Origin of the sequence: Shewanella sp. 10N.7 (genome assembly GCF_020806285.1) — a bacterium.
Classification (GTDB): domain Bacteria; phylum Pseudomonadota; class Gammaproteobacteria; order Enterobacterales; family Shewanellaceae; genus Shewanella; species Shewanella electrodiphila.
Window position 1 is genome coordinate 65,634 of sequence record NZ_JAJGZS010000009.1, and the last position, 89,494, is coordinate 155,127.

Annotated in this window: 75 protein-coding genes, 1 other RNA gene and 1 pseudogene; 40 read left to right on the forward strand and 37 right to left on the reverse strand. The window is 41.4% G+C overall.

Annotated features, from left to right (window positions below):
• Nucleotides 1-586 precede the first annotated feature (586 nt).
• Nucleotides 587-2,095, forward strand: coding sequence for a DUF3360 family protein (locus LMH66_RS07655; protein ID WP_102528300.1), 1,509 nt, complete (start codon nucleotides 587-589; stop codon nucleotides 2,093-2,095).
• A 127-nt stretch (nucleotides 2,096-2,222) separates the two neighbouring features.
• Here the strand turns inward: LMH66_RS07655 and LMH66_RS07660 are convergent, their stop codons facing one another.
• Nucleotides 2,223-4,700 carry a cadherin-like domain-containing protein gene (locus LMH66_RS07660; protein WP_229369147.1) on the reverse strand — a complete coding sequence of 826 codons (2,478 nt, stop codon included), beginning with the start codon at nucleotides 4,698-4,700 and terminating at the stop codon, nucleotides 2,223-2,225.
• A gap of 412 nt (nucleotides 4,701-5,112) precedes the next feature.
• Nucleotides 5,113-6,087 (reverse strand): methylenetetrahydrofolate reductase, encoded by a 975-nt coding sequence (locus LMH66_RS07665; RefSeq protein ID WP_102528299.1) that lies wholly within the window; start codon nucleotides 6,085-6,087, stop codon nucleotides 5,113-5,115.
• 320 nt (nucleotides 6,088-6,407) lie between these two features.
• Between LMH66_RS07665 and LMH66_RS07670 the strand changes: the two genes are divergently transcribed.
• The 11 genes from LMH66_RS07670 (at nucleotide 6,408) to LMH66_RS07720 (ending at nucleotide 15,896) form a co-directional block, all read left to right on the forward strand.
• Complete coding sequence (locus LMH66_RS07670; protein ID WP_102528298.1) at nucleotides 6,408-6,872, forward strand: Fur family transcriptional regulator; 465 nt, start codon at nucleotides 6,408-6,410, stop codon at nucleotides 6,870-6,872.
• 925 nt (nucleotides 6,873-7,797) lie between these two features.
• The gene (locus LMH66_RS07675; protein ID WP_229369148.1) at nucleotides 7,798-8,235 is read left to right on the forward strand and encodes a Rap1a/Tai family immunity protein; all 438 of its coding nucleotides are present in this window, start codon (nucleotides 7,798-7,800) and stop codon (nucleotides 8,233-8,235) included.
• 136 nt (nucleotides 8,236-8,371) lie between these two features.
• Nucleotides 8,372-8,872 (forward strand): Na+/H+ antiporter subunit E, encoded by a 501-nt coding sequence (locus LMH66_RS07680; protein WP_102528296.1) that lies wholly within the window; start codon nucleotides 8,372-8,374, stop codon nucleotides 8,870-8,872.
• The gene (locus LMH66_RS07685; RefSeq protein WP_102528295.1) at nucleotides 8,872-9,168 is read left to right on the forward strand and encodes a monovalent cation/H+ antiporter complex subunit F; all 297 of its coding nucleotides are present in this window, start codon (nucleotides 8,872-8,874) and stop codon (nucleotides 9,166-9,168) included. The genes LMH66_RS07680 and LMH66_RS07685 overlap by 1 nt, the downstream gene beginning before the upstream one ends.
• Nucleotides 9,165-9,506 (forward strand): monovalent cation/H(+) antiporter subunit G, encoded by a 342-nt coding sequence (mnhG, locus tag LMH66_RS07690; protein ID WP_102528294.1) that lies wholly within the window; start codon nucleotides 9,165-9,167, stop codon nucleotides 9,504-9,506. The genes LMH66_RS07685 and mnhG overlap by 4 nt, the downstream gene beginning before the upstream one ends.
• Before the next feature lie 17 nt (nucleotides 9,507-9,523).
• Nucleotides 9,524-10,558: a Na(+)/H(+) antiporter subunit B gene (locus LMH66_RS07695; RefSeq protein WP_303515331.1), complete on the forward strand. Its 1,035-nt coding sequence runs from the start codon at nucleotides 9,524-9,526 to the stop codon at nucleotides 10,556-10,558.
• Nucleotides 10,539-10,901 carry a cation:proton antiporter subunit C gene (locus LMH66_RS07700; RefSeq protein ID WP_102528292.1) on the forward strand — a complete coding sequence of 121 codons (363 nt, stop codon included), beginning with the start codon at nucleotides 10,539-10,541 and terminating at the stop codon, nucleotides 10,899-10,901. Before LMH66_RS07695 ends, LMH66_RS07700 begins: the two co-directional genes overlap by 20 nt.
• Nucleotides 10,901-12,379 carry a monovalent cation/H+ antiporter subunit D family protein gene (locus LMH66_RS07705; RefSeq protein WP_229369149.1) on the forward strand — a complete coding sequence of 493 codons (1,479 nt, stop codon included), beginning with the start codon at nucleotides 10,901-10,903 and terminating at the stop codon, nucleotides 12,377-12,379. Before LMH66_RS07700 ends, LMH66_RS07705 begins: the two co-directional genes overlap by 1 nt.
• Nucleotides 12,376-13,866: a monovalent cation/H+ antiporter subunit D family protein gene (locus LMH66_RS07710; protein ID WP_229369150.1), complete on the forward strand. Its 1,491-nt coding sequence runs from the start codon at nucleotides 12,376-12,378 to the stop codon at nucleotides 13,864-13,866. Before LMH66_RS07705 ends, LMH66_RS07710 begins: the two co-directional genes overlap by 4 nt.
• The gene (locus LMH66_RS07715; RefSeq protein ID WP_229369151.1) at nucleotides 13,856-14,206 is read left to right on the forward strand and encodes a hypothetical protein; all 351 of its coding nucleotides are present in this window, start codon (nucleotides 13,856-13,858) and stop codon (nucleotides 14,204-14,206) included. The genes LMH66_RS07710 and LMH66_RS07715 overlap by 11 nt, the downstream gene beginning before the upstream one ends.
• Nucleotides 14,193-15,896 (forward strand): Na(+)/H(+) antiporter subunit D, encoded by a 1,704-nt coding sequence (locus LMH66_RS07720; RefSeq protein WP_229369152.1) that lies wholly within the window; start codon nucleotides 14,193-14,195, stop codon nucleotides 15,894-15,896. Before LMH66_RS07715 ends, LMH66_RS07720 begins: the two co-directional genes overlap by 14 nt.
• Nucleotides 15,897-16,200: 304 nt before the next feature.
• Here LMH66_RS07720 and LMH66_RS07725 read toward each other — a convergent pair whose 3' ends face one another.
• The 4 genes from LMH66_RS07725 to LMH66_RS07740 form a co-directional block, all read right to left on the reverse strand.
• Complete coding sequence (locus LMH66_RS07725; protein WP_229369153.1) at nucleotides 16,201-16,896, reverse strand: DUF1826 domain-containing protein; 696 nt, start codon at nucleotides 16,894-16,896, stop codon at nucleotides 16,201-16,203.
• 194 nt (nucleotides 16,897-17,090) lie between these two features.
• Complete coding sequence (locus LMH66_RS07730; protein ID WP_229369154.1) at nucleotides 17,091-17,735, reverse strand: hypothetical protein; 645 nt, start codon at nucleotides 17,733-17,735, stop codon at nucleotides 17,091-17,093.
• A 367-nt stretch (nucleotides 17,736-18,102) separates the two neighbouring features.
• On the reverse strand, nucleotides 18,103-18,369 hold the full coding sequence (locus tag LMH66_RS07735; protein WP_229369155.1) for a hypothetical protein: 267 nt from the start codon (nucleotides 18,367-18,369) through the stop codon (nucleotides 18,103-18,105).
• Nucleotides 18,366-19,703 (reverse strand): integrin alpha, encoded by a 1,338-nt coding sequence (locus tag LMH66_RS07740; RefSeq protein WP_229369156.1) that lies wholly within the window; start codon nucleotides 19,701-19,703, stop codon nucleotides 18,366-18,368. Before LMH66_RS07740 ends, LMH66_RS07735 begins: the two co-directional genes overlap by 4 nt.
• Before the next feature lie 621 nt (nucleotides 19,704-20,324).
• Here LMH66_RS07740 and LMH66_RS07745 point away from each other — a divergent pair.
• The 4 genes from LMH66_RS07745 to LMH66_RS07760 all read left to right on the forward strand — a co-directional run bounded on the left by LMH66_RS07745 (nucleotide 20,325) and on the right by LMH66_RS07760 (nucleotide 25,740).
• On the forward strand, nucleotides 20,325-20,939 hold the full coding sequence (locus tag LMH66_RS07745; RefSeq protein WP_229369157.1) for a hypothetical protein: 615 nt from the start codon (nucleotides 20,325-20,327) through the stop codon (nucleotides 20,937-20,939).
• Between the two features lie 300 nt (nucleotides 20,940-21,239).
• A complete protein-coding gene (locus LMH66_RS07750; RefSeq protein ID WP_229369158.1) occupies nucleotides 21,240-22,268 on the forward strand; it encodes a hypothetical protein in 1,029 nt (342 codons plus the stop codon).
• 87 nt (nucleotides 22,269-22,355) lie between these two features.
• The gene (locus LMH66_RS07755; RefSeq protein ID WP_229369159.1) at nucleotides 22,356-22,862 is read left to right on the forward strand and encodes a DUF2726 domain-containing protein; all 507 of its coding nucleotides are present in this window, start codon (nucleotides 22,356-22,358) and stop codon (nucleotides 22,860-22,862) included.
• A 379-nt stretch (nucleotides 22,863-23,241) separates the two neighbouring features.
• Entirely contained in the window at nucleotides 23,242-25,740 is a 2,499-nt protein-coding gene (locus LMH66_RS07760; RefSeq protein ID WP_229369160.1) for an AAA family ATPase, read from the forward strand.
• Between the two features lie 228 nt (nucleotides 25,741-25,968).
• Here the strand turns inward: LMH66_RS07760 and gcvP are convergent, their stop codons facing one another.
• From gcvP to LMH66_RS07790, 6 genes are all read right to left on the reverse strand, one after another.
• A complete protein-coding gene (gene gcvP / locus LMH66_RS07765; RefSeq protein WP_229369161.1) occupies nucleotides 25,969-28,857 on the reverse strand; it encodes an aminomethyl-transferring glycine dehydrogenase in 2,889 nt (962 codons plus the stop codon).
• Nucleotides 28,858-29,032: 175 nt separating this feature from the next.
• Nucleotides 29,033-29,422 carry a glycine cleavage system protein GcvH gene (gcvH, locus tag LMH66_RS07770; RefSeq protein WP_102528280.1) on the reverse strand — a complete coding sequence of 130 codons (390 nt, stop codon included), beginning with the start codon at nucleotides 29,420-29,422 and terminating at the stop codon, nucleotides 29,033-29,035.
• Nucleotides 29,423-29,594: 172 nt separating this feature from the next.
• Nucleotides 29,595-30,689 (reverse strand): glycine cleavage system aminomethyltransferase GcvT, encoded by a 1,095-nt coding sequence (gene gcvT / locus LMH66_RS07775; protein ID WP_229369162.1) that lies wholly within the window; start codon nucleotides 30,687-30,689, stop codon nucleotides 29,595-29,597.
• A gap of 275 nt (nucleotides 30,690-30,964) precedes the next feature.
• Entirely contained in the window at nucleotides 30,965-32,176 is a 1,212-nt protein-coding gene (locus LMH66_RS07780; RefSeq protein WP_229369163.1) for an FAD-dependent oxidoreductase, read from the reverse strand.
• A gap of 58 nt (nucleotides 32,177-32,234) precedes the next feature.
• Nucleotides 32,235-33,566: a 2-octaprenyl-6-methoxyphenyl hydroxylase gene (gene ubiH / locus LMH66_RS07785; RefSeq protein ID WP_267869116.1), complete on the reverse strand. Its 1,332-nt coding sequence runs from the start codon at nucleotides 33,564-33,566 to the stop codon at nucleotides 32,235-32,237.
• A 112-nt stretch (nucleotides 33,567-33,678) separates the two neighbouring features.
• Entirely contained in the window at nucleotides 33,679-34,254 is a 576-nt protein-coding gene (locus LMH66_RS07790; protein ID WP_229369164.1) for a UPF0149 family protein, read from the reverse strand.
• 688 nt (nucleotides 34,255-34,942) lie between these two features.
• Between LMH66_RS07790 and LMH66_RS07795 the strand changes: the two genes are divergently transcribed.
• The 6 genes from LMH66_RS07795 (at nucleotide 34,943) to LMH66_RS07820 (ending at nucleotide 42,806) form a co-directional block, all read left to right on the forward strand.
• Complete coding sequence (locus LMH66_RS07795) at nucleotides 34,943-35,251, forward strand: cell division protein ZapA (RefSeq protein ID WP_102528275.1); 309 nt, start codon at nucleotides 34,943-34,945, stop codon at nucleotides 35,249-35,251.
• Nucleotides 35,252-35,313: 62 nt separating this feature from the next.
• A non-coding RNA gene (gene ssrS / locus LMH66_RS07800) (6S RNA) lies at nucleotides 35,314-35,496 on the forward strand.
• A gap of 388 nt (nucleotides 35,497-35,884) precedes the next feature.
• Nucleotides 35,885-37,339, forward strand: coding sequence for a glycerophosphodiester phosphodiesterase (locus LMH66_RS07805; RefSeq protein WP_229369165.1), 1,455 nt, complete (start codon nucleotides 35,885-35,887; stop codon nucleotides 37,337-37,339).
• 42 nt (nucleotides 37,340-37,381) lie between these two features.
• Nucleotides 37,382-39,865, forward strand: a complete 2,484-nt coding sequence (locus LMH66_RS07810; RefSeq protein WP_229369166.1) for a hypothetical protein — start codon at nucleotides 37,382-37,384, stop codon at nucleotides 39,863-39,865.
• A 54-nt stretch (nucleotides 39,866-39,919) separates the two neighbouring features.
• Nucleotides 39,920-41,806 carry a hypothetical protein gene (locus tag LMH66_RS07815; protein ID WP_229369167.1) on the forward strand — a complete coding sequence of 629 codons (1,887 nt, stop codon included), beginning with the start codon at nucleotides 39,920-39,922 and terminating at the stop codon, nucleotides 41,804-41,806.
• A gap of 226 nt (nucleotides 41,807-42,032) precedes the next feature.
• The gene (locus tag LMH66_RS07820) at nucleotides 42,033-42,806 is read left to right on the forward strand and encodes a 5-formyltetrahydrofolate cyclo-ligase (protein ID WP_229369168.1); all 774 of its coding nucleotides are present in this window, start codon (nucleotides 42,033-42,035) and stop codon (nucleotides 42,804-42,806) included.
• A gap of 136 nt (nucleotides 42,807-42,942) precedes the next feature.
• Here the strand turns inward: LMH66_RS07820 and LMH66_RS07825 are convergent, their stop codons facing one another.
• On the reverse strand, nucleotides 42,943-43,824 hold the full coding sequence (locus LMH66_RS07825) for a LysR family transcriptional regulator (RefSeq protein WP_229369169.1): 882 nt from the start codon (nucleotides 43,822-43,824) through the stop codon (nucleotides 42,943-42,945).
• 163 nt (nucleotides 43,825-43,987) lie between these two features.
• On the opposite strand from LMH66_RS07825, the gene LMH66_RS07830 reads away from it, so the two are divergent.
• Nucleotides 43,988-45,199 (forward strand): MFS transporter, encoded by a 1,212-nt coding sequence (locus LMH66_RS07830; RefSeq protein ID WP_229369170.1) that lies wholly within the window; start codon nucleotides 43,988-43,990, stop codon nucleotides 45,197-45,199.
• Between the two features lie 125 nt (nucleotides 45,200-45,324).
• Here the strand turns inward: LMH66_RS07830 and folM are convergent, their stop codons facing one another.
• The 3 genes from folM to folX all read right to left on the reverse strand — a co-directional run bounded on the left by folM (nucleotide 45,325) and on the right by folX (nucleotide 47,354).
• On the reverse strand, nucleotides 45,325-46,050 hold the full coding sequence (gene folM / locus LMH66_RS07835; RefSeq protein WP_229369171.1) for a dihydromonapterin reductase: 726 nt from the start codon (nucleotides 46,048-46,050) through the stop codon (nucleotides 45,325-45,327).
• A 232-nt stretch (nucleotides 46,051-46,282) separates the two neighbouring features.
• Nucleotides 46,283-46,927, reverse strand: coding sequence for a GTP cyclohydrolase I FolE (gene folE / locus LMH66_RS07840; protein WP_102528267.1), 645 nt, complete (start codon nucleotides 46,925-46,927; stop codon nucleotides 46,283-46,285).
• A 70-nt stretch (nucleotides 46,928-46,997) separates the two neighbouring features.
• On the reverse strand, nucleotides 46,998-47,354 hold the full coding sequence (gene folX / locus LMH66_RS07845) for a dihydroneopterin triphosphate 2'-epimerase (RefSeq protein WP_102528314.1): 357 nt from the start codon (nucleotides 47,352-47,354) through the stop codon (nucleotides 46,998-47,000).
• Nucleotides 47,355-47,553: 199 nt separating this feature from the next.
• Between folX and LMH66_RS07850 the strand changes: the two are divergent.
• Nucleotides 47,554-47,790, forward strand: a pseudogene (locus tag LMH66_RS07850) (hypothetical protein).
• Here the strand turns inward: LMH66_RS07850 and LMH66_RS07855 are convergent.
• The 3 genes from LMH66_RS07855 to LMH66_RS07865 form a co-directional block, all read right to left on the reverse strand.
• On the reverse strand, nucleotides 47,762-50,830 hold the full coding sequence (locus LMH66_RS07855) for an efflux RND transporter permease subunit (RefSeq protein ID WP_229369172.1): 3,069 nt from the start codon (nucleotides 50,828-50,830) through the stop codon (nucleotides 47,762-47,764). The pseudogene LMH66_RS07850 and the gene LMH66_RS07855 overlap by 29 nt on opposite strands.
• A 74-nt stretch (nucleotides 50,831-50,904) precedes the next feature.
• The gene (locus LMH66_RS07860; RefSeq protein ID WP_229369173.1) at nucleotides 50,905-52,056 is read right to left on the reverse strand and encodes an efflux RND transporter periplasmic adaptor subunit; all 1,152 of its coding nucleotides are present in this window, start codon (nucleotides 52,054-52,056) and stop codon (nucleotides 50,905-50,907) included.
• Nucleotide 52,057: 1 nt separating this feature from the next.
• Complete coding sequence (locus LMH66_RS07865; protein WP_229369174.1) at nucleotides 52,058-53,146, reverse strand: efflux RND transporter periplasmic adaptor subunit; 1,089 nt, start codon at nucleotides 53,144-53,146, stop codon at nucleotides 52,058-52,060.
• Between the two features lie 148 nt (nucleotides 53,147-53,294).
• Here LMH66_RS07865 and LMH66_RS07870 point away from each other — a divergent pair, with 148 nt between their 5' ends.
• On the forward strand, nucleotides 53,295-53,684 hold the full coding sequence (locus tag LMH66_RS07870; protein ID WP_229369175.1) for a thiol-disulfide oxidoreductase DCC family protein: 390 nt from the start codon (nucleotides 53,295-53,297) through the stop codon (nucleotides 53,682-53,684).
• A gap of 125 nt (nucleotides 53,685-53,809) precedes the next feature.
• On the forward strand, nucleotides 53,810-54,640 hold the full coding sequence (locus tag LMH66_RS07875; RefSeq protein WP_229369176.1) for an SDR family NAD(P)-dependent oxidoreductase: 831 nt from the start codon (nucleotides 53,810-53,812) through the stop codon (nucleotides 54,638-54,640).
• 306 nt (nucleotides 54,641-54,946) lie between these two features.
• Here LMH66_RS07875 and mdh read toward each other — a convergent pair whose 3' ends face one another.
• The gene (gene mdh, locus LMH66_RS07880) at nucleotides 54,947-55,882 is read right to left on the reverse strand and encodes a malate dehydrogenase (protein ID WP_229369177.1); all 936 of its coding nucleotides are present in this window, start codon (nucleotides 55,880-55,882) and stop codon (nucleotides 54,947-54,949) included.
• A 316-nt stretch (nucleotides 55,883-56,198) separates the two neighbouring features.
• Between mdh and argR the strand changes: the two genes are divergently transcribed.
• Nucleotides 56,199-56,669, forward strand: coding sequence for a transcriptional regulator ArgR (argR, locus tag LMH66_RS07885; RefSeq protein ID WP_102528260.1), 471 nt, complete (start codon nucleotides 56,199-56,201; stop codon nucleotides 56,667-56,669).
• 107 nt (nucleotides 56,670-56,776) lie between these two features.
• Here argR and LMH66_RS07890 read toward each other — a convergent pair whose 3' ends face one another.
• The 6 genes from LMH66_RS07890 to LMH66_RS07915 all read right to left on the reverse strand — a co-directional run bounded on the left by LMH66_RS07890 (nucleotide 56,777) and on the right by LMH66_RS07915 (nucleotide 63,193).
• Nucleotides 56,777-57,715 (reverse strand): Dyp-type peroxidase, encoded by a 939-nt coding sequence (locus tag LMH66_RS07890; RefSeq protein WP_229369178.1) that lies wholly within the window; start codon nucleotides 57,713-57,715, stop codon nucleotides 56,777-56,779.
• Nucleotides 57,716-57,823: 108 nt separating this feature from the next.
• Nucleotides 57,824-58,852 carry an ABC transporter ATP-binding protein gene (locus LMH66_RS07895; protein WP_229369179.1) on the reverse strand — a complete coding sequence of 343 codons (1,029 nt, stop codon included), beginning with the start codon at nucleotides 58,850-58,852 and terminating at the stop codon, nucleotides 57,824-57,826.
• Between the two features lies 1 nt (nucleotide 58,853).
• Complete coding sequence (locus LMH66_RS07900) at nucleotides 58,854-60,485, reverse strand: ABC transporter permease (RefSeq protein WP_102528257.1); 1,632 nt, start codon at nucleotides 60,483-60,485, stop codon at nucleotides 58,854-58,856.
• A 53-nt stretch (nucleotides 60,486-60,538) separates the two neighbouring features.
• Nucleotides 60,539-61,558 carry a Fe(3+) ABC transporter substrate-binding protein gene (locus LMH66_RS07905; RefSeq protein ID WP_229369180.1) on the reverse strand — a complete coding sequence of 340 codons (1,020 nt, stop codon included), beginning with the start codon at nucleotides 61,556-61,558 and terminating at the stop codon, nucleotides 60,539-60,541.
• A gap of 251 nt (nucleotides 61,559-61,809) precedes the next feature.
• Complete coding sequence (locus tag LMH66_RS07910; RefSeq protein WP_102528255.1) at nucleotides 61,810-62,559, reverse strand: ferredoxin--NADP reductase; 750 nt, start codon at nucleotides 62,557-62,559, stop codon at nucleotides 61,810-61,812.
• A 40-nt stretch (nucleotides 62,560-62,599) separates the two neighbouring features.
• Nucleotides 62,600-63,193: a DUF5610 domain-containing protein gene (locus LMH66_RS07915; protein WP_229369181.1), complete on the reverse strand. Its 594-nt coding sequence runs from the start codon at nucleotides 63,191-63,193 to the stop codon at nucleotides 62,600-62,602.
• Nucleotides 63,194-63,467: 274 nt separating this feature from the next.
• On the opposite strand from LMH66_RS07915, the gene LMH66_RS07920 reads away from it, so the two are divergent.
• Complete coding sequence (locus tag LMH66_RS07920) at nucleotides 63,468-64,949, forward strand: FMN-binding glutamate synthase family protein (RefSeq protein ID WP_229369182.1); 1,482 nt, start codon at nucleotides 63,468-63,470, stop codon at nucleotides 64,947-64,949.
• A 138-nt stretch (nucleotides 64,950-65,087) separates the two neighbouring features.
• Nucleotides 65,088-65,288 carry a hypothetical protein gene (locus LMH66_RS07925; protein ID WP_229369183.1) on the forward strand — a complete coding sequence of 67 codons (201 nt, stop codon included), beginning with the start codon at nucleotides 65,088-65,090 and terminating at the stop codon, nucleotides 65,286-65,288.
• Between the two features lie 196 nt (nucleotides 65,289-65,484).
• Here the strand turns inward: LMH66_RS07925 and LMH66_RS07930 are convergent, their stop codons facing one another.
• Both LMH66_RS07930 and LMH66_RS07935 read right to left on the reverse strand, forming a co-directional pair.
• Nucleotides 65,485-65,733 carry a hypothetical protein gene (locus LMH66_RS07930; protein WP_102528251.1) on the reverse strand — a complete coding sequence of 83 codons (249 nt, stop codon included), beginning with the start codon at nucleotides 65,731-65,733 and terminating at the stop codon, nucleotides 65,485-65,487.
• A 138-nt stretch (nucleotides 65,734-65,871) separates the two neighbouring features.
• Entirely contained in the window at nucleotides 65,872-67,659 is a 1,788-nt protein-coding gene (locus LMH66_RS07935) for an ABCB family ABC transporter ATP-binding protein/permease (protein WP_229369184.1), read from the reverse strand.
• A gap of 371 nt (nucleotides 67,660-68,030) precedes the next feature.
• Here LMH66_RS07935 and LMH66_RS07940 point away from each other — a divergent pair, with 371 nt between their 5' ends.
• Nucleotides 68,031-68,204 carry a hypothetical protein gene (locus LMH66_RS07940; RefSeq protein ID WP_102528249.1) on the forward strand — a complete coding sequence of 58 codons (174 nt, stop codon included), beginning with the start codon at nucleotides 68,031-68,033 and terminating at the stop codon, nucleotides 68,202-68,204.
• Nucleotides 68,205-68,287: 83 nt separating this feature from the next.
• Here the strand turns inward: LMH66_RS07940 and aroG are convergent, their stop codons facing one another.
• From aroG to LMH66_RS07970, 6 genes are all read right to left on the reverse strand, one after another.
• Entirely contained in the window at nucleotides 68,288-69,340 is a 1,053-nt protein-coding gene (gene aroG / locus LMH66_RS07945; protein WP_102528313.1) for a 3-deoxy-7-phosphoheptulonate synthase AroG, read from the reverse strand.
• Between the two features lie 380 nt (nucleotides 69,341-69,720).
• On the reverse strand, nucleotides 69,721-70,950 hold the full coding sequence (locus LMH66_RS07950; RefSeq protein WP_229369185.1) for a tetratricopeptide repeat protein: 1,230 nt from the start codon (nucleotides 70,948-70,950) through the stop codon (nucleotides 69,721-69,723).
• A 426-nt stretch (nucleotides 70,951-71,376) separates the two neighbouring features.
• A complete protein-coding gene (locus LMH66_RS07955; RefSeq protein ID WP_229369186.1) occupies nucleotides 71,377-71,757 on the reverse strand; it encodes a hypothetical protein in 381 nt (126 codons plus the stop codon).
• 98 nt (nucleotides 71,758-71,855) lie between these two features.
• Nucleotides 71,856-73,106 (reverse strand): ammonium transporter, encoded by a 1,251-nt coding sequence (locus tag LMH66_RS07960; protein ID WP_229369187.1) that lies wholly within the window; start codon nucleotides 73,104-73,106, stop codon nucleotides 71,856-71,858.
• A 10-nt stretch (nucleotides 73,107-73,116) separates the two neighbouring features.
• Entirely contained in the window at nucleotides 73,117-73,455 is a 339-nt protein-coding gene (locus LMH66_RS07965; RefSeq protein WP_102528246.1) for a P-II family nitrogen regulator, read from the reverse strand.
• Nucleotides 73,456-73,934: 479 nt separating this feature from the next.
• Nucleotides 73,935-75,254, reverse strand: coding sequence for a polymer-forming cytoskeletal protein (locus LMH66_RS07970; RefSeq protein ID WP_229369188.1), 1,320 nt, complete (start codon nucleotides 75,252-75,254; stop codon nucleotides 73,935-73,937).
• 229 nt (nucleotides 75,255-75,483) lie between these two features.
• Here LMH66_RS07970 and LMH66_RS07975 point away from each other — a divergent pair, with 229 nt between their 5' ends.
• Nucleotides 75,484-76,104: a helix-turn-helix transcriptional regulator gene (locus LMH66_RS07975; protein WP_102528244.1), complete on the forward strand. Its 621-nt coding sequence runs from the start codon at nucleotides 75,484-75,486 to the stop codon at nucleotides 76,102-76,104.
• An 88-nt stretch (nucleotides 76,105-76,192) separates the two neighbouring features.
• Entirely contained in the window at nucleotides 76,193-77,401 is a 1,209-nt protein-coding gene (zapE, locus tag LMH66_RS07980; protein ID WP_229369189.1) for a cell division protein ZapE, read from the forward strand.
• A gap of 152 nt (nucleotides 77,402-77,553) precedes the next feature.
• Here zapE and LMH66_RS07985 read toward each other — a convergent pair whose 3' ends face one another.
• The 3 genes from LMH66_RS07985 to glnE form a co-directional block, all read right to left on the reverse strand.
• Nucleotides 77,554-77,835 carry a DUF3081 family protein gene (locus LMH66_RS07985; RefSeq protein ID WP_102528242.1) on the reverse strand — a complete coding sequence of 94 codons (282 nt, stop codon included), beginning with the start codon at nucleotides 77,833-77,835 and terminating at the stop codon, nucleotides 77,554-77,556.
• 194 nt (nucleotides 77,836-78,029) lie between these two features.
• Nucleotides 78,030-78,998 (reverse strand): sensor domain-containing diguanylate cyclase, encoded by a 969-nt coding sequence (locus tag LMH66_RS07990; RefSeq protein ID WP_102528241.1) that lies wholly within the window; start codon nucleotides 78,996-78,998, stop codon nucleotides 78,030-78,032.
• 314 nt (nucleotides 78,999-79,312) lie between these two features.
• A complete protein-coding gene (glnE, locus tag LMH66_RS07995; RefSeq protein ID WP_229369197.1) occupies nucleotides 79,313-82,180 on the reverse strand; it encodes a bifunctional [glutamate--ammonia ligase]-adenylyl-L-tyrosine phosphorylase/[glutamate--ammonia-ligase] adenylyltransferase in 2,868 nt (955 codons plus the stop codon).
• Nucleotides 82,181-82,420: 240 nt separating this feature from the next.
• Here glnE and LMH66_RS08000 point away from each other — a divergent pair, with 240 nt between their 5' ends.
• The 8 genes from LMH66_RS08000 (at nucleotide 82,421) to LMH66_RS08035 (ending at nucleotide 89,226) form a co-directional block, all read left to right on the forward strand.
• Nucleotides 82,421-83,389, forward strand: coding sequence for a hypothetical protein (locus LMH66_RS08000; RefSeq protein WP_102528239.1), 969 nt, complete (start codon nucleotides 82,421-82,423; stop codon nucleotides 83,387-83,389).
• A 9-nt stretch (nucleotides 83,390-83,398) separates the two neighbouring features.
• On the forward strand, nucleotides 83,399-84,298 hold the full coding sequence (locus tag LMH66_RS08005; RefSeq protein ID WP_102528238.1) for a DUF350 domain-containing protein: 900 nt from the start codon (nucleotides 83,399-83,401) through the stop codon (nucleotides 84,296-84,298).
• A gap of 4 nt (nucleotides 84,299-84,302) precedes the next feature.
• Entirely contained in the window at nucleotides 84,303-86,051 is a 1,749-nt protein-coding gene (locus LMH66_RS08010; RefSeq protein ID WP_229369190.1) for a polyamine aminopropyltransferase, read from the forward strand.
• 80 nt (nucleotides 86,052-86,131) lie between these two features.
• Entirely contained in the window at nucleotides 86,132-86,545 is a 414-nt protein-coding gene (locus LMH66_RS08015) for a YjfI family protein (protein WP_102528236.1), read from the forward strand.
• Between the two features lie 11 nt (nucleotides 86,546-86,556).
• Nucleotides 86,557-87,246 carry a PspA/IM30 family protein gene (locus LMH66_RS08020; protein ID WP_102528235.1) on the forward strand — a complete coding sequence of 230 codons (690 nt, stop codon included), beginning with the start codon at nucleotides 86,557-86,559 and terminating at the stop codon, nucleotides 87,244-87,246.
• Nucleotides 87,247-87,253: 7 nt separating this feature from the next.
• Complete coding sequence (locus LMH66_RS08025) at nucleotides 87,254-87,910, forward strand: hypothetical protein (RefSeq protein WP_102528234.1); 657 nt, start codon at nucleotides 87,254-87,256, stop codon at nucleotides 87,908-87,910.
• 29 nt (nucleotides 87,911-87,939) lie between these two features.
• On the forward strand, nucleotides 87,940-88,263 hold the full coding sequence (locus LMH66_RS08030; RefSeq protein WP_102528233.1) for a hypothetical protein: 324 nt from the start codon (nucleotides 87,940-87,942) through the stop codon (nucleotides 88,261-88,263).
• Between the two features lie 153 nt (nucleotides 88,264-88,416).
• A complete protein-coding gene (locus tag LMH66_RS08035) occupies nucleotides 88,417-89,226 on the forward strand; it encodes an ion transporter (RefSeq protein ID WP_102528232.1) in 810 nt (269 codons plus the stop codon).
• Nucleotides 89,227-89,494: the final 268 nt, after the last annotated feature.

Genomic DNA, 89,494 nt, shown 5'->3' on the forward strand with positions numbered 1-89,494 from the left:
AATATTAGTTAGACATGATGTTAGCTTGGTATAAATCCATATTATCGAATTATCATTAGTAGAGTGACTCGCGCCTGCGCCTGCCAGTCATCAGCTGACATGTTTGCCAATATTGCCAATATTCTAAAGCCCCATTAACGACTCCTACTTATAGTCATTTTACTGCTAATACGCTCTGTATGGCTTTACGACTGAATAACTCTTCATTCGCCTTACTTTTATTCTGCTTGCCCGCTTTGTTTATAATTGACTCCACTAGGTAATACTTAAAAAACCATATAAATAACGCTTGCTGGTAGTCACCAATGCCATGCGATGTTCACAAGCTACTGATTTTAAAGTTGTAAACTTATATTTACCTACGACTAATGTCTGAGTCCAAAACCGCTTTTATTGTTCGCTATGGCCACATGCTTCAGATAAGGTGCCTCTAATCTAGAGGCGAGAATCAAATTCCCGAGACTCATTCCCGAATAGGAAGTCCCGAATCTAAATCTTGAATCTATATTCAAAGCACTTTTAGCAAGTGAAATTTAGTAAGTGAGTTTTAGTGAATGAACTTTCTTGAATGAACAATAGGAATAATATGAGCAGTAATTCTGAATCAGTACATGAGCAAGAAAGTGACCAATCAACAAAAGCAAACAAGTTAAATTACCAACAGCAACATCAGCCAAGTTCATCGTTTAATAGTCGAGAAGAATATCTAGAACACGAGCTCAGCATCATGGACCCAAAACGCTGGCGTCCTAACTTACCTTTCAAAGATTTTCGCTTTGAACCAGAAGATTCAATTGCAGCTATGGCAGCAACCATTGGTAAAGTTGTCATGGTGGGCGCGATTGCGACAACCTTTGCAACATCACTAGGGCTTGAAGAAAGTTTCATCTTAGAAAATGTCCGTTATGAACTGATTATTGCTGCATTCTTCATTGTTATCTTTTCAGGTTTTTTATTACCTACAGCAAACTTAGCTGGCACCCATGGGCCGTTGATCCCAATCATACCGATTGTGGTTGCAGCAGGTGGCCACCCAATGGCCTTTGGATTACTGATTGGCGCACTAGGATTAATACTCGCTATTAGTAAAGGCGGCAGTATGCTGGCAAACCTCACCAGTAAAGGTGTGTGCGGAGGGCTACTCTTGTATCTAGGCTTTGTCGGCACCGCATCACAAGTAAAGAAATTGTATGCATGGGCTGATGGTATCGGCATGGAGCACATTGCTTTTATTGTGATTTTTTGCACCATTATTCTGTACGCATTACTGGAACATTGGCGAAAACGTTGGCTTGCTGTGCCATTAAGTTGTTTACTGGGCGGCACATTAGCCTTTGCCATGGGCGCGCCATTTGAGTTTCACACTGCCCCAGGTTTACCTAATATGAACCCAATGTATTGGTGGGGAGATAACTCAGGTTGGATGCTCGGTTTACCGACTATCGAAAGCTTCATGGTCGTGCTGCCTTTTGCCATTTTAGCCGTTGCTATGTGGTCCCCTGATTTTTTAGGCCATCAAGTATTTCAAAAGATAAATTATCCTCCGCGTACTGAAAAAGTACATATGAACATTGACGATACCATGACCAGCGCCTCAATTCGTCAAACAGTAGGCTCACTACTTGGTGGGGCTAATTTCACTTCATCTTGGGGGACTTATATTGTCCCAGCTGCGATTGCTAAGCGCCCTATTCCAGCGGGTGCATTACTTACCGCATTGTTTTGCGTTATTGCTGCGCTATGGGGTTATCCAATGGATCTTGCTATTTGGGAACCTGTGCTGTGTGTTGCACTGGTCGTTGGGGTATTTATTCCATTACTTGAAGCAGGTATGGAAATGACTCGCGAAGGTAAAACTACCCAATCTGCCGCTATTGTGGTGTTTTCATCAGTATTAGTGAACCCTGCATTTGGCTGGTCACTCACCATGCTATTGGATAATTTAGGCTTGATTGGCTGTAAAGACAGAAGCGCAAAACTGACTAGAATGAATCGCTGGATAGCACCCAGTATCATGTTTGTCATTCTCACAGGTGTTATGGCGCTAGTGGGTTTACTACCCGGTATTCCAGCCATCATTTCGGACTTGAAATAATGATAGGAATTAAAATGACAGTTTTAGCGGTTAAAAAAAGAAGCTTTGAGACATCAAAGCTTCTTTTACCGTGATTACTATTCGCTCATAAATACAAAAAAGATATGCATGTATTTACTAACCACAATTAATGGGTATTCAAATTGTTCAATTTATTAGCTTCGAGCTTTAAGGCTTTAGCATTTGTATTCGAACTTTGTCCTAGTAAACCTAGATTAATTGTATTTTGCCACTCAGCTTCCCACTGGCTCAAATCATTTAATTTAAAGGTGTTAATTCTAGGTCGAATTAACTGACCAGTTTCACTTTCATCTACGACCCCGTCACCATTATCATCCCAACCATAAGTTGAACGTTCGTAAATTAATGCTCGCCCTTCATCATCTACAGAAATAACTTCCCAGATCCGGTGGCGCTCTTGAATATCCGTAGAAAGATAATGATTAACAATTCGTCCTGAATTATCCCATATCCATCTGTCATCACCGAAACTAAAATGGCCAATATCATTATGTCCATCATAATAATTATTATCTGGCTCAATGGCGCTGACACCTCTATTTAATGTGCCATCCTTATTAAACAAATAGCCCCAAACATTACTGAACTTTAGCTTATCCCCGTCCCATTCATTTTCTGTATAGCTATTAATATATGACAATTGAACCATCGGTAAATCTGTCGCTAGGTTTTTTGTATATTGTTCATAGCTTGTATCAAATTGAGCTATTTGCCTTGCCAGCACATAGCTCAATTTGTTGTCAGACCACTTTTCTATTTGAGTTAAATAACCTTTCCCAGCTGAAGTAAGTGGCGTAAATTTATATTGAATAGTCCCTTTAGTTAACGTAAGCATTCCGTTTAACAGTGCAGCGCTAAATTGCTGATTACTATCACGTGTTGTAGCTGTTGTATCTTTAATTGTTACAACATCGCCTATGACTTCAGTGACTTCTTGCAAACTGTTGTAATCTATAAAAGTACTTTCAAAGTGTAGTATCCAGTCTCCTTCAATTTCAGTAAGAGTGCTTTCTTTAAACGCAGATTCAGGTGTATGAACTAACGCTTTACTCTTTGAAAATGGATCAAAAACACGCGGAGTTGGGTTACTCCAAGAATATCCAGTCATTGGAAGGTTCAATTGAGTATAATACTCTCCAGTTACATTAACTTGATACTGAGATGATGTACTTGATAGCAGAACATAATTCTCATTAGCTATACCAAAATTAACTTCTATCTGAAAAAAATCTCCAATAAACCCTGCGTGATAAGCAGCAATGAGTTCATCAATAACAGACTGTTCAAAGTTATAATTGGTTGCTAACTCTTGATATGGATAAGTAATAAAATCGTACGACTTAGAAGTGGGATCTTGATAGACGACTTGCATATGCCCATCAACAATGTCCCAAGTAAAATTAATTTCAGCAATACTTCCAATATAATTATTTGTATTAAATGTTTTACCTGAACCATCTGCTGAAAATTGCTTACCAATACCTTGATATTCATTCCAGTTTTGCTTGGAGCCAAATAACTCGATAATCGTTTTGTCGGAGAAGTTTTCTGATGAAAATTGTTCTACCACATTCGGGTCAGAAACGGTCTGCTCTATCGCTTCATCTACTGCTGCAGTATAAGCTTCTGTGAGTTCACCATTTTCATCTATATAGCCATTTTCAACTAAATATGCCTCGATAAGTTCAGTTGTAGCCGAGCTTTCACCTTCGACTATTTCTGCATCTAAAAGGGATAATACTGACTCACCTTCTGGAATGTCAAAATCATCATTATCAACAAGTAACTTAATGAAACCAGCAGTTTCTATCAGCTGAGATGGAATTAGGTTAGCGAGTAACTGTTTAAACTCGTCTTCACTCGTTATTTCATCATTTTCAGTAAGATCTTTAGCGAGCAAATATGTCGCTGTGGTTAAATGGGTTACATTCGTCTTATTACTTTGCTCATTCGTTAATGTGCGATCTTCGTTCAATAAGGTAAGTAAGTTACTCGCATTCCCAGAAACTGTAATCAACTCAACGTTTTCTTGATTCTCGTCTGGATGGCCCTTAGCATTAATAAAAATCAATGCAGACATATCGTTGATTATAATAGGTAAAGTATAATTTCCTGAGGAGTCAGCTTCAGTTTCAAATATCTCATCTCCAATTGATACAGAGACTAGGGCATTGGCAATTGGTGAGTCTGTCACCAATCCAGACAACACCATCGTATGATTTACTGTGATGTCGACTTCAGCCTGTGCAGTTAATTCACCATCTGAAACTTCATAAGTTATTGAGTCTTTTAGGGAGACGTTATTTTCTGGTGTATAGACAATCTGATTATTAACTAATTCTGCTGAACCACTTGTAGGTTGAGACACGATAGAAGTAATCGTTAATTCATCACCATTTTCATCAGTATCATTTGCCAATACATCAATGGTAATAACATTATTATTTTGCGTTAAAGCTGTATCATTAAAAGCTTTAGGGGCACTGTTTACAGCAGGGGTTACTTCACTCTCAGATGAAGAGTCACTTCCACAGCCAGATAAAATTGCAGCAGCAAGTATTGTTAAAGAAAAATATTTCTTCATTAGAATTCCTTTTATGGGCCTATATCCATTTGCCTACATATACAACATAGGTATTAAAAGTAGAATGCTAACACTACTAGTAATCTGCTAGCAACATATTAGCAACACTATTATTGGTATTAAAAGTATATAAAATTAATTACTTGCATTATCTGTGGAAGCAGAATATTTACCTTAATATCCTTATTTATACAGAATATTGTTTTAGCCAATATTTTAGATTGGAGACGGTTAACTTGATAATTTGGCTTAAGTTACCAGAAAAGTCCTCGTCTCAAATTAACGAAAGGAAATGTTGATTAACTACCCGGTATTCCGGCCATCATTTCGGACTTAAAATAACGCTGCTGAGTTGTGTATGAAAAGTCATGCCCTAGGGAAATTAACGCCATAGGGCATGCTTGCAGTGAGCTTATTTGTTTAACACAAATTGATTTATTTGATTCTGGGCCAAGGCTTGATCCATCGTGCCCTTAAGCAGTTTATACATCAAAATAGACGCATCAATTTCTGTTTTACGATTGGTTAAGCTTTCAATATTCAAGCCTAATGGAATATTAAGTGGAATAACGGCGTCCAAAATCTTCTGCAAATTACTGTAATTAACTTTAATTGATTCATACAGTGGGTCATCTGCAGACAATATACGGTTACTGGTTTCTTCAGGTACTGATACCCCTAACCAATTAATAAATTCTAATGTTTTAGCACTTCCACAAGGTGAAAAAGTCAGGATCACTCGATTGGGCTTGATATTATTCAGCTCACACTCTTCAGCGTAACTGGTAAGCATATCGATAGTGGCTTGGGCGTTATACACCGCTTGCGTGATGTAGTATTCACAGCCTTTATTGGACTTACCTAATAGACGGATATGTTCATTCTTTTTACTTAAATGGCGCTCAGCAATGGCAACACCACCAAGGTAAAACTCCTGAGAGTGTTCCGATAACACACGGTATGCATCATTTAATGGTAGAGAACTTGCGACTTGCGCAGATGGCGAGCCGACTAATACGATGTCTCTGACATTATTTTGATACCAAGCCCGAGATAACCACTCGTTAAAACCTTGTTCATCAAGGCCTGCAACACTCTTATAAGCAATTACAGGCTTACCAGACTTTTGATTGATCAATTGAGCATAAGTGCCAGAATCATGGGTAGCTTTAAACGGAAAAGGTCTTGGCGCATCAATACGGCTAGTTTCATCTTGAATATCGTAAATGATCAAACCATCAAAGCTAATCTCATCAAGGCGCGCTAATAACTTATCAGCAATAGTACTGACCATTTCAAAATCGGTATCGATTTTAGGTGGGGTTGTGCCAATAAAGTAGATCCCACGGTGATGATCGGAAGAACGCTGTTTTAGGGATTTTCTCATGTTTAGCCGTCTAGATGGATGTTATCTACATTGTGTCTGAAATTCTCACGTTTGTTAAGGCCAGATAGAATGATTTTTTGTAATGTTTAAGATGAATAAAACTCATAATTATTGCTTTGCAGTCATTCTGAAATCACCTGTGGGAATTTCCCCTTTTGTAAGTACATTATAATAGCTGATTGTTGATAGCTGATAGGCTCGCCTATCTCACACTATCTGAACCTGAGTCGACCTTTAAAAAGATGTTTGGTGGTTTATTATTTACAATCTCAGCCCGAAGATAAATAATAGCGCAACATTGATTTCTTTAGAGCCAAACCATGCCTACCCACAAAAACGTTGCGATTTTTACCAAAGCGGAGCAAATATGTCGCGACAATGGCGTTAAGTTAACGGAGAAAAGAAAAAATGTTTTAGGCGTATTACTGAACTCCAGTAAGCCGCTATCCGCCTATGAAATTGTTGATATCTACCGCACCACACATCAAGAAGCATTAGCCCCTATGTCTGTGTACCGCATGCTCGATATACTGAGTCAATTGCCGCTTGTGCATAAATTATCTTCTGAAAATAAATATTTGGCTTGTTCACACATCACTTGCGAACATGCCCACGAAGTTCCTCAGTTTTTGATCTGTAAAACCTGCGGTAAAGTGGCAGAGAAAGGCATTCAAACCAGTGTCATTGAGGCATTAAAAGACAGTATTAAACAAGCTGACTTTCAACTCATCAATTCTCAGATTGAAATACAATGCTTATGTAAGGATTGTGCAGCTTCAAATTAACTTTTGCTTCGCTTAGCCTGGTGATGATTTTGGGTTCATACAATGCAAAGCTGGGTACAATCAGTGCAACTCTCCATTCAAACTAGGGCGTGTCATTAGTTAAGTTACCAACTCACATACTCTACCGTCCTTACTCTAAAACCCTCAATCTAGATCCCTTAATCTAGAGTCCTCAATCTAGAACTCTCAATTTAGAACCCTTAATCTAGAGTCCTCAATCTAGAGCCCTCAATTTAAACCCCTTAATCTAGAACTCCTAATCTAGAACTCCTAATCTAGCCCCATTAATCTAGAGCCCTCAATTTAAAGCCCTTAATCTAGACCCTCAATCTAGAGCCCCCATTTTAGAGTTCTCAATTTAGAGCTTTCAACTAAAGCCTGATAAAACTTACCGCAGAAAACGCCACTAAAACCTAAACAGAAGGCAATAACACACCTTAAAATCGTGAAACAGCACCTTAATTAACTGGCGTTTTAAACTAAAACCAGTTTAAAAGTAGCCTACAGCCTAGGCTCAGCAAGGACTTAGGTAAGTAACTGAAAAATTCCTTCATATAACGAAAAATATGCGACTTTACACTCACTTAGTATTTAAACTTAAATCATTTGTGTTATAAATAGATTAGCAGTGTAAATTAATTGTTTTCACCAAGGTTTCATTTGTTAAACCTTTGTTATAGCTACAGTGTTTTAGCAATTACTTTATTAGTTGAAAGCAGTCAGTATATCGATACCTATCCAGGTACAGATTGTAATAATACCTAACTGAATAAAATCGACGATAAAACACTGCCTTAAGCAAAGTCATTGATAGGTTAGCAAGCGACTAACAGCCTGCACCTGAAAACTTGCTGTTGCTAACATTAATAAATATTAGTTTTGCTAATGTTTATCTGTGATTAAGCCATTATAAAAAGGGGGCTACATGAAGATCATCCAACTCTTAGCGCTATTATTACTATCTTTCTCGTTACCAGCATCTGCAAATACCGATAAAAATGAAGCACAATTAGTACTTTCATCTTGCATATCGCTTAAAAATGCGCCGTCTGACAGCTCAACTAAAGCCTGTACTTATTACATTCAGGGATTTCTCGCAGGCGCTTTAAATACGAGTTACCAATATAAGATTAGAGAAAGTGCTGGCGGTTTTTCAGACCGAGCCTACCAAACCCGAGTCGGTAACGAGACGTCAAAAAAGCAAATCACCGAAGTGTGTATCCCAACAAAAGCAACCCGTGATCAACTGATTGAACGCATAGTCGGCCGAACGGTTGAACAACTCCCAGCCTCTGCCGACTCTTTACTGTTGTTGCACAGCAAAATTTATCAGGCGTTATCAGCAGAATTACCATGTGAATAAAATATTGAACAGGCTATATGAAGCCAATGATCAACTTAGCACTGCATCGACTTGAATAGTTCGTTGTCATAAAACTCAATCATTTTTGAGTCACTAAGTTTACACAGTCCTTAATTAACACGAAGTATTCGAGAATATGACACAAGAAAAGAAAAGCAGCTTTTTTCCGAGCCATAGGCTTATTCTGTTATTAACCTTAGCCCTATTTTGGTGGATAAACTCCAACTACAGTAACCCGTTATTACTGTCATTAGGGGCAGCTTCGATCATGCTGGTGCTCTATATAGCCCAGAAAATGGATGTTATCGACCACGAATCTCATCCGATTAGTCTGTCGGTCAATATGGCAACCTACCTATTGTGGCTATCAAAAGAGGTCGTGTTATCCAACATCAGTGTGGTTAAACATATTTGGTTGGGTAACAGCAGCATCTCGCCAACTCTGGCTACCATAGATACACGCCAGTGCACTGACATTAATAAAGTGATCTACGCCAACTCAATCACCTTAACGCCAGGGACTGTCGCCATAGACTTAATTGATGATCAACTCACTGTTCATGCTTTACATAAGGATGATATCGATACATTAAAAACCGGCGATATGGATCGCCGAGTAAGGGAGCTCGAAAACTAATGTTAGCTGCCGCTACTATCGCAATTCTTGTCGTCATGCTGTTAGCGATCATTCGCTGCATTGTCGGCCCTACTCTTTACGATCGCATCCTCGCTTTCAATATGTTTGGCACCAAATCAATCCTATTGATATCTGTATTGGGCTTTTTAATGGGCCGTCCAGAGTTTCTCGACATCGCCCTTGTATACGCCTTGATTAACTTTATCAGTGTGATTGGGGTATTACGCTACTCTGACTCAGCAGAATTTAAAGTTGCTCCTTATAAGCCTCATTCAACCAAGGAGGGTGAAGAATGAACCTCGTAATCGAAATTATCAGCGGTTTAAGCCTGCTAATTGGTTGCTTCCTTTGCTTATCAGGTGGCGTTGGGATGTTGCGATTTCCTGATTTTTACACTCGCATGCATGCTGTGAGTGTCACCGATACTTTAGGCGCGTGTTTAGTGCTATTTGGCTTAATGCTACAAAGCCCCAATGGTTTAGTGCTGATTAAATTAATACTCATCTTATTGTGCACGCTATTTATCAACCCGTCTGCCAGCCATGCTTTAGCAAAAGCCGCATTACGTAATGGCTTATTACCGCTAGAAGGTAAGCCTGATAATCAGGGAGGGAACAAGCCATCGAAGCTTTAGTTGATATTGTACTACTGATATTTTTAGTCGTTATTGCCGTTGCAATCATATTCACAAGAAACCTATTAGCCGTAGTCATGTTAACTGGGATTTATGGCTTATTGTCTGCCTGTTTCTTTGTGGTGCTTGATGCTGTAGACGTCGCCTTTACCGAAGCATCTGTTGGTGCAGGTATCTCTGGCTTACTCATGTTAGCGGCCATCACCATAACAGGCCGAAAAGAGGCGCCAAAACGGCATAAACCCTTTCTGGCGCTATTTGTGGTGTTAGTCACTGGTAGCATGCTGATTTACGGCACTTTAGATATGCCTTATTTCGGTGATCCTGAGGCGCCTGTTCATCAACATGTTGCCCCTCGTTATATCCATGACTCGATGGAGGAAGTCGGTGTACCTAATATTGTGACTTCCGTTTTAGGTAGTTACCGTGCATTTGATACCTTAGGTGAAGTGGCCGTTATCTTTACTGCAGGCATTGGTGTGCTTTCTTTGTTATCACTGCCTCGTCGCCGTAAAAAAATCAAATCTGAAGAAGCCACAGAAGAACAAATGCATGAACGTCATATGGTGGTGCGTATTGTCAGTAAAGCGCTCATCCCGTTCATCTTATTGTTTGCATTGTATGTGCAATTTCATGGTGACTTTGGCCCAGGTGGCGGATTCCAAGCAGGCGTTATTTTTGCTGCAGCAATTATTTTGTACACCATGCTATTTGGTTTAGATACCGCTAAAAAAGTATTCAACCCAGCCTTGATTCAACTGTTAGCCGCAGTTGGGTTGCTGCTTTACGCCTGTGTCGGGGTTGTGTCCATGCTCAATGGCGCTAACTTCTTAGACTACAACGTACTGGCTGATGATCCTGTTTCAGGTCAACACATTGGCATATTACTGATTGAATTAGGCGTAGGCATCACCGTTGCCTCGGTCATGTTGAGTATCTTCTTCAACTTTGATGGTCGCAGACAAGCTCAAGCTGAAATTCAAGCAGAGAAACAACAATCAGAACAAGAACAAAAACTAAAAGGGGAGCAGGATGTTTCTCGGACTCTATAACTATTGGATCGTCGTATTGTTGATGATGATTGGCTTTTATATCGTTATCGCCCACGGAAACTTGGTTAAAAAGCTAGTTGGACTCACCATTTTCCAAACCTCAGTGTTTATCTTTTATATCACCGTCGGCATGGTCGAGCGCGGTAGTGCGCCGATTATTGCTGAAGGGATCAGTGATTACTCTAACCCTCTGCCCCACGTGTTAATTCTTACCGCCATTGTGGTAGGTATTGCAACCACAGCACTTGGTTTAGCACTGGTCATCAGAATCAAAGAAGCCTATGGCTGTGTCGAAGAAGATGAGATCCAAAAACAAGATCAGCTCAGCGAGGATGAATCATAGTGTTAGCTCACCTGCCTATTTTACAAGTTGTGGTGCCGCTAATTGCAGCCCCGCTATGCTGGTTCTTAAACCGCTCTAAACTGGTGTGGATATTTGCCTTAATAGTCTGTGCTGCAACCTGCGTCAACAGCATATTACTGCTCATTGAAGTGATGAAGTCAGGTACGATTATCTATGAACTCGGGGGCTGGGAAGCACCTTGGGGAATTGAATATCGCATCGATAAGCTTAACGCCTTCTTACTGCTGATTATTTCCACCATTGGAACCGTGGTGTTGTTTGCCGCTAACACCAGCATACAAAAAGAACTCGACAAAGATCGCCACACTTTATTTTACAGTCTATACCTACTGTCATTAACTGGCATGTTCGGCATCGTCGCAACCGGTGATGCGTTTAATGTGTTTGTATTTTTAGAGATTTCTTCTCTATCAGCTTATGCCTTAATAGGTTTAGGTAGAGACAGACGCGCGTTATGGGCAGCCTACCAATACCTGATCATGGGCACCATCGGTGCGACCTTTATTTTGATTGGTATCGGCATGCTCTATCAAATGACGGGCACGTTAAACATGAGCGATCTGGCCACCCGATTAGTGGATGTTGGTCATACCCGAACAGTATTTGTTGCCTTCGCATTTTTGATCGTCGGCATTTGTTTGAAGCTAGCCCTATTCCCTTTACATCTGTGGCTACCAAATGCATACGCTTACGCGCCTTCGATAGTAACGGCATTTTTAGCCGCTACAGCAACTAAAGTCGCTGTATACCTGCTGATCCGATTTACCTTTACCGTATTTGGGATTTCTTTCTCGTTCACTTCGTTGCCACTACAAAGCATTTTAATGGTGCTTGGACTTGTGGGGGTATTTGCCGCTTCTATCACTGCGATTTATCAGCAAAATGTGAAACATATCTTAGCTTATTCGAGCATCGCTCAAGTGGGGTATATGATCATCGGTTACTCGATAAATACCAGTACCGGGGTAATGGCAACCTTACTGCATTTGTTTAACCATGCATTAATGAAAGGTGCACTGTTTTTAGCATTAGGCGCAGTAATGTACCGAATTGGCAGCGTCCAGCTCAAACAGTTCCAAGGGCTAGGCCGAGAAATGCCATTGACCATGTCTGCCATTGTTATCGGTGGTCTCAGTTTGATTGGTGTGCCGTTAACCGTCGGTTTTGTCAGTAAATGGTATCTGCTTGTGGCTAGTGTTGAAGCTGGTATGTGGCCTGTTGCGGTACTTATCCTATTAGGGTCATTGCTGGCCATTGTGTATATCTGGCGCATTGTAGAAATGGCTTATTTCAAGCCGCCATTACCTAGTCGTGAAGCCGTTAAAGAGGCACCTTGGACTTTCCTTGTTCCAATCTGGATCCTCGTCTTCGCTAATATCTATTTCGGTATCGATACTCGCCTGAGTGTGCAAGTGGCACAGGCGGCTTCTCAAAGCTTGTTTGGAATAAACCCATGAATCCATCTTTAGCGCTGATGTTACAGCTAACTATCCTATTACCGCTGCTGGCAACCTTTGCAATAGCTGCAACAGGAAAGAAACCTAACCTACGTGAGGCTGTCACTATCAGTACCAGTCTTGTGGTACTTTATTGCGTGATAAACCTCTATCAAGCGCTCAACGCTGGCACCAGCATTGAGGTCTCATGGTGGGAGCTTATGCCAGGTTTAGAGGTAAGCTTTGTAGTAGAACCTCTAGGCATGTTATTCGCGTTAATTGCCAGTTTTCTTTGGTTAATCACGACCATTTATGCCATTGGTTATATGCGTGGTCATGAAGAAGAAAACCAAACCCGCTTTTACATCTGTTTTGCTTTAGCGATTAGTGCCGTCATGGGCCTCGCCTTTTCTGCTAACCTATTTACCCTATTCGTGTTTTACGAAGTACTCACACTGTCTACCTACCCGCTAGTGACTCACGCGGGTACAGATAAAGCTAAAAAAGGGGGTCGGGTTTACCTTGGCATCTTGCTTAGTACCTCTGTGGCCTTTTTCCTATTAGCCATCATCTTAACTTGGTTTGTTAGTGGCACCCTCGAATTTACCGCTGGCGGTGTATTTGATGCCAATGTGAATACCACAGTAGCGGGCGCTATATTAGTCCTGTTTATATTTGGTATTGGTAAAGCAGCGATGATGCCATTTCACCGCTGGTTACCAGCAGCAATGGTCGCACCAACGCCTGTCAGTGCACTTTTACATGCGGTGGCAGTGGTAAAGGCTGGGGTATTTACAGTATTAAAAGTGTGTATCTTCATTTTTGGTCTCGATTTACTGCCACAGTTACCAACTACAGAATTTTTGCTTTATTTAGCAACTTTCTCTGTGGTGATGGCCTCGATTGTGGCCATGCGACAAGATAATTTAAAAGCAAGATTGGCCTACTCTACGATAAGTCAGTTGGGCTACATCACCATCGGTGCCCTACTGGCCACATCATCAGGTGTTATCGGTAGCTCAATGCATATCGCCTCCCATGCCTTTGGCAAAATTACCCTGTTCTTTTGTGCCGGAGCCATTTTGGTAGCTAGCCATAAATCTAAGGTAAGTGAACTACGTGGACTTGGCTATACCATGCCAATCACCATGGCCGCATTTTTCATTGCTAGCCTTAGCATTATTGGCGTTCCACCAGCTGGAGGAACATGGAGTAAATGGTTCCTATTAATGGGCACTATTGAAACCGGCTATTGGGTTGTCATGGTTGCCTTAATGCTCAGTTCGCTACTTAATATCGCTTACCTTCTGCCAATTCCTTACCATGCCTTTTTCCCAGGCAAAGGATTTAAGCCGTCAAATAGCGGTATTAAAGAAGCCCCTATGCCATCTTTAATTGCAATAGTTATCACATCCTTAGGCTGCTTGATTATGTTCATTCATCCACAGCCCTTTTATGAATTGGCGAAAGCTATTTTGACTGTATCTGGAGTCAACCATGGACAATGAGAAGCAGTACCTCTTTGATAAACCCAAAAACATCCAGCGGATTTTATACCTGTTATACACTTGCTGTGCATTGTTAGTGGTACTTGATTTTGTCATTCATCGCCATGTTTACCATAGCTGGGAAAACCTACCTGCTTTTTACCCAATTTATGGCTTTGTCGGTTGTGTGATTCTTGTTGTGGTCGCCAGTTGGATGCGCAGCTTTTTGATGCGTCCAGAAGATTATTATGGGCCCGTTGAAGAGCTTGATAATAGCAAAATTGAAATAGTCGACGTCAGCGATGGCCACGCCAAAGAAGCTAACAATAACAATAAAGGTGATCGCAATGTGGATGCTTGAGTTACCGCCGTTTGTGCTGTTTATCATTGGCGGATTGATTGCTGCTACAACTCGTGGAAAGTTGCGCGGTGCCTTGATGATAGCGATCCCAGTGATCAGCGGATTGCATTTGTGGACGGTGCCAGAAGGCGTCCATTTGCAATTGATGTTTTTAGACTATGAATTAGTCCCTTATCGCGCAGATAAATTAAGTCTGATGTTTGGCTATATTTTCCATATTGCCGCATTTATTGGCATCGTCTACTCATTACACGTTAAAGATACAGTGCAACAAGTTGCCGCTATGCTATACGCAGGTAGTGCCATTGGCGCCGTATTTGCGGGTGACTTGTTAACCCTATTCGTGTTTTGGGAGCTACTCGCCTTTACCTCTGTATTTCTAGTGTGGGCCCGCCGTACTCCAGCAGCATATAGCGCGGGGATGCGCTACCTCATCATGCAGGTACTCTCTGGGGTTATTCTGTTAGTTGGCGCGCTATTTTATATCAACGAGACAGGTAGTATTGCCTTTGACTATATCGGTTTAAATGGCATTGCTGGCTGGCTTATCTTTATCGCCTTTGGCATTAAGTGTGCGTTTCCTTTTGCGCACACTTGGCTTACCGACGCTTACCCAGAAGCAACACCAACCGGTACTGTTTTACTCAGCGCCTTTACCACCAAGGTTGCGGTTTATGCCCTTGCTCGTGCCTACCCTGGCACAGAAATACTGATTTATATCGGCGCGGCAATGACCTGTTTCCCTATCTTCTTTGCAGTGATCGAAAACGATCTTCGTCGAGTGTTAGCCTACAGTTTGATAAACCAAGTGGGCTTTATGGTAGTCGGGATCGGTATCGGGACTTCCCTTGCATTAAATGGCGCAGTGTCTCATGCGTTTAATGATGTGATTTTTAAAGGCTTACTGTTTATGAGTATGGGCGCCGTACTGCATATGACTGGCCGAATAAATGGTTCAGATCTCGGTGGTCTCTATAAGACGATGCCCAAAACCACAATATTATGTATTGTCGGCGCAGCGTCTATTTCAGCATTCCCACTATTTAGCGGGTTTGTGAGTAAATCAATGGTAATGTCTGCAGCGATGGAGACAGGTCATGACTGGGTTTGGTTAATGCTACTGTTTGCCTCGGCGGGTGTATTCCACCACGCAGGTATTAAAATCCCTTACTTTGCCTTCTTCGCACATGACTCGGGTATTCGAGCCAATGACCCACCAGTCAACATGTTAACAGCGATGTTCATTGCCGCTTGTCTATGTATTGGTATTGGTATTTACCCAGCAGCGCTTTACTCTCTGCTACCTTACGATACGGGCTATAACCCATATGATGCGACCCATGTACTGGCTCAGACTCAGTTATTACTGTTCTCAGCATTAGCGTTCGTTTGGTTGAATTTAAAAGGGATGTATCCACCTGAGCTACGCTCTACTCACCTTGATGTAGATTGGGTATACAGGCGCTTAGTGCCTAATGCACTACAACGCGTTTTTGCTGTCATTTGGAAAGTGGATGGCGATATTCGTCAATCAGTACGAGGCAAGTTAGACCAATGCCAGAAGTTTTTATCTCGCCAGAATAAAGGCGGTGCAGGAAGCTTTATCTCCAGTGATTACCCATCAGGTAATATGGTGCTGTGGGTCGCAGTGATTTTGGCAACTTACTTGTTTATAGGCTTTGTGAACTAAGCATTGTAGTGGCATAGCCAATCAAGAAGTCACATGTACCTTTGTAAATAAGGTAATAGCAAACAGACAATGATTAAAAGGCTAGACCCGAATGGGTCTAGCCTTTTCTATTTCAGTCACGTTATTTCAGAACGTTATTCAGTAAAGTTAACTTTTTCAAAATGGAAACAAGTTTAGTTTTGCAAATCATATTCAATGAAGTTTATCGAATAATAGCGTGTAAAATCACTTTGTTTGTAACTCCACTTGCATAGTGATTCAATTATTGTGGCGCTACATATTCTGCCAATATGTAAATAATTACCTATGCAAAATCTAACGTGAGTAACAACCTCGCTCCGGCCGTCGCTACTGCAGGTGAACGGTGAACCAGTGCTGTGTTTTCATTTCCAATCCAAGACTGACCTTTAAGTAAGGCCACATCTGCGCATGTCATCTGCTGAATGTCAGAATCATCAGCATATAAACCAGACTCTGAATCGGGCTTGCCGTTACTTGCATGGCCTAGTTTAGAACGATCTAGGGAATATTCATTTAGCCATTGCGTTGCAATGCCGTGGTAAGTTGTCACCAAACGACACGGCACTTTATCAACATGAAATCGTGGGCACATGGCGCCGTGTAACGTGGCTAATCTAAGACCAACATCGTCAAGTTCAAACAAACAACAGAACATATCAACTAACTCTGCGATATCCTCTAACAATGCTTTGGGCGCTGTGCCATCTGTCGCATCATCAAGTATTTCAAATGCAGAACTGGGACTGACGGTAACCGATTTACTCAAACGAGGGTTTAACGCCACAAACTCACTAATTGCAGTTACAAGCTCAGGTTTAAAAGCACGTTGCCACAGGGCAATATTGATATTCTCTTGATAGATATCAGCCAATACATTGGCTTGTATACCGACACTGGAGCGTTGTGTGTAACTTTCTTCGATACTGTTTTGTGTAGAAAAGGCCGCGTCAGATAACGGCTCAGAAAGTGCAGCATTCATTGAGTATCTCCTATTATGTAAATCAATCCTGTGGTGCTACAGAAAATATCCAATGACATTAATGAAACAGCACTAAAACCCACTAAAGATGTGTTACAACATAACATGCGCATCGAATTAGTAAAAGTTGATAGCCTGTATAATAACCAAGTAACAAGTGAAAGATGGCTTATGGGGATCAGAATTTACGACTGCTATAGAAAGCGTAAATACTCTTGCTGCCATATTTTCGGAATGGTGAGATTATATTGCTCAAAGATTGAGAAGCTTTGCTGGTAGTAATGTCTTTGCAGACTTTCCCGTGACTGCTCAGTAATACAAAATGATAAGGTCGCAAGATTCCATGCGTAAGCTTCAGACCATAACTGAGGCGTTTTTTGATACCCTGCCTCAGTAAACGCTAGCATTTGTTGACTCAAGGGTTCTAAATCAAACTCCCAGCTATTTAATTCATGCACACTTGAGAAACACTCAAGTAATGTGAGATACAAATGTGAAAAGCAATCTGGCAGCACCGGAATACTCGACAAACTAACAATGCGCTTCGCTATAGTCACCACATTATGAGGCTGATAAAACTGACGATATAAACAGGCTAACTGACTGATATTTTCAGCGTACAGCTCAAGCGCCTCAGCCAATTCCAGCTTTTGACTTGCTGCCACACCTTGCTGAAGCTGCAAATATATAGAATCAAGCTGAACTAATACTGCTTCATAAGGTTCAATTAGCTCCCTTGAAGGGCGTTGTTTATCATAAGACTCTGATAAAGCGCCAAGTTGCTCACTCAGTAAAGCTAATTGGTTTATCACTGACACTCTAACACCCCCCCACTTCATTCCATTGCCAAGAATAATCAAAAAACCTGAAATACGACCTTGTCACTTTTACCATTTAATTTCAATTTCATGTGCTAAAGCATTGCAATAAAAAGAAATAATAGCGTAATCTGTAACCAGTAAAAACAAAGCAGGCCAAGCTCTTAAATCAATAAGAGAAAGCCTTTCAGGGAAGAAGAAGCCAATCATTCGCTTGTAAATTACAGTTCATTTGAACCGCACGAGCACAAAGTGAAAAGTTTACTCAGCCCCACTTATTTTTTATTATTAGCCGCTAAAATCATGCTGATTAAGCGGCCGCTTGAGGGCAAATATGTATGCAACTTACCCTCTATACGCGGTTGATTACCACATAACCAGCAGATAATTAAGGGCAAACGAGCGCATAGGCTGTACTGCCCTCGTCACTCATCTCTAGTTTCGCGTTTGCATCTTTAATAATACACCGGCCATCAGCTGCTTTGGCGGTGATATTAACCCCGTTATGTTCAAAAGCTTTTAGCTGGCATTGCTCTAGACTTAATGCCCCTGTCACCATTTGGCTAGCGTGATCCCAATTGCTAAACAGGGTATTGCCACCACTCCAAAAGGTTTGCTCATCTTGAGGTGTGATACTACAGCCTTGAAAATTCAATACATACCGCCAGTGCCATTAGCGCCGCCGCCCATGTTAATTCTAAAATGAGTATTTGAAATACCAACAAAAGACATCGACCGTGAGAAACGCTCATTGGCTTGTAACGATAAATCAAACCCACCTTCTTCACTGTTTATTCGGGTAAAAGTTTTAACGGTTTTATCTGCATTTAAATAGATGATGTAACCAACACCATCAGCATATTGATTAGCGCCCGTTACCAAATCTGGGATACCGTCTCCGTTTAAATCACCCGTTGCGACCAAAGCATGGCCAAAATGTCCGCCACTGGTACCGTTGGGGTTTTCATCGGTTGATATCGTTTCATTAAATCCCGATAAACCTGGTGCAACTTTTAACTTATCAACCACCTGATTGGTTTCGCTATCAAGCGATAAAATCCAAATAGCGCCAATGCCGCCGTCAGACTGAAACGCACCCACTGCAAGTTCTTTGTTGCCGTCGCCATCTAAATCACCCAGTAGTGCTGACTCTCTACCGCCAAAATCATCCCCCTCAGTAAGCCCTTCACCAAAGCCGCCATAATATTCACCTATGGTAACTATGTCGTTGTATATCACTTCTGAGCTTTCATCAAAAAATAACAAATGAATAGCACCACCATTAGTATGGCCTGGATCTGCCGCCACAATATCGATTCGGCCATCATCATTTAAATCGCCAACCGCGCTTAATCCAAATGCAGTAATGTCAGTATTTTTCACCATCGACTTAACGGTGCCATTGCTATTAAGGTGCAAAATATACACTGTATGCACGTCATTACTGGCAGGGGCTGACACAGCAATATCTGGAATGCCATCACCATCATAATCACCAATGCCTGCCACGCCATAGCCAAAGAAACTACCAGCAAATAATTCACCGTCAAAATTACCTGTTAATGCTGATATTTTTTGATTGCTTTTCACCGTTCCATCTTCATTCATAAAGAGGATGTATACCGCTCCAGCATCTGTTGCACCATCATCATCAGAACGAGCGCCAACAACTAAATCACTGATGCCATCACCATCAATATCCCCTACTTTGTCGTGATCTCGACCAAAGCGGTCGCCACTATCAATATTGCCTTCAAAACCACTTTCACCGTCAACAATTTTGATAACATCGCTTGGGCCAAAAAACGCCATAGCTTCGCCTGGTGAAGGGGTTAACGGCCCTTCGGTTTCTGGTGGTGTAGTTTCTGGCACTGTAGGGATCGGCTCAGTGCTGACTGTGTCATCCTGATCACTCCCCCCGCCACAAGCTTGTAAGCCCATAAGAAGTAATAATAACGCCAGCTGTAAGCTCAAATTTCTTGTCAACATCTTTACTCTATATCTCATCTGGTTCGCTGGAATAAATAACAGCACTTAATAAGGCTCAATGTTTCAATGCCTTGGGTTTGAATAATTATTGCATACAAGGCAAAAGCCAAGTGTAAAGCTAATGTAAAGAGGATGTAAAAGAACGTAAGCTTGGGTAAAGACGCATAGATTGTTAAATAACAGGAATAAGTGAATTAAGCAGGGCTTAAGTAGAGCCAATAACTTTGGGTGGCCATGTTATTCTCTAAAAGCAAAACAAAAAGAAGCAACGCTTGCCAGCCCACACAAACGATATAAAATCTAACACACTATTTTTAAATGATTTTAATCACAAATTGATACTTAAAGGCATTGCGTTTTTAAGAACAAATAGCGTAATGTATAACCAATAAAAAACACGCAGGCCAAGCTCTTAATCCAATAAGAGAACGCCTTTCAGGGAAGAAGAAGCCAATTATTCGCTTATAAAACCAGTTCATTTGAACCGCACAAGCACAAAGTGAAAAGTTTACTCTTCCCCCTCTTATTCTTACTTATTCCTCATCACTGAAATAGTTGACGCCATGTACGTTAGCTAATTTTTAACCTGTTGATAGTATGATTATGGACTCAAATCGCACCATGAATTTAATACGTTATTTAGCTGTGGCAGTCATATTTTTTATCGTTGGATATGTTTTTAGAATGCAACAACCTCACATTCAACAAACCGATTCACTCCCCAATAACGCTCAGGCATTGTCGATTGAGCAAGTAGGTCATAATGACACAATCGCCAAAGATGAATCGAATGAAGTAACCGTTCAAACATCAACAACACAAGAAATAAATACTGAACATGTATCACCTGATGAAAATATTGATATCTCACACTTCGTAAACGGGGAATACCAAGTATTAATGCAACACTCAAGCTTCGTTAGTGGTGCAAAGAATTTAGCAACAAACAGCGGTTACTCTGATTGGTCACAATCAATTGAAATAAACTTGGGTGGATATTTAGAAGAGCATTATCAAGCCAGTGATATCACTAGCGAATGTAATGCTAACATTTGTCTTTTTAAAGGGCATATGAGTTCGTTTAACAAAGGTAACTTAAGTCAGGATCTAATGGATGATTTACCAACCGCATTCCCTTGGTGGACAGAATGGGGGACACATTTAGCTATTATTCCAAATGAAGAAGATAGCAATGACAATATTTTTTATATCGTGAAGCATAAAGTTGACTTATAACCTCAACAAGCCGCAAGAGCGAATATAAATCAGCAAAGCAGAAACTAACACCATATTTTCAAATGCTTTTAATGTCATTTTATGTGCTAAAGCATTGCACTAAACAGGAAAAATATCGTAGTCTAGAACCAATAAAAAACACATCCAGGCCAAGCTCTTAATCCAATAAGAGAACGCCTTTCAGGGAAGAAGAAGCCAATCATTCGCTTGTAAAAAGCCAGTTCACTTGAACCACACAAGCACAATTGAGAAGTTTACTCTAGCCCACTTATTCATTCGTATTCAGGGAAGTAAAGACATATGGCAAATTATCGAACATTTGAAGAAGAGCGACTCATGACTCAGATCGAAAAAGACCATGATGACATGATGAGTGGAAACATGAACTCAGGAAGCAGTGGCAATTCAGGAGTTTCGATAGGGCAAGGTAGTTCTGATGTGTCGTATTGGTTAATAACTATAGGGCTGGTGCTACTGGGGACGCTTGTTTATGGGATTTTTGATAATTTTGAAACTATCTTAGTTGTTGCCACTAAAGCCCCCTTGTTTTTCTTTACACACCCGTTTTGGCTAATATTAACTATCTCTCTTTGCGCTGGTAACTTTTACCGAAGAAAAGAGGAAAAGCTATATCAATGGTTTTTTAAGACGGTTAGCATGGTTTTGGTGACAATCTCGCTCCCGATGATTACTGTCTTGTTAGCCTATATTTTGTTGGCTCCTATAGGGTTTATGCTTGGGGTGCGTCTGCCTCTAGGTTTGTTTGATAACGCGATTAGTCTATATATTGCTTCATATGGAATAGAGCTTGCGCCGCAATTGTTGCATTACTACATGGAAGACTACTTAGGCTTTAAGTTTTCGAATGGGTTAATGATGTTTTCAGTTAATGTGCTCTACTTGATAGTAATCGCTGTTGGCTTTTTGGCTTCGTATAATCTTTACTTCCAGGTCATCATGACGCGTGTTAGTGGCAATACGGATGCTGAATTTTCTGACATTTCACTCGATGTTATTGGCTTGGCGATAGTCATTGCATTCAACTACGCAATTACAATCCCTTTGCGTAACTCAATAGGTGATCTACCTTCTGGCATTAGTACGCTTATTGTTTGGAGTGTTCTTTTATTTCCATTTTTTGGTATTAGGCTGGCTATCCATAATAGATACCAGAGCAAGGCACATAAGATGGGTCGTATCTTTACTTATTACTATCTTTTGTTTTGGATGGCGATTGTTGCTTTCATGTATACCACCACAAAATATGATTTAGCCATAATACTGGCTCCACTGTGCTCATTCTGGATATTAATTAGGTCTCTTCGCTAGGTGATAATTGATTGTAGTTAGCAACAATAAATATGTGGGGGCAGAGTCTGGCCCCACATATTACTTATTTCAATTCAAGGATGAATAATGGATTTCACCTACCTTATTTTAGCATTTGTATTTATCGTGTTTATTAGGCTATTTATCGCCTTTATTAGCCGCCCTCAGCAATTAAATTATCGCCGTAAAACCAAGTTGTTCAGCCATGCAGAACGCTCATTCTTGGGTGTGCTTGATACCGCCTGTGCAGATCAATATCGTGTATTTGCCAAAGTACGAGTTGCCGATGTGCTTACCCCAGAAAAAGGCTTAAACCGTAGCAATTGGCAAACCGCATTTAATCGAATTTCAGCCAAGCACTTCGACTATATATTGTGTAAACCCGACACCATGGAGTTTGTTGCAGCCATAGAGCTAGATGATAAAAGCCATAACAGCAAACAAGCTCAAAAACGTGACGCACTCATTAATGAAGCTTGTGAAAGCGCCCAACTACCGCTCATACGATTTCCAGCCAAAGCGAGATATTCGGTGCAAGAAGTAAAACAAGTCATAGAGCAGTCCATAACGCCTGAAATCAAAGGTAACCTTTAGCAATCTGTACCACCAAAACACAATTCACGATACATACTGTAACACCCTGCTTTTTAAATGATTTAATTTCAAACTTTCGGGCAAAACAGTGCGCTACCCCATTGTAATTGGTTAAAAAACTGACGTATTGTATTACCAACAAACGCAGGCCAAGCTCTTAATCCAATAAGAGAACGCCTTTCAGGGAAGAAGAAGCCAATCATTCGCTTGTAAAAGCCAGTTCATTTGAACACACAAGCACAAAGTGAAAAGTTTACTCAGACCCCACTTATTCCTACTTATTTCTTATAAGGTATATATGACACAAATAGCGAAAGTTGTTAAATGGGTAAATAGTGCGAAAAAACCACTCTGGTGGCGGCTGGTTATCCGCAGAGTCATGGAGCAAGGAGAGCTTCAACAGCAAGATTTACAGCTTATATATCAAATTGCCAAAATGGAGTTTGGCCTAATTCCACAGACAAAGGAATATCCTAATTACGTTAAAGTAGTTGCTGTTGCTGGTTTTGAAACTGAAGCAGCACCAGTTACATTAGCAAGTTTAGGCAATGTAAAAAATGTCTCCTCACTAATTGAAGATGTAACATTAACTTTTCCTACTGTAGGGTTAACAGCTGTATATGGCGATAATGGTGCTGGTAAATCCAGTTATGCCAAGATATTGAAAAGTGCATGCCTAACTCGCGGTGATGTTCCTGCTATTATGACCAATGCTTTTAATCCTTCAGCTGTTCCATCACAAGCTACTTTAGGCGTGTCAGTCGATGGCGCTGCGGTAGTTGAAAATATATGGACTATCAATGGTGAACCAAACTCAGAGTTAAAGTCTATAAGGGTGTTTGATTCGCATTCCGCTACAAACTACATTTCAAAAACAGATAGTGTTGAATACAAACCAGCAGAAGTAAAATTACTGGATGAATTAAGTCGCGCTTGCCAATTTGTGAAAGGTGAATTGACACGCGAAGTGATTCCATTTAGCACCCCTTATGTAATACCTGATTTAAATCCAGTGTCTAAGGTTAGTGCATTTTGTAACTCGCTAGTTACCGCCACCAATGCCACATTAGAAGCTCAATGTGGCGGGGAAGGCGAACTGCCAGAAATAGCCCAGTTAAAGAAAGATATCGCAGAGCTAAGTGGAAAAACACCTGCTCAAGTTAAGGCTGCTTACGATACAAAATTGAAGCACCGCGAACCATTATTGACTTATCTCAACAACCTATGTGCCAATTTAGGTGATGTTAATGTCGCTAAGATAGGACTGTTGTTTGATGCTAAATCAACAAAGTTGAAGGTCGCAGAGCAAGTAAGGAGCACGACTTTAAATGGTTTGCCAATTGAAGGTATCGGCAACGACGCATGGAAAGAAATGTGGAAACATGCGCAGAATTTCATAATTGGAAATGGGGATGGTAAAACTTTCCCACCGTTAGAAAATGAACATTGTCCGACTTGTTTACAGCCAATTAGTAACCAAGCTGCGGAGAGAATGGCTAGATTCAATGATTATATTACCAACCAATCTCAAGTTGATGCAGAAAAGGCTACAAGAGCACTAATTTTAAGTTTGAGCCCTATATCTCAGTTGAGTTTTGAACTTAAACCATATGATGGTATTTTTGCGGAAATACAGCAAACAACACCTGATGCAATAGATCAATTTAATATCCTTATTAAGCAATTGTTTGATAGGCAGCAGAACTTAATCTCTGCGACCCCGACATTTACGCATCCTGCACTTGATATGAGATTTGTGCAGAGACTCTCCCGACAAGTTGACGCTATAAAAGCTAAAAAAGATGGCGCTGTTGACGATGGCACATTAGCTCAAACGATTAAAGCTAGTCAGGATAGATTGATTGAACTTGAAGACCGACAGAAATTATCAGCGCACAAAGCTAATATCCTTACAGAAATTAAACGCATCAAGACATATGGGCATTTTAATTCAGCCTTAGCTACTACTAATCTTTCATCTATTACACGGTTTATTTCTGAATTGGCAAAAACTGGCAGTTTAGGGTTGATAAATAGGGCATTTTCTAAAGAGTTAGAAGCGCTTAATTTCAAAAGTTTTGATGTTGAAACTAAAACTCAAGGTTCTGCGGGTCAGCAAAAACTGGCTCTACAAATTTCACGGAATGCATCAAAGATAGGACATATTGCTAGTGAAGGTGAGCAAAAATGTATTGCCTTAGCTGGCTTTATGGCTGAATTGACAATTGATAACCGTAGATCTGCAATTATATTTGATGACCCAGTTAACTCATTAGATCATAAATGGAGGCGTAAGTTTGCTAAACGGATTGCAGATGAGGCCTTGACTAGGCAAGTGATCGTACTTACCCATGATTTGCCATTTTTGATGATGTTGAGTGAGGAATCAGCGTCTCCAATTAATATCCAATCTATTACTCGCAGAGGAGAGCTGTCTGGTTTCCCACAAGGGCGGCCACCTTGGGACACACTAAAAACGGCAGACAGAATAGGCCAGTTGAAACAGTTAGAAGTAGAACTTAGAAAGTACACTAAACGTGATGACTTTATTGAAGATATTTATAGTCGGGATGCTAAACATATCTACGGTAAAATGCGCGAAACGTGGGAGAGATTAGTTGAAGAGTGGCTGATCAGGAATGTAGTCCAACGTTTCAGTCGTACAGTACAAACGCAAAATATTCGCTACTTAGTTGATAGTACTCAAGAAGATGTAACCACAATCAGTGATGCGATGACTAAGTGTAGTACCTTCTTTGAAGGCCATGATACTGCAACAGGGCTGGGGGTTACTGAAATGCCTGATATAGATGAGTTGTTAGCTGATATTAACGCTCTTGATGTTTACTTTCAGAAATTGAAAAAAAGAAGGAAGTAGGAAATAAGCAGGGTCAGAGTAAACTTTAATCCCATCAAAAAAGCGAACCACACGGTTCGCTTTTTCACTTTGATAAATAGCTAAACTTCAACTCACCCTACATCACCATAATTGCGTCGCTGGCGATGATAAAACAATGAAGTTTGAGGTTTTCGCCGCGGAGTTGACTGGTGTCAATGAGCAGCGAAAACCTTAAACTGAGGCCGTATTATCAAGCCCAAACAGCAATTATTCGTAGTCGCTGATAGGGACGCAAGAACACATCAAATTACGGTCCCCATACACATCATCAATACGATTAACTGTCGGCCAGAACTTATTCGCCTTAACCGCTGCTGATGGGAACACGGCTTCTTCACGGCTGTATGGGCGTGTATCAAACGCTGGGTCCATAATATCTGCCATGGTGTGCGGTGCATTATGCAGTGGGTTGTTGTCGCTTGGCCACTCGCCTGATTCTACTTTGGCGATCTCTTTGCGAATTGAGATCATCGCTTCTGCGAAACGGTCTAGCTCAACTTTTGACTCTGATTCTGTTGGCTCAATCATTAAGGTGCCCGCTACTGGGAAGCTCATGGTTGGCGAATGGAAACCGTAATCATTTAGACGCTTAGCAATATCCATTTCGGTAATGCCTGAAGACTCTTTAAGCGGACGTAAGTCGATAATACATTCGTGCGCTACACGGTCGTTACGGCCAGTGAATAATACTGGGTAGTGACCTGACAGTTTCTTCATTACATAGTTAGCGTTTAGCAGTGCCATTTGAGTAGACTGTTTCACGCCTTCGGTGCCTAGCAGTTTAATGTACATCCAGCTGATAGGTAGGATGCTAGCACTGCCGTATGGCGCGGCTGATACAGCGCCATTGTTGTCGCTTTCGCGGCCTGGCTTAACGATTTGGTGACCTGCTACAAACGGCGCTAAATGCTTTTTAATGCCGATTGGGCCCATACCTGGTCCGCCGCCGCCATGTGGAATTGCGAAGGTTTTATGTAGATTAAGGTGCGATACATCTGCGCCAATAAAGCCCGGTGACGTTAAGCCAACCTGTGCGTTCATGTTGGCGCCATCAAGGTAAACTTGACCGCCAAACTCATGGACGATTTCACAAATCTCAGCGATTGATTCTTCATACACACCGTGAGTCGATGGGTAGGTGATCATGATGCACGATAGGCTGTCTGCAAGCTCAGCGGCTTTTGCACGTAAGTCTTCTACGTCGACGTTGCCTTCTTTATCACATGCTGTCACGACCACTTTCATGCCTGCAAGCTGCGCCGATGCAGGGTTAGTGCCGTGAGCAGATTGTGGGATTAAGCAGATGTCTCTGTGCCCTTCGCCGCGTGACTCGTGGTATTTCTTAATCGCCAGCAGTCCTGCGTATTCGCCTTGTGCGCCTGAGTTAGGTTGGATACACACGGCATCGTAGCCTGTGATGTTGACTAGGAAGTCAGATAACTCATTGATTAGCTGAGTGTAACCTTGCGCTTGGTCTAGCGGGCAGAATGGGTGCATGTTGGCAAATTCTGGCCAGCTTACCGGTAGCATTTCAACGGCTGCGTTAAGCTTCATGGTACATGAGCCTAATGAAATCATTGAATGGTTTAGGGCTAAATCTTTGTTTTCTAGACGCTTGATGTAACGCATCATTTCAGTTTCGCTTTGGTAGCGATTGAATGTTGGGTGGGTCAAGATGGCATCTTTACGCTCAAGCTCTGCTGGGATTGAGCTAAAGCCGTTACCTACGATGTCGCCATCGATAGCCGTAACATCAAGGCCATGACCTTCACCGATAATCACAGTCAATAACTGGTCGATATCTTCGCGTGTGGTGGTTTCATCTAAGCTGATACCCAAAATGCCGTCAGCATCGATACGTAAGTTTAATTCTGCATCGACAGCGCGAGCTGTAACTGCTGCTACGTCTAAGCCTTTAACACTGATGGTGTCGAACCAAGTGTTGTTAACTAACTCAACGCCTTTGGCTTTAAGGCCAGTCGCTAGAATGTCAGTTAAACGGTTAATGCGGCTAGCAATGGTTTTAAGCCCTTGTGGGCCATGGAACACGGCGTAGAACGACGCCATATTCGCTAATAAGATTTGTGCAGTACAAATGTTTGAGTTGGCTTTTTCACGGCGAATGTGTTGCTCGCGTGTTTGCATTGCCATACGCAGTGCGTCATTACCGCGTGTATCTTTTGATACACCAATAATACGACCAGGCATTGAACGCTTGTGTGCATCACGGGCAACGAAAAATGCAGCGTGTGGTCCACCGTAACCCATTGGTACGCCAAAACGCTGTGCACTACCAAATACGATATCTGCGCCCATTGAACCCGGTGACTTAAGCAGTACCAGTGACATGATGTCAGCAGCAACAGTCACAATCGCTTTCTTTTCAGCAAGCTTAGCAAACAGCTCAGTGTTGTCGGTGATTTCACCAAAACGGTTGGTGTACTGGAATAATGCGCCAAATAGCTCGTAGTTTGCGGCTTCTGCTGCTGGGCCAACAATCACTTCAAAACCAAAACATTCTGCGCGGGTTTGCACTACATCTAATGTTTGTGGGAATACGTCGTCTGCCACAAAGAAAATGTTGGCTTTTTTGGCTTTAGACACACGTTTTGCCATTGCCATTGCTTCAGCAGCGGCGGTCGCTTCATCAAGTAGTGATGCTGATGCAAGGTCAAGACCGGTTAAGTCCATCGACACTTGTTGGAAGTTAAGAATGGCTTCTAAACGACCTTGAGCAATTTCTGGCTGGTACGGGGTGTACGCTGTGTACCAACCCGGATTTTCAAACACGTTACGTAAAATGACGTTTGGTACTTCAGTACCGTAGTAGCCCATGCCGATGTAGCTTTTGAATACTTTGTTTTTATCAGCAATGGTGCGGATGTAGGCTGTACCTTCCGCTTCGCCACATGAATCACCAATGGTCAATTCTTGCGGTAAACGAATTGAACCAGGCACAGTTTGTGCGGTTAAGTCTTCAAGCGATTCTGCGCCAACATAGTTCAACATTTCTTGCTGTTGAGCTTGGTTAGGGCCGATATGTCGGCTTAAAAATAATTCGTGTTGCTCTAATTGAGTTAGGGTTTGCTTTGTCATGAGAAGTCGTGTTCCAAATCTGCCAGAATCAAGCTGTAGGGCATTAAACTGGTCTAGGGAAAAATGTTGTTGTGCAATACTTTAATAGCAAGCGTAAGGATCGCTTATGCCATTAATAAATTTTTAAAGGCAAAACAAAAGAAGCTCCCAGGGGAGCTTCTATTAGCGTCGACGATTATTCTTCGTCAATCACTTCTTGGTAACCGTCAGCATCTAACAGGTTAGCCACTTCAGCTTCGTCAGATGGCTTAACGCGGAAGAACCAACCTTCGCCAAATGCTTCGCTGTTAACTAGCTCTGGTGAATCTTCTAGTGCTTCGTTAACGGCAACAACGTCACCTGAAATTGGTGCGTAGATGTCAGATGCAGCTTTTACAGACTCAGCTACTGCGCAGTCTTCGCCAGCAGTGACTGTATCGCCGACTTCTGGTAATTCTACGAATACCATGTCACCTAATAGCTCTTGTGCATGCTCAGTGATACCCACAGTGTATGTTCCGTCTTCTTCTTTACGGATCCACTCATGTGATGAAGCATATTTAAGTTCAGCTGGAATGTTGCTCATTGTCGTAATTCCTATATCTATAAATTTAAAGCGCAATTTTTATTTGAGTTAATGGGATAAGTACTTAATCGTCAACTCGTTGACTATTGATTGATATTATCTAAATAAGTACTTATTCCAAAATATGTTAGTCGCAAAATGTGCTGTGAAATCACAATTTTGCTTACTCACATCAGAATGCTTGTTTACCGTTACGTACGAAACTTGGTGCAATGACTTTAACAGCTACGCGCTTTTTACGCATTTCGACTTCAGCCGTATCACTAATACCCTTAGGTACACGCGCCATGGCAATAGAATAGCCTAAAGTTGGCGAGAAAGTCCCGCTGGTGATCGAACCTTCATGTTCAACGCCATCTGCGTCAGTGAAGAACACTGGCATGCCGTGACGTAATACACCTTTTTGTTCCATGATAAGGCCAACTAATTTGTCTGGCCCTGCTGCTTTAATTTCTGTTAGTGCTGCGCGGCCAATGAAGTCACGATCTTCTGGCTCCCATGCGATAGTCCAGCCCATGTTTGCTGCTAACGGGTTAATGGTTTCATCCATGTCTAAACCGTATAGGTTCATGCCCGCTTCTAAACGTAGGGTGTCACGTGCGCCTAGGCCACATGGCTTAACGCCTGCTTCAAGCAGTGCTTGCCATAAGCTTTCAGCTTCAGCTTCTGGGACGATGATTTCGTAACCCGCTTCGCCGGTGTAACCTGTGGTCGCAATAAATAATGATTCTGACTGCACACCAAAGAACATTTTCATGCCTTCAACGGCGGCGTTTTGCTCAGCGCTGAATACTGTAGCCGCTTTAGCTTTCGCATTAGGACCTTGCACAGCAATCATTGCAAGCTCAGGGCGCTCAGTAATGGTCACATCAAAACTTGCTGACTGTTTTTCCATCCAGGCTAAATCTTTAACGCGAGTGGCTGAGTTAACCACCACACGGTAATGGGTGTCAGTAAGGTAATAAGTAATGAGGTCGTCGATAACGCCAGCGTTGTCGTCTAGCATGCCGCTGTAAAGCGCTTTGCCAGCGACTTTTAGCTTAGCAATATCGTTTGCTAATAATTTGCGTAGGAATGCACAAGCATCGGTACCGGTCACATCAACCACTGTCATGTGTGATACATCGAACATGCCTGCGTCTTGGCGCACTGCGTTATGTTCTTCGATTTGTGAACCATAGTTAAGTGGCATATCCCAACCGTGGAAATCTACCATCTTGCCATTTGATTCTAAGTGCTTGTTAAAGAGTACAGTTTTATTAGCCATTATTATCTCTTTTTTATGAGCCTTCTGAGGGTACAACAGGTGAAGGCGATTTATATACCGTGAACATTGGAAATATCGTCTTTCCGATATTCACGGCTATGAATGGGGCAAAATTATACCCATAGGGTGAACTTTGTATAGTAGGAAATTTTCTAATCCGAGATTTTAACATTAGTTTAACTAATGCGAAGGATGTAGTTTTTTTACAAGAATTTCATCTACTTCGGCCGATCCCCTGATATATAAGAGGTTTTAGACCGAAGTGATGTCAAATTTTACTCACGGCAAAGTTTAGGAAGTTTCAGTTTATTGCCTATAGCCTGTTTGATGAACACTGTTTTTAGTCCAGCGACATTATCAATCAGGTTTAAACCCAAATCACGTAAGGCTTTTTTAACTGGATTGCTGCCTGCGAATAGTCGTTTGAAACCTTCCATTGCACTGATCATCTCTATCGCTTCAGCTTTTCGCCAGCGCTCTAGTGCTCGAAGGTTGGCGTAATCACCGAGATCTTTACCCGCGTCATGTAACTCGCTAACGGTTTCGATAATACTGGCCGCATCTAAAAAGCCTAAGTTAACCCCTTGGCCAGCTAACGGATGAATGGTGTGTGCGGCGTCGCCTGCCAATAACAAACGATGACGAGCAAAGTGGCGTGCATAACGCATACGCAGTGGGTGTGATTGACGCTCGCTCACCAGTTCACATATGCCTAAACGACCATCAGATGCTGCGGTTAAGGCTTTAGAGAATTCTTCAGGCGATAACGCTAATAGCCTTTCGGCTTCTTGGGGCGATACTGACCATACGATAGAACAAAGATTGTCTTCGTATAGTGGCAGTAATGCTAATGGGCCGTCGGCTAAAAACACCTGACGAGCGGTATCTTCATGGGGCTGACTCGTGCGAATGGTGGCTACAATGGCGTGGTGGCCGTAATCCCAAAATGTCAGTGGAATTTGGCACTGGGTTCGCACCCAAGAGTTAGCGCCATCAGCTGCAACCACTAACGCAGCACTTAAGTTTTCGCCGTTATCTAAGGTTAACCACGACTCACGTTCACCAAAAGCGATGCGTTCAAGTCGCTGGCCTTCAAGATGGGTAATGTTAGTTAATTCGCTGGTACGTTTAGCTAAGGCGTAACTGATGGATTGGTTTTCGATAATCGCCCCAAGGGATGGCTCACTGATGCTGGCGGCATCAAAGGCAATTTTGCCTAATCCGTCTTTGTCCCATACAGCCATTTTTTGATAAGGCGCAGTGCGGGCTTGGTCAATGTATTGCCAAGCACCTAAGTTTGTTAGTAATCGCTCACTGGCTTTGTTAATCGCACTCACACGTAAACGTGGCTCACCTGACACTGCCTCTGTTTGGCCCGCATCAATTACCACCACATTTAAGTTTGCCTCGGCTAAACCGATTGCCGTTGCCAAGCCAACCATTCCACCGCCAACTATGGCTACATCATAGGTCTGAGTTTGAAACATGTTAATCCTTAATCTTCAATCGGTTTACTGAGATGCTTTATAACTGCACTTGCAATCTTTAGGCACTTTTCCAACCCATTGCTTTATGGGCAATAGGTGCTTTGAGCGGCGGACACCATGACAACAATCTTAGCCCTAGACTGCGCCCAGCCACTAATGGCCAGTACTGATTTGAGAAGCCGCGCACTAAAAACTCTACATTGTTGATGGTATTGCTACGATCAGCTTCACGTAGTGACAGATAATCATGTATTACAGTGTGTTGGCCAATATCTAATGCTTGTTGCTGTTGCAGGCTGCATTTGATGACTGTTTCTATGGCATCAATTAAGCCGACCACATCACGTAAACCTAAGTTAAACCCTTGGCCAGCAATCGGGTGCAAGGTTTGCGCAGCATTACCAATAAATACCGTGCGATGGTATATCGGTCTCGGCATATACGACAAAGTCAGTGGATAACTGACACGCTCGCCTACATCGGTAAAGCACCCTGCTCGGTTGCCAAACGCGCATTGTAATGATGCTAAAAACTCAGCTTTGGGCGCGGTTTTAAGTGCTTGTGCTTGCTCACTATCAAGCGCCCACACCAATGACAAACGTGGCTGATGGCTTTTACCTTGTACAGATTCAGATGACATCGGCAGTAACGCTAAAGGCCCAGTGTCGGTAAATCGCTCATAAGCCCAACCTTGATGCGGCTTATCAGTTTGTACATTGGCAACGAGTGCGACTTGGTCAAACTCAACTTTTTCAATGTCTTGTTTTAGTGCTTGGCGTACTTTGGAGTGTGCGCCGTCAGCCGCTACAAGCAACTGAGTACGAATTTGCTGGCCATTACTGAGGGTTAAGCTGTGACCTGTTGCGTCAGTTTCAAGGGTGTTTAAGGTCGCTGGGCAATAAAGCTTAATCTCATGTTGCTTTAACTCATCAAACAAAACCTTTCCGACTTTAGCCAGCTCAACGACTTGGCCCATGGACGAGAGATTAAACTGCTCAGCGTTGAGTTCTGTCATGCCGAAATGACCACGATCGGATATGTGGATGTTTTCAATCTCGGTGCCAAGGCTTGCAAGTTTTGGCCAAATACCTAAACGAGTTAATTCAAATACTGAGCCATGGGCGATAGCAATAGAGCGCGCGTCAAACCCTGGATGATTGGCATCTGGTGCTACGGCTTCAATAATGGCAATTGATAACGGTCGGTTAAGTTTGGTTTGATATTTTTCAGAAAGCTGGGCTAAACCCAATGCGAGACTGGCCCCTGCCATCGCACCACCAACAATGGTGATATCCACTTTTTCTGCATCGTTATTAGCAATAGGCTTATTTGTCGTTGTGTTACTCGAAATAGTCTTAGTAGACGTTGAAAGTGTTTCTGGCTGGGTCATAAAAGCGTGTTCTTTTTATTAATTAGATTGACGCTTGCGCACAAGACTTATTATCTGTGCGCGTGTTTTCGCTGACTAATTTACTGTTTCGTACTTAGTGAAGCTTAAATTATTAGTGCAGTGGCGCTGCTGGCTCGCTGTCATCTAATGGGATTTCTGGGCCGAACTCTGAATAACACAATACAGCTGCCATTCTGACAAACTCATGCAGTTCGATGAATGCAGCTTCTGATTCATCGTCATCGCTTACGTCAAATTCAACTTGTGCAATCGCACCTAAGTCTTGAATGATTTCACGTACATCTGATGATGCGCCATTCAGTTTAGGCTGAATTAACGCAATGGCAGTAAGGTAGCTTTGTACCCATAAAGCTAAGCATTCTAGACGAGTGCTTAGTGGCTCTTCTTCTTCAGGTAGTAACGGATTAAACCCATATTCAGCATCGCCCAAACGGGTGGCTGTGTCTTGAAACAGTTCCGTGATTAATTGCTGTAACTCGCTGGTTAATGGCTGACCATCGTTCATCAATTCAAGTAATGGTTTTAGCCAAACGGTATTAGCTTGTTCTACCCCACCACAAATTAACCCGACTAAGGCGCCATGCACCTCGACTGGATGCTGACCAATTTCAGCTGAATCGAGTGCTTTTTTCAGTTTTTCAATACATAAAGAAGGAGGGGTTGCCATGGTAATGTTCCATTAAATATTCAATCTGCTGCAATGCTAGCAGAGTTAATAACTGCCACCAAACTCTGCACAAGAATTTGCTGAGTAATTTAGCCACCGGTGACGTGTTTTTATACAAACTTTGATGTGAATCTCTTTAGTATAAAGCACCTTGGGATGATTAGCTTAGATAACAGGCTAATTGATTGTTAATCATTAGGTTCTGTTTTCAGTTTTTTAATGGTGCTGAATTAACTAAATCAAAAGCTAATATAAACCTTGCCACATATAACTCGATAAACTAAGCGAATGGTGTCAAAACTAGTATGCTTAATCAGGTCGAAATAAACATATTCTGTATCTAGTTGCGGTATCTGTTGATTCAGTTTGAATAGCGATAAATTGCTAGCAATTAACCTCTGTTGTCACTAAGAGGTTACATATGCGGCCTAAGCTGCTCATACATCAAGCAAATAGGTGTTAAGGACGCGAGTTACCTTGCACTTTTAATATATGCGCTATATAGTCCGCAAATAGGCTAGTTCCATTCTCTTGATTGAGTGTTAGATAATAAGCACTTAGTGTTATGCGATAAGCTTTACGGCTTAATCTTAAAGAGAAATGGCTTTAATGCTAAAGCGTTACAGTCAAGGGGTTAGATAAACTGCTACAATTTTTATTTTAGACGAATAAGGATCCTCAGCGACATATGAGTAATAGTGCTATAGATATCTCCCTTTTAGGGCGCACCTACTCTATCGCTTGTCCAAAAGGACAAGAGGATGCATTGCGTTCGATCGCTAAAGGTGTTGAGCAACAGCTGACTAACCTGAAAGCACGTACCAACAATTTAAGCCGCGAAGAATTAGCCATTATGGCCGCGCTGAATATTGGTTACGAGTTACATGAAGAACAGCAAAAGAATAAGCAGTACATGGCGCAAATGGATGAGCGTATTTCGTTATTACAGTCGACGTTAGAAAACTCGCTGATTGAACGAACTAGCAAGGACGACTAAACAATTTTTAGACTTGTGTTAGGCCAATTTTAAGTTGAGTTTGACATGATTCACACCGGTTTTGCTCCCTGGGATATGCGCTTGTAGGTTATGTCCCTGTGCCGATATTTACAAACCCAGGGTGAATGCTTTCATTGACATTGCGTATGCTCGGCTTGTACCGAGAAACCTTAGGAGATGAACATTTTCCCGCCTTGAACCTACGGTTCAAGGGCTACACCGACGGTCGGTATTCTGGGGAGCATCCTAATTAAACAAACCACCTTATTGGGTGGTTTTTTTATGCCTGAATCTTCAGCAGTTGACTCTGAAATTTAGCCATATACTTTTACGATTAAGCGTCTGTTCTCAGCACTTAACTCAATACTTAACTAAAGACTTAACTCAATACTTATTAGTACAATGTCGACAACTTAACAATCAAGTCCCGCCACGTTACCCTCCCCTTAAGCAACTCAGTTAACTATCCAATACTTTGTCAAAAACTGTATCAAAACTTGTGTAATCAGGCTGCAAAATTGTTACGTATCGCAAACTGACAAAGATACACACGTTAAAACTATGGTTGATATTGTTTCAGGGAAAACAATCATGTATAAAGCCTACAATATTAATAACTTGTAAATATGGATTATGACAGGTCGTACCCGACATTTTACCTTTTTCAACCTCATAGTTATCACTGGTCTTGTTATCTTATCTGGCTGTAAATCAACTCCAGAACCCGTTGAACCAGCTTATGTTGTCCCCGCTGCACTTGCTCACTTACCTCTTGATGCAGCTAGTCAGGGCCTAGATATTATTGATACCCAAATGGCGCTTGGCGATCGTAATTTATACCTCACCAATCATGGCCATATTAAGATGCTATCAACAGCACAATGTCCTATTGATATCTCAGCCCACCGTGGCGATTTTCGACAGCCGGAAAGTAGCTATAACGCCATTGCTGCAGCATTAAATGACAACTTCAATAGTGTTGAAATTGACGTCATGCTACTTAAAGATGGCACTTGGGTTAATCACCATGACAGTCAAACTGGTCGTGCAACCGTGCACTACACTGGCGAGCGCTACAAGCTTGAGCGTATGTCTCGCAAAGATTTTTCTGAACTGAAACTGCGTGATAAAGACACGAATGCTTTACTCAATGAGCGCCCAATTACGGCCACTGAAGCATTTAAGATATTTGCCGCTTATCGCCTGCCTTCGCAAAAACTCAATGTAGAAATAAAGTCCGATGCCAATGGCCAAGAGCTTGTCGATTTAGACAATATGCTGCGTAAATATATTGGCCTCAGTGGTTATTATTATTCAGCGGCAGATCAAGACACTTTATACAAACTTCGTGGGATTAACCCTTATGTGTACCTTGGTTTTTTACAAGGTGGCCACCCAACGAGTATAGAAAGGCTACGCAGTGATTTACGTAAGGGGGTTAAAAATGATGCCTATTACCTTGATAACCAAGATGACATCGAGCTAGCTGGACGTTACGGCACTAAGCGCTATCGTTCACGTTACAAAGACTACACCAGCAGCGAAGCCCTAAGAAAACTGCAAAATAAGCTCGGTAGCAATTCTGGTATTCATCTGGATATTCGCAGCTATATGCAGCATTTAGCAGTAAAAAGTCGAGCTCATAGCTTAGGAATGAAAGTCTATACTTATTCACTCAATGGCACCGACTATCATCAAACACAGCTGCTTAAACTCAACAAGAATAAGCTGCCTGACGGTGTAATTGTGGATGCGACGCCTTATAAAATTTGCCAACGTTTATTTACTGCCTCAGTGCCAGCAAAGCGCTACCAACCGCTCAGTAACCTCGGTCGTTATATCGCATCATTGCCTCAAGATGCAGACTTTGATCGTTTTCAGGAAATGTTGGGCTATCAGACTGAAGGCTATTACCTTTCTCTCAATGACGGGCTTAAATCCATCACCGGCGCCAAAAAGGCACAGGTGAAAAATACCACGCCAACTCCCTTGCTTGAGCATGGATTCCCGACCATTACTGACGAGAAAATTGAGCATAAAACCGGTGAAACCATTTTACTCACTTTGCCTGATAGCAAAGCAAAATAGCGCACACAAAGACAATAATAAAAACAAAAAGTAAGCAACAAAATGACTGATAAAAAACAAAGCCCATTTGCAACCAACTTGCTCAATAAAACGCCAACACAGCAGAAAATGCAAGTGGCAGAAAAGCAATTAGAAAAAGTACAAAAAAAGCAGAAAAGCTCGTCCGAAAAGGCCGCTGCCCAGCAAGCCCGTGAAAATGAAATCACCAAATTAGGCAAACCTTTTTGGTGGATGCTGCTGATGTTTATTTGCTCGGTATTGTATTTATTCCCTGAGGCGGTATTTAATGCTGCGCTAACTGATGTGGCAGGCGGCAAAAACTCCAGCGAAGATGATTTACGCGCGGTTGAATTATTTGGCCGAACCATCAGTGGTATTGGTGTCACCCTGTTGTTGGCCGATATGCTATTAAAGGGCAAACGAGTCGCACGTGTAGGCCGAGCCATTGGCTACTTCGCCTTGATTGCAGTCTTGGTATGGCCAACGGTTTTTTTTGGGCAAAAATGGCTGGTTGATCATTTTATTATTGATGCCTCGTCACCGTCTGAGCGTCAACAAGCTTATTTATCTCAAGTATTACGCAGTGCGTTGATTGAAAAATCAATCCAGTTTGAAGGCATTGATTACGACCCTGACTCTGACCATAACGCCACAGAAAAAACCTTCTTATCGGTGTTTGGTGGCTTAGTTTACGCTGACGATAAACTGGTCGATGATCTTAAACAAAAGAAGCGCATGATCATGGAAAAGTTTGTCCGCGATCGCGCGTTGTCTCGCTTTGACGAGCACTACGCAAACTATGATGAGTTTCGTCATTCACTGCGGGATAATTACAAAGAGTATGCTCAAGGTTCTAACGAATACAACCAAGCACTGGCAAGCTCACCTGAACGCTCAAATGAGTATTGGCTAGATACTCAAAATCAAGTGAAACAAGGTTGGGGTAAGTATCAAAAAGGCGTTAGCGCTTATGAAGCTCGAGTTGAATCTAGAGCGCAAAAAATCGCCCCTAAAATGTATGACTTTTTTGAGCGTCGCAATAAATGCGGCGACATGAAAAAAGGCAGCCGTAAAAACAGCTGTTATGAACGCTTACAAAAGGGCTACGACAAAGAAATCGCTAAATACAGCATTCCTTATATTCCGCCTGATGATTGGTTAATCCGCGAAGAGATTTCGACGTCTGAAAATGTCGGTAACTCTATTATCACCGGCATCATGACGTTTGGTTTATTTACCGCGATGCAAGCCGCTGATGCTGCGACGGGCGGCGATGCAGGCTTTAAAGATCATCGTATGGTCTATACCAATGATGTTAACCACTATAAGAATGTGTTGATGGTGAAAATGGAACCTGACTTTGTCAAAGAATCAGGTGGTTACCCATTAGGAATTTCGTCTATTCATGAATTTAGACATCATGAATTAACCAGCCTTAAAGTGAATAAAACCCTCAAACAAAAAGGTTTGTCTTTACCCACCACTTGGGTGATGGCTGATCGCACCAGTTTTGATAATGCCGTTGCCAAAAAAGTTCGCCAAGAAGCGGATAAACGCTGGCGCTCAAGCATGAAAAATAAAGGCTTAGATATGCCGCCTAATTTGAGTTGGTCACAATTCCAAAAGCAAGGCGACATTCAAAAACGTATCGAACGGAAAATGAAAGAGCTTTATGTTAGCCCAACTCTCGCAGATTGGAATAACCGCGAATTTAAGCAGCGTATTATTGAGCCTAATATTCAACGTAAAACCACAGAGTACCTTAATGTACTTGAGGCCCAGCAAGCTGAATTTGCTGATGGCGGCGCATTTGAATCAACGGGTAAATCTGCACTGCGCGCAACCATAGTGCCACCTATATCCATGTCGATTAGCTTAGCATTAGTGTTATTAACGGTATTAAAACTGCCGATGAAAGCCGTTGAGTTGGTGCAAGCTAAGCAAGCCAATAAAACCCATTCTGAACCCGCCGATGGCAAACAAAAAACCAAAGCAGGTTACATTAAAGGCGGAATTTCTGCGGTGTTATTGTTGTCGATTTTTATCGTACCAATCACAGTGAGTAGTAACCAATACACCATGAAAGATTCCGCTATGCATTACTTTTTTGAGCAAATGGAAAACAATGACTCTGCCAGTATTTCATTCGCACTTAAATGGTTATTGGTGACTCAGCCTATGGTGCAACCTATTGGTGCTCGGATCGATGAACACCTAATGATTACTCGGGGATTTGATGCGATTAGCGAGCCGATTAACCGCTTTGATTTAGCCATCATGCCAGAGCATGAAACCAGCTCTCAGCCAAGCTCAGCATCTGTAGCTAAAGCCTTATTGCCACTCACTATTACTACTAATATTAGTGGTGCCAATATCGCCGTAATGAACATAAAACCGAAATATGCGGCAGGTATGATGCTGCCGCCTGGAGGCTATGACATAAAAGTGTCTGCCAGTGGCCATCAAGCTGTTAGAAAGTGGGTATACCTCAAGGCCGATGAAACGGAATTTACCATAAAACTATAACGCGTTTTAACTGTTTAAAGCACCATTCACGCATTGATTGATAGGAAGTATTACGTGAGTAAATTAGAACAATTCCAAGAGTTTATCCGCAATAACGGTAAAGACTTAACGGGTGTTAATGTACCCGTTGTATTAAGTAACGAAGAATCGAAACTGCCAGAACTCAATTTTACCTTTGGTTGGACAATTGAAATTGGCGTGACCGAACATGAACACGGTGGCCATTTCCCAGCAGGTATAAAATCTGGCTCGGCATCAAATGCCTATAGTTGTGCTAATGATACTGCTAAACAATATGTTAGCGGTCAAAATAGCTTGTTCAACGATCGCTTCCTTAAAATCCTCGGCCCTGATATTTCTGAGAATTTTTTGATTAAAGATAGGGGCTTAAAATCAGCCCCTGAGACTTATGTAGGCAGTAAAGTCTGTTATACCTGTGACGGTACAGGTAAAGATACTTGTTCTAGTTGTCATGGTCGTGGCAGTACTTCTTGTTCAAGTTGCGGCGGCAAGGGCCGTAATCATGTCACTCGTTATGAAAACAATCGCACGGTTCATACTACGGAGTCATGTTCTGCTTGTTGGGGGAGCGGTAGTAATACTTGTGGCGGATGTGGCGGAAGTGGCAAGGTCACTTGTCGCACTTGTGATGGTGGTGGTTATCTCTACTTTAGTTACACCATTGACGGTAATGCAATACGCAGCACAAAGTGGGCTTATAACACCAATGATTACCATGAATGGACTACCGATTACGTTAAGAAAACCGGCCTAAAACTCGTTCACCAATTAACTGAAGTCACCGAAGTTAATGTAGAAGGTGCGTTAGATGGTTGCACCTTTATATATGCCTTTACCGCTAACCTGCCTACTTTGCAATTTACTGCCAATATCGATCAAGTTGATACCACAATGTGCTTTGCTGGGAGCAATAATAACACCCACGATGCCGGTGGTGTTTACGATCCAGCTGTGTGGAGTGTGGCCAAGCAATTAGGTGGCGGTAGTCAATCAACTGATAAATCGGTACTGGCAACGCCTGCGATTAAAGACATCATTGAAGCTAGCGAAACCAAAACAAAAATTGGATTACTGGAAGAAAACTGGGTTTCTAATGATATTAAAGAGGCTGTGGTCTCCAATTATCAGACCTTAGTGACCCAGCTTAAAAAACAAAGTGTTAAAGGTATTGCACCTAAAATGTTTGGCGGCTTGATCAGTTTCACTTTTCTATTCCTTACTTTAGGCATTTTATTCGCTGCCATGTACCCCACTTTTGCACAAGATTCTGCATACCGCATGAGTGTACTACAGCTTCCTGAATGGTATTTTGCATTACTAACAATGAAGTTTGCCTTATTTGGCCTGCCTGCTTTATGTAATTACTTATTCTTTTTTGGCTTTTTCTGGCTGAGCTTTCAATGCGTCAAAAAGTGGTATTGGAAGAACATTGGCCCTGGGAAGACATGGTTACTCGCATTCAGTTTAACCATACTCGTCCCACATATTGGGTTCAGCTTGTTCTATAACGGGCTTGAAGTTATTAACCATCCATTAGAAGTAACCAATGCATTATTGGCAGCATCAATATTAGTGGGCTTTTACTTTATGATGTTTGGCGCTAAATTGCCTAACAGATGGTATACCAAGTTACTTGGGTTCATCGCCGGTATTGGTGCCTTCTGCGCCATGCATTACGGCCTGTATTTATTGAATACTCGAGTCGGTTTTATTGAAAATCATGGAAGGTATCCGTATGAATTATTGGAGTTTTTACATCCTGGCACTCGATTTATGGCCGAAAACCTAGTTGAATGGGCCATGTTATCAGTAATATTTGCCTACTTCCTTACACGTCGCCAATTCTGGCTAAAAGCGAAATGTTTAGTTGCTGAATACGACAGCCCAGTATTACTAAAATCAATGAACATGGAAAAATAACCCATCATTGCTAAGTAATACACAATTGAAAAACGCAGATTATGGGTAACCTAATCTGCGTTTTTTTATCTTACAACTGATTAATTCTCGTCATATAAGCAAATGCTGCTTAAACAGTTGATTATCTTCTTTGAAATTTTGCTTTATCGCGATAACCTGAAAACGGTTTCCTTATTAATAACGCCTTTTTATCTTTCATTTGTAAGTGATGGAGTACTTCCTACCTATGAGCATGACGCGTTTTATGACTAATTCAGATGAGCAGCCATTAACTCAAGCTGCAATTCAAACCTCAATTACCTATTTTTCCTCTAGCAGCACTGCAACTGATCCTGCGGTATCTCATCAAATAATGTTGGAAACTGACTCTTTTACCGATCCTTCATTATCTGAGCCTATTTTTGATAGTAATGATATGAGCCGCGACAATATACGTCGCCATATCAGGCAGCAACGTAATGGGATTTCAGCGGCGGATCAAAATCAATTGGCTTTAATTGCCAGCCGTCACTTGTTAGCCGAAATTCAACGGATTTCTGCTAAGCGGGTCGCACTGTATTTAGGTTTTGATGGCGAATTAGCAACAGGCAAGTTAATTGAAGCGTTATGGAAACATGATGTTGAGGTGTATTTACCGCGCTTGCACCCTTTTGCTAAGGGCCATTTACTGTTTATGCGCTACACCCCGGATACCCAGATGATTAACAATCGCTATGATATTGCTGAGCCTAAGTTAGATATCCGCCATATGGTTACAGTAAACCAACTAGATATGATTGTGACTCCATTAGTGGCGTTTGATGATCAAGGTAACCGTATGGGGATGGGCGGCGGCTTTTACGATCGAACCCTAGCACAAGTAACTGACAATAAACCTCTGGCTGTAGGTTATGCCCATGACTGCCAACAAGTGAGCTTTTTGCCAATAGAGTATTGGGATGTGCCCTTACCGGTGATCATTACGCCAACAAGAAGAATTTTCTCAGCACATTTGGGGTAATGCGCAGTAGGCTTAATGAAAAATTGGCTTAATCAAAAGTTAGCTTAATGAAAAGTTGGCTTAATGAAAAGTTGAAGGATACGCTCAAGATTTGGCATTGCCAATATTGACTGAGCGCAAAAGTTAGCTTAACCAACTACAAACTCAACTTAGGTTGAATAAAGTCGATGAAGGCAGAGATCCGCTTGGCGACTGTGGAGGAACGATAGTACACAGCGTTAATCTGTTCCCTTGCTGTATTAGATAGCTTTTGTGTTTCTAGTATCGATATCAATCGCCCAGCTTCAATATCTTTTTTGACCATAAAGCCTGATAAACACGCAATGCCATTACCTGCTAACGCTAACTGACGCACCGTCTCACCGTTACTGGATGAAAAACTCGGGTTAAGTGCTTCAAATCCTTTTAACGGCCATTGATTGAGTGCTTTTGAGCCTGTTAAACCTATGGTGTCGTGTGCGCTTAAATCGGCGGTTTGCATCGGTATGCCTCGAGTAGCGAGATATTCTGGTGCTGCCACTAAGTACAAGGCGCTTTTACCCAGTGCTCTAGCGTGTAATGAAGAATCTGATAAATGACCGATTCGAATGGCTAAGTCGGTGCGTTTTTCAATTAAATCGACAATGCCTTCGTTGGAGCTTAGCTCTAATTGAATGTTAGGGTATGCCTGATTAAATGACTTTATGAGTGGCACAAGTTGATGGAATACAAATGGGCTAGCGGCATCCACGCGTAAGCGGCCTTGAGGCATTTCTTTTTGTGCCATAAGATCATCTTCAGCCTGTTGGATCTGCTGCAACCCTGTGCGAATTGAATCAATAAAACGTCGCCCCTCGTCAGTAACATTCACGCGTCTGGTGGTGCGATTAAGAATAGATACGCCCAACTGCTTTTCAATTTTACTCACAGCACGCGATACCCTTGCAACTTGAATATCCAGTGCTTCTGCTGCTGCAGAAAACCCTCCGGTATCTACCACGGTCAGTAAGATGGTTAAATCATCGGATCTTGTCAGCATGTCTATACCCTTAATCTTTCAATGTCATTCCCCCTTCATTATAACTATTAATGACAAAAGTAATTTGTAAAAAGCACTATTTTTAGCAAATAAGCTTGTCGGCATAATAGCGTCATTGAAACAAAACACGCACTGAAGTTAATTACTTGAATGAGACAATATTATGCCTTTAGCACTCCTTGCATTGACGCTTAGCGCCTTTGCTATCGGTACCACTGAATTTGTCATCGTCGGCTTAATTCCGACTATGGCTGCCGATTTAAATGTCACTCTGCCATCAGCAGGGTTACTTGTTAGTTTATATGCATTAGGGGTCGCCATTGGCGCTCCTGTGCTAACAGCCCTTACGGGTAAATGGAATCGCAAACATGTGTTACTTGCCGTAATGGCATTGTTTGTAGTCGGCAACTTCTTGGCGTGGCAATCGCCTGATTACACTACCTTGATGCTGGCGCGAATACTGACTGGCTTAGCCCATGGTGTTTTCTTTTCGATTGGCTCAACCATTGCGACAGGTTTAGTGCCAAAAGAAAAAGCTGCCAGCGCTATTGCCATTATGTTTACCGGCCTCACTGTAGCCTTGGTGACAGGGGTGCCGTTAGGTACTTACATTGGCCAGGAATTCGGTTGGCAAGCCACCTTTTTAGTCGTCGCTGTACTGGGTTTAATCGCCCTAATTGGTAGCGCGATATTAGTGCCTAATAACTTAAAACAGCCACCAGCGGCTAAGTTATCGGCTCAAGTTAAAGTATTAACTCAGCCACGCTTATTGCTGGTATACGCAATTACCGCTTTGGGTTATGGCGGCACATTCACCGCTTTTACTTTTCTCGCGCCAATTTTAGAGCAAGTTTCAGGTTTTAATCCTGATGCGATAGCACTGATTATGTTGGTTTATGGTGTTTCGGTAGCCGTCGGTAATATTTGGGGCGGTAAAATGGCAGATAAAATGGGCCCGATTAAAGCGCTAACCATCATATTCTCTGGTTTGGTAACGGTATTGATCATGTTTAACTTTGCCGCTGTTAACCCTGTGACGGCTGTAATCACTATCTTGATTTGGGGCGCATTTGCTTTCGGTAATGTCCCTGGTTTACAGGTATACGTAGTCAAGCTAGCAGAAAAATACACGCCAGATGCCGTTGATGTGGCTTCAGGTTTAAACATCGCCGCATTTAACGTCGGTATTGCATTAGGCGCTTGGGGCGGCGGATTAATTGTGGCTAACGCAGGCTTAATGCACACCCCTTGGGTTGGCGCTGTGATTGTATTGATCGCACTGGGATTAACACGATTAAGTGGCCGACTAGATAACAAGACGGCAGGTTTAAATACAAAGGCTCAATCTGACGCTCAAAGTCTATGCTCTGACTAACTTTTGGCTGTCATGACATAATGTTTTAGTGACGACATAAATAGGCTAAGCCTTGCGCTTAGCCTATCTTCACTGAACATCGTGATATCATCATTAATCGACAACATAGCGCAGTATTTTAAAGGCTACTTTAACTGCCTACCACCATCTACCGCATAACTTCTGCCAGTGACATATTGGCTAGCAAGCAGATAATCCACGAGCTCGATAATCTCACTATTACCCGCCTCTTTTGGCAATATCGCTTTAGCTAATGCTTTGGCTTTATATGCCTCGTCATCACCTTCGTTAAACAAAATCATTGCAGGCGCAATAGAGTTCACTTTTACTGCTGGGGCTAATTTGGCAGCAAAGGATAAGGTCATATTGTGCAGCGCCGCTTTACTGGCCGCATAAGCAATGTGTTTCTGACTGCCCTTTTCAGCAACGTAATCTGTAATATGGATAATGTTACTGCTACCGACACTTTCGCCTGCTGAGGCGGTTAACATGTCTGCTAAGGCAAGATTTATTTGATAAGGGGCACTGACATGGATATTCATCATTCTGGTCATGATATCGGCAGAGGTGATGTCAGCACTGGTTTTATCGTTATGCCAATCAGATGCGTTATGAATAATGCAATCTAACCCTTGATGCTGCGCCTTAATTCGAGTCAGCATGTCATCGATTTCTGCGGGTTGGCATAAGTCGCACTGATATAAATCAGCCCCTAGTTCTAACAACTCATCGATTGATGGATAGTGAGTTCTGAAAGTGCCAATCACATTAATATCTTGGGCAATAAAGTGCTTTGCCAATGCATAGCCAATTCGTTTGCCGACACCGGTAATCAGTATGGTTTGTTTCATTTGGGATCTCTTATTCTTGTGTTAATCCAAATCTGCTTTATGGATATTAAAAAATAAACTCGAAAAAAACAAAGGCCATTAGCACTGACTAATGGCCTAATCATCATTCATGACTTTTTATAGACTTATCTTTTGTAGCTTTTGTAGCTTTTGTAGCTTTTGTAGCTTTTGTAGCTTTTGTAAACTTAGTTTGTAGAATCAATCTTAAGTTATAAAAGACAAGTTAGCTTATTTAACCCTTAGAGAAAAACTCTGCCCGTGAAGCTGGATTATTTTTAAAGCATCCACCCAGAGCTGACGTTTTAGTGTGGGATTGAGTATCCATAATCCCACGAGACTTAACGCAGTAATGGGTAGCATTAATGCTTATCGCTACATCATCGGTTTCAAGTAAGGTTTGTAGCGCTACCAGCACTTGCTGTGTCAGTCGCTCTTGTACTTGAGGACGTTGGGCAAAAAATCGCACCAGTCGATTGATTTTAGATAAGCCGATAATTTTCTTTTTCGGCAAATATGCGACATCAGCTACACCATCGATGGTGATAAAGTGGTGCTCACAAGTACTCACGACGCTGATATCACTGACCTTAACCATTTCCTCAACGCCCATCTTGTTGTCTATTTGGGTCACTTTAGGAAATTGATGATAATCAAGCCCTGAGAAAATCTCATTAACGTACATTTTTGCAATCCGATGCGGCGTTTCGCATAAGCTGTCATCAGTTAAGTCCAACCCGAGAGTTGAAACAACTTCAGTCATTAAGCCTTGGATACGTTCAATTTTTTGCTCATTAGTCATGTCATTTTCAACTAATGGCGTTTCAAGACCTCGCTCAATTAATACTTGCTGCACTTTGCGTGCTTCTTCTGAAATCATGTGTTTTCCTTATGACAACCCGTGCCAAATAAAAACCACACCGTTACGTGAAAGCTTGCTAGGCGATCGCTTATTTGCGCTGCTCTAAAGACAGTGAAACAGAGTCGGCAAAACGTAAAGCATGAGGTTTATCAATCGTTACTCGTGACATGGTAATAGATGGGTGTTCACTACAAATAGCCAGTACATCTGCTACTAGCTTTTCGAGCAATAAGAAACGCCCTTCTTCAACATGTTGAATAACTTTTTTAGTGATAACTTTATAGTTTAGTGCATCAGCAACATCGTCGGTTTCAAATGACTTGTCGGCTGGATATTGGATCTCAATATTGATCACAACATCTTGCTGTTTTTCACGTTCGTCTGGGTTAAAACCAATAAAGGTACGTAAACGAAGATTTGTTACTTTAATCATTGCTTGGCTAATAGACATAGTGAGCCTCTTGTAAATACATAAACGTGATACGTGAGAATGAGCAAGTTAGATCACATAAAAAAGAGCCAACTTTCTAAAGTTGACTAGGGCCTGCTGAACTTTTCTGGTTAAGTTTTGTTCGAAATAAAAGCGTTTTAATCGAGGCGGATGAATTGATGCCTAGTTATCTAAGCACCTTTTATTCACAAAGATAAATCCAACAAAGAGTAAAACGCTTTTAGTCGAACCCTTCGGGCAGCGTTTGTTGGTCATTTTTACTGCGTTATCGACTTTTTATGTAGAATAACTACACCACAAAGTCTCTGCCTTATATAAATGGCCAACAACTCGCTGCAAAAACAACCTTGAAAGATCAACAGCCCCTAATAGTTATAGCGATAAATCGCTAGTTTTGCTAACTAAAACTCTTTGTAGTTTCTATACTTAACTTTAAATATGATCAGATAGAACACTGGCACAATGATCAATGTCAGTATGGTTGCCACACCTAAACCGAACATTACCACGGCAGCCAACGACTCAAAGAAGGCATCGGTTAATAGCGGTAACACCCCTAAAATAGTCGTAATTGCCGCCATACATACTGGCCTTACACGGCTCACTGTTGAGTTAAAAACTGCCTCAAAAGTTTCGATCCCATTATTAATATCGGTATTGATTTGATCCAGTAATACAATGCCATTTTTAAGTAGCATGCCCGATAAACTCAGCATCCCTAACAGCGCCATAAAGCTAAATGGTTTATCTAAAATCAATAAACCTGAGGTAATACCAATAATCGCAAGCGGTACACAAGCCCAGATAACTAACGGCTTTCTAACAGAGTTAAATAGGAACACCGTAATTAAGAACATGAACAAGAACCCTAATGGCAGCGTCGCAAATAATGACTCCTGCGCATCACTTGAAGATTCATACTCACCGCCCCATTGCAGCTCATAACCCACAGGCAGCTCCAATGCTTCAACTTTCGGCTTAATGGTTTTAAATAGCTCTGCAGGTAAAATGTCATACTCAAAGTCAGTATCTGCAAATACCGTTAAGGTACGCTTACGATCCCGGCGTTGAATAATCGGATCTTCAAACTTCACTTCAAAACCATCGACGACTTGCTGCAGTGGTACAAATGCGCTCCGTGCTGGGCTCCAGATGCGGATGCTTTCCATTGACTCGATATCAATACGTTCATCTTCTGGTAGCCTACCGATAATAGGCAGCAGTGTTGTTCCTTCTCGATAAACACCAATTTGCATGCCAGTAAACGAGAACTTCAATGCCTCATCAACTTCACTTTTTACAATACCTAAACGACGCGCTTGGGTTTCGTTAAAGCGTGGTGCAATGTATTTCACTCGCTCACGCCAGTCATGACGTACATTGACTGTGGCGGGGGTGGCATTAAAGATTTCCATCACTTGTGCGGCAATACTACGCAATACATCTGGGTCGGCGCCACTAATGCGCGCTTCTATTTTCGCATCCGTTGATGGACCAATTTCAAGACGCTTAAATTTAAGCTGCGCTTGAGGGTAATCCGTTTCAACATCCTTCCTGAACTTAACCATTACATCGGTTAAGGTTTCAAAGTCAGTCGTACGAATAGAAATTTGCGCATAAGATGCGTAATTCTTTTCAGGTGAGTACGTCAGCAAAAAGCGCGGGAAACCTTTACCTATGGTCGAGGCGACAAATTCCACATTATCAAGCTCAACCGCGATGCTCTCCATGCCTTCGACAACCGTTTGGGTTTCACGTATATCCGTGCCTTCAGGCATCCAAACATCAACTAAGAATATCGGAGTCGTTGAAGGTGGAAAGAAGGATTGTTTAACGTATGCAAAACCATAGATAGAGATACAAAACGCAATCACTACTGAAATAACACTGACCCAGCGAAAACGCATACATAGATCGAGGAGCATTTTATAAAACACAAAAAATGCGCCGCCATAAGGATCTTTTAACTCACCTTCTACTTTCTCACCCTCTGCGCCAAAAAATAGCTGCGCAAAGAAAGGCGTAATCGTAATTGCGGTAATCCAAGATAAGAATAACGAGAACAACAATACCCAGAATAGCGAACCGGCAAATTCACCTGTCGAGTCAGGCGATAAGCCAATAGGGGCGAATGCGGTAATCGCAATCACTGTTGCGCCTAACAGTGGCCACATGGTTTGCTTTACAATAGCTTGAGCTGCTTCTAGTGTTGTTTGCCCTCGTTGCCTGCCAATGAGGATCCCCTCGACAATCACAATGGCATTATCCACCAGCATCCCCAGTGCAATAATAAGCGCACCTAATGAGATCCGCTGCAGCTCAATTTCGGCTTGTAGCATCAACATAAAGGTACCTAGGCAGGTTAAAAATAAGATTAACCCAATTAAGATACCGGACTTGAAGCCCATAAATACCAGTAACACCCCGACCACAATCACCACTGCGGCAATCAGATTCCACACAAAGCTGCCTACTGAAGCGTCCACTTCGTTTGGTTGGTTGTACATGGTTTCAATGACCATCCCAGCTGGGCGGACACTTTCAATGCTCGCCAGTTTGGCATCAATCGCTTTACCAACTTCAACTACATTCACCCCTGTTGAAAATGAAATACCGATATTAATGGCATCGTGTTGATTAAATTTAAGTAGATTGGTTGGAATGTTTTGAAAGCCACGCGAAACCGTTGCGACATCTTTCAAATAGATAAGCTTGTTGCCTTGGGTGCCAGGAATAATTAATTCTTCAAGCTCGCTGACTGACTTAAATCCGCCACTGGTGCGGATTTTTAAGTTGTCGGCTGACACTCTAATATTACCCGCATCAGACACCATATTTTGCGAGTTAAGCAAATTTTGGATTAATGAAGGATCAATGTTAGAGCTAGCCGCTTTGTTCAGTGACATCTCAACAAAGACTTGCTCTTGCTGATTACCTGCAAGGGAAACTTTACCCACACCAGGGACTAACTCAAGCTCACGTTTTACATAATCAACATAATCGAGAATATCTCGGTAGCTATAGTCTGCTCCGCTGACCATCAACATGATGCCGTATACATCACCAAAGTCATCATTAACGATCGGTGTTTGAACCCCTGGCGGTAAACTGGCTGACATGTCGTTCACTTTACGACGTAATTCGTCCCATATCTGCGGTAGCTCTTCTGGGCCATAGATGTTTTTCATGGTCACAGTGATTTGTGACATACCAGAAGTACTTAATGAGCGAATGTAATCCACATATGGCAAAGCTTGAATCGCCTTTTCAATGGGATATGTCACTTCTTCTTCAACTTCTGTTGAAGTCGCCCCCGGATACAGCGTTACCACAACGGCATCTTTAATCGTAAATGGTGGATCTTCTAACTGACCAAGACCGGTGAATGCCATTAAACCGCCAATCAATAAGATTAAGGTAAACATCCAACTGATAACGGTATTTTTAACAAAGTAACCTGCAATATTCATAAGACACATTCCTTTGTTTTCGCTGTTAGTAAGTCACTATTGTGGCCATAAGAGCCCATTAATATTCCCATCATTTAGGCTCCTTCTATCAGCTTTACACGCTGACCTTTCACTAACCTTGCGGCGCCAGTCGTAATAATCGTCAATCCATCTTCAAGGCCACTGGTGACTTCAATATCATTTCCGACAATCACCCCTAGCGTCACTGAGCGATATTCAATTGATTTATCACTTGGGTTATAAAGCCAGACACCACTTGCTTGGGTATTGATATCGCTACCGTCTTGCATGACCACGGCTTCAATAGGCACTAGATACTCTCGATTATAGGTGTATGTCATATCACTTAAGTTGACTTCCACTTTGGCAGGCATACCTTCCAGTACTTTGTACTTAGGGTCTAAATCGACCGCTATGGTGGCAATGTAAGTTGATGTTAGTGGGTCTTTTTCGGTATTAACTTCAAGTAAACGCCCTTCAAATGTCGTATTAGGAAACGCTTCAAAGCTCACTTTAAGTCGTGCCTGCTGCTTTCTGTCCTCTTCCTTTTTAGACACTGCAATCAGTACGTCAGGGATTTGCACATCGACTTCGATTCGCTCAACCTTTTGCATGCTCAATACCGACACTCCCGGTTGAACATTTTCAAAAGATTCCAAAAATACATCACTGACAATGCCTGAAAATGGTGCTCTAAGTTCGGTATACTGCAAATAGAGTTCAGCTTGTTTCTCTTCCGCTTTAGCCACCAAATACTGTGCATTCATTTGATCATACTCAGATTGTGCCATCAGCTTACTATCAACCAGCTGTTTGCCTCGCTGGGCTTGCTTATAGCTGACTTCTTTTCGAGCTTGTCGGTCACTCAATGCGATTGTAAAATCACGTTTTTCTAGCACTGCAAGCAGCTCGCCTTTTTCAACCACTTTGCCTTTGGTTGCAGGAATTCGCTCAATTCGTCCTTCGACTCGAAATGACAGGTTAGTTAAATCCTGCGCTCTTGCAACGCCATTAAACTCCCTGATCACTTCATTATTAGCACGGGGTAAAGTGTAAGTTTTTACTAAAGTTTCAGTTGGCTCTATGGTCACTTTCGGCGTACATGCTGTTATAGCAATAAGGCTTACTAATACCGCTAAGGTATTTCTCACTTTATGACTCACCAGTTTATGAGTAGAAAATTTCTTATGAGTAGAAAGTATCTTATGAGGAAAAAGTGTCTTCATCTTATAATCCTCGCTCTTTAATCCATTTAACCGCAGACTGACCATCCTTGAGCTCGCTTGCTCCAGCAACCACTAACCAATCACCATCATTTAAACCTGTCATTAATCGAGTGCCTTGTATTGTCACAGCCACTTTTTTAATCCGCTTCTCTTCTGGTAACCAAACAAATACGAAAGTATCTTGGTTTTGTTTAACCATTGCACCAACAGGAATTTTGGGGTGAGCATCGGCCGTTCTCGCGGGCAGTTTAACTTTCACCTGCGCTGACATCCCGGGAAGTACATTAAGTTCATCTGGCATAGGTAAAGTAAGAATGATGGTGTAACTGCTGGTCGTTGGATCCGCAACCGTGTTTAGCTCTTTGAGTTTTGCCGCATACCAGTGATCGCGACTATCAAATTTCACTTCGATATTATTGATATCTTGTAAGCTCTTATCTGATTTTTGTAAAAATCCAATAAACTGTTCGGGTAACTGAAAGCTAATATCTGCTGCGGACTCAGTGCGGATCCCCATCACCTCTTCTTGCATTTGCACAAACTCAAACTCACGCTTCATCCGCTTAGAAATCACCCCTTGATAGGGTGCGATTAAATTAGTGTACGTCACGTCAGCTTTAGCTTTATCCAACGCTGCTTGGGCAATAGTGTAATCACTCTTTGCTTGGTCATAATCATTACGAGATACAACACCTTGCTCAACCAAGGACTCATTACGCTCAAAAAGTACTTTAGCCAATTCAAACTGCGCTTGGGCGACGGCTAATTGCTGCTGATATATATCACTATCCAGTGTCGCCAAAATATCACCCGCTTTGACAGGATCACCGGGTCTCACCAATATTTGGGCTATTTCACCTGACACACGAAAAGATAAAGCCGCTTTTTCAGATGCTTTAACTTCTCCTGGTAAAAAGCGCTCACGGTATTCTGTGCCGATATCGACTTGTTCCACTTTGACAGGTCTTGGAATGCTAGAAACACTAGTGGCTTCATCGCTGCTTGCAGCGGCGGCGGAAAAAGTAAAAAGACAGGAGAACGTCGTGGAGGTTATGAGTAAAAAAGAAGCAAACTGGTTGAGTTTCTTCATATTTTGTTCCATCAAAAAGTGAGCAATTAACTCGATAGTAACACTCAATACCTTGGTATTAAAGGTGCGCTGATACTCATAAGAGATCTATTGTGTGACATTGAGCGTACCCATAATGACTATTAATAAATCTGAAAGAGGTCTCACAATGGAATTAAGGATTTTTTACGATAGCGCGTGCCCATTGTGCAGTAATGAAATGGAGCAACTTAGAAAGTATGACCGCTTGCATAAAATTGAACTGGCGGATCTAAATCAGCAGGGTTTTGAGCAAAAGTATCCTCATATTGATTTAAGTGTGGCTAATAAGATATTACATGCTGAAACCAACACGGGTGAAATCCTTACAGGCTTAGATGTGACAGCTAAAGCGTGGGCATTAACCGGCAAGCACAAATGGATTCAGTTACTCAGGTTGCCTTGTGTCAAGCCTTTTGCAGATATCGCTTATCGAGGTTTTGCTAAAAATCGCTATAAAATTTCTTACTTATTAACAGGTCAACAGCGCTGTGAAACAGGTAGCTGCAACCTAAAATGAATCAATCAAGTTACTTAAATCAATCAAGTTACTTGAATCCATCGAGTAACTTGAATACATCGAGTAACTTGAATACATCGAGTAAGCAGACTCAATCGATTAATAAAGCAACCTAGGTGGTGTCAATGCTCAACAGTACTCAATCAGCAATCATCATTGGCGCATCATCAGGTATTGCAAGAGCCATTGTTGATCAATTAATTGCAAATAATGACATCGAACAAATCATTACTGTCAGTCAAAGTACACAATACCAAGCTACTGTGACTGATGCGATTAAGAATAAGGTTAATCTGCAGCATATGGTTTCAGATTATACAGCTGAAAGCATAGCAAAAATTTGCGATTCCTTAGCCCCAATCAAAGGTCATATCGTTAACGTGTTTATCTGTAATGGTAGGTTACACAATCAAGTTGATAAGCAAGCCAACGGCAGCTCTACTGCTGAGGTTCAATCCCTGACAAGTTCAAAAGACACAACATCGAGCCCATTACTTGCGCCAGAAAAGCGCTTAGAAGAGATTAATCCAGAATCGATGCAGGCACTATTCCATTCAAACACCATAGTGCCGATGATGTGGCTGCAACAACTGACTACATTGCTTAAAGGCAAACAGCCTTGCATCATAACGGTATTAAGCGCCAGAGTGGGCAGTATCAGTGATAATCATTTAGGCGGCTGGTATAGCTATCGAGCATCGAAAGCGGCATTAAATATGCTAATCAAAACCACTGCAATTGAATATGGCCGCAGAGCTAAAAACGTCAAACTGATCGCGTTTCATCCTGGTACCACAGACACTGATTTGTCAAAACCATTTCAACACAACGTACCCGAAGGAAAACTGTTCACAACTGAATTTGTCGCACAGCAATTACTGACGATTCATCAAGGGTTATCATTTAATCGTGAAGCGGAATTTCTAGACTGGCAAGGTAAAACAATACCTTGGTAAACAATACTTTGATAAACGGTACCTTGGTAAACAATACCTTGATAAACAGTAGCTTGATATACAGTAGCTTGATAAACAGTAGCTTGATAAACAGTAGCTTGATAAACAGTAGCTTGATAAACGGTAGCTTGATAAACAGTAGCTTGATAAACAGTAGCTTGATAAACGGTATCTTGGTAAACAATACCTTGATAGAACTCTGTGACGCCAAGAGCATGATGGTACTTTTACTAAGAATTCAATCATCAAACAGGCACAAAAAAGCGAAGCATTACGCTTCGCTTTTTTAGTCAATAATCGAAATGCTTATTTAACGAATTCAACACCTAGGTTGATATCGCCTTTTAGTGTATCAAGCATTGCATCACGTGCATTGGCTTCAAACGCGCTAACTTCGCCGTATGGAAGAACTTTTTCAACGCCGTTTTTGCCTAGTACTACAGGCTGTGCGAAGAATTCAGCATGTTCACTGCCGCCATCTACGTATGCACACTCAACAACGTTTGCTTCACCTTGAAGACCACGTACTAATGATAGACCGAAACGACATGCCGCTTGACCCATTGAAAGTGTCGCACTACCGCCACCCGCTTTAGCTTCAACAACTTCAGTACCCGCATTCTGGATACGTGTAGTAAGTGCTGCAACTTCTTCATCAGTAAAGCTTACGCCTTCAACCTGTGAAAGAAGTGGAAGAATAGTCACGCCACTGTGGCCGCCAATGACGTTAATGTTTACATCAGCAACGTTTAGACCTTTAAGGTCAGCAATGAAAGTTTCAGAACGGATAACATCCAGTGTAGTAACACCGAATAAACGATTCTTATCGTAAACACCTGCTTTTTTAAGTACTTCAGCAGCAATTGCAACCGTAGTGTTTACTGGGTTAGTGATCACACCGATTAATGCTTTAGGGCAAGTCGCAGCCACTTTTTCAATCAAGTTACGAACGATACCCGCGTTGATGTTGAAAAGATCTGAACGATCCATACCTGGCTTACGTGCAACACCAGCAGAGATTAACACAACATCAGCGCCAACTAATGCAGGCGTTGGATCTTCGCCAGCAAAACCAGTTACTTCAACGTCTGTTGGGATGTGGCTTAAATCGACAGCAACACCTGGAGTAACAGGAGCAATGTCATAAAGAGACAACTTTGAGCCTGCAGGAAGTTGAGTTTTTAATAGTAAAGCTAGGGCCTGGCCAATACCGCCAGCAGCACCAAGTACAGCTACTTTCATAATTATCTCCAATAACGTTCTAGTGTATGACTTCTAAATGTATGATTCGCAGTTTGTGACATAGATCATATTTCTTGTGGCGTCACATTACTGCATCAGCGAGACAATTTCAATTATCCGTTAGTGGAGTAAGGTGAATTACTTATTCTATGATATGTATATAAATAATCACTGATTTAGCCATTTACACTATAAAGTGAATTTTTATTCACCGATTTAGCTTATTTCTTGACTTGTGACGTTTATCTATTCAAAATGAACCCGTTTTGTGAATATATTGTATTCATTTTAATTATTACTATAAGACGAAAAAAATATGCCAGCGACCAAGAATCAGGATGAACTCGTTAGAACGTTTAAGTCGATACTAAAGGAAGAGCGCTTTGGTAGCCAAAGTGAGATAGTTAACGCGCTGCAAGCAGAAGGTTTTGGCAATATCAACCAGTCAAAAGTTTCACGTATGCTGAGCAAATTCGGGGCCGTACGTACTCGAAATGCTAAACAAGAAATGGTGTACTGTTTACCTGCAGAATTAGGTGTTCCTACCGCAGGTAGCCCAGTAAAAAACCTCGTCCTCGACGTTGACCATAACCAAGCAATGATTGTGGTTCGCACCAGCCCTGGCGCTGCACAGTTGATCGCTCGCTTATTGGACTCAATAGGTAAGCCTGAGGGGATTTTAGGAACGATTGCTGGAGATGACACCATTTTCATTTGTCCAGCTAGCATCAAGACTATTGACGATACACTGGAAACGGTTAAGTCACTGTTTAATTACAGCGAGTAATTAAACGATATCGGCGAACTAACCGATGTAAGACAGGAAGTTAGCCAATAAAAAAGCAATGCCATCGCATTGCTTTTTTTGTGTCTATTAGTTAACAACTAAGCAGGTTAGTCATTAGCAAACTGAGCTAAGAAATCTAATGAAGGGGCGAAAAAAGATGAGCCCGTCAATGCTTTAGTGAATTGCATTAAATGATCATGGTTACCATGGCCATCACCGTGCACCATACTACGAAGCATTTCTTCAAAATGAGTTGGCTTGCTACAGGTCGAGATAAACATTAACCCTTGCTCTCTTAATGAGCCAAACGGCATGCTTTGACGTAGGATTTCCATTGACTTACCATCAGCGTCTTTTAAGTTAACGCGTTTAATATGGCTGGTTAATGGCTTATCTTCAGAAGCATATTCAATATCATCTTGCTTTGTTCGGCCGATAATATCTTCTTGTTTCTTCTGTGGTAGGCGATTCCACTTACTTAAATTATGAGCATATTTTTGCACATGCACATAACTGCCGCCTTTAAATTGATTATCTTCATCAGCGACTAGCGCAACTTCTTGGCGACTACGCCCTTTCGGGTTTTCAGTGCCGTCAACAAAGCCTGTTAAATCACGGCTATCCATGAAACGGAAACCACGTTCTTCTTCAATTAGCTCAACCAAACCTTCAAACATTTGGCTAATTTCATTGGCAACTAAATGCAAAATATCATAACGATCACAGCGGATATGCATGAATAAATCGTACTCAATGGCAGGAGCATCACGATTTCCCTCTTGCATCGCTGGGAATGGACGCAATTGAGCTGGACGCTGTTCACCATAAATAGTGTCCCAATAGTTAGCACCAATAGCGACAAAACCATTAAAGGCACTGTCTGCATATTGATCTGATAACTCGTAAATATATTGGGCTACATTGGCTAAACAAGGACGCAGTTGAGCTTCAACGCCGTCATTTGCATTAAACATCAAGTAGACGCTATGCAAATTTCCTTCAGCACAAACTCCTAACTGTTCGCGAGGCATATTCTGTGTTTCCATGTTGGAATCAACCACCTTTGACAATAATAAGATGCTAATATTGTAAGGTAGTTGAGCAATTTATTCCTTATGCTCTATACGATAATTAACCAATTTAGACTTAGGTCACTAAAATATCACTAAAGGGTGTGCCGATATGGATAAATTCACTTTCTGACCAAGCTTCAATGCAGTTAATTGACTTCTCACTTCGAGCGTTTGTAACCCTACTTTAACCCAATAATGACAAATTGTACCCAGAAAACGCCTTTCGACAATTTCACCATGCCCTTGAGATGCTGGTTGTAAATCAATTTGTTGCGGTCGTAGTAGTAATTCACCTTGGCTATTAAGCGCCAGATTTAACGTTTTAGTACTCTCAATTAACCCTAAAACCGAAGAGACCTGTGTTGGGCTTTTAACCGTAACAGTTAAATAGTTGCCCTCGCCTAAAAACTCAGCCACATAACGCTCAATAGGTTCAGCATATAGCTCTTCAGCTAACCCATGCTGAACAATGCCGCCTTCTTTAAATAAAGCTAACTTATCAGCAAATACAAATGCTTCATCTTTACTGTGAGTAACAAATACTGCGCTAACGTTACGCTGTTTAAGGATTTGCCTAATTTCTAACATCATTTCGCTACGTACTTGCGAATCAATATTTGAAAAAGGCTCATCGAGTAATAGCAGTTCTGGCTGATAAGCCAGCGCGCGGGCAATCGACACTCGTTGTTGCTGGCCACCCGATAATTCATGAGGGTATCGCTGACCTAACCCTTCAAGTTTAACCAGTTGCAACATATCTTCTAGGCGTTCACTGCGTTCTTTTACAGTTAAGTCTTTTACTCCAAAAAGAATATTGTCGCTCACGGTTAAGTGGGGGAATAACGCATAGTCTTGAAATATCATTCCAATGCCGCGATTTTCACTCGGGACAAACACACCTTCAGCACTTAGCGACTGACCATTGATAGCAATACTGCCTTCACTAATGGCTTGCAGTCCGGCAATCGCGCGAAGCAATGTCGTTTTACCGCAACCACTTGGGCCTAAAAGAGCCACGATTTCACCTTGTTCTAAAGTCAGATTTAATCCTTTGAGAATAACCTGTCCTTGGTAGTCACTTTTTACATTTTGAATGGTCAATGTGGACATATCAGCTCTCTTGCTCCAATGAACGGTTTAGGTAAATCAACGGGATAAGCCCAACAATTACAATCACAATAGCAGCTAAAGCACCATGTTCGAGTTGCTCATCTGAAACGAATTGAAAAACATGGGTCGCAAGGTTTTCAAATCCAATAGGACGTAGTAATAATGCCGCAGGAAGTTCTTTCATGCTTTCGATAAAGACCAGTAACGCGCCAGCAAATATACCTTTACGCAGTAGAGGTAAGTGCACGCGCCATAATAACTGTCGTGGCTTTTGCCCCATGGTAATACTGGCCATATCTAATGAAGGCGATATGCGTTTATAGCTGTTTTCAATACTCCCGATTGAAATCGCCACAAAGCGAACACAGAAAGCAAAAATCAACGCAAACACACTGCCGGTAAATAGCAGGCCTGGTCCACGGGCATCAAAATAGTCATAAATATCATTAATCGCGAAATCAAGATAGGTTAATGGCACTAACACACCGATAGCTAATACGGTGCCAGGGATCGCGTAACCTGTGCTGCTTAACCGAGAAGGTAAAATGTCACTTTTACGCGGGCTCACTCGCCTAATAAACATCATCAGTAAGGCTAAAACAACGCAGATAAAGCTCACAACAGCGGCAATGTATAAGCTATTAAAACTGTATTGCCAAAAACGACTGTTCCAGCTTTCATCGAAATAGTCGATGGCATAACCCGCAAGCACCATAAATGGCAGTAAAAAAGCCAACACAATAAGTAAACTGCAATAGCCAAAAGACACCCAAGCTTTAACGCCTTTAAGGTGATAGCGATCAGACTCAGTTAACCTTGATTGTTTTTGGAATAACTCTTGTTTACGACGGGCAAAACGCTCAAAACCCACCATAGCGAATATGACCAATAGCATGATTGCTGATAATTTTGCTGCCGCTGAAAGGCTGCCATATCCTAGCCAAGTATCGTATACAGCTGTGGTAAGTGTTGGCACAGCAAAGTAGCTTACAGTGGCAAAATCAGCAGCCGTTTCCATAGCAACTAATGCCATGCCAACGGCTAGCGCAGGTCTTGCCATCGGTAAACCTAATCGCCAGAAACTTTGCCAAGGACTACAGCCCATAATACGTGAGGCGTGCAATAAGCTTGAAGATTGCTCCATAAAAGCGGTGCGAGCCAGCAAATAGATATACGGGAATAACACCAATGACAGCATGATAGCTGCACCAGTTAAAGTACGAATATCAGGGAAATAGTAATCTTGGGGGGAGGTCCAGCCAAACACTTGCCTTAACATGCGCTGCACGGGGCCTGCATAGTCAAGCATGTCGGTATAAACATACGCAACAATATAAGCGGGCATTGCTAGGGGCAGTAATAATGCCCATTGAAAATATCGACGAGCAGGAAAGTCACACCTCGCCACTAACCAAGCAGCAGGAACAGCAATGACTAAAGAACCGAGACAAACCTGCAACATGAGCAACAGGCTGTTACTGATATAGGTTGGAAGTACGGTATCAATTAAATGACTAAAAACAGCTTCGTCAGGGAATGTTGCTTGTACTAAAAGTGCAAAAAGCGGCAATATTAATATTACCGCAATCGCATAACCAGCGAGCGACCAGCTTCTGGTTAAGCCTAAGATCATAAATACTTTCCAGTCAGTGCCGCATGATTATCATGCGGCGTAATAAAGCATCCTTACAGATCAAATTTTACTTCATCAAGTAGCTTCACTGCTGCTTGATGGTTTTCTGCTAGCTTAAAGATTGGAAGACTATCAGCTTTGAAGTCACCCCAAGAGGCTACCATGTCAGAAGGCTTCACATCCGCTTTAACCGGATACTCCATATTCACTTCTGCGTAAGATTTTTGAGCTACATCAGACGATAAAAACTCCATTAATTTTATCGCATTATCTTTGTTTGGTGCAAACTTAGCGAGTGCCATACCTGAAACATTGATGTGAGAACCACGGTTTTGCTGATTTGGGAAATTGATATATACCGCTTCAGCCCAGCTCTTTTGCTTAGGATCTGACATCATTTTACCGAAGTAGTAGCTGTTACCGATAGCAATATCACATAAACCTTCTTTCACCGCTTTAACTTGTGCTCGGTCATTTCCTTGTGGCTTACGCGCTAAATTGGCTTTAACACCTTCAAGCCAAGTTTTAGTTTCAGCTTCGCCGTGATGAGCGATCATTGATGCAACTAATGCGATGTTATAAGGGTGTTTGAAGCTACGCGTACAAATTTTTCCTCTGTACTCTTCAGAGGCTAAATCTTCATAACTTAGATCAAGCTTACCGACACGGTCTTTAGAAGAATAAACATTACGAACACGCATAGTCAGCGCATACCAGTCATTTTCTGGTGAGCGATATTGCTCAGGAATATTATTGTTAAGCGTGTCACTGTTAACATCAACAACTAAGTCTTTTTCGACCAATTCCATAAGGCGCGAAAAATCAGAGGTGAGTACAACGTCAGCAGGAGAAAGACGACCTTCACGAGCAATACGCTCTGCAATACCATCTTTAGCGAATACGACATTGACGTTAATGCCTGTATCCTGGGTGAATTTTTCTAAAATCGGCTCAACAAGAAAAGCTTGTCGGTATGAATAAACAGTAAGATCTTCAGCTGCTGTAGCAGTCATTGATCCCATTGATGACACAGTAGCTAAACCTAACAATGCTAGACTTTTAAACGACTTCATTCCAAATTCTCCTTGGCGTTGCATAACTCACTTCACCTTGTCACAAATATATATGTAACAAAATAGTGAGTGATTGCTTATGGAAATGATAATAATTATCAGTTGCGAAAGGATAATAGATCGCTGCTAAAGGAGCAAGTGTTGTTTATGAATCCATCTTTGAATACCAAGGGGATTTATGTATTTATAAGCAATAAATCATATCCCAAGAGCTGCATAAATTAGATTTCATACAGCTTGCTCAAGGCAGGTTACCAATATTTCTCAACGGTGATTTGGCCAGGGGCTCGACGTAAGTTCTTCACTAAACCTTTTTCAATTAATGCTGTTTGCGCATCGGTAATCATTCCAGGATTGCCACAAATCATCACCTGAGAATTATCTTGATTAAGCGCAACTCCAGCTGTCTGTTCAAGAATACCGCTTTGTAATCCATCAGGAATTCGACATGACAAACCACCGCTATATGCTTCGCGGGTGACTAACGGAATAAATATGAATTGGGTTGGGTATTTAGCTTTTAATGCTTCTAACTGTGGTAAATAGGCTAAGTCTTCAATCAAGCGAACACCATACACTAGCACCACTTTATCAAATCGCTGCCAAGGTTCTGCTGTTTCCATCATAGAAATAAATGGCCCAACAGCTGTACCTGTCGCTAAAAACCATAGATGCGGCCCTTGTAAGGCGCCGGTGGGAATTTCATCTAAAGTCATAAAGCCAGCCGCCTTGGTGCTCACTTCAATTGTGTCACCAATACTCAGTGCTTGAAGATCTGGGGAAAGCTGTCCGTCTTCTACAGCAACAGCCAACACTTCGATATAGTCTTTCCCTGGTGGGTTGACCACTGAATAGGCACGCGCAATACGTTTCTCATCACGAATTTGACTCAGCTTGATAAACTGTCCTGCAATAAATGGTTCTACATCTGCTTTGATGCGTAGCGAGAATAACTTCTCATTCCATTCAATACGTTCAATGACGGTACCCGTTGTCCACATAAGCTATTCCTTGAATCTTAGATGAAGAAATCGATTGTATTCATTCAACTTGCGGCGGTGCTGTATTTTGTTTAAAGGTTTCAAGCCCTGCCTGAATTAAACTATAGGTTTGTTCGACCCCTGCTGCAATGTCACCTTCAAGTACTTTCAAACCCGATAATATCTCGGTTGCCTCTTTAAAGCCTTGATCGATAGCACCAGAAATTTTGTCCATAAAAGTATCTAATTGTTCAGAAAACTCCATTTGACTATTCTGCTGCTGGTGCACCGAAAAGAAATTGGTCGCAAAACTGACTATACGCTCTGCCGTCGCTTCTGGCGAATAATCAACATCGGTTTCTGCTGCTTTTTGTATCGCGTTTTCACCCATTGTAGGTTCAAGCTCAATATTTATCGCATCAATTGCAGCGCGATATAGCAATGCCATCGATTGATCGCCCGCTGCAATACTGACCTTTTCTTGTGCCGCTAAAATACTGCTATTTTTCAACTCGCGGCTTATTTCACTCACTGAAGGTTTTTTTATTTCAGTAGTCTCAGTTATTGGCTTTGAATTCAATTTGTCCGCCGCCTGTTCAGGCGGTGATTGACGATTCGATTTAGCATTCATTTGCGTCGGATTATATAACTCCATCACCAGCTCCAATTAACGATTAATTACATTTCAGGTTAGCTTATTTTATCGGCAACATAATTAAAAACTTAAGCTTTTAGCTTTAATCGGTAAACCATTTTCACGAAGAAAACTGAGCCACGAATATCTGAAGATGAAAATGAGGCTAGAACAATGGGTTAGCTTCATCCATAATCAATTAAGTCAAAAAGTAAACAATATTACGAATAGCATTCAGCTTAAACGATGCTAAGTTTTGTCACGGTTATCCATTGAACATTTTTAAGGAACAAAAATGCAACCACATTGGTTTATTGTCGGATTAGAGATATTTACTGGGTTATTTTTAGCCTGTATTGCTTTCGGTGTTATCGCGGTTATTTATATGTATATCGTCGATAAAGTACAAACAAAACAGGCGATTCGACATAACTACCCCGTAATTGGCCGCTTTCGATATTTATTCGAGAAACAGGGTGAGTTTTTTAGACAATATTTCTTTGCTCAAGATCGTGAAGAGCTGCCATTTAACCGTGCAGAGCGCAGCTGGATATATCGTGCTGCTAAAAATATTGATCGCACCATTTCATTCGGTTCAACCCAAACACATGACAAGACTGGAACTGTGATGTTTTTGAATGCTGCATTTCCCAAGTATGACTCAGATGAACATACAGACAATATTCTTACCATTGGCGCTGAATGTAAGATCCCCTACCAAACATCCACAATTTGTCATATTTCGGCCATGAGTTTTGGTGCTTTATCACGTCCCGCAGTGACGGCACTGTCCCATGGCGCAGCGCAAGCAGGTTGCTGGCTCAATACTGGAGAAGGTGGATTAAGTGAACATCACTTAAAGGGTCATTGTGATTTAGTGTTTCAAATTGGCACAGCCAAATACGGTGTTCGAGATGAAAATGGCAAACTGGATGACAAAAAGCTAACTGCTATAGCAGCCCACGATAATGTAAAAATGTTTGAAATAAAATTAAGCCAAGGTGCTAAACCGGGCAAGGGCGGTATTTTACCAGGGGTAAAAGTTACCAAAGAAATTGCAGACATTCGAGGTATACCTGTAGGACAAGACTCTATTAGCCCAAATGGCCATGCAGAGTTTAATAGTGTCGCCGATATCATTGATATGATTTGCCACATTCGCAATGTAACCGGTAAGCCTACTGGTATTAAAGCGGTATTAGGTGACGAGCAATGGCTCAATGATTTATGTGCTGAAATTAACCGCCGTGGAATAGAGCATGCACCTGACTTTTTCACCTTAGATAGTGCTGAAGGTGGTACTGGCGCGGCGCCACAAGCCTTAATGGATCATGTTGGTTTGCCCATAAAAGAAAGCTTACCGATAGTGATTAATTTATTTAGACAGAAAGGCTTAAAGCAACGGATAAAAGTCATTGCCAGTGGCAAGATGGTACTGCCTTCTCAGGTGGCATGGGCACTAGCAACAGGCGCCGACTTTATCGCTTCAGCAAGGGGTAATATGTTTGCACTCGGTTGCATACAAGCATTGCAATGTAATAAGGATACCTGCCCTACTGGGATCACCACTCATAATAAACACCTGCAACAAGGGTTAGATCCCCATAATAAATCAGCAAGAGTGGCTAACTATAATCGCTCTTTGCATCATGATTTAAAAATTATTGCCCACTCTTGTGGGGTCAGTGAGCCTAGGCAGTTAACTCGCCAGCATGCAAGAATCGTTACAGAAAGTGGCATTTCTATCTCCCTAGATAAGTTTTATCAACAGTATTAGTTTTATTAAAAGACATAAAATGACGCTTTAGCAAAAACTACTAGACTTATTGCTAATATATTGACAACGAATATCTTTGGACTATTGTTAATTTAGGTGTAAAATTGTGATGTAGAGCACATTCCTAGGGACTTATTTTTGAAATCAGAAAACTCAATAATGACGGCTAACAGAACGAATAAAGCAATTTCGTTAACTTGTAGCAACTGCGAAAAGCTATCTGAAATTGAAGGCGAGAAAATCTGTTTCGAACAAGGACAAATCACCAGATTAACGGAAGATGCCAACCCAAATTCAATGATTAAGATGGTCTGTCATAGCTGGTCTAAAAACAGATAGTTTAAAACAGATAGTTTAAAACAGATAGTTTAAAACAGATAGTTTCAAAACAGATAGTCTAAAAAATAGTCTTTTAAGCTAATTAGAGACAATTTCAGCAATAAAAAAGCAATCCTAAGGATTGCTTTTTTTATGTGAATTTCATTTTTACATCTTTAAATAAGCCCGTTAGCTCCTGAGGCTTATCGACAGAAGTTTATACCAAAATATCTGCCGCGCTATCATCCGCTTTCAATAAACTATCTTCGCTATCGTTATCATTTATTTTTGCGAGTGTTAGTCCACGGGTAGTCACAATCAAACCTGCGCATAATTCATCATAGACAGACTGCAATTCATCTTGATTCATTTCTCGCTTTTCCAGCGTCGCCATAATCGCAAACCAATCCGTGGTCACTTTATGTTGTGTACCCTCTAAGGCTGCTATTAAAGAAATGTTTTGCACTAACGACCTCCATTTTTAGGCTTAATTACCTGATAATTTCCTATTTACCTAAACGATCTCAATCCTTTCCAGGCAATTAAAGCTAATTATACACAAAAACTGCACTATCAAAGAGAGAAAACGTCTACAAGCTGCACATCAAAGTGTGATTGTTTGCTCATTTTGAATTCGCCACAGTTTTGCATAGACGCCATTTTGTAGTAAAAGCTGTTGATGGGTGCCTTGTTCTGCGATTTTCCCTTGGCTTAACACGACAATTTTATCAGCATCAATAATAGTAGATAGTCGGTGCGCAACAACTAAACTTGTATGGCCTTTTTCTGCGACTTTAAGCGCTGTTAAAATAGCCTGTTCAGACTTGCTGTCTAAGGATGAAGTCGCTTCATCAAACACTAAGATAGGGGCAGATTTTAAAATCGCGCGAGCAATAGAGACTCGTTGTTTTTCACCACCAGACAGCTTCAAACCTCGCTCACCCACTTTGGTTTGCCATTGATTTGGCAGCGACTCAATAAAGTCGCTCAAATTAGCTAATTTTACCGCTTCTTTTAATTCTTCATCACTCGCTGAAGGTCTACCATATAAAATATTATTATAAATCGTGTCGTTAAATAGCACGGTATCTTGCGGCACTATCGCAATCGATTGACGTAGTGCTTGCTGAGTCAGTTGTTTAATGTCTTTTCCATCAATCGTTACCGAGCCACTATCAACATCATAAAAACGAAATAACAGTTTAATTAATGTTGATTTACCCGCACCACTTTCACCGACTACCGCCACTTTTTGACCTGCAGGAACGGTAAAACTTACCTCATTGAGAATCGGTCTTTCATCATAATTAAAACAAATATTATTGAAACGCAGCTCGCCTTTTGTTGGCACCACTTCAGACGCACCTGCAGTATCTTGAATACTCGGGACTTTATCTAATAAACCAAACATACGTTCAATATTGGCTAATGCGCCGCGGATCTCTCGATAAACAAAACCTAAAAAATTAAGTGGAATGAATAGCTGCATCATAAAAGCGTTAATTAATACGAAATCACCCAAGGTCATATTGCCCGCGGTCACTTCAGACGCTGCAAGCCACATCATCGAGGTCATTGCCACTGCGATAATTAAGGCTTGTCCTGCATTTAATGCAAATAATGACAGCCTATTTTTACGTTTAGCGACTTCCCATTGATCTAACGCCGAATCATAACGTTCAGATTCATAGCGTTCATTATTAAAGTATTTAACCGTTTCATAATTCAATAAACTATCTACCGCACGAGTATTTGATAAAGAGTCTGCATTAGCGGCATCTCGAACAAAACCCGTTCGCCATTCTGTCGCCACAATGGAATAACCAATATAGGCCACTACAGCAATCAAGGTTATGAGCGCAAAACCAATACCATAATTGAAAAAGAAAATAATGATCACTAAAGTGATTTCTAATAACGTCGGCACGATATTGAACACCATAAAGCGCATTAGAAAGCTAATACCACTGGTGCCGCGCTCAATATCACGAGATAAACCACCTGTTCTGCGATCTAAGTGAAAATCGAGATCCAGCCTGTGTAGGTGTTCGAATACAGCTAAACCCAAGCGTCGAATAGCACGTTCAGTCACGCGGCCAAAAAGCGTATCCCTTATTTCACCTATAATGACATTCAAAAATCGCACTGAGCCATAGGCAATAACAAGTGCGACTGGCACCGCAACAATTGCTGCTGTTTTCTGGCCATCTAAACTATCAACTAAGTCTTTTAAAATGAAAGGAAGCCCAACGCTGGCAAGTTTAGCAATCACCAGACACAACATAGCTAAAAATATACGCCCTTTAAATTCAAATAGGTAAGGCCATAATAATCTCACCACTTTCCAGTTTAGCTTGCCTACTGGTCCATCAAAATACGCTGACGGTCTCATTTACTTCCACCCATAAATACTTGCGCTTCAAAAATACATTGGCCTACATTCATCACATCAACAATAAGTTAACACTTTTTGCTTGAGGTAAGTTCTATTTAATATCAATAAACAGTGAGAATCCTTAGTGTTGTTCAACATGAATGTAAGCGTATTATATTGAAAAATTGACCACCGAATAATACTTTAGACTTACCAATGTTGCGAATTGGTAGTATAAAGGGATGGTTTATATAAAATATTTCATTAAATAAGCAATTATTCTCGTGTTTCTAGTTCAGCAACTAAAAAGAATTTGATACTCTTTAATGGATACTTTTTGGCGATTTATACTGGCCATTAACATTTTTTCCCAGTTCAAAGGAAGTAACATGTTAGACGCAGCAAAAGTTCAGCACCCACCATTACAATTAATACAAACATGGGTATGGATGATGATCGAATCAGGTAACCCTGAGCTTCAAGATAAAGGAAGAAACAATCTTATTTCGGCATTTGGAAGCCTAGCTAAAGCCAATGAGTATTTAGCAAACACCAACAAATAAATAAGGCGCTGAATAGCGCCTTATTTATTGAGCTTTGATTTACTCAAGAGCTTGATGATGAGTGATTAATGGCACATTAACCGTTAACCACGTCTTTTGATGACGCTTTCGCTAAGTGTTGCCAGCAATTTCTCTGTATCGCTCCAACCAATACAAGCATCTGTAATACTTTGGCCATAACAAAGCTCTTTGCCCACAACAAGATCTTGTCGGCCTTCTTCAATATTACTCTCAACCATCACACCAAAAATATTGTGATTACCAGAACCAATTTGTCCCGCAACATCTTCAGCAACGAGCATTTGCTTGTTAAAGTCTTTACTGCTGTTGGCGTGGCTAAAGTCGATCATGATATTGGTTGGTAGTTTCGCTTTTTCTAATTGGGCTTCAATTTCAGTGACGTGTGATTCGCTGTAATTTGGTGCTTTACCGCCGCGCAAAATGATGTGGCAATCAGGATTGCCTTTCGTTGATACAATCGCTGAGTGACCAAACTTTGTCACTGATAGAAAATGATGCGGTGCACTTGCTGCGCCAATCGCATCAATAGCGACTTTAATGGTGCCGTCGGTACCATTTTTAAAACCAACTGGGCTCGATAAGCCTGACGCGAGCTCGCGGTGAACTTGTGATTCAGTTGTACGTGCGCCAATAGCGCCCCAGCACATCATGTCAGCAACATATTGCGGTGTAATCATATCGAGGAATTCACCCGCAGTAGGAATACCAGACTCATTCAAATCAACCAGTAGTTTACGCGCAGTTCTCAAGCCATCATTAAGCTTAAAACTGTTATCCATATATGGATCGTTGATTAAGCCTTTCCAGCCTACTGTTGTACGCGGTTTTTCAAAATAAACACGCATTACGATTTCAAGTTGGTCTTTGTACTTGTCGCGAAGTGCAATTAAACGCTTACCATAGTCTAAAGCAGCAACAGGATCGTGAATAGAACATGGGCCAATAACCACAAGTAAACGATCATCTTGGCGATTCAGAATTCGGTGAATACCATCACGCGCATTAAACACGGTTGCTGATGCCGTTTCTGACGCCGGAAATCGCTCTAAAATAGCAATAGGAGGCAATAGTTCTTTTATCTCGTCAATTCTAACGTCATCATTTTGGTAATACATAGTTGATACAGCTCCAGCAAACAGATTATTTACGCCAAATTTAACAGTTGGCAGTAAAGCATAACGAACAGCTTTATAATTCAAACAGTACCATACAATAATTCACTCAATCTATGATTTTATCTATTTTATGAGTATAAATCACTGTTAATAAATAACTTTAAATTTAACATTACAAAATATTCAATAAATTCATTTATTTCGGTTAACTCTGCCTGTAGCCGCACTTGTATTTCAGCCATAAGCACAGCGCATAAAAAACTATTTTCAGTGGTAACTGAAAATAGTTTTAATAACCGCGGCTGCTATGTATCAGCCAATAGCACTAATTAAGCGATGAAACTTAATAAGAATAATGCTTAATGTTTAATGTTTAATGTTTAATGCCGTAACATTGCTTGCAGTTTTCCTTTGTATCTATGCTGACTGGTCTCATCAAGGCTCAAGTCGATTGCTTTTTCCATATTTTTTTTCGCTCTTCTTTGGTCACCTGTCGCCCAATAAGCCCGCGATAACCCAAAATAGAACTCATGACGATAATCAGCTCTATCCACTGCACGCTTATACCAAACTAACGCCTCTTGATACTGCTTTTCAAAGTAGGCTTGTTGAGCCATATCGAAGTAATAAAATGGGTTGTTAATCCGTGCTATCTCAAGCACTTTATGTACTTGCTGCCATTCTTCTAATCTATCTTGTTCCCCAAGAATAATGGCTAAATTATATAAAGTGGTAATATTTTTAGGCTCTAACTGCAATACATGACGATAAGCTTTTTCGGCTAACTCATCCATGCCTTTATGACGATAAATCACGGCCAGCGTATTAATGCTATTAACATAATAGGGATCGAGTTCAATTGCTCTTTTAGCAAGCGCATAAGCTAAGTCATAGTCATTTTTCACTAAGGCTTCTGCAGCAACATTATTAAAATACATCCCAGCTAAGGTCTGTTTATTGATTTGCTTCACTCTGTAAGCTCTTATTGAACGTTCAGGTAAAAAGTCCACTAATATTTCAGAACCTCTCATGCTATATGTATTGGGCTGATCCACATGAAGTAACTTCATGTTGACGTGACCATTAACTAAATAAAAGCCCCCTCGCCTGTCCCATATTGGCTCGACATCTATATCTTGAAACTTAACAGGCACACCTAGTACATCAGCAATAGCAGTAGATAAAACCACTAGTGACATACAATTCCCAGCACGTTCCTCAGCCGTTATACTCGCCATTCTGGTGAAATGGTCACGATATTCGAACCCACCATTTTGCGCATCAATGTATTCAGCTAACCATTTATTAACAGGAACTTTAGTCCCGGTAATACCACCTGAACGCGCATAGTCTCTTCTTATCTCTATTTTCAGTTTTTCAGGCAGTGCAAATATGGCATCAGTATCTGGAATCGTGACAGCCGTGAACTCACTATCATTGAATAAAGAACTGACATTAGGTGTTTTTTTAGTTGGGCTCGTGCTGCTACAGCCTGAGATTACGGAGAATATAAAACAGAAAACGATAAAATAAACACAATAAATCAGCAACCTAGTAGGTACTAAGATACCGCCATAAATAAATTTCTCACTTTCATCTTTTTGTAACATTTTTATGCTCCAGCAAACGCCTTTACTAAGCATAGATGCAAGTACAAAAAATGAGACACTTAAACGTTACAAAACTTATCAAGCCATCAAGTATGGCGCATGACTTCCACGGTAAATTTGACTAAGACTTATGTGCTATGGCTATAAATATGTCTATGACTATATGACTATGACAATGAGCTAGGAGCTGTGAGCTGTGAGCCATTCAAGTCACAACTGTATCTGATGTTAGCAGTGTGAGTGATATAAGCGATGCAATGAGTTAACACCGTTAGCGCTATTTTTAGGGCACTGTCAGTGATGCTCTGGTCAGTAATAGCGGAGTTTATCCAACTCCTCGCCAGCTATGTAATGAGGTAAAAATTCCGCTTTATTCAGAATATAATAAGAGGCTTTTTGAGCCTTGTACTTAAGCTTTGTTGTTCGTTAAGGTTTTTGTGACGGCTTTCGTGGAACTTGCTGCGAGCTTGGCTCATCAATTTGAATATATAGTTCTTGGTCTTGATAAGAATAAGGACGATAAGCATTGCCTGAGCAGCTGAAATAGCGATATGGTACGGCAATTGGCAAACAACCAACAGGTAAGGCCTGTAAAATTTGGATCTGTTGCTGCATACGTAACATTTCTTGCCATTGATGATCTTGTTGTACTTGATCTCTAACGGCAAAAGCATCAAAAGGTTCAGAGGCTTTGCGCACCACGACTTTACCTGCATAAACAGGTGAAACTGACACACTCAATAGCATAGCAGTGATACTCATCATGACGACCAGCTTCATTCGCGTGTTCATAATTCGTATGTTCATAGTGTGACCTTTTAAGGCTTATCTTATTTTCAGTATAACAAAAAAAGCAGAGCTAAATAGCTCTGCTTTTCTAACCTCACTCCAATTTAAATCAAAATTTAACTAGCTGATTTAATTGAAACAAACTCTGGGTAGGCATCTACACCACAATCTGATGCATCCATACCGTTATACTCTTCTTCTTCGGTTACACGGATGCCTACAGTCGCTTTAAGGACAAACCATACTGCGAATGAAGCCGCGAATACCCAAGCAAAGATAACTGCTGCGCCGTATAGCTGAGCACCAAAGTTCGCATCAGCATTTGACAGTGGAACTAACATTAAGCCTAAGAAACCACATACACCGTGAACAGAAATCGCACCGACTGGGTCATCAATTTTGATACGGTCAAAACCAACAATCGAGAAAATAACAACACCACCAGCGACAATACCTGTAACAGCTGCCATCAATAATGATGGTGATAATGGGTCAGCAGTAATAGCAACAAGACCAGCTAATGCACCATTTAATATCATGGTTAAATCTGCTTTACCCCAAACAATCTTACAAACAATTAACGCTGACACTGCGCCAAATGCTGCTGCTGAGTTAGTGTTAACGAAGATTTTAGCGACTGCTGAAGCATTTTCTGCATCAGAAACCAATAACTGAGAACCACCATTAAATCCAAACCAGCCCATCCATAGAATAAACATACCTAAGGTTGCCATTGGCAAATTCGAACCAGGAATTGGGTTTACTGAACCGTTTGCACCGTATTTACCTTTACGCGCTCCTAGTAGTAATACACCGGCAATAGCTGCAGCTGCACCCGCCATATGAACAATACCACTACCAGCGAAGTCAACGAAACCTGCAGCAGATAAGAAACCGCCACCCCAAGTCCAGTAACCTTCAATTGGGTAAATAACGGCTGTCAGTACCACAGAGAAAAGTAGGAAAGACCAAAGCTTCATACGTTCAGCAACTGCGCCAGAGACAATTGACATAGCAGTTGCTACGAATACCACTTGGAAAAAGAAGTCAGACTCAAGCGCATGGTCAGCACCATCTGCTTGTGAACCAATTAGCGAACCAAATGATGGCAACCAACCCGCTTCAACATTATCGACATACATGATGTTGTAACCGACTAACAGGTACATCACACACGCAATTGAATATAAACATACGTTTTTAGTTAAAATTTCTGTGGTATTTTTTGAGCGAACTAAACCTGCTTCAAGCATGGCAAAACCTGCTGCCATCCACATAACTAATGCACCTGAGATTAGAAAGTAAAACGTATCTAATGCGAAACGTAACTCAGTGACTGTCGTTCCTAACGCTGCTAACTCTTCCATTTCAGCCCCCTTATAGTGCTTCGTTATCAAGCTCACCCGTACGGATACGGACTGCCTGTTCAAGATCAGTTACGAAAATTTTGCCATCACCAATCTTGCCGGTATGGGCAGCTGTAGTAATTGCTTCAAGTAATACTTCTAAATTTTCTGCTTTAGTGGCAATTTCTAATTTCACTTTAGGAAGAAAATCAACTTGATATTCTGCGCCACGATAAAGTTCAGTGTGCCCTTTTTGACGACCAAAACCTTTTACTTCAGTTACAGTCATTCCTTCAATGCCCATTCCAGCAATTGCTTCTCGGACATCATCTAATTTAAATGGCTTGATGATAGCGCTGACGAGTTTCATCTCGACCTCCAAAAGTGTGATTGTTATATATTTGTTTCCAATTACAATTCAATCATCAGGCCAAACTTATAAGCTCATGTTTTTAAAAGGATATGATAAAAACAATAATATTTATAACGACAAAAACGCACCAACAGAGTGCAGCTCCATTTCAGTGCGCACAAGATTAGCGCAGAGAATTGAGTGCGATGGATTTACTTAAACTTGGTTAAATTGACGAGTTTAGTGGGAGTTTTAAAAGCCAGAATAAGGCGAATGATTAGCGGAAAATAAAAGCGTTAATAAAAGTACCCATAGAATAATAAAGCAATAAATATAAGTGGGTAAAAGATGAGACGGTATAAATATAGTTGGCCCCAATGGCACAAAAAAAGGCCCTCAATTGAGGACCTTTTATCAAATACCTGAGTTAGGTATTTCACTCTTTTCGGTCAAATATAACAATCTAATTCTGTTAATCTAATGACTGATTGTAAAGGTTACAGATTACCTGTTGAAGTGTCTTCAACAGTATCAACAGCCTCTACTGACTCTGTACGTTCTTCAGCCAATAAATCAGCTAATAAACTGTCTACTTGAGTTTTATCTACCGCATCAGTTTCTGTCGCTTCTTCAGCTGTCACAATAACTTCATCAGCTTCAGCTGCAATATCAGCCTCTAAGCTCGTACCTAAATCAGCTAATAATGCTTCCTGGTCATCAGCTACTTCTTCTAAGCCAGCTTCAAACTCTGACGTGGCTTCAGATTGTGCAGCTTCATCTAATTGAGCCAATGCGGTTTCAGCATCAACTAAATTATCAAGCTCTGACACGTCTTCAGCTTCTACAACCTCTTCAACGACAACATCTTTAACTGCTGGTACAGATGCTTCATTTTGAGATGCAGGCTGATTGAATTGAGCCATTAAGTCTTCTGCTAATTCAGGCTTCATAACTACTGCACCTACTGCAGCAGCTAACACAACACCAGCAACAACAAATTTAGTAGAACCTGACTTTTTCTCTTGCGCTTTTTCTGCCGCAGCTTTAGCTGCTAATTGCGCTTGAGGATTAGGCTGAGGCTTAATTTCAAGTTTAGATTTTGGCTTTGAAGCAGCTTCAGTATCATTGCTTTGTACTGGTGCTGGTGTTGCAGCAGTACGTTGCTCTTGCGGCGCAGCAGCTTTAGGTTCTGCTTTTAAAACAGGCTCATTCGTTTGAATGTCTGCTTGCAAGTTGTCTCTGATGTCAGAAATTGGTTCAGGTTTAACTTCTGGTTTAATCTCAGTTTTGACTTGAGGAGCGTCAACAGCAACATTCGTAATCGGCTCAGCCATTACGTTAACATTACTCACTTTTGCAGCCTGTGCTATCGGCGCCTCTGCAATAGGCGCTTCAGCCTTTGGGGAGGCGTATGCTGGCTCTTCGATAAATGGAGCGTTATATGAAGCAACAGGTTGTTCATCTGCCGCTAATTCAGGTAAAACGCCTTGCTCAGGGCCTTTAGTTCTAGCACCTAAGAATTGACCACCATCATAAATTTCCATTTTATGACTTGAAACATCACCTTCAACTACACCAGAGCTTACGATGACGAGACTGTTACAGTGTAAAGAACCTTTAAACACACCACAAACTCGTAATTCTTGACAGTAAAGCTCACCGTCAATTTCGCCACCTACTTCAATTTTAACTTGGTCTGTTGAACGAATAACACCTTTGACTTGACCAGCAATCAAAGCAGGCCCTTTTACTGTCATTTCCCCATCCAGTGAAGTTTCGGGACCAATAAAAGTCACCCCGTTTCCTTTGTTATTCATACCCAGCAGTATCCTTTTTATTATAAATTTTCGACTTATAGTAAACCAACTAAATTAAAACAACAAATAACATTGCATTTACATGTCATTCACTTTAAAACGCGGCTTATTTAGCTAATTCATTAATAACTTCAGTGTTTCTAAAATATATGTAATAATCCGCTTCGCTAACATAAGCAAACTATTGTTAAGGACTTCAATAGTTGGTTGTATTCAACAAGGACGTAAGATGATTTTATCGGATATATTCTTAGGCGATATTCCTGAGCCTCTGACTAAACAGCTCTGTCAAATTACTGAGCTACTCAAATGTAATACTATCAGCCATGATCCTCTCGACTTTCATTGGCAACAAGCTGATCAGCACAAAAAAATCCTTCTGCATTTTGTTGATGATCCTAAGCAACATATCCCAAATCTATCTGCAGAACTTATCTCTGAAGGCAAACACCTTGCTTTTTGCACTGCATTTAACTCAGATACTGAAACCTTACTAATCGCCAATGGTTTTCACGGTGGTTTGGCAGTGTCAGCTTCTATTATCGAAATCATCGAAGCATTAAAAAATATAGATAACAATAAACTCTATTTTAGCCATGATGCTATGTCGCACTATATTCAATCCCGTAAGCGCCAACCTATCACCCAACGCCAGACAGAGTTACTTTCATTAACCACTAAAAAAGAACAGCAAGTGTTGTCGTTAGTGTGCCAAGGCTTATCTAACGAGCAAATTGCTGCCAATTTAAGTATCTCAATCAATACCGTTAAAATGCACATTCAGAATATTTTCAAAAAAACCAATGTTTCAAGCCGAGGCCAGCTGTCTTATGTTTTCACTCAGGTATAAACACTATTTCGATAATTGAGAATGAAATCACACTATAAGCTAATTTAATTGCTGATATACTTTGCTATATGGAATGACTTTTTGGCTAATGAGTAGCAATAGCGTGACAACCAATTTATTACAGTTATATCGCGCTAAAATAGTGCAATCTAAATCAAGCTCTCGGGACTCAACCCACGATGTTCTGATTGATGATCCCGCTCAAGAGCAAGCGCTCACGGCACTAAACCAGTTGTTCATGCAACTTAATAATCAACAAACGATAACCTCTCCTTCAACTAAGTCCTCCAAAAGCCAATACGCCGCACCGTTAGGTGTGTATCTGTGGGGAGATGTCGGCCGAGGCAAAACCTTCTTGATGGATTTGTTTTACAATAATCTGAGCACTGAGCGTAAACTCAGATTACACTTTCATCGGTTTATGGCTGCTGTTCACCATCAACTTAATAGCAGTAAAGGAATTAACGACCCTCTAGTTCATATTGCACATCTATACGCTGACCAATATCAGGTTATTTGCTTTGATGAGTTCTTTGTTTCAGATATTGGTGATGCCATTATTCTCGGCCGTCTATTCGAGCATTTATTTAATCAAGGCGTCATTTTAGTCGCTACATCTAATATTGAAATTAATCGACTTTATGAAGGTGGGCTACAAAGAGAGCGTTTTTTACCTTTTATTAAACTATTAATTAAGCAAGTTAATCAGGTAGAACTTAACGGCTTGATTGATCACCGTATTAACCAAGCCCCTGCCGCACCACTGTTAGAACAAATTACATTGCCTCTTACGATGGAGCCCCAAGAATTTATTCAATTAGCTGGGAAATACTATCCCCATGAAGCAGCTGTTTGTATTAACAATGACAACATCATCATTTGTAATCGTCCAATTCCTTTTAAAGCCCGAGTAAATAAACTTATTTGGTTTAACTTTGCTGCGCTATGTGACGGACCTCGCTCTCAATTAGATTACATAGAAATTGCCAGTCAATTTGAACATGTCGTAATTGATGAAATACCGCAACTAGGTGGAGAAGTTAGGTCTTGGATTAAAGCCAGAGGCACTGAAGATGCAGCTATTGGCACAAAGACAGGTGAACGTCAGCTAAATTACGCCACCAATGATGATCCAGCAAGGCGGTTTATTAGTTTAGTCGATGAGTTTTATGACCAAAAAGTATCACTGACAGTCTGCTCCTGCTTCAATATCAATGAGCTATACACTGGTGGTGCATTGTCTTTTGAATTTAGAAGAACCATCAGTCGTTTAATAGAAATGAAGCGGTGGATTTAACACGTTGAGATGTTGGTAAAAAAAACCAATCAGTTATAAGGCTGGATTCAAGCTCAGAATCAGTTAATGCTAACTGCCAAGTACTAAGCACCAAGTACCAAGCACCAAGCACCAAGCACCAAGCACCAAGTACCATGTATGGGAGCCTTATCTTATTGAACGGTATGTTTCATCACGTCACTAAAGCGGCGCATAAAGTTTTCAAATGCTTCATTATCAGGGTAGTCAAATTGATATTTATTATGAAAGTAAATATTAAGCGAAGTTCGGCCATCACTTAGGGTAATGGTATAGCCGTCATAACCCGTTTCTGCGTGCAAGCCACAAAGGTGATAGGTAGAGTTATAGCCAGCGTCACTTGCCTGCTTTTCACCAAATTCAGTTATTTTATTAAACACTTTCAGTGCTTGATAAATATCTATGGCATTTTTCATAGAAAGACTCCTGACTAGATACTGCAATTACAACAATAATAATCGGTTAAATAAGCAATACTTAATTTACGCATTTAGCGCTGAAAAAGATCACCTACTTATTCATTCATTTAGTCTAGGCGAGTGATAAAATAGAACAGTGATAAAGCTCGGAAAATCGTCAACGGAATGGCCAGATAATGTATCAATTTGCTTCAGCGCTCGTGGTGATGTAGTGCTTTTACTTGGTACATTTCTTTATCTGCTAGTTCTAAATACTGAATAACATCAAGTTCTTGTTTCGCCTTTCGAGAAGCAAACCCGACACTATAAGCAAGCTCAAATGGCTCATTACTTGTAGCATTATGCATTTTAAGTGCACGCTTAAAGCGCTCTAATGCAAATGTCACATGACCATCATTACATTCGCAAAATAATACCAAAAATTCATCACCACCAAAGCGAGCAATAACATCAGAGTCTCTGAACTCTTGGGTCAATAAATTTGCAAAGCTTTTTAGTGCCCTATCTCCAGCATCATGGCCATGAGAATCATTAATTTCTTTAAAAAAGTCCAAATCAAAAAAGACTAAGCAACTGCCTACGTTATTTCTATCCCACGTCGCCATGGCTTGGTTTGCCAAAACTTCGAAACCACGGCGATTAGAAATCCCGGTCAATTCATCTAAGGTTGTTTGCTGAATAGACACTAACTCTGACACAACCATTTCAGCTAAATCTTTAAGTGCGACTTGATCTTCTTCGCCAAACTCACGAGGTTTATCATCAATGATACATAAAGTGCCCACTCGCATACCGTTAGGCATGGTTAAGGGGTGGCCAGTATAAAAGCGAATATGCGGCGCTTGTGTTACAAGAGGGTTATCACTAAATCGGGGATCAGCTGAGGCATCATTAATCACAAATGGCCCATCATGATGTATAGCATGACCACAAAATGAAATATCACGTGGGGTTTCAGTAGCAACAAGGCCTTGACACGATTTAAACCATTGACGATTTTCATCAACTAAGCTCACTAAACATATAGAGACTGAAAATAACCGTTTAGCTAATCGAGTAATACGATCAAAGCGCTCTTCTGCTGCTGTATCTAATACATTTAGATTCCGCAGGGTTTGTAAGCGCGCTTCTTCATTGTCGCGTATCGGTGCAGTTAACATGTTTCCAGCCCAGAGTGTCGAAGAGTAAGGTGTTATTTTTATTATTAGCAGTAACGTATTTAAATTTCAATTCAATCAGTTACTGGATAACATTCAGCGTAGCAGCTTTAAGTTCACTCTGCTAAATATCTGAACCATTATTCTAATTAATCAGTCAAAAGTGAAGCGAGCTTCCATATGTTGTAATTAACTAAGCAGCTTCACCCGCTTTTTACTTTTGTGATACTTATATTTTTCCTAAGCATCATGGTTAGTTAAGGTTTTAATTAGCCATAGCAAATTTAACTAAAAGCAATCACTGATAACCACAACTGCTACGAGTTAAGTTCAGAACCTAAAATATGCTGATAAATGTCAATAACCTGAGATACATTTTTATCTGCAACATCAGCATCTATTTGGCCCTTTTGTTGTTGTAAGGTCAGTCGATGATTTTCATCTCGTAACCAACAATAAGTTTGCGTCAGATGTTGTGCGGTCATCATAGGTAAAATTTCAAGCTCAGCTAGCACTTGAAAAATGCGTACATTATCAGACCAAATGGCTAACTCTTTATGCTCATTAGCGTTAGCAAGCACCAAATATTGCGCCATGAACTCAATATCAGCAATGCCGCCCACACTTTGCTTTAAATCAAACTTATCACTACTGACTTTTAGCAAATGGTCACGCATCTTAATACGCATGTCTCTGACGAGCTTTGCCAGTTCAGTGAGTTCTCGAGGCTGCGACAATACTTCAGTTCTGATCTCACTAAAGCGAGCTGCCAGTTGATTATCACCATAAACAAAACGAGAACGAACTAACGCCTGATGCTCCCAATTCCAGGCTTCTGTTTGCAAGTATTCTTTAAACTGCTCGACTTCGGTAACTAATAAACCGGATGCACCTGAAGGTCTTAGGCGCATATCGACTTCATACAGCTCGCCAGATGTTGTGCGCGTGGCAAACAAATGCACAATGCGTTGTGCCAACTTTAAATAGAAATGGCCAATACCGATGGGTCTCTTGCCATCGGTTTCCCCGGTGTTGAGACTATTACGCAAGAATACTAAATCTAAATCTGAACCATAACCGAGTTCGATTCCGCCTAACTTGCCATAACCAATAATGGCAAAGCCCATTTTATCTGGACTTGTGCCTTCTGGTACTCCATGTCGAGCCGACACTTGATGCCATGCTTGCAGCACAACTTGTTCGATAATCGCTTCTGCCAAAAAGGTAAGGTGATCGCTCACCTCCATCACAGGTAAAACCCCTGTCACATCAGCAGCTGCTATTTTTAGCTGCTGAGACAACTTAAATTGTCGTAATGCTTCCATCTGCATTTCCATGTCATCTTCTGGCACGCGCAGTAGATACTGTCTTAATTCACTTGGGTAATCGTCAACTGAGGTGGTGTCGTAAAGTTGCGATGGGTCGATTAGCTCATCTAACAACATTGGAAAGTTGGCTAACTCTTCTGCAATCCAAGGGCTAGCGCAACATAAGCTAATCAACTGCTGTCGAGCGCCAGGATTTTCACACAATAGTTCAAGATAAGTGGTGCGAGTTAAAATCTGCTCTAACACACCAGACACTGCTTTTAATGCAACACTTGGAATAGGTTGTTCGAGCAATTCAGACAACAACCTCGGCATGAGTTTTTCAAGGGTTTCGCGTCCTCTAGGACCAATAGAGCGTTTTGTGGTGGTGGAGCGCCACTCAATTAATGTAGGCCAAAAGTTCGCATCATCCACTAAATGCTCATCCAATAACGCTGCTGCATTGTCAGGATCTTCAATCACCCATAATTGACTGGTCCAATGCTCAGTTTGATCATGTTCATCTTCACCGCCAACAGTCTCTTTAAAATGGCCGTGGATCCGCGCCATAGCATCGGTCACTTTGGCTCTTAATTCAGTTTCATCCTCGTATTTCATCGCAACACACAACCGCTGCCAATCCACACTATTGTCAGGTAGGGTTTGCGTCTGTTTGTCATCAATAGCTTGAAGTAAATTCTCGACGCGCCGCAGCAGAATATAACTGTGCTTCAACTCATCTACCGCAAGATACTCAAGTTGGCCTAAGTTATATAAAGTATCAATCGCACCGAATAAACTTTGTTGGCGCAATGACGGCTCCCTACCACCACGAATAAGCTGAAAACTTTGCACTACGAATTCAACTTCTCGAATACCGCCTGCGCCCAGTTTAATGTTATCGGTCAATTGACGTCGGCGAACTTCTTGGGCAATTAGCTGTTTCATTTTTCTTAATGAATCGATTGCTGAGAAATCGATGTATCTTCGGTAAACAAAAGGTCTTAACAGATCATGTAAATCGTCACTGTATTGTGTCCAAGGGCCAAGCACTCGCGCTTTCACCATGGCGTAACGTTCCCAGTCTCGTCCTTGCTCTTGATAGTAATCCTCAAGACCACTGAAGCTCACAACCAATGGTCCGCTTTCACCATAAGGACGCAAACGCATATCAACACGAAACACAAAACCATCAACCGTAACTTGATCCAATAAGTTAACTAATCGCTGCCCCATTCTGATAAAAAATTGTTGATTGGCTTGAGCGCGTCGGCCGCCAATGGTTTCGCCGTGCTCTGGGAAGGTAAAGATTAAATCGATATCAGAGGAAAAATTCAGTTCACGGCCACCGAGCTTACCCATCCCGAGAATAAGCAAAGGTTGTGGGTTACCTTCTTCATCGCTAGGCGTGCCTAATTGCTGGCACATTTCTTTATAAAGCCAATCCCGTGCGGCAATCACTAAAGCTTCTGCAAGTGCAGATAAATCTAATAACGAGGATTCAACATCGGAATAATTTTTGAAATCGCGCCACGCTAAGCGCACCATCTGCAGGTTTCGATATTGACGCAGTGCTGATTTGACGGCCTCCTCTGAAGTCAGTACTTCAAGTTTAGCGTCAAGTTCTGCAGAAAAAGTCTGTCTGTCGACGTCTTCAATTAAGCCATTGAATAAACTTTCAATCCAGTGAGGGTTACGACAAAGTTGCTCGGCAATATAATCACTTAACCCAAAAACAGTCCTTAACTCTTGCTGCTGGGTTTGATTAAGTTTGTCTGCAACCTCAGGCCATTCATCAGACAGTCTTAACCAGTAACGTTCTGCAATGTTAGATAATTCGGCAGATAAGGCATTGTTACTTTGGTTTTGCATTATTATTCGATCCCTTCAGCAATTTACATACGGCGTTACACTTTCCAATCGACATATTATGTCGAAATGTGCTATACCATTCATAACAAAAGTTTAATGTAAGTCTTAATTGAATATGCCATTAAGATTACTATAACCTGTATACTAGTTATACCTAACCGTATAAATATTTGGTCGTAATTGAGCACATATTTATGCGGTTTGTTATTATATTTATAGATGAATTTCTTACCATTTGGAGAAAACATGGCTGGCATGCTTCCCCGTGTCCTCGCAGTATTTTCAACGATAATATTGTGCTTAACATTAACAGGCTGTGGTGACGACAGACCTGAAAAAATTGCTCAGTATCAGCAATTGTCTCAACAACGTTTGGGGCAATTAAACTCGATGCTCAATGCGGGTGAATTGCGTAATGCGACCTTGCTCAATCAGTACGCTAACTTACTTAAGCAAAGTAAACCTGATTTAGTCCCTTTATTAGATGAGCTCGCAAAAGATGCGGGAACATCAGGGCCAATGTTCCAGTCCTTACAAAGACGTACCAGTGAATTATCTGATTCAGCCAACTTCATCGATTTAGATCAACAGTTAGAAGAAGCGCAGAATATTTACCAAGCAGCTGATTCAAGTCTGTATAACGATATGCTGTCTGATCCAGTCAATGTTGTAGCCGATTTATCTGGCGGGCAGCTTGCACGAGTTAATTCTATCAGCCGAGAAGCTGCAGCACTGGCCAATGGCAGTGAAGATTTTGGCGCAGGTAGTCAACTTGTCGGTAACCCGTCTTATGGTAGCTGGCAAAGTAACTCCAGTGGCATGTCATTTTGGGCCTGGTACGGCATGTACTCGATGTTCTCAAATGTGATGAACCCAGTACGTTACGACCGTTGGTCAAATAACCGTGGTTACAGCTACTACAACGATGTAGGCCGTTACCGTTATACATCGCCAAAGCAGGCTAGTGCGCAAAATCGCACCTACGAGAACACCAAGAAAACGTTTAACTCTCAAGGTAAACAGTTTAATAGCCCGTACGCAAAATCTCGCACAGGCTCTACAAGTTTATCAAGACAAAGTACTTCAGCGCCAAAAGCCAGTACAACGGGCACCAGAAGTGCAAGTTCAAGTAAGTTCCGTTCGACCTACTCTAAAGACAGCAGTTTCCGTAATTCATCAAGCCGCACAACTCGCGGTGTACGCCGAGGCAAATAAGGAATAATCATGACATTTTTAACTGACTTCGGGCTCACCCTAGACCTGGCTATTATTTTAGCAATCGACATTACCATTGCGGTAGTTTTGTTAGCGCTAATGCGTTATCTACAAGGCTGGAGTGTGCGAGTCAATAGCCGTGCAGAATTAGCCGAACGCGATAACTTCGCTTTTGGTGTTAGCACAGCAGGTGCGGTTTTAGCCTTGGGTATTGTATTAACTGGTGCTATCACTGGTGAAGCTGCAAACTCTTATGCAATGGAAGCTATAGGCATGACTTTCTATGGTGTATTCGGTTTAGTATTGATTAAATTTGGCCGTTTCTTACATGATAAAGTTGCGCTAAATGAAGTGGACAAAAACAGTCAAATCGTTAATGGCAATATGTCGATTGCTATTGTTGATGCCGCTGCCGCAATTGCTACTGCGATTATCATCCGCTCAGTATTAATGTGGGCTGAAGACATCACCCTTGATACCTTTATTGCTATTTTCACAGCGTTTTTGATTTCACAGCTAATGCTAGTGATCTTAACCCGATTCCGTGAGCATCAATATGCGAAACGTAATCAAGGTGATTCAATGCAAAAAGCCTTAGAACAAGGCCAAGTTGCTATTGCAGTGCGTCACAGTGGTTATATGATTGCGATGGCATTTACCTTTAATGCGGCAAGCCATTTCATCATTTATGACCCTTCTGCTTACTTTATGAATATTGTTGGTTGGTTAACCTTCTCTATTATCATGTTAATTGCACTATCAGTATTATTGGCCGTCGTTAAAAAGCTAGTACTGGCGCAAATTAACTTAACTGACGAAGTAGAGAAACAGCATAACGTCGGTGTTGCAGCCGTAGAACTTGCTATTAGTGTCAGTATCGCCCTTATTCTTGCGGCATTAATGGCGTAATTTGATGAATAACACTTTGCTTGAAAATGGCCAGGAGGGCAGCAACAAGCAGAGCAGTCCTTCTAAACGCAGCTTAGCTTGGTTCGATGATGCTCTTTTATTGGGCATTATGGCACTCCTTGCTGGCTGCGGTCTTATTTACGAATACCTCTTATCTCACTATGCGGGCCGTATTTTAGGCGCGCTTGAAGCCGCTATTTATACCATGATTGGTATTATGATTGTGTCGATGGGTATTGGTGCTTTTGCAGCTCGCAAAATTCGCTGCGCCTTTACTGGTTTTGCCTTACTTGAACTGACAGTGGCATTTTGTGGTTCATTGGCCATTTTAATCACCGCTGCAGTTATTGGCTTTGGTCAACAACTACCATTAATAATTGCCAATACACTGGGCCTACCACCTGATCATATTCCTGACGGCGGCTTTATTGGCACCTTACAAAACTTAAGTGAATACTTACCTTATGTTTGGGGGGTTATTCTGGGCTTGATGATCGGAATGGAAATCCCACTGATTGCCCGTGTACGTCAATCGCTTTCAGAAGAACATCTGCTGCACAATGCGGGCACCATATACGGCGCTGACTATGTCGGTGCAGGTGTCGGGGCAGCCATTTGGGTTATGTTCATGCTATCGCTGGACATTCAACTTGCAGCAGCACTGACTGCCAGTGTGAATTTATTAGCTGGTTTTGTGTTTATCTGGCGTTTTTGGGATCAGATCCGCTGGGCAAAGTTGATCTTAACAGTGCACTTTATCGCCAGTGGCGTATTGGTATTATTGGCAATGCATGGCCCAAGTTGGGAACAAAACTTCAATAACCTGCTGTATAAAGACAAAGTTGTGTATGCAGAAGCCACACGTTTTCAGCAATTAACTTTTACTGAAAGATTGCGGGGTAATGGTCAAGCGCCTGTTTACTCACTCTACATTAACGGCAGATTACAGTTCTCAAGTATCGACGAGCACATCTATCACAGCTTTTTAGTCCACCCTACTCTGGCAGCAAGTGCGAGACAGGACAATGTACTGATTATTGGTGGCGGTGACGGTCTAGGGCTCAAACAGGTATTAAAGTGGCAGCCGAAATCAGTCACGTTAATGGATCTTGATGAAAAGTTAGTAGATTTATTTAAGCAGCCACAAGACAACATGCCAGAGCATGTAAGCAATGCCATGTTGGCATTAAATGGTGATGCGCTAAACGATCCTCGAGTGACACTTATCTACGATGATGCCTTTAATGGCGTAGATAAACTGATTAGTGATAATCAAAGGTTTGATTCAATCATTATCGATTTGCCTGATCCAAGCCATCCCGATTTAAATAAATTATATTCTGATTTGTTTTACCGCAAACTGGCAGAATTATTAAGTGCTGATGGTGCAATGACGGTACAGTCGACCTCGCCTTATCATGCCCAACAAGCATTTATCTCGGTAGGTAACACTATCGAATCAGCCGGTTTTACGGTTGAGCAATATCATCATAATGTGCCTAGTTTTGGTGAGTGGGGCTGGACCATAGCAACGCGTTCTGGGCTCGATGCAAGAACACGCCTAGCTCATAACGAACAGTTACCCATCGAAGAAGATTGGTTAACGCCGGGGTTAATCCACGCTTCTTTTGAATTCCCCGGTAACTTTTATGATGACAAAGACAATATTAAGATTAATACAATTGGATCATTACAGCTTTATCATTACCACTTAGCGTCATGGTCTGAGAATCAAGGGATGAATCTTTTTTAATCTACCAAAAATAGCCTTGACATAATATGTCTAAGTGCTATCTTTGAAACCTAAGACATAATATGTCAACAAGGACAAATATGAATATCCATAAGATTGCTAATCACCTAACAGAACTCGGCGACGAGAGTCATACCGGTTTGAAGTTTGATTGTTTCCCAATTGACGGTGATGTCGAAGTATTACAAGTCAACGTTGCTGGTCGTGAAGAATTACCCGTATTCGTATCGGTAACTGACAACCAAATTTTGTGCATCAGTTACTTATGGGATGAGAGCGAAGTCAAAGAAGACACTCGCACTCAAATGTTTGAAACCATGCTGGAACTTAATATTCCAATGCCACTTTCATCGTTTGCAAAAATTGATGATAAGTATGTGGTTTACGGTGCACTATCCGTCACCTCAAGCATGGAAGAGATTGAACAAGAATTATCAGTATTGTCTGATAACTGTTTAGAAGTCATCGACGAACTTGTCGAATTTTTGAAGTAAGGAGCCATATCATGGGCATTTTAAATAAAATTTTAACGGCATTTCGCGGTGGTGCTAATGAAGTCGGTCAAAATATTGTCGACGCAAATTCTACCCGTATTTTTGAACAAGAAATTCGTGATGCAGAAAAGCATCTAACCAAAGCGAAGCGTGAATTAACTGATGTGATGGCCAAAGAAATGCAAGCCAGCCGTGAAGTTGACCGCCTTAAGCGTAGCATTACTGAGCATGAAGGTTATGCCACTCAAGCGCTTGAAAAAGACAACGAAGCTTTAGCTATCGAAGTAGCAGAGAAAATTGCTCAACTTGACCAAGAGCTTGCAGACCAAGAGTCAGCTAATACAAGCTTCTCTGCTCACGCAGTACGTTTAAAAGACTTAGTGAAGAAAACTGAACGTCAGTTAACTGATTACCAACGTCAGCTAAGCATGGTTAAGACCACTGAAAGTGTTCAAAAAGCTACAGCGACTATCACTGACTCATTTGCTTCAAGTAACTCGAAGCTAATGAATGCTAAAGATTCTTTAGAGCGTATCAAAGCGCGTCAGCAGTCGTTTGATGACCGCCTACAAGCTTCTGAAGCCTTAGCTGAAGAAAACAGTGACAAGTCGCTGCACGCTAAACTAGCTGAAGCAGGTATTGGCGAGCAAAAATCTAATGCTAATGCTGTATTAGAGCGCCTAAAAGCGAAAAAAGGTTAATTAAGCTATGGGATTTCTAAGTGGCCTTTTCGGCAAGAAAGAAGCCCCAAAACGTCAGCTTGATCATGTAAACAAACTACTCAAGGGAGATATGATCTCCCTTGATGATAGTTTTGCTTTACCTGAACAGTTACGTGGGCAGCAACTTAAAGTTGAAGAAGTACATACCTATGAGTATGAACGTTCACAGCAATGTGAGTGGTTACTTAGAGGTCATAGTGGCACAGCCATTTACCTCTCGTATCATCAAGAAGATGAAGCGTATTTAAGTTTTTCAATCAAAGTGAATCGAGCCGTTGTAGAACAGCTATTTGATTTAGACCAATTTGGTCAAATTTTTGAAGAACCAGGTAACGCTGAGCTGAAAACCCTTTCATTGTCCAATGAATTAGATAGCGAATACGGACGTTGGCTTGCTAGCGCATATCATCAAGTTGAGTTTGGCTGTTTTGGTTACTTCCATCGTGAAGATTACCGAGGTCAAAAACCACCTCAAGATGATAGCAGTCAGCACCGTGGTAATGCATTTGAAAGCTATTCATTGGTTAATAATGAAGATTCTCAAGCCGTCGATATTGAAGTGTACGAAGGCGGCGATACAGATGTAATGTTAACCTTGTATCGTCCAGTGACTGACATTCGCGAGTTTTGGCCAGCAAGTTAATCTTCGCAATTTAAGGAGTAACACCTGACATGAGTAAAGGTAAATCATTACCAGATACATGGATTAAAAATCAGCAAGCAGCAAAAGCAACTCAAGTGGCTTTTGACCTCGATGAAAAGTTTCAATACTTAATTCGTAAAGCTGCGCTTGATGCAGGTGTTAGCCCTTCAGATCAAATTCGCTCCATCTTAGGTTTAGAAGTGACAAAACGTCCTAAACGACCAAGATTGACCGTGTCATTAAGCCAAGATGATTATGTCATTCTGGCCCAACGGTATGGATTAGCATCAGATGCACAGCTTGAAATTAAAAAGCGCGTGCTTGATGATTTAGTCCAATTTGTTGATGTGTAATTTGTTAGCCACTGATTACGGTTAATACCGTAATGATATTTATCGAACATAAAACACGCCTTTGAGCGTGTTTTTTTATGCCTTGAGATTGTCTCGCCACAGTTACATTGTTAGCATCATTGCAAAGATTTATTGTATAAACGGATTTTTAACATGAGTGAAAAAAAACGCTGGTCACTGAAAGCCTTAAATGGTCCTAGTCCATTTGATTTAGCCATGATGGTGTTATCACTGTTTTCTGTCGTCGTGGTATTAGTGCTGACATTCAGTCATGTCGACCCTGAGACAAGACAGCTATTACTGTTTATCGATCTCAGTATCTGTATGATATTCATGTCGCGATTCTTCTATGGCCTAATCAAAGCCAGCAATAAAAAATTCTATCTACGCCATCATTGGATCGACTTTGTCGCCAGTATTCCTGCCATTGAAGCCCTGCGTATCGCCCGTGTATTCCAAATTCTTCGAGTCATTAGGCTTATTAGAGTTAGCCGCGCACTCATCGTACCGTTACTAAAACAACGTAAACAAACCACATTAGCCAGCCTATTACTAGCAATGGTGTTTATCTTAACCACCGCTTCTATTGTGATTTTATTAGTTGAGGCGGGTGTTGAAGGTGCCAATATTGAAACCGCTGAACAAGCTATTTGGTGGACACTCGTGACCATTTCAACTGTAGGGTACGGTGACTACTACCCTGTGAGCAGTGTCGGCCACGTTGTTGGGGCGATTGTTATTATGAGTGGTGTGAGCTTTTTTGGTGTTATCTCTGGCTATATGGCGTCAGTATTTGTTGCGCCAGATGAAAATGAACGCAATGAAACCAATAAAAATGAGATTAAATTTGAGCTTGAAAAAGCGATTTCCAGAATGGAGCAGAATCAAGCTCAAATGGAAAAGAACCAACAGCAGATGCTGGAAGAAATCACCCGCTTGCGTAAAGAGATCAATAATAAATAGTCGGCGCAGAGTAAATTAACCTGTGCTTTCATATTAATGTTTGATAAATCATAATAAAGTCTGAGCATTTATAATATAGTTTGATAATTTCTAGTATTTTTGCAAATGAAACGGGTTAGGAGTAACACATTCCTGCCCCAAAAATTGTAAGCAGCTTTAGTTAGGTAATGATTTCTAGATTTGAATAGATTCTAAATCAAAATCTAAATCAAGGTCGTGGCGCTTCGCCCACACCAGACGAAAGGGAAACAACAGCATTTCCCTTTTC

Bases quoted from the DNA above. Each gene is read 5' to 3' on its own strand.
- LMH66_RS07655 (WP_102528300.1), top strand. From the start codon at position 587: ATGAGCAGTAATTCTGAATCAGTACATGAGCAAGAAAGTGACCAATCA.
- LMH66_RS07660 (WP_229369147.1), bottom strand. From the start codon at position 4,700: ATGAAGAAATATTTTTCTTTAACAATACTTGCTGCTGCAATTTTATCT.
- LMH66_RS07665 (WP_102528299.1), bottom strand. From the start codon at position 6,087: ATGAGAAAATCCCTAAAACAGCGTTCTTCCGATCATCACCGTGGGATC.
- LMH66_RS07670 (WP_102528298.1), top strand. From the start codon at position 6,408: ATGCCTACCCACAAAAACGTTGCGATTTTTACCAAAGCGGAGCAAATA.
- LMH66_RS07675 (WP_229369148.1), top strand. From the start codon at position 7,798: ATGAAGATCATCCAACTCTTAGCGCTATTATTACTATCTTTCTCGTTA.
- LMH66_RS07680 (WP_102528296.1), top strand. From the start codon at position 8,372: ATGACACAAGAAAAGAAAAGCAGCTTTTTTCCGAGCCATAGGCTTATT.
- LMH66_RS07685 (WP_102528295.1), top strand. From the start codon at position 8,872: ATGTTAGCTGCCGCTACTATCGCAATTCTTGTCGTCATGCTGTTAGCG.
- mnhG (WP_102528294.1), top strand. From the start codon at position 9,165: ATGAACCTCGTAATCGAAATTATCAGCGGTTTAAGCCTGCTAATTGGT.
- LMH66_RS07700 (WP_102528292.1), top strand. From the start codon at position 10,539: ATGTTTCTCGGACTCTATAACTATTGGATCGTCGTATTGTTGATGATG.
- LMH66_RS07710 (WP_229369150.1), top strand. From the start codon at position 12,376: ATGAATCCATCTTTAGCGCTGATGTTACAGCTAACTATCCTATTACCG.
- LMH66_RS07715 (WP_229369151.1), top strand. From the start codon at position 13,856: ATGGACAATGAGAAGCAGTACCTCTTTGATAAACCCAAAAACATCCAG.
- LMH66_RS07720 (WP_229369152.1), top strand. From the start codon at position 14,193: ATGTGGATGCTTGAGTTACCGCCGTTTGTGCTGTTTATCATTGGCGGA.
- LMH66_RS07725 (WP_229369153.1), bottom strand. From the start codon at position 16,896: ATGAATGCTGCACTTTCTGAGCCGTTATCTGACGCGGCCTTTTCTACA.
- LMH66_RS07730 (WP_229369154.1), bottom strand. From the start codon at position 17,735: ATGAAGTGGGGGGGTGTTAGAGTGTCAGTGATAAACCAATTAGCTTTA.
- LMH66_RS07740 (WP_229369156.1), bottom strand. From the start codon at position 19,703: ATGTTGACAAGAAATTTGAGCTTACAGCTGGCGTTATTATTACTTCTT.
- LMH66_RS07745 (WP_229369157.1), top strand. From the start codon at position 20,325: ATGAATTTAATACGTTATTTAGCTGTGGCAGTCATATTTTTTATCGTT.
- LMH66_RS07750 (WP_229369158.1), top strand. From the start codon at position 21,240: ATGGCAAATTATCGAACATTTGAAGAAGAGCGACTCATGACTCAGATC.
- LMH66_RS07755 (WP_229369159.1), top strand. From the start codon at position 22,356: ATGGATTTCACCTACCTTATTTTAGCATTTGTATTTATCGTGTTTATT.
- LMH66_RS07760 (WP_229369160.1), top strand. From the start codon at position 23,242: ATGGAGCAAGGAGAGCTTCAACAGCAAGATTTACAGCTTATATATCAA.
- gcvP (WP_229369161.1), bottom strand. From the start codon at position 28,857: ATGACAAAGCAAACCCTAACTCAATTAGAGCAACACGAATTATTTTTA.
- gcvH (WP_102528280.1), bottom strand. From the start codon at position 29,422: ATGAGCAACATTCCAGCTGAACTTAAATATGCTTCATCACATGAGTGG.
- gcvT (WP_229369162.1), bottom strand. From the start codon at position 30,689: ATGGCTAATAAAACTGTACTCTTTAACAAGCACTTAGAATCAAATGGC.
- LMH66_RS07780 (WP_229369163.1), bottom strand. From the start codon at position 32,176: ATGTTTCAAACTCAGACCTATGATGTAGCCATAGTTGGCGGTGGAATG.
- ubiH (WP_267869116.1), bottom strand. From the start codon at position 33,566: ATGACCCAGCCAGAAACACTTTCAACGTCTACTAAGACTATTTCGAGT.
- LMH66_RS07790 (WP_229369164.1), bottom strand. From the start codon at position 34,254: ATGGCAACCCCTCCTTCTTTATGTATTGAAAAACTGAAAAAAGCACTC.
- LMH66_RS07795 (WP_102528275.1), top strand. From the start codon at position 34,943: ATGAGTAATAGTGCTATAGATATCTCCCTTTTAGGGCGCACCTACTCT.
- LMH66_RS07805 (WP_229369165.1), top strand. From the start codon at position 35,885: ATGACAGGTCGTACCCGACATTTTACCTTTTTCAACCTCATAGTTATC.
- LMH66_RS07810 (WP_229369166.1), top strand. From the start codon at position 37,382: ATGACTGATAAAAAACAAAGCCCATTTGCAACCAACTTGCTCAATAAA.
- LMH66_RS07820 (WP_229369168.1), top strand. From the start codon at position 42,033: ATGAGCATGACGCGTTTTATGACTAATTCAGATGAGCAGCCATTAACT.
- LMH66_RS07825 (WP_229369169.1), bottom strand. From the start codon at position 43,824: ATGCTGACAAGATCCGATGATTTAACCATCTTACTGACCGTGGTAGAT.
- LMH66_RS07830 (WP_229369170.1), top strand. From the start codon at position 43,988: ATGCCTTTAGCACTCCTTGCATTGACGCTTAGCGCCTTTGCTATCGGT.
- folM (WP_229369171.1), bottom strand. From the start codon at position 46,050: ATGAAACAAACCATACTGATTACCGGTGTCGGCAAACGAATTGGCTAT.
- folE (WP_102528267.1), bottom strand. From the start codon at position 46,927: ATGATTTCAGAAGAAGCACGCAAAGTGCAGCAAGTATTAATTGAGCGA.
- LMH66_RS07855 (WP_229369172.1), bottom strand. From the start codon at position 50,830: ATGAATATTGCAGGTTACTTTGTTAAAAATACCGTTATCAGTTGGATG.
- LMH66_RS07860 (WP_229369173.1), bottom strand. From the start codon at position 52,056: ATGAAGACACTTTTTCCTCATAAGATACTTTCTACTCATAAGAAATTT.
- LMH66_RS07865 (WP_229369174.1), bottom strand. From the start codon at position 53,146: ATGAAGAAACTCAACCAGTTTGCTTCTTTTTTACTCATAACCTCCACG.
- LMH66_RS07870 (WP_229369175.1), top strand. From the start codon at position 53,295: ATGGAATTAAGGATTTTTTACGATAGCGCGTGCCCATTGTGCAGTAAT.
- LMH66_RS07875 (WP_229369176.1), top strand. From the start codon at position 53,810: ATGCTCAACAGTACTCAATCAGCAATCATCATTGGCGCATCATCAGGT.
- mdh (WP_229369177.1), bottom strand. From the start codon at position 55,882: ATGAAAGTAGCTGTACTTGGTGCTGCTGGCGGTATTGGCCAGGCCCTA.
- argR (WP_102528260.1), top strand. From the start codon at position 56,199: ATGCCAGCGACCAAGAATCAGGATGAACTCGTTAGAACGTTTAAGTCG.
- LMH66_RS07890 (WP_229369178.1), bottom strand. From the start codon at position 57,715: ATGGAAACACAGAATATGCCTCGCGAACAGTTAGGAGTTTGTGCTGAA.
- LMH66_RS07895 (WP_229369179.1), bottom strand. From the start codon at position 58,852: ATGTCCACATTGACCATTCAAAATGTAAAAAGTGACTACCAAGGACAG.
- LMH66_RS07900 (WP_102528257.1), bottom strand. From the start codon at position 60,485: ATGATCTTAGGCTTAACCAGAAGCTGGTCGCTCGCTGGTTATGCGATT.
- LMH66_RS07905 (WP_229369180.1), bottom strand. From the start codon at position 61,558: ATGAAGTCGTTTAAAAGTCTAGCATTGTTAGGTTTAGCTACTGTGTCA.
- LMH66_RS07910 (WP_102528255.1), bottom strand. From the start codon at position 62,559: ATGTGGACAACGGGTACCGTCATTGAACGTATTGAATGGAATGAGAAG.
- LMH66_RS07915 (WP_229369181.1), bottom strand. From the start codon at position 63,193: ATGGAGTTATATAATCCGACGCAAATGAATGCTAAATCGAATCGTCAA.
- LMH66_RS07920 (WP_229369182.1), top strand. From the start codon at position 63,468: ATGCAACCACATTGGTTTATTGTCGGATTAGAGATATTTACTGGGTTA.
- LMH66_RS07935 (WP_229369184.1), bottom strand. From the start codon at position 67,659: ATGAGACCGTCAGCGTATTTTGATGGACCAGTAGGCAAGCTAAACTGG.
- LMH66_RS07940 (WP_102528249.1), top strand. From the start codon at position 68,031: ATGTTAGACGCAGCAAAAGTTCAGCACCCACCATTACAATTAATACAA.
- aroG (WP_102528313.1), bottom strand. From the start codon at position 69,340: ATGTATTACCAAAATGATGACGTTAGAATTGACGAGATAAAAGAACTA.
- LMH66_RS07950 (WP_229369185.1), bottom strand. From the start codon at position 70,950: ATGTTACAAAAAGATGAAAGTGAGAAATTTATTTATGGCGGTATCTTA.
- LMH66_RS07955 (WP_229369186.1), bottom strand. From the start codon at position 71,757: ATGAACATACGAATTATGAACACGCGAATGAAGCTGGTCGTCATGATG.
- LMH66_RS07960 (WP_229369187.1), bottom strand. From the start codon at position 73,106: ATGGAAGAGTTAGCAGCGTTAGGAACGACAGTCACTGAGTTACGTTTC.
- LMH66_RS07965 (WP_102528246.1), bottom strand. From the start codon at position 73,455: ATGAAACTCGTCAGCGCTATCATCAAGCCATTTAAATTAGATGATGTC.
- LMH66_RS07970 (WP_229369188.1), bottom strand. From the start codon at position 75,254: ATGAATAACAAAGGAAACGGGGTGACTTTTATTGGTCCCGAAACTTCA.
- LMH66_RS07975 (WP_102528244.1), top strand. From the start codon at position 75,484: ATGATTTTATCGGATATATTCTTAGGCGATATTCCTGAGCCTCTGACT.
- zapE (WP_229369189.1), top strand. From the start codon at position 76,193: ATGAGTAGCAATAGCGTGACAACCAATTTATTACAGTTATATCGCGCT.
- LMH66_RS07985 (WP_102528242.1), bottom strand. From the start codon at position 77,835: ATGAAAAATGCCATAGATATTTATCAAGCACTGAAAGTGTTTAATAAA.
- LMH66_RS07990 (WP_102528241.1), bottom strand. From the start codon at position 78,998: ATGTTAACTGCACCGATACGCGACAATGAAGAAGCGCGCTTACAAACC.
- LMH66_RS08000 (WP_102528239.1), top strand. From the start codon at position 82,421: ATGGCTGGCATGCTTCCCCGTGTCCTCGCAGTATTTTCAACGATAATA.
- LMH66_RS08005 (WP_102528238.1), top strand. From the start codon at position 83,399: ATGACATTTTTAACTGACTTCGGGCTCACCCTAGACCTGGCTATTATT.
- LMH66_RS08010 (WP_229369190.1), top strand. From the start codon at position 84,303: ATGAATAACACTTTGCTTGAAAATGGCCAGGAGGGCAGCAACAAGCAG.
- LMH66_RS08015 (WP_102528236.1), top strand. From the start codon at position 86,132: ATGAATATCCATAAGATTGCTAATCACCTAACAGAACTCGGCGACGAG.
- LMH66_RS08020 (WP_102528235.1), top strand. From the start codon at position 86,557: ATGGGCATTTTAAATAAAATTTTAACGGCATTTCGCGGTGGTGCTAAT.
- LMH66_RS08025 (WP_102528234.1), top strand. From the start codon at position 87,254: ATGGGATTTCTAAGTGGCCTTTTCGGCAAGAAAGAAGCCCCAAAACGT.
- LMH66_RS08030 (WP_102528233.1), top strand. From the start codon at position 87,940: ATGAGTAAAGGTAAATCATTACCAGATACATGGATTAAAAATCAGCAA.
- LMH66_RS08035 (WP_102528232.1), top strand. From the start codon at position 88,417: ATGAGTGAAAAAAAACGCTGGTCACTGAAAGCCTTAAATGGTCCTAGT.